We start from the raw sequence: 115,343 nt of genomic DNA on the forward strand, positions 1-115,343 counted from the left end.
CGCTGTAAAAGGGTCAGGTCATACAAACGATACGGATACTCCTTCGTCTGCTTTGCTTCGTATTTGGTAATCTGCCCTGTCTTGCCCTTCACACTGGCTGCAATGGCCTCTGCTGCCTCCGCATCGGTCAACTTATCTCCCTGACGCAGTCCCCGGTACTCAACACCTTCCTGCCGAAACCAGGCGGCTACTTCATAAAAGGTCTGTGACTGGAACGCTTCAATCTCGATTTCACGATCGTAGATTAGCGCGAGTACCGGCGTCTGCACACGGCCTACAGACAACAATGCATTATGGCGGGTTGTAAACGCCCGTGAGGCATTCATCCCGATCAGCCAATCGGCTTCACTTCTGGCGCGAGCAGCATGGGTCAGATTTTCAAATTCAGAGGCATCCTTCAGACCATCAAAACCACGTCTAATGCTCTCTGCCGTCAAATCCGATATCCATAAACGCTTTACAGGCTGACGCAGCTTCAATTGCTGTTGTATGAGGGCGAAAATGTACTGACCTTCTCTCCCTGCATCGCAAGCATTAACGATCGCTGAAGCCCGTTTTGCCAGTTCTCCAATCATTTTAAGCTGCTCTTTAGTCCTCGGATTGGGTACAATCTTGAACTGATCGGGTATGATCGGGAGGTCCGCTATATTCCAGCGTTTGTACTTTGTATCATAGGCATCCGGTTCAGCCAGTCCAAGCAAATGCCCTATCGCCCAAGTGATGATGTAATGTTCACCCTCCAGATACGTGCGATTGTTCTTGGCCTTTGGTTCTATGACGGCGGCAATGGTTCGACCCATGTCGGGTTTTTCCGCTATAACCAGTGTCTTCATCCGTCCATCTCTCCTCCTTCACCGTCCGCATGACGGCAAAAAGGGGCATTCCGCCGACGGAAGCCCCTTGCTTCTGAAACTCATTATATCAGATTTTGGATTCGGGAGCACCTTCCCGAAATGAATTATCCTGCTGCCTGTTCCTTTAATACATGCTTTTGTCTGCACTCTTTGCATACTCCTTGGAAATCCAGACGATGATCCGTAACAGCAAAGCCATACTGACGCTCGATTTGTTGTTCCAAACGAAGCAGACCATCTTCCATAATCTCTTCCACTTTACCACATTCTGTACAGATCAAATGATGGTGGTGATGGGAACCGTCTGTACTTCGCAGATCAAAGCGCGCAGCGCCGTCACCAAAGTTAATCTTTTCAACGACCTGAAGGTCACTCAGCAGTTCGAGAGTGCGGTATACGGTAGCCAATCCAATCTCAGGGAACTGCTCCTTAACCAGCAGAAATACTTCCTCTGCGCTAAAATGATCCTTTTCATGTTCAAGCAATACACGTACAGTAACTTCCCGTTGTTGTGTTAACTTATATCCTTTTTCAACCAATTGATTTTTAATGTGAAAGATCTGTTCTGAAATGGACTTGTCCCGGTTACTTGCCATAGCAGGTCGCACCTCCGATTTATATTCATTGAAATTTACTTTTATCGTACGGATTCATGGTTTCAGTTAATCCTTATTTATAATCATTATAATATAATAATAAATCTTTATCACTTAAAAAGCAATGATATTGCTCACACTTACATGAAATATGTAGTCAAATTGGTTAAAATAACAGCAAACAACCCTCGCTGATCGCGAAGGTTGTCATTGATATCTTGTTCTATACTTTACACCAGAACCGAAGCACCCATCAAGTATTTGTCCACTTCACGAGCAGCCTCCCGGCCTTCATTAATTGCCCATACAACCAAACTTTGACCACGACGCATGTCACCTGCTGCAAATACTTTATCCACATTGGTGTTGTATTTGCCGTAACGTGCCTTAACGTTTGTGCGACGATCTGTTGCAAGTCCCAGTTGCTCTACCAACGTTTGTTCCGGTCCATCAAAACCAATGGCAATCATGGCCATCTGAGCCGGGAATACACGCTCTGTACCGGGAATCGGCTGATAAATTTTGCGACCAGTCTCATCCACAATACGCTCGATCTGTACTGTATGCAATTCTTTGAGGTTCCCCTCATCGTCTCCGACAAATTTCGTTGTCATGATGGAGAACTCACGCGGATCTTGACCAAACAACGCTTTGGCTTCCTCTTGCGCATAATCAAGTGTGTATACGTTCGGGAATTGTGGCCAAGGATTATTAATGCGATCACGCTCCATAGGCGCTTGTGTATGCGTACCGAATTGAGTGATCGTACGACAACCATGGCGCAGCGATGTAGCCACACAGTCAGATCCTGTATCACCGCCACCAATGACGATAATATCTTTATCTTTAGCGGACAGATATTGACCATCTTCCAGATTGGAGTCCAGATAACTCTTAATACTGCCATTCAGGAAATCCATTGCGTAATGAACGCCTTTTAAGTCGCTGCCTTCAATATTGAATTCACGCGGCTTCGTTGCACCACCGCACAATACAACAGCGTCATACTCATCCACCAGCTGTTGTGCTGCAATATCTTTACCAATCTCGGTGTTCGTAATGAATTGAATGCCTTCTGCTTCGAGCAGATCAACACGACGTTGAACTACGTTTTTATCCAATTTCATCGTTGGGATACCGTACATCAGCAATCCGCCGACACGGTCCGAACGCTCATATACGGTTACCGAGTGTCCTGCTTTATTCAACTGAGCCGCAGTAGCCAATCCCGCTGGACCTGAGCCTACGACAGCTACACGTTTACCCGTACGTTTTTCAGGAGGTTGGGGAACCACCCATCCTTCTTCGAAACCTTTTTCAATAATAGCTTCTTCAATGGTTTTGATGGTTACAGGCTGACCAATTAAGCCAACTGTACATGATCCTTCGCAAGGAGCTGGACAGACGCGACCTGTAAACTCTGGGAAATTATTCGTTTTGTGAAGGCGCTCAAGTGCTTCTCTCCACAGTCCGCGATATACAAGATTATTCCATTCTGGAATCAGGTTATGCACGGGGCAACCTGACGTGCCACCAATCATATCTATACCTGTATGGCAATACGGGGTACCACAATCCATGCATCGTGCACCTTGTGTTCTGAGCTCTTCTTCAGCCATGTGTTTATGAAACTCTTCCCAATCCTTAATCCGCTCCGCTGGCTCACGATCTGTTGGCAGTTGACGTTTGTATTCCATAAATCCAGTAGGTGTAGACATCTTACGTTTTCCCCCATCCGTTCTTGTCTTAATCCCTTCATGTGCATGGTTCTATATGAAATGGATTACTCATTACTTGAGTTTTTGTCTATTGTATCACAAAATCTTCTCGAAGATATTTCAATTATAGTAGCATTTACTGTGCTGAATATTAAATGGATTATCCGCATAATTATTTGTATTTTATACATCATATCTTTCAAGTCTACCCATGGTCAATACCCTTATTTTGGTGTTAAATGTGATTTTGAACTGCGAAATCTGGTGTGTGTTAAAGAAATAAAAGGTCGAAACGTTAAGTAAATGTCAGATAATTTGTCATCAAATCCAACATATTTTGCTATAAATCGTTCTCAATTCCGAATATCAGACCTGTTTTAGGGCTTCACAACGTTAAAACCCCAAAACTTTTACACTTTTTTACTGTTTAATGCTTGGCCGTATGTATAATATACATAAATACCAATTACTCATGTGATATTAATGTTATATGTATTCGAGTTTAAACAAGTGACTCATTTTTTTATAAAGAAAAGACGCTGTTCACGAATATTTCGCAATCAGCGCCTCTCATCATACAAATACGACCGAAGTCAGGAATTTCTTATGTCATATTTACCGTTTACGTTCGTAAAATTCGAATGTATACGCATGAACATTTTTTTCATCCTGTTCGCCTTCAATCTGTTCAATCAGTTCCCATTCGGACCAATCCACTTCAGGGAAAAACGTATCTCCCTCAAAATTCTCATGAATTTTGGTCACCACAAGACGATCTGCAAGTGGCAGGAACTCACGATACACTTGGGAACCCCCAATTACGCACAGTTCCTCACCTTTGGTTACACTCAGACCCTCCTCAATCGTATGTACGACTTCAGCCTGTTCCACCTTGTAGTTCAGATCTCTTGTCACTACGATATTACGACGCTGAGGAAGCGGCTTACCGCCAAAAGATTCCCACGTATTACGTCCCATGATAATGGTTTTGTTCAGCGTACGTTGTTTGAAAAAGGCCATATCCTTGGGTAAACGCCATGGAATCGAATTATTTAATCCGATCACACCGTTCTCCCCCATTGCCCATACCAATTCAATACTCAAGGGTAATACACTCCTTCAATCCAAGTCTCTTGTCGAGATTGAACACATAATTAGACTGCAATTGGAGCTTTAATGCCCGGATGATGCTGATAGTTCTCAAACTCAAAATCTTCAAACTTATAATCAAAAATAGAATCCGGCTTACGCTTGATTACCAGCTTAGGTAAAGCATAAGGTTCACGCTCCAGCTGCGTTTTAACCTGATCAACATGGTTAGAGTAGATGTGAACATCCCCTCCAGACCAGATGAAATCACCCACCTCAAGATCACATTGCTGAGCGATCATATGAGTCAAGAGCGCATAACTCGCGATGTTAAACGGCAATCCGAGGAACGTATCCACGGAACGCATCGTAAGCATACATGATAATTTACCCTCTGCAACGTAAAACTGAAACGCAAAATGACAAGGTGGAAGCTTCATATTATTGATCTCAGCCACATTCCATGCGCTGACAAGGTGACGACGTGAATCCGGATTATTTTTGATCGAATCAATGACTGCGGCGATCTGATCAATTTTTTCTCCGTTTGGGGCTTCCCATGTACGCCACTGCGAGCCGTATACCGGACCGAGATCCCCATTTTCGTCCGCCCAGTCGTCCCAGATCTTCACACCGTTTTCTTTCAAATAAGATATATTGGTATCGCCACTCAAAAACCATAACAGTTCATGAATAACCGATTTGAGATGAATTCGTTTGGTTGTTACCAGCGGAAATCCTTCGGAGAGATCATAACGGAGTTGTCTGCCAAATACAGATTGTGTTCCTGTTCCTGTACGGTCTCCTTTATGCACGCCGTTGTTCAGAATATCCTGCAATAAATCGAGATAGTTTTTCATGTTGAAATCCCCTCACTAAAGAATATTTACACTTACCACTCCATGACAGAACAACCTTCCGATCGCTGTTATCCCCAGATTTTTTTAATCTCCTTTTCCAAAGGTAAAATCCGGGGATAAAGGCGAAGCGTATGCTTCCGATGTAGCTTTCCTTCAGAAAGCTTTTAGCTCCGCTTCTTCAGGTTTTTTCCGTCCTCTACGTTCTCGTGTAAAAGGTTAGTTTAACTAAATATATAGACCGCGATTGGCTTGGAGCCACATCATGACTGATCATTACTACAGTGTACCACAAATTGAGTTGTTGGATAAAATCAATTCACTGAAACTTATGAGCGTGTAAATTTTCATCATATCACATACACGAGTATTTTATATTTCTCGACTCTTGCTCAGAAAAAAGAGACGAATAACGCGTTAACGTCATTCGTCTCTTCTGATATACGTATAATGCCGGACGGATCCGAAGCTTAGTTGATCTTAACGGGAGATGATGTGGATCGGGTGACCCATAACCAATTCCGCAGCTTCCATCACGATTTCGCCCAAAGTTGGGTGAGCGTGAATTGTGAGAGCCAGATCTTCCAAAGTAGCGCCCATCTCAATTGCCAAACCAAGCTCAGCAATCAAGTTGGAAGCTTCCAGACCTACGATTTGGCAACCCAATACAAGGCCGCTTTCTTCGTCAGCTACGATTTTCACGAAACCTTCAGCGTGGTTCAAAGATACAGCACGGCCGTTACCCGCATAAGGGAACTTGCCTGCTTTTACTTTGTAACCTTTTTCTTTAGCTTCTTTTTCAGTGTAACCTACGCTGGAACATTCTGGATCTGTGAACACAACAGCTGGCATACATTTGTAGTCAACTACAGATGGTTGTCCTGCGATTGCTTCAGCAGCCACTTTACCTTCATAAGAAGCTTTGTGTGCCAGAGCCAGACCAGATACGATGTCACCGATAGCAAAGATGTGAGGAATGCTGGTACGACCTTGGTGGTCAACTTTGACAAATCCACGCTCGTCAACGTCAACACCAATCATGTCGAGACCCAGTTCTCCATCTGTGTTTGGACGACGTCCAACAGTTACCAGCAGGTAATCTGCAGTTACTTCTTTGGACTCACCATTTACAGAGTACTTAACAGTTACATCTTTATCCGTTTGCTCAGCACTTTCAGCTTTTGCACCCGTTACGATTTCGATGCCTGTTTTCTTCATGTTTTTAGCCACGAGGCTAGTCATGTCTTTATCGAAACCTGGCAGTACTGTATCCAAACCTTCGATGATTGTTACTTTTGCACCGAATTTGGAGTACATTTGACCAAGCTCAGCACCGATATATCCGCCACCGATAACGATCATGCTTTTTGGTACTTCAGGCAAGTTCAGAGCTTCTGTCGAAGACAGAATGCGTCCACCAAATGGGAAAGGTTTCAGTTCGATTGGACGGGAACCTGTTGCAATAATTGCATTTTTAAATTTGTAACGTGGAGACTCGTGGTCATTGAATACACGAGCTTCGTTTTCGTTGATGAACATGCACTCACCGTTGAAAACTTCAACTTTGTTGCCTTTGAGCAAACCAGCTACGCCGCCAGTCATTTTCTTAACAACGCCGTTTTTGAACTCTTGAGTTTTGCTGAAGTCCACTTTTACGTTCTCAGCAGAGATACCAAAAGCTTCACCGTGAAGTGCAGACTCATATTGGTGTGCAGCAGAGATCAGGGCTTTGGATGGAATACATCCACGGTTCAAACAAACACCGCCCAGTTCGGATTTGTCTACGATCAATACGCTTTGGCCCAGTTGAGCAGCGCGGATGGCAGCTACATAGCCGCCAGGACCCGCACCAATTACTAATGTGTCGATATTGAGAGAAGCGTCGCCTACTACCATATCTTACACCTCCATAACAAGCAGCTCAGGGTTAGCGAGCAGCTGTTTAATGTAATTCATAAAGTTTTGTGCTGTTGCGCCATCGATGATACGGTGGTCAAAGCTCAGGGAAAGAGCCATTACAGGTGCTGCAACTACTTCGCCGTTTTTGATCACTGCTTTTTCGCTGATGCGTCCTGTTCCGAGAATAGCAACTTCAGGGAAGTTGATGATTGGAGTGAAGAACATACCGCCAGCAGAACCGATGTTACTGATGGAGATTGTGCTTCCTCTCATTTCATTCGCGCTCAATTTGCCTTCACGACCACGAGCAGCCAGATCACGGATAGAATCAGCAATCATCCAGATGGATTTACGATCAGCATCTTTGATAACAGGAACGATCAAGCCGTTGTCTGTATCTGTAGCAATACCGATGTTGTAGTATTTTTTGTAAACAATTTCGTTAGCTTCTTCATCAATCATAGCGTTCAGAGCCGGGAATTGGCGGGAAGCCGCAACCAGTGCTTTAACGATGAATGGCAGATAAGTAACTTTTGTTCCTTTTTTCTCTGCAATTGGTTTCATGCGAGTACGGAAAGCAACCAATTCAGTTACGTCCACTTCGTCCATGATTGTAACGTGAGGTGCTGTGTAAGCCGATTTAACCATTGCATTAGAGATCGCTTTACGGATACCTTTAAATGGTACGCGCTCTTCTTCAACGTGTTGATCAGCTGCAGCTGCTGGTGCTGCGGATTTTTTCTCTTCTTGAGCCGGAGCTTCGGAAGATGCCGCTGCGGAAGAACCGCCACCGTTTTTGAAGGATTCAACATCTTCTTTGGTTACTTTACCGTTGTTGCCAGTGCCGTTAACCTGAGCGATGTCTACACCTTGTTCGCGAGCAAATTTACGCACGCTTGGTGTTGCCAGAACGTCTTTGGCAGGTACTGCCGGAACGCTGTTGTTGCCGCCTTCTTTAGCTGCATCCGAGCTGGAAGCTGCTGCAGAAGAACCGCTTGTGTCAGCTCCGCCTTGAGCTGCATCTTTCTCTTGCTCGCCTTGATCGCCAGCAGGAGCGTCGTCTTGCTCAGGAAGTTCGCCTTCTGCATCGATGATCGCTACAACTTCACCAACGTGGCAGACTTGACCGTCTTTAGCGAATACTTCTGTAACTGTTCCGTTAACCGGACAAGGTACTTCTACAACCGCTTTGTCGTTCTGTACTTCCATGATGATGTCGTCGTCAGTTACTTTGTCACCGACTTTGATGTGCATCTTGATGATTTCGCCTTCGTGCAGGCCTTCGCCCAATTCAGGGAATTTATATTCAAATTTAGCCAACTGAAAAACCTCCTTGATTATGTGCTCAATCCTGAAAACAACCCTTAACTCCAAGAAACAACTGTTACTGCTAATGCAAATAACTGTTACTCAAGGGGCTAATGGCTGTTTACAGTGCAGCTTGCGCTGCGGTGTGAATCACCATACTGCGCCTTGCGGCATGTCAGATGATTAAATTAGAAATTTACGACTTTGTTAACCGCAGCAATGATACGCGCCGGGTTAGGCAGCCATGTATCTTCGATTTGTGCAAATGGATATACAGTGTCCGGACCAGCTACACGCAGAACCGGAGCTTCCAAGTGCAGGATTGCTTTTTCATTGATTTGGGCAATGACTTCAGCTGCAACACCTGCGCTCTTTTGAGCTTCCTGTACAACAATTGCACGGTTTGTTTTCTTAACGGAAGCAACGATAGTATCGATGTCGATCGGGCTAACCGTACGAAGGTCGATAACTTCAACTTTGATTCCTTGTTTTTCGAGTTCATCTGCTGCTTTCACAGAAGTGTGAACCATCATACCGTAAGTAATGATCGTTACATCAGAACCTTCACGAACAACGTTCGCTTTGCCCAATTCAACAACGTAATCTTCTTCAGGCACTTCTGCACGGAAAGCATGGTACAAGTTCAAGTGCTCCATGAAGAATACAGGATCGTTATCGCGAATAGAAGCGATCATCAGACCTTTTGCATCGTAAGGGTTAGAAGGAATTACGACTTTGATACCTGGTGTTTGCGTGAGCAGACCTTCCAGGGAATCTGTATGCAATTCTGCCGCTTTTACGCCGCCACCGAATGGTGTACGGAATACGATTGGAGAATTGTATTTTCCACCGGAGCGGAAACGCATACGAGCAGCTTGCACTACCATTTGGTCAAGGGCTTCGAAGATAAAACCAACGAATTGGATCTCAGCAACCGGACGGAAGCCTTGTACACCCAGACCTACAGCCAGACCACCAATAGCGGACTCAGCCAATGGTGTATCAAATACACGCTCTTCGCCAAACTCTTTTTGCAGACCTTCCGTTACACGGAAAACACCGCCTACATTACCTACGTCTTCACCGAAAAGCAGAACGTTAGGATCACGTTTCAACTCCACGCGAAGCGCATCACGGATTGCTTCTTTCATGTTCATTTGTGCCATTTGCTTCATTTCCTCCTTAAACATTGACAGTTCACATTTGAATTCGTACATGTATACCGGGACATTAAAGTCGCGGATGTTTATGCTTTATCGGAAAAAACTTATTGGAAATCAGCTTTTTGCTCTTCCAAGTGCTTAGGCGTTTGTTCGAACATGCTGTCGATCAAGCCTGAAATCGTCATTTTCTCGGTTTTTTCCGCTTTTTTGATCTCTTCATTTACTTTAGCTTTTGCTTCTTCTTTCACACGTGCTGTATCTTCTTCAGTCCAAAGACCTTTTTTCTCCAGATATTTAGCGAAACGTGCGATAGGATCTTTAGCAGACCATTCTGCCTCTTCTTCTTTTGTACGATACTTGGAAGCATCATCCGAAAGGGAGTGAGGACGGAAACGGTAAGTTACTGCTTCGATCAATGTTGCGCCTTCTCCGTTACGTCCACGCTCAGCAGCTTCCTGAACAGCTTTGATAACAGCGAAGATGTCCATACCGTCAACTTTAACACCTTTGATACCTGCTGCTACCGCTTTGTGAGCGATGGAAAGAGCTGCAGTTTGTTTAGCAAAAGGAGTAGTGATGGCATAACCATTGTTTTGTACAAAGAAGATAACAGGCAGTTTGTATACACCAGCGTAGTTCAGACCTTCATAGAAGTCACCTTCAGAAGAACCGCCATCACCTGTGTACGTGATAACAACTTGTTTTTGTTTCTTCAATTTGTAACCCATAGCGATACCCATTGCATGCAGAATTTGTGCACCAATGATGATTTGTGGCATCAATACATTAACGCCATCTGGAATTTGTCCACCATGTTGGTGTCCACGGGAGTACAAGAATGCTTGATAAAGAGGAAGTCCGTGCCATACGAGTTGCGGAATGTCACGATAGCCAGGACATACAAAGTCTTCTTTTTCAATTGCAAATTCACTACCAACCATTGTCGCTTCTTGACCAGATACTGGAGCATAGAAACCAAGACGACCTTGACGGCCAAGGTTTACTGCACGGTCATCCCAAGTACGGGTAAATACCATGCGGTACATAATTTCTTTTAATTGATCATCGGAAAGTGTAGGCATCATGTCTTTGTTAACAATTTCGCCGTCAGGAGACAGCACGGACAGAGCTTCTACATCCTCTGTATACACTTCATAAGGAACCTTGCTCATTTTTTTCTTCACCTCAACAAAAAATTTGAATATCAAGTTCCGCTGTTATAATATTATTATACACCTGTTTCACTCCATACGTCAAAGAAATCCGTAATTTTTTTATGTTTCCTGCCGGATTGTATGTATAACAGGGGCTTAATATTGGTATAACAGCATAATACATGATTGCGTGTTTGACCTAACCCCGCACAAGGGTAATCTTACCGTATTGCGCGGTCGAATGCAAAAAATTAACCGAGAAAGGTGACGTTTTATGACGGATTCCCGCTATTTGAAACGCACGATTGTGAAGGAAGAGATTGAAAGTCGCTATCTCGGAGAGAAGCGAACGCTCCGTATTTACCTTCCTCCGGGCTATAACGAATTGCTTAGCTACCCTGTCGTTTATTGTCAGGATGGCGAAGAATTTTTTAATTTCGGACGAATTGCTACAACAGCTAACCAAATTATTCTGGACGAAGGAGCCGAACCTTTCATTATTGTAGGGGTTCAGGTCGATGTGTCTGTGAGAACGCAGGAATATGCTCCATTTGGAGATCGGTTCAAGGCATATACCACTTGCTTCGCTGAAGAGATTATTCCCTATATAGAAGAGAAATATCCTGTGCGCCGTTCTCCGCAGGAACGCATTCTTGCCGGAGACTCGCTCGGTGGCAGTGTTTCGCTTCATCTTGCTCTGTTATATCCGGATCTGTTTACACGTGTGATCAGCATGTCTGGTGCCTTCTACTCTGCTTCACAGGAGATCTATGCCGCAGCTGAAGATCTGTCTTGGCTCTCGATCTGGATGATTGTTGGCTTGCAAGAGACTGATTTCGAGGCAGACACGGGTACGTATGATTTTGTTCAATTAAACCGGGATACTCGAGAATTACTGGAAAAGCGTGGTGCCCTCGTCTCCTATCAGGAGAAAGACGGAAAACACCAATGGGGTTTTTGGCAGAAGGAATTGCCCGAAGCATTACTTTATTTTCTCCAGGAAAGATAAAAGGACCACTTTAACAAGCGGCTGAAATGCCGCTATTTTTTTTCATTTTAATGATACCGCTTACAATTGTAACCTGAAAAAGAAGCAGGATATCCTGCTTGCTTTAAGTGCTCTAATCCTGCTTCTTTGTCCAATTACAAATTAAGCATGAATTCCGTTTACTTTTTAGGCTAAGGAATGTTCCGCTTCAATCTTACTCAACAGAACATCGCAGCCTGCGTTAACCAGCTCGTACACCTCTTCAAAATTGCCTGTGTGATATGGGTCAGGTACTTCTCTGAGTTTTTCCTTAGGAAGCATGTCCATGAACTTGATGATGTCCGCCTCAGCTCCGCCTGGAACGTTGCGCACATTATCTGCATTGGAATTATCCATACACACAATGTAATCAAATTGAGTAAAGTCTTCGCTGGCGAACTGTCTTGCTGCCATGTTGGCATAAGAAATCTGGTACGAATCAAGCAATTTTCGCGTCCCTTCATGCGGAGGTTTACCAACATGCCAGTCCCCTGTACCCGCAGAGTCCACACGAATCTGGTGTTCAAGCCCCTTCTCCAGGACTTTGTGACGCAAAACGGCTTCAGCCATTGGTGATCTACATATATTGCCCAGACATACAAACAAAACATTAATCATATTAATCCCCCTTGCTTAACGTACCTTGAAGTACCGACGATGTTGGCTGTGTCACAATGTTCTCCGGCTGAGGACTGACGTTTCCGGTCTCAGATGGTACGAGCGAACGACGTGGCAGTTTCCATTTATAATGTACAGAACACATCCGGAAGAACACAACGGCCGCAAAACAAAATAATAATCCAGCATTCGTTGTTAACCAGCCCATACCTATAACAAAACCGGCTGTCATTGCCCATACAGCATAGATTTCGTCACGCAATACAAGCGGTTTACGTCCAGCAAGCACATCACGAATAACGCCTCCACCAATACCGGTCATTACTGCTGCAACGATAACTGCGCTAATAGGATGTCCCATGTTCGCCGCGTAGAGCGCCCCTTGAATTGCAAATGCTGCGAGTCCGATTGCATCAAACAGCGCCTCTGTTCGCTTCCAGTGACTAATCCACTTGAGAGGTAATATAAACGCAATCGCTACTGATACTAGGGCTAACATAATAAGTGATCCCTGACTCCACAGTGTCGTTACAGGTATACCTATAAGTACATTCCGGATAATCCCGCCTCCGAATGCCGTGACAAGTCCAAGCACTAGAACACCCAGAATGTCATACTCCTCTTCCATTGCCACGAAGGCACCGGACATTGCAAATGCGATAGTGCCTATAATGCTGAATACTTCAAAAATGTGTAAGTCCAACCTGTTCAAACCTCACTTTTCAAGTCATCTCCATGTCGCTCTACCCATTGTATCCGCGAGCACTGAAATTGTGCAACCACATTTTGTGGATTATACTGGTTTGGTGAATATATTTGTACAGGTTCCAACATTATATTTGAACAATGGACTATTTTTCTCTGAATTAGGAAGGATGAAATAAAATGACGGCGAAACGGATTATTATTTTTACAGGCGGAAACTTATCTGTAGAATTACTTCAGGAAATACGAGAAGATGATATGATCATCGCGGCCGATCGCGGTGCATTATTTTTAATTGAACACGGAATTCAGCCACACATTGCAGTAGGAGACTTCGACTCCATTAATGAAGAGGAACGTATCATTGTAAGTAACAATAGCATTCGGTTCATTACATGCGACCCTGTTCACAAAGATCTTACTGATACAGAAATGGCTTTTGAGACAGCGCTAGATTACGAACCTTCTCACATCTTAATGTTAGGTGCTACAGGTACACGTATGGATCACACACTCGCCAATGTACATATTATGGTTCGCGCGATGCAGCATCATATCTCCTGTGCCATTCAGGACAAGCACAATTACATGACACTGACCACATCCAAAGCTGTGGTTGAGGACCGTGACTATAAATATGTTTCTCTGCTCCCCTTGACTCATGAAGTTACTGGAATAACTCTAGATGGTTTTATGTATCCGCTAGATCAAGCCACCATTCGCATGGGACAATCCTTGGGTGTAAGCAACAAGCTCTTAGGCTCCTCCGGTACAGTCACTATTGATAGCGGCTTATTACTGATTATTCAGAGCAAAGATTGAATCTATTCGTATGCTTCATAGTTATTTATTACGTTTTTGTAACCAGTGATTCAATCAAGAAAATAGGTTCACACATAATAAAGACCCTTGATATTCAAGGGTCTTTGTTGTTTCATCATTATTCTTCATTCGTCAATGATTAATTTTTTGACATTTTTAATCATATTTTAATAAACATACCCAAACCATTGTGGTGCAAGGGATTACACTCCCCTATCCAATTTCTAGGCTGTTACAAAGCTGTTATACTCGCTCTAGCAACTTAACGAAAACGAATTTTGGAGGTACTAACTAACATGAAAACAAACATCTTTGTCCAAAAGGCCGTAACCGTCGGGTTGTGCGCTACACTAGGTTTTGGAGCTGTATTAATGACTAACGCACCTGTTGCACAGGCAGCAACTGCTTCTGTATCCACAGGTCAACAGATTGTTAACTATGGTAAACAATTTACTGGAACTCCATATAAATTTGGTGCTTCAACCTCAACAACCAAAGTTTTTGATTGCTCTTCTTTTATGAAATATATTTTCAAAAAGTATGGTGTAGATTTGCCGCGCACTTCCGTGAACCAATCCAAAGAAGGTAAAGCTGTGTCTAAAGCTAATCTCCGTGTCGGAGATCTGGTATTCTTCTCCAGCGGTAGCCGTTCTACCGGTTCCAATGTCACTCACGTAGGCGTTTATGCGGGAAATGGTAAGATTCTGCATACGTACGGATCTCCAGGCGTAACCCTCTCTGATCTGGACTCTGGTACTTGGAAGAGAACGTATGTTAAAGCTCGTCGTGTACTTTAGATTCACATCATAGCTAATGAGTAAGGACCGGGGGTATTATCCGGTCTTTTATTTTTACCCTCTTTTTGCCACACTTTAAACTGGTGATTCATGGAACTAACCTTCGTAATCTAATTTTTATCATGCAACATATAACCGATCCCACGCACAGTATGAATCAGTTTCACACTTCTTCCCTTATCCACCTTAACCCTCAGATGTTTGATATACACATCCACAACGTTGGTATCCATCGCATACTCATATCCCCATACTTCCCGCAAAATATCACTCCGGGTACATGCTTTATTCACATGCAGGGCCAGAAATTCCAGCAATTCGTACTCTTTTGGTGTTAATGTCAGGTATTCACCCGCACGATTTACCCGTCTTGAACGCAAATTCACTTTAAGATCATGTACTACAATTACTTCTTCGCCCTCTGGTGTTGCATTCGCAAAAACACGCAATAAGTTTCGTATTCTGGCAAGCATTACGGTCATGTGGATGGGTTCCTCCATCACGTCATTAGCTCCATAATCCAGCCATTCCACGATGAACTGAGGAGATGCATTTGAAGTAATAACCAGTAGAGGTATAACCTGACCTTTATCTAACCATCGTTTTAATTCTAATTTCTGATCCTTGCCACAATGTTTCGTCCCCTCTTCCCGGTCTACCAGGATGATCAGGTTAATATGCAACAACGAAGGCTCGACGGATTGGTTTAGTTCAGACCACTCCATTCGTTGCACTTCATACCCTTCGCTACATAAAACATCCTGAATAAGGCTGACCTGCTCTCCTGCTCCAATCAGCAAAATGGCTGTTTTCACTCTTTTTCACCCGGCCTGTCTCTATCCCCACCGCTCGCAGCAATGGTTGGTACAGATAGCATGCCGTAAAATGAAAAAGTCCATTCCCTCAAGGGAACAGACTTTGCTTCTTTCTTGCTTTAACCAAAGTAGCGATGGACAAGCGTACGTGCTTCAGCTGTGTCTTTTGTTCCGTGTACGAGGACACGTCCATCTTGGAAAATAACCATTCTATGGACTCCTGTTGTAAAAGAAACCAGAAACGGATTGGATTCCACTTTTCCTTCTTGAAGCCTGTTCAGGCGATCTGCTGTATGTTGAAGATCCAGATTCATGCGCCTTGCAGGTCGGATCTGAACGGTGTCCCTGCCACACAACACATCTGTTTTCTCCAGATTGGACGCAGAAAGATATGGATACGTTGCCGAAGTACCGCAGGAAGGACAGTCTTGCTTTTTCGCACCATCCACATTGATGGATATGTATTCGTTCCTCCACACGTCAAATGACAATAACTTACGTCTCAATGCATTTGCATTGCCACTAAGTAACTTCATCGCTTCTGCGGTCTGATTCGCCGTTACCATCTGTACGGCTTGAGGTATGATGCCAGACGTATCACAGGTATCTCCACCCAGAGGGACTTCACCCAGCAAACAATTTAAACATGGCGTATCTCCGGGCATAAACGTATAGGTAATACCATAACTACCTACGCATCCACCATAAATCCAGGGAATACCGTGCTTCTGTGCCATATCATTAATAAGTAGTCGGGTATCAAAGTTATCCGTTGCATCCATGATCAAGTCTGTATGCTGAACGAGTTCTTCCAACTCATCTACTCTGACGTCCAACACTTTCCCTTCCACATGAACCGTGGAATTAATGGCAGATAAACGTTTTTCCGCCGCCATTGCCTTCGGTATCCGCTCAAGCGCGTCCTGTTCTACATATAATTGCTGCCGCTGCAGGTTACTCCACTCCACATAATCACGATCCACAATCGTTAAGTGTCCGACTCCTGAACGAACTAACGTTTCTGCAATTCCTGTTCCGAGTGCGCCAGCGCCTACAATTAAAACTCTGCTGCCCTTTAATCTGGCCTGGCCTTCCTTGCCAAGTGGCGCGTACCGTTCCTGTCTGGAATAACGATCGGCCTGCTCGGAAGATGTTATTTGATCTGTCATGTATGAACCATTCCTTCCACCGGACTACTGGCTGCTGCATAACGCTTTACGGGAATCATGCCTGCCTCATATGCCAATCTACCCGCTTCTACCCCCAATCGCATCGCTTTAGCCATGCTCACTGGATCCCCTGATCCGGATACGGCTGTATTTAACAATACGCCATCGGCACCAAGTTCCATCGCATAAGCAGCATCTTTTGGGGAGCGTAATCCTGCATCTAAAATTACTGGAACAACGGCCTGCTCTATGATGATCTCAAGGTTATAGGGATTGATGATGCCTCTGCCCGCTCCGATGGGAGAAGCGCCAGGCATTACAGCATGTACACCAAGCAATTGTAGCCTTTTGGCCAGAATGACATCATCCGAAATATAAGGCAATACCGTGAAGCCCTTTTCAAGCAAAATTTCGCAAGCCTTGTACGTTTCAATCGGATCTGGGAGTAACGTAATTCCATCTCCGATGACTTCGACTTTTATCATATCACAAAGTCCTGAAGCCCGCGCAAGCTCGGCAATCCGCACCGCCTCTTCCGCAGTGGAAGCCCCCGCCGTATTCGGAAGAAGTGTGTATTTATCCAGATCCAACGTATCCAGGAAATGCTTCTGGTTACGTTCCTCCAGATTCAGACGACGAACAGCAAAGGTTAAAACTTCCGTTTCAGATGCTTCCACAGCCTGACTTTGCACTTCCAGATCCGAAAACTTGCCTGTTCCGAGCAACAATCTGGACTCAAACGTATATTTACCAATGTTCAACATCATCAACCGCCTCCTACAAAATGTACAATCTCGATTCGATCGCCTTCTCTTAATGCCGTCGTTTCATGATACTCGCGGGTTAAAATATGCTTATTCAGCTCTACAACTACAGTCTTGACTTGCAGATCAAAAGATTGAAGCAGTTTATCCACACGATTCAATCTGTCTTCAATTTCCATCCGTTGACCATTAACGATGATATTCACTGCACCACTCCCTTTCTGTTCAATCGCTCAGGGCTCATCGCCTCAATTCCGAGCTCTTCTGAGCTTTTGCCCGCGAGTAATTCAGCGATTAGTCTGCCTGTTATCGCACTGAGCAAAATACCGTTACGGTAATGTCCAAAGGCGGCAAACAGCCCGGGAACACTTTCGCAAGCACCTATATAAGGCAGACCATCCGGAGTTGCCGGCCTTACGCCTGCCCACGCTCGTATAAATTGTGCTTCCTTCATCCCAGGCACCCAGTGGGTAGCCGCTGTTAATAGCTTCTGAACACCCTGTACAGAAACGTTCAAATCCGTTCTGCCTGGCAGACTGGTTGCCCCGAGCCAAACCTCTCCATTGGCTTTGGGAACAATATAGATATCCTCTGCATACACCGTTCTGTCAGGTCTGTACCCTGCATGTTCATCTGAGAACTGAACGGCGGCTATTTCACCTTTTACCGACCACACAGGCAAGCTCAGATTCACATGTCTCATCAACTCTTCACTCTGTAATCCAGCCGCTATAATGACATGTTTGCATCTCATCTCACCGGTGGATGTGTTGATTCCCTGCACGCCGTGTTCGTTTGCTTGCACACGTATATCCTGTATGTCCTCCATAACCCGTGCTCCCAATGTTTGAGCCGATTCGGCGTATGCCTTCGTTAGATGGACTGGAAGAATCTCACTCTCGTAAGGTCTGTAGTAGGCTCCATACGTATCTCTGTTAAGCCATGATGCCTCCTGTTGCACAACGGAACGATCCCACCATACCTCATCAGCAGACAACGCAGACTTCCGATTGTCCTTATAACTACTTAATTCACTGTATGAACGAAAAGGAGTTAGGAATCCCTGGCGTTGCAGACCAACCTCTACCTTGCTGAGTGTAGCCATTAGCACCTGTTGCTCGATAAGTAACTGTTTACTCTGCCTGGCGAGCTTAGCCATCAAAGGATGAGCAAAATCCTCACTATCTGCCGCCAGCATTCCAGCCGCCGCACAAGAAGTGCCTCCCGCAATCGCCGAACGCTCCAGCAACAGCACATCCTGTCCACGGGAAGCAAGCTCATACGCAATGGCACAACCAACAACGCCTCCTCCTACAATAATCGTTTCTGCATGAATTTTATCCGGTCTATCAGTAACGATCTCTTTCATCCTCTCATCTCCTTGATTCAGCGCCTCAGACTTTCTGTAGCCACGATAGACTGCCTTAATAATGCAGCCGCCCGATCCGGGGAATCACTCGCCCATACATTCGAGATCACAGCGACTCCCTGTGCGCCTGCAGAGCGAATAGCGTGAATGTTCCCCGGTTCGATGCCCCCAATCGCCATGACAGGAATGGAGACAGCAGAGCACACTTCAGCCAGAGCATATAATCCTCTTGGTTCAAGATCAGGCTTACTGTTGGTTGAGTAGACATGCCCGAAGAAAAGGTAATCGGCTCCCCGTTCTTCAGCGATTTTTGCCTCATCGATTGAATGAACAGATACGCCCAAACGAAGTCGCTGCATATTGCTTATTACAGCAGGGTTATAGTTACGTATCGCATCTTGCCCCCAATGTACACCGCCATAGATGTCATTCTGTGGTGGCAGTTCTGAACCATTGATAACGATGCGACAAGATGGAACGCCAACGCTACGCAGACTTTCAGCCCAACCGATCTTGTCTTGCCACGAGAGTTGTTTCTCTCGTATATGGATGTAGTCCACCCATGGCCAAACGTCCTTTGCAGCTTTTACAAAAGATGCTTGATTCCCTACACCCGTAGATACAACATGCAATTCAAATGATTCGTGAACATGTTCATGAGAACTTACCGTACTGTTCATCCCCTTCCATGTGTGAATGCTATGAAAACACAAAAAAGCCACTCCCGTAGGGGAGTGGCTGCGTATTAATTATAGGACCAGATGACTGACTGATACATACAGTTCATTTCGTGCAATAAAGCTATAGACCTTATAGCCATAACGTTATACACGCAACTGCATGTTTCAATTCGTTAAGCAGACGGTTGAAATCCTTCCGAATTGCCGTTTGCTCACGTCATTCACTGAAACGCGCTCGCCACTTCCCTACGCTGGTATGATCCAGATCAGGTGCAAAGGGTCCGGAATCGCATTCTTCCATCTCAGCCACATCGTGCGGCCCCCCTAGTGTTCATATGAAGTTGTAGCCTATGTTACCATAGAAGGATTTTTTTGTCACCGTTCATTTCTATTAAGCGTTGCTTGAATTGTCTAGTTTTTCTCAGACCATTCTTCAACATTCCATGTTTTGGTAACCCAACCCTCGTAGAAATCAGGTTCATGAGATACCAGCAACACCGTTCCCTTGAATTCTTGCAAGGCACGCTGTAACTCAGCTTTAGCTGTGACATCCAAATGGTTCGTCGGCTCATCGAATAGAATCCAGTTGCTTTCACGCATCAAGAGTTTGCATAGACGAACCTTGGCTTGCTCTCCACCACTCAGCATGTTAAGCGGACGGGTAATGTGCTCATTTTTCAACCCGCAGCGAGCGAGATGACCCCGGACTTCATTTTGGGTCAAATGTGAAAACTCATTCCACACATCCTCAATCGGCGTGATATTCCCAGCACGAACTTCCTGCTCAAAATAGGCCGTTTCGAGATAATCTCCCAAGAAAGTCTTTCCACTGAGTGGAGATATTTTTCCCAGGATGGTTTTCAGCAGTGTTGATTTACCCACACCATTACAACCTACGATGGCAATCTTTTCACCACGTTCAATTGTCATTGTCATTTTAGGCAGCAAAGGATACGTATATCCAATTTCAAAATCAATGCCCTCAAAGACCGTTTTGCTGCTCGCGCGGGCATCCTTGAATTTGAACGTTGGTTTGGCCGCTTCATCTGGACGATCAATACGTTCAATTCTGTCCAGCTGTTTCTCCCGGCTCTTCGCTCGACCTGAAGTTGAAGCACGTGCCTTGTTACGCTGAATGAAATCTTCCTGCTTCTTGATGTACTCTTGCTGTTTCTCGTACGCATCAATATGCTGGGCTTTATTCATATCAGCCATCTCGAGGAACTTGTTATAGTTCGCTGCATATCTCGTTAATTTGGCAAATTCCAAATGATAAATGACATTTACGACTTCATTCATGAATTCCGTGTCATGGGAGATTAAAAGAAACGCATGAGGGTAGTCCTTCAGGTAACGTGACAACCATTCAATGTGTTCTACATCCAGATAGTTGGTCGGCTCATCCAGCAAAAGAGCTGTAGGTTTCTCAAGCAGAAGCTTGGCCAGAAGCACCTTGGTACGTTGTCCACCACTTAGAGCTGCGACATCCCGATCCAGACCAATTGCGGACAAACCAAGTCCATTGGCCATCTCTTCCACTTTTACGTCAATCAGATAAAAGTCGCCCTGTTCCAGTTGTTCCTGAATATCGCCCATCTCTTCCAGCAACTGCTCCAGCTTATCTGGATCTGCATCTGCCATCTGGTCCGTTATATTCATCATTTCTTTTTCTAATTCAAGCAACGGAAGGAATGCATCTTTAAGAACGTCACGAATGGTTTTGCCTGGGGTAAGCTTCGTGTGCTGATCCAGATATCCATAACGGACCTTAGGTGTCCATTCCACTTTTCCACTATCTTTAAGCAATTTACCGGTAAGGATGTTCATTAATGTGGATTTACCCACACCATTGGCACCAACAAGTCCTACACGCTCTCCGGCAAGTAAACGAAACGATACATTTTTAAATAACGTGCGATCTCCAAAATTGTGACTTACGTTCTCTACTGACAATAAACTCATAAGATGAGGTTGCTCCTATCTATTAGACATTACTTTTATTATTGTTCCGAAACCCTATTCTAGCACAGGTCCCGTCTTTTCTGAAAGTAATGTAAACAGTTCAGGAACCTCTTACATGATTTTGTCATACAGGCTACCCTAACGATTAGAGCATTTATATTCGAAATAGCCTTGTGCAGCTGCTTGTCTTGCGTCTGTAAACACCTCTTCAGCACGGTAACCATTACCACATGTGGAGGGATAGTAGTACTTGATACCCGTTAAAGGATCTACCCCACCTACGATGGCCGTTTTCTTCACAAGTCTGCCTCCACCGATCGCATAATTGTTGATCTTTTGGTCACCCACACCTATACCTTGGATAAAGGCCATAATCCCTGTATCATTAATGGAATTGTACCAATCTTCCTGCGCAATCAGGGGCATTGTAAATGTATAGGAAATACCGTTTTTTCTGGCAAACTCATTATGGCGGTTAATCACATCAGCCAGATCATCCTGCACCGTAGTCACAATCCGGCTTTGTCTAACTTGCTCAAATACGCTGGTATTCTGAAGTAAAGGAATCTGTGTGCTTGAAGCCAGTTCTTTTTGGAATCCCTCAATCCATCTCCCTGCGCTTGCGTCAAAAGCATATACGTAGTCATCCAGTGTAAAGTTGATACTGTTACCATTAGAATCTGAATATGTATAAGGTTTCTTGGGGCTCCACACTTGCCTGAAAGAATCTTCACGGCTACCCGTCATCTCTGTTTCTTTGGACAACATATAATAGCCATCATAATCCAGAATAACCACGGCAGGAATGTAATTAAACATGTTTCGAATAGCTGCGGGATCGTCTTGAATCCCTATATTCAAAGCCATCGTCTGCGTAAATGTTAACAAGGCAAGCTCTTTGTCCGCTTTAACAAACTTGGTTGAATCATAACCCGCTTCATCATTTTGTTTCTCATTCTGATGCATGACTGCACCTGCATCCATGACTGAGGTTTGAAGTGCAGATCTGTATCGTTGACCAAAATATTGAGCCTCTTCGGCATCTTGGGTATGGAGTGAGATGATCCAGAAGAGCGGGAAAAAGATCAGCACAAATACAATGGATAGCTCAGTAATCTTCATTGAGGACCATACCTCCGTATGTTACAAATACTGCTGAAGCCTGAGCCGTACCACTCAACCATTCACGAATGAGCATGGAAGGTGTACGATTTGTATTTTGGAGCGTCACGGTGAAAAAATCCCCTGTCGTCAACGTATATCTTCGGCCAGGATCATCAACCGGTATCACACCTGAGGATGGGAATAGTCTTTCTCGAATCTGAGCCGAATAATATCCATCCTGCACAACCTCATAGGTCCCGTTAAAACTGTTATTGTCCATTGGATCCATATAATGAGGTACATATTTCTTATGTAAATGTTCCATGGATACCTCATACACATTGCCTGTCTGAGCCAGTTGCTCCTCAAACTCAGCCAACATTCGAGGTGAAATATACCCTTTTGTTCGGACAGCATCAACAAAACGTGTTACATTCTGAACAGCCGTCATACGTGCTATATCATCCTGCCGATCGGCTGTTTCAGCAGCTGGGTACACATAGAGCAGAAGGACTGCGAGCAATACGGCAAGCAGCTTGGATGCGGCATTAATCAATTCACACTCGCCTCCTTCCAAAAAACAATCTTGAGCAGTTCTCCAGTTTCATTTCTTATAAACTCTGGTCTGTAGGTGGCATCGAGCTGGACAGGAATCGTCGCTGTTTTGCTGACAAGTGGATCGATCACATACGAAGTTCCATCTACCTCCACAGTAATGCCTGTGCCTGTCATCTGTCTAACGGTATGCAACACTTCCGCACCACTATACTGATACGGATTGGTGGTATGCAGTGTTGTTGTCAGCCGACCTTCCATGCCTGCTGTTGTCTGTACTCTGTCGTTCAAGGCCGCTGATAAAATCTTAACATTCTGTTGCCCGTACAGGCAGGCTGTCACAAACAGGACAACCGCCGTACAAAACAACATGAGATGCTGTGTATTCCGGGACATGTTAAACCAACTCCTGTCAGGATTGCTGGAAGATCAGCCCTCTTACCACGTTCGAACGGTCTTTTACGATAATGGCTTTGAATTTACCACTTGGATTGACATATTGATTTTCTTTTTCACTCATGGTCTGGTTAATAATCCCCACTTTATCGTCGGGTGCAATAACCGAGCCGTAGTCCGCATTATTGAGATCCTGTGAAATGTTTAATTGATTGCCGTACCATTGACCCGCTTTATTTTTACCTGTAATAACTTGAATACCGAACTGATCCTTGTCCGCATATTTACGCAGCGCATTCGTTACCTGTGATCCACTGATGGTTGTTCCGTCATATACCGTAAATGCAGCCTGGGACAACTCGGTTTGGATATCAGCAAAATTGTTCTGGGCCGTCTTGGTTGCCTCCTGAGCCGAAATAAACAACAGAACTACAATTGTGATCAAAGCGATTGTTAAGAATATCCCTGCTGCCACCTTTAAAGCGCTTGATGCATTGTTCATGATAAATCCTCCCAAGTTATAAGTTATTAAACTATTTCAGACTGTCACACAGATGAATTGTGCTACAGTTTCTGAATTTGCTCATAATAAATGCTCATCTGTAAGAAACTCATACCGACCAATGGAATAACCAGATACAAAAAGATAAGGGCATACATAGGTGTAAATCCAATAGTTCTCCCCCATGATGCTTTGACATCTATCATTTTGCTGTACTCCTGCTTGCGTTGTTCAAAATAAAATGCCATCATGCTCTCGAGATCATCGAAGGCTTCACGTATTGAAATTTTGCCAAGGGCAAGCTGCAATTTATCAACCAGTCTCTGGAACTCGGGCAAACCCGCCTCTTCCTTTAATTGTTCAAGTGCAAGCTCTGGTCCATGTTCAAAATGCAACAAACATTTTTGAAGCGGGCGCTTGAAAATGACGGAAAATCGATTAAGCCACTCCAATATCTCCTCGACTGACATCCGGTCCATCTCACGCAAAATGGAAATCACTGTCTGGAATTGATAGATTTCATGTCGCATATCCAACCTTCGCATTTTCCGCTGAAATAACATAAGCCATACGGGCATGTAGTACCCTGCTGCACCCATGAGAATGGCTATAATCATTTCCCACCAGCGTACATATTGCTTGTTATACACCTCAAGTTTCTGCATAATGCGCGTGATGGTCTCATTCTGGGTATCATGGTCTAACTGAACTGGAGATAACTGCTGTAACGCTTTGGAGACTTCTTCGTATGTAGCTCCTCGGTTCATTTCTACACTTTCCAACACGGATTGATCCAACGCTGTTTTTTCCTCAGCTTTCCTGAGATCCGCTTCAGCCATTGCACCAAACATTCGATCATCGCGGATTGGATCATACAAGATATGATTACGTTCAACCTGGTGCAACAGCAAGATGCACACCATTGTAAGAACCAAACAACCTGCGAATAACATCACTCGACGAATGGCAAGCCATTCGTATTTCAACTCTGAGCTGCTCTCCCTCATGAGCCGTATCGTTTGACTGTACTGTGCACTGCCAGGTTTCGCTGCAAACAACATCGCCAATTTCCGTATGAAGATTTGCTTGTACAGAAACTGATCCAACCATGAATGCTTATGCCCTGACCGGTAACGAGTTTCATCGTATTGCTGGAGCCTTTGCAGAAGCAAATAAGCAAGGATGATGATGACATAGATTGATATTTTGGTAACAAAACCGATTTTGCTGCGATAAAATTCATCCATCGTTGGAAAACTGACTCTGGCCCAGCGTTCGATTGGAGCAGTGAACAATACCGGAGCTAGCGCGATGATATTAAGTCCTTTGAGCAGGTAATCCAATTTATTACGCCGCAATATCTCCAGATGGATCTCCTGAGTCAGGTTACCAAGTCCGTTAAGATAAATAGAGCCTTGTGCTCTGTCCTTATCCCCAAACTCCATGACCATATAGGAAACGCCGGCAAATCCTTTGAGAAAACGGTTGGGAGCCACTTCATAATAACGCTCAAGTGCTTCATTCGGATCTGGAGAAGTTAGAGCTTCGTAGATCAGTCTTACCTGTTCTGCTGCTTCTCCTGTACCTGCTTCAGCGGCTTCATAGAGCGCTTCCTCAACCATGCCATGCTGATGATAACGATGCCTTACATCTGCAAAGAGATCTAACATCTGCACCAGCAACCTTTTTTCCATACGACTGAGGCACATATCCAATACCAAGCTATTTAGCACCACAGCACAGAGTACGGAAAGTATTACAAAAGCGATACCCGGCTGCAGAAGAAACAGAATGACACTTATGCCTCCATAACCTCCAAGAATAATCAGAACCACTGTCATAGTCAGCCTGCGAAGTGAAGGCTCATCCCCAACATGGCGGAATGAAATGCGTTTCTGCACCTGGAGAATATAAGCTGATAGCAGTGGCACTTTCATTCCAAGACGGTAGGACTGCAACAAGATTGATCCCAGTCCCTTGAATCCCTTCCCGCTAGGAGCAAAAATCACGCCGGATTGACTTGTTGAACCACCTCCTCTGTGACGTAACATACTTAAAACCAGAAGTGTGATCAGCAAACCTCCTGCACAAATACTTAATACGAGGAGCAAAATCCATTTAATTGTCATGCTGATCACCCCAGTGTTGCTTCATAAACTGTTCAAATCTCTCAGCATCCTGTAATGTCATCTGTTCTCGCATATCCATCATGCATCCAGAGGAGATTGGAGCTGTTGCAACATACGCTCCATCTCTGTACTCCACAACATTACGAAATGTAAAACCTGCCCTCTCTTCCACGCTATCACCTTGATTCGCACGAGGAAGACACTCCGTAATTCGTTCGATATATCTTCGTCCTTCAGCATCTTTCTTCATATGAACATCGAAGTTGATTACACTCACAACCTGCTCCTCAGCAATATGCTCATGCTGGAACATACCTGTCTTGAGCAAGGAATTACGGAGGGAGAAGACCAGATCACGAAACGTTTTGGCATGGTGGGTAAACAGGGTGAACAGACTGGCAACTTGAGACATTTGAATCATCCATGCGGCCACCTCATCACTCGCCACCTCACCGAGAATATTGACGGTACCATCCGTTTTTTTCTGCAAATCAAGCCCTTGTTGACCTGAAATGTGTTCAGTCTCTCGGAAACTCAAAATATTACGCCGACTATAGATCCGTCTTAATTGAAGTTCAAACGCCATCTCCTGCACCCGAAGGGTGTACGATGCATAGATGTGTTTGACCATAGCCATAAGCAACGTTGTTTTACCAGAACCCTGCGCCCCGGTTACAGCTGTGATCCGGCTTCCTTTCATCAGGTATTGAAGCAATGTAATTGGCAGATCTGCGTTGTTACCCGTAATCAATTGTTCAAGTGCAGCATTCGGAATATCGAACTTCCGCACGAAGAACGCCCATGATTCTGCAAAAGGAGGTCTAACAACAACGACACGGGAGCCGTCTTTCATCTCGTTCACCTTGTATCCACTTGCTTCCGACAACTGTCCGGGGTAATTGTATTTGTATATATTCTGGCATACCCTTTTCAGTTCACGAATACTGCCGAAGGACAGAAAGGATAGATGAATGGACTTACCTTTATAGAAAATCCAGACACTTTCCATGCCGCTAAGTGGTTCTTCATGTGCATTATCCTCCAGTCCTTGATCCAGCAAATCATTCCATGATGCCGGTTTTCGAAGTCCCATATTATGAACAGCATCAAGCATACCGCTGACACCACCACTAACACCGTCAATACGTTGGTCCCTTATCTCATCAACAACCGAGAATCCTTTATAATGTTGGTAGATACGTTGAACGATGATATCCGTCTTTTCTCTGAATCCAAGCTCTCGATATTCGCACTCGAACACATACTGAATATCCTCCTCAGAGATATAATAACTTCCTCCATCGTCCGTACCTTCCTCCATTCTCAGTCTGCCAAGATCGTAGGTATCAATCATTCGGGAGAGTGCATCCACACCGAATTGCTGTCGGTACAGATAAAATACAATTTCGAATCGGTCCTGGATCGTCAGCAAATCTGGTTCTGCAAACAAAATAACTTCATCCACATTTGATTTGTTCAGCCCTATGCTTCGGGTCAGGAGATCCCCTATCAGATTTTTGACATACGTTTTGTCGCTGATACTGCCTGAGACACAGCCCTTCAGTGCTTTTCTCATCTCGGCACGCTGATTAATTCTTCGACGATATTCTTCTTCATGGAGACCCGCATCCGCGAGCTGACTATGACTAAGCTCATGAAGTGAGTTCTTCACCTTCTCAATCAACATGTCAATCGTGAATGATTCCTGTTCAGGCACACGAGCATTCTTTTCACGAAGAAACGTTCTATACTTGAACCAGATATAAGTCAGGCACAGAATCAAAATCAAACTTATCCATATGGTATTCCAGAGCATCGGAGGTTCAGGCTCCCCTTTCCAGCCTCTTCAGAACTGTGCGCATACCTGCACCGTCCATAATCAGGCGAGCGAGTTCGCTCATGCTTGCAGCAAAACTCCCTTTACGAATATCCTTATCCTCAGTCAAACTTTCCAACTGCAAGTATCTAGCGACATCTCGCCGATTCATTGCATCCAGGTATCCGGTTGTGTACGGTATCGCAGATATCGTGCCTTTATATCTGAACTGTCGCTTAATATTGGAAAGCGTTGCACGGGAATGCAAATCGTATTTGTTAATGACGACATGTATATTCTTATTGTTCATTCGTTCTGGTAGGATCTCTTCAAAGAACAACTCCAGATTTCGCATATTTTGATCGAGATTAATTACAACATAGTCCGCCTGTTGCAGCTTGAGCTGTGAATCAACACCAGCATGATCTGCATCCAGAAGAACCAGATCATAATACTCGTTAGCTACATTTAGCAGCTTTTTCACTGTCTCACCATGTTCCTGCGGGGAACGTTCCATCTCATCAATTCTTCCGGTTAGGAAATCAAGTCTTTCCTTCAGAAGTGGCTTGGTATAATCCCTGAGATTGTGCTTATTCAGACTGCCGCTCGAATGCAGCCGTTCAATCGCATCCCAGCCACCCTCTTCGAAGGAGAACATAAAATCCGCTGGATCCGTATCTTTGGATGGTAGAGCAGCTTCTGTGCCAGTTCCGGCAAGGCCTGCATTAACAAGTAACACTCTTGTCCTGTAGTGAAGTGCCATCGCATAAGCACTAATTAATGTGCTTGAAGTGCAACCTGTTCCTGCAAAAGGGCTCCAAAAGGTAATTGTGCTCATGCTCTCATCCTCTCTGCTTCTTTCATCGCACGGCGACTGCGAACACTTTCCCAACCTGTTAACTGCTCGACCACGCGACACAACGATTTTTTGTAATTTCGTGACAGAGGTCCAAGATGAACTCGGCGATGATGCTCATTCTCAAGCTTAACCGCAGCTGTTAACTCATCCCACGGAAGCACTAAGGATTCTCCTGTCCACACAAATGGACTGCCTTCCAGATACGCCCATAGATAACGAGCTTCAAGCTTGCAGTCAACCCCGTTAATTAAGAGCCGCTGAAATGACAGCTCACCAGGTAATGACTGTTCTTCAAGCAACCGCTTCAACCAGCCCTTGCCACGTTCCAGATTGTAACGCTCATAATCACTCACCCAGACTCTTACATCAGCGGTTAGCCAGAGATTACGTGAAGCAAAATGTGAGGTCTCCATGTCATATAACACATAGTCATAACTATCCAATCGCTCGCCATTTACTTCAAGATGATTCTCTACTGCTGCTGAAGTAACAAAATGACAAGCGATATCAAATCCTTCAAATTCCGTAATTCGCAAAGACTGCTGACTGTCACCTACACCGTACCCATACTTCTGCTGTAAGGTTCCATCTACGAGCAAAACCTTGTTGCCTGTCGAAGCCAGTATCTTGCAAAGATATAACATCAGATCATTCTTCTCACATAAACCCGCAAAGATCCATGTATGCATAGATGTTACAACTCCTTTCTTTTTCTTAAACTCCCTGTTATATGAATTATTCTAAATTAAACCTCGGATTTCGCTCTATTCTCCACCCGTTAGCAAGCTCTGTTGTTCTGTTTGTGAAGCATCAGCAGGATCATTTACGCTTCCAGAATTAGCTCCTGCTCCGTTTCCTGAACCATCATTCCACATCACTCCATCCGACGTTGCCGGATTATTTGATGATGGACGACTGTTATATGTAACTGAGGATTGTGCCACATCCTGTTCAACCCCTTTTGACGGTGCTGTCATGGAGGCGGCCAGTGAACTTTCAAGCGAACTTCGCACCTGTCTGGATAACTCCTGCTCGGCTCGTCGAACAATATTCGGATCACTCTCCAGCAGTTTTAACACTTCTGAATTGGCAGGATACGTCGCGATTGCAGGTGTCTGAAACTGTGGTTCTACATAGGTTAAGGCATAGATTGAAGCTTTATGTAAATAGGCATCTACAATTGCACTTGAGAGTGACAGAATTTCTTCCTCCGTCATCGTAATCCATAAGGTAGCTGCATTGAGTCGTTCCACTTTTTTCTTCGATAAGAGAACATAGTCTTGTCCGGTAGGGAATTGAATACGAACATCAATAATATCTCCCTTAACAAGTGAGGACGGCAGTAATACAACTTGCAGCTCTCGATTTCTTAAATCGGGAGGAGCCGGTACATCCTCATACACCATCTCGGTGGTAATGGCTGTTCCTTTTTTCAACTCTATTTTGGCCACTTGGCCTTCCATCTGCTTAGTACTGGACCAGAGATTTCGCGGTGCTTGTGCATCCGGAACAGCAATGAGCTTCAGATCCTCCGGTAATATCGGTTCACCTGCTTCAATATCCCGAATCGTAACCCATCCTTGTGCTCCCGAATCCCATTGTTGCTTTAATTCAGCTTCCTTTTCCTCATATGCCGATAAATAACGGGCTTCTACAGCTGACCTGACATCCCCCATCGTTTTGACATTGTAAATAACATATCCTCCGAACACCAACCCTACAGCTCCTGCTCCGATAAGTCCGGCATAGATCAGTTGACGGCTTTGTTTTCTTAATTTAGACAAAAGAGGCTCTCCTTTCGTAATCTTCTAATCATGTACTTTCCTTCTTGAAAAGAATGAACGTTTCTTGGGCTGCTGTGCCATCATATGCATTAAAATATGTGAAAACACTTTATCCATCTGTGCGTCCTTGTCAAAAGGATCAATATGTAACGGCAGACCATATACACTCGATGTATCCAGAGCTTTACGAATGCGCTGAACTGCTTCACTTGCTGCCAGGGGCAGACAATAGATCCATTTCTCTCGTGGATACCGATGATGTGATCGAACAAAAGCACCAATCTCCGCCTGTCTCCATTCGGCACCTGAGCCTATAACAATTGGCAGATCTGCACGCAGGAATTCTTCCAGCCGGTTCTGGTCCTGACCACTACCGAGATCCATCACGATGAACTGATAACTCCCCCCAAGCAAAGACAAAATATCCGCTCGCCCGGATTGTTTCCAATAATGCACACCATCCACTGCAAACTGTCTGCCTGCTGGTACCGGTTTACCCGCTTGAGCGATTTGTTGAATCCTTGCAAAGGATTGAGAGCGAGGTGACATTTCAATCACAGCTACTTTGAAGTTTTGCCTTTCGAGATAATGACTGATAGCTATAGCCGTATGGGTAACCCCTACACCAGATGAAGCACCAGTCAGGGCAATAACTCTTGTTCCCCCATTCAAGGTCATCGTTGTATCTCCACCAGGCGTTGTTCCGCCGGGTATTCGGAGCAGTTCCTTCCGCACCTCATCGGCAGATTGGAATCGCTCTTCGGCATTATACCTTAACAGTCTTCTCGCCACAGGGATGTATGTCCGCGGAACATCACTCCGGATAGAGCTTTCCACACCCTGAATCCATTCCGTATACGCACCACTTGTCATAAGATACAGTAGCAATGCTCCGAGTCCATATAGATCTGAACGCGCATCGGTCTGACCCGCGCCATACTGTTCAGGTGCGGCAAAACCGGCGGTTCCCAACTTAACGGTATCTTCAGCACTTTGCGGTTTGTAACTTCTGGCGATGCCAAAATCAATTAATCTTACTTCATGTTCCGGCGTGATCATGATGTTTGATGGTTTCAGATCCCTATAGATCACAGGTGGATTCAGATTATGCAAATAACTCAACACATCGAGCAATTGAAGGACAAGCTCCGTCAACTGCTCCATTGGAATCTTCCCACGGCACTGCTTGAAATACTCACCGAGGGTTAACCCTTCGATGTATTCCATCACCAAGTACGTGTACCCATCTTCATCCGGGACAAAAAAATCAACAATTTGCGGCAATCTTGGATGACGAAGTGATGTCAGAAGAGCGGCCTCCGTCTCCATACTGCCTTCATATGGCATAATCGTTACGCTTTCTTTAATTGCCCATATCTTGCCCGGCAACTTCAGATCCTCCGCCTCGTATACATGGCTCATTCCGCCTGTTCCAAGAATGGATACGATACGATATCTACCTCCCAGCAGGCTTCCACGTTCCAGCCTGGCCGGATGTCTCATATCAATTCCTCCTTCAAAACACAACAAAAAAGGGAAAGCTTCACCGAAGAAGAACAGACCGGATATCCGGTTTTGTTCGCTTCGGGATGCTTTCCCTCAGGTTTGTTATGGTTAATATTGGTATCATTATAGTACAGTCAGGAATAGATTGTAAAGCACAAAATTTAATGAGCTTAATCGAATCAATTTCATAATACCTTTAACAGCTTTAATCAAGGCTAGATCTCTTAATATTTGACCATATAAAGTGTAATCTCTTCCCGGTTATGGAACAACTGCTTGGAACGTTGAATCTGCATCCGCGAACGCTCAAACGTATCAATCACATCTTTAATGAGCGCGAGCGGTTTTTTATGCAATAACTTCACGGTAACAATCGCTGTTCCCCCAGGCTGAAGGCTATATAGAAGATCCGATACAAGTCGGCTCATCAGCTTCGGACTCCAACTCATATCACATACGAGTAGATCGAACTCTCCTTCGCGGAAACGAACATCCCCTGCATTCTTTTTCAAGAAAGTCAGTTTGGGTGATGCCAGCAGCGTTGCATCCATCTTCGCAGGATCTACCGCCGTTACTTCAAGCCCACGTTCAAGCAGGAAAGAGGTCCATCCACCTGGTGCTGCACCGATATCAAGTGCTTTATGAAATGAAGTAAAGTCAATGCCAAACGTTAGCTCGGCCTCAAGCAATTTGAATTTGGCCCGCGAGATCTGCCCATCTTCTTTTTGAAAACGTACGGCTCCCCCGCTCCAGTCTGACAGGTTCTGTTCAGGTCTGGATATGCCAGCATACAACATATCATTCGTTGCAAATACAGAAATGACATATTCAGCATCACGTACAACCCATTCACAGTCTAGCTCATCCAGCTTTTCAGTTAGCAGTTGCTTCAATGCGGCTGCATTTTCTTGCCAAAAGGCCCCTTCTGTCTTCCGTACCTGTAGCACGACAGAGGCACCGTTCAATTCCTTATGATTCAACACAAATGCAACCAATTTCTCAATAGACTGCTCCGAATCTTCAGTATTCTCCTGAAACTGAACAGGTTGAATATGACGTAAAAACGTTGGATACTCTGCCCACAGCTTATCTGCAACTTCTTCCTCCGCTACAGGTAGACCCGCAAGCAATATTTCTCCTGGTACGAGTACCGTGCTCTTCACCGCACCAAACGTACGGCGCAACTCTTCCTGAGCATAAGGGGCAAAGCCATGATTGGCTGTGCAGATAAAACGGGAGAAGTTGCCTTCTTCCCAAGACGATTGTGTACTCAAATTGTGTTACCCTCCAGAACGTACGCGTATCCACGGACGACCATTATCCCACTGGATATCGACCGGAACATCGTACGTATGCTTAATTGTATCTTGTGTCAAAACTTCATGTTTGGGGCCGGCTGCCGCAATACGTCCATCGCGGATCAAGGCCACATGTGTAAATAAAGGTACGATCTCTTCAACATGATGTGTTACATACACAACTGTAATGTTACGCTGGCGCAGACGATCAATCTCAGCCAGCATTTTCTCACGTTCATATAAATCTAGTCCGGCACACGGCTCGTCCATAATCAGCAATTTTGGCTCGGCCATTAATGAACGAGCGAGCATGACTTTTTTGCGCTCCCCTTGGGATAACGTTCCAAGCGGGTTGTTAGCCAGGTTGGCAAAGCCCATGTCATCCAGCAAACTCATTGCCTTTGCTTTTACTTCATCCGGAATTGTCTGATAAAAACGCAAAAAAGCATAAGCTCCTGTAGCGACGACCTCCCATACCGGATCTCTGGGTGTGAGTTTCTCAATCAACGTTTGGCTGATATAACCGATTTCCTTACGTACTTCCCTGACGTCACATTGTCCATACAAATTACCGAGTACTTCAATACGTCCCTGGCTTGGAAACATATATCCGTTCATCATTTCCAATAACGTTGTTTTGCCAGAACCATTCCGACCCAGAATAACCCAATGTTCGCCTTGTTCAATGTGCAAATGTACATTATCCAAAATCTGATTATCTTCTCGTCTAAGTGAGACATGTTCCATCGAGATTATACTCATTTCAGCACCGCCTTCCGGATCTCCGAGAGCAAATGCTCCACAGAGCTCATCCGATAAACCATTTTTGGAACATCTTGCTGGCCGTCAAATAGCATCACTGCTGGAACGCTTGAAATTTTAAATTGTTGTACAAGTTCAGGAATGTCATGAATGTTCATTTCGAATAAAATACCTTCTGGCAGCATATGCTCTACTACCTCCAACATACGGCGGGCTGCCGCACATGTCCCACATAAAGGGGTATATATAAATACAGCCTGTGGCATGCCTTCCCATACACTGCGCATTAACATTTTGGATGTAATTGGCTTCATTAACTTTCTTCTCCCGCGGCAACACGCAGCATGACCTCACCCGTCATTGGCCCATTATGAATGGTTACCGAATCCGGTTTATTGCTATATAACATCTCGTACATCTGGCGTTTCCCAAACATACTGGACGTATGCAAATAGATCTCACGCGGAAATAAACCTTCTCGTACAATGGATGCCGCGACCTCACCGCCATTAGGCGAGTCCGGACCAAGCTCATAATCCAGAGACAAAATGTCCACGTCACCTTCTCTTAGCAGCATCAGGCACTCTTCTGCATTCGTTGCCAGAACAAATCCTTTCGGACATGCCCGATAGTCATCCAAAAAAACATGCATACAATCGCTCCTCTCCCCATTATAACCAGGAACGCATGAGCGCTATATCATCACGGTGCGTTCCATCTTCGCCCGTTTCTGTCTCGAGCACAACAACCGCATTTTGGAACTCAGGCGCCTTTAACAAGGTTTTCATTGATTCATTTCCGATATATCCCTGTCCGATCCTCGCATGTCTATCCTTACAGGAACCAGACGCATATTTGGAATCATTAAAATGTACAGCAGCAACATTATCCCAATATCCGAGCATCCTGCCCTTTTCGAGCATCGCCGCTTCGTTGCCTGACGACCACAAACCTGAAGCAAAAGCATGGCATGTGTCAAAACAAAAAGCAATATGCTCCGGATATCGGCTTAATTTGCGAATCTGTATCATTTCTTCCATTGTCGTGCCCATCGGGCCATGATCACCTGCCTGATTCTCAATCAGCACCTTTGAATGTCCATTCCAATTCTCCAAGGCGGTATCCAGACAATGAATGAGGTTCTGATAACCTTCCAGCGGATCGTTTGTTTTGATATGTCCAAAATGGACCACCGTCCCAACAGAACCGCAAGCATTCGAAATTTCAAGATCATTGCGAATAGAAGCTATTGTAGCATGAAACCCCGCCTCTCCACGGGTCATGCCCAACGCCGGATTCGTGGGATAGGGTGAATGTGCAATCGAAGCAAGTCCCTGCTGTTCACACCAATCCCTGCACTGCTCAGCATCCTTGAGATCCAGACTTTTCAGGCCAAGACTACGCGGGTTCTTCGGAAAATACTGAAACGCCGTTGCTCCCATCGCATGTGCTCTCTTGGCTGCCTGAAGAAATCCGCCTCTGGTGCTGACATGTGCCCCGATACCGGTTTTAGGCCTCATGCTGGCATTTCGGACAGAAGAACGCCTTCTTGCCCGTAATTTCCACTCGTTCAATCGTTCCCCCGCAGCGCGGACAAGTCTCGCCTTCCCGATCGTACACGCGACATTGCTCGTCAAAACTTCCTGTCTTCGTATCCCCTTGCATCAGCGGCATTTCCATATAACCGCCCTCAGAAGCTGCTTCACGCAACACGGACTGCATCGAATGGAACAAACGCTCCGTCAGCTCAGGTGAAGCCGCGATGTTCTGCGTTTTGGAGCTTGGTCTCAGACCGGCAGCAAAAGCAATCTCATCCGAATAACAATTGCCAATCCCCGCAATAATATGTTGGTTTACCAACGTTGTCTTGAGCGTACCCCGGCGACCTTTCAACAGAGAAGCAAAACGTTCCACATTCATCCGTCGATCTAAAGGTTCAGGTCCAAGATCAGACATCGCCTCTTCGGTTTCTTTCGAAGTAAGCAGATGTAAATAACCCAAGCGCAGTCCGATAAAGAATAAAATGTGATCGCCAAACTGAATTTCCACTTGTGTGGAACGATCAGGACGTTCTTCTTCCGTGCCCCAGAAAATCATACCGCCCAACATGAGGTGCAGCACCAGGCGTTTGCCATTAGCCAAGTGGAAAATCAGATGCTTCGCTCGGCGCTCAACAAATATGATGCGATTACCTGTAAGTTCATTAATAAACAGATCAGGCTCCGTATTTATCGTTTTATCGCGGTTAATTACAACACCTGTAATCAGTAGATCAAGTATTTCCTCGGACAGCAAGGTCCGGTAATTTTCCATTTCCGGCAGTTCCGGCATCGTACATTACCCCTTTTTGGAAGCTTGGTCTGCCTCTTGCGACAGCCACTCCATCAATTTATGCAAATCTTCAAACACATGATCAGGTCGAGCCTTCGCTGCTTGAATGTGTCCATCCATATTATCCCGTGTTGTCACACCGGTAAGTACCAACAGCGTCTCACACCCTGCTGCCACTCCAGCTGCAATATCGGTTCGCATATTATCTCCGATCACTGCCACTTCATGAGACGCCAGGTTTAGCCGGCTAATGGCCGACTTCATTATAACACTCGATGGCTTGCCTATGACTGTAGGATGAACTCCGGTTGCTGCTTCAATTGCTGCTCCAATAGTCCCCGCCCCAGGTGTCAGTCCATCATCGGAAGGAAGCTGCAGATCCGGGTTGGTCATGATGAATTTTGATCCCGCATTAATCCACCTTAGCGCCTTGGTCAGTTTATGATAGGAAAATTCACGATCAATCCCCTGTATCACGTAATCTGGTGCATCTTCCGTCAGCTGTAGTCCTGCTTTTTCTATGGCTTCCAGCAGTCCTGCTTCTCCAATACATGCCACTTTTGCACCCGGGGACTCTTCAGCAACATATTCAGCAGCTGCCACAGCAGAAGTACATACTTGAGACGCGTCGGCAGGTATGCCCATCCCGTTCAGATGATCTGCCACACCTTGTGGTGTACGGGAAGAATTATTTGTTACGAATAAATACGGCTTTCCTAGCTCTTGCAGTGTTCGAATAAGCTGATCGGCTCCTTCGATACGATGTCTGCCATGATAGAGCGTACCATCCAAGTCAATCAGATAGGCCTTAATCACACACAGCACTTCCTTTCTTTATTCCATTAACGTTTCATGTCCTTAATCATTTACCTCGAACTTGACCGCGAACCTATGTATTCAGGCAAAAAATAATGGCTTGCTGGCATATGCACGCAACAAGTCGAACCGGATCGAACACCGACGGTTTAACTCGCGCGTCTTCTGTACAAGCTTGTCATTTCCTGCGCTTTCCCGGAAAATAATTTGAATCATTTCCCTCTTCATATTGCCCATCCTACACGCTTTCTGACCAGATTGCAAAAGGGACCGCGGGAGTTCCTCTCCCTCAGTCCCGCGCAATTACCCGGATCTTTATATGACGTGTTTAGCCGTGCACTGGTTCGCAATCAGGGTTAAGATTCTTGCTTGCGATGCACGACAGGAATAAGCTGGTGTTCGTTTGCAAGTCTGGTGTTCGGGAATACGGACTGCGCCTCTTCCAAAAGTGGCTGAAGTTGATCCTCATCCTTATAGCGTGAACTGAAGTGAGTCATGATTAGTTGCCCTACATTGGCTGCTCTAGCTGCTTCTGCCGCTTGTTTAGAAGTACTATGATAGTACTCATGCGCTGTATCGGCCAGATCATGCATGAATGTAGCTTCATGTACAAGTACATCTGCATTGATGGAAAGTGGCTGTACGTTGTCACATGGACGTGTATCACCCAATATGGTGATCACCATACCACGTTTTGGCGCTCCCAATACATCTTCTGGACGAAGCGAATCACCGTTATCCAACGTAATGGTTTCTCCACGTTTCAGTCGGCCGAACAATGGGCCTGGTTTCAGACCATATTCCGCCAGTTTGGCTGGATCCAGGCTTCCTGGACGATCTTTTTCGGTGATCCGGTATCCATAACTGTCAATCCGATGTTCAAGCAAAGCAGCTTCCACGATAAAACTGTCATCCTCGAACAGGACGCCGCCCGTATGTTCCACGATATTCAGATCATAGTTAACCCGGGATTGGCTCAGCTCCATTGTTGTACTGATCATTCGTTCCGTACCTGGCGGACCATATACGGTTAATGGTGTGGTGCCACCTTGATAGGCTCTGCTCGAAAGCAGTCCTGGAAGTCCAAATACATGATCACCATGCAGGTGAGTAATGAATATTTTCTCCAATTTGCTTAGTTTAAGCGGAGAACTTAAAATCTGGTGCTGCGTTCCTTCCCCGCAGTCAAACAACCACAAAGCTCTGCGCTCATCCAACATGCGTAGCCCAATGGAAGTTACATTCCGTTGAAGCGTAGGTACACCAGCATTAGTTCCCAGGAAATATAGTTCCATTCTGGATCGCACCTCTTTCTGTTGCCAGCAAAAAACCTCCGACAATGCGGAGGGCTTTGCCTGACACTCTACTGAATTTATGCCTTCTCTACATTAAAATACTTAGCTTGCGGGTGGCTGAATACCATCGCTGATACGGAAGCTTCAGGTTCCATCATGAAACCTTCCGTCAATTCCACACCGATATCCTCAGGCTGTAGTAACTTGAACAGCGGCCCCTGGTCTTCCAGATCCGGACAAGCCGGATATCCAAAAGATACTCTGATCCCTTGATAACGTGCACCGTGACGTTGCTTCATGGTCATCTGGGCAGAATCCGGGAATCCCCATATATCTCTCATCATATGATGCACACGTTCAGCTAATCCCTCTGCTACTTCAAGCGCTACGGATTGCAGAGCATGTGAGCGAAGGTAATCCCCTTGATCTTTCCACGCCGTGGATAGTTCACGCACACCGTGTCCGGCCGTAACAACCATAAAACCAACGTAATCCATCTGACCGGATTCAACAGGTTTCAGGAAGTCGGACAAGCACAGAAACGGCTCGACTTTTTGACGTGGGAACGTAAATGTATGCAAAATATTACTGGTGTCCTTTGGATCATAGATGATGACGCTGTTACCGCTGGACTGAGCCGGGAAGAAACGATACATGGCATGCGCCTGAATAATCCCGTCACGAACAGCCTCTTGCATAATATCATCCACGACTGCTTTCAGGTCGGTAGCCTTCTTATCACCTGAAGCAAGCAGTTGTTCTACTGAACCGCGCAACCCCAGATGATGTCCAAGCAACATCTGCATGTTCACATATGGCAGGATATGTGATAATGGGTAGTTACGCATCGTATGCCGTTCCAGATCAGGCGGGACAAGAACCGGATGATCTACAGCAATATCCGAACGCTCCACTCGCGTAAGCTCTGGAAGAGCCTGAACAGCTACAGCACTTGAAGCATCAGCTTCTTTTTCTGCTTCCATCTCCAGTTGCATCACTTCACGTGAAACGGGATTCATCAATTTGTTCGCCAGATCCAGACCGTCCATCGCATCTTTCGCATATACAACCATTCCGTTATATTCAGGACGAATACGATTTTTGGTGAATTTACGTGTTAGCGCCGCTCCGCCAACCATAATAGGCACATCAATACCTGCTGTTCGCAAATCCTGAGCGGTAAGAATCATCTGTTGCGCTGATTTTACCAATAGACCCGAGAGGCCGATTGCATCGACTTTTTCTTCTCGGTATGCCTCAATGATACGTTCTGGTGGTACTTTTATACCCAAATTAATGATCCGGTAACCGTTATTGGACAGGATGATCTCAACCAGATTCTTCCCGATGTCATGCACATCGCCCTTGACCGTGGCGAGAATGATCTTGCCTTTAACCGAAGTCTCGTTCTTCTCCATGAATTGCTCCAGATATGCTACAGAAGCCTTCATAACCTCCGCACTCTGCAACACCTCAGCTACAATCAACTCATTGTTGTTAAAGAGACGACCTACTTCCTCCATCCCCCGCATCAGTGGACCGTTAATCACTTGAAGTGCTGTGTATTTGGCAAGTGCCTGCTCCAGATCCGGCAGCAATCCTTCTTTGCTTCCTTCCACAACATATGAAGCGAGACGCTCTTCTAATGAAAGGTTTGAGATTTTTTCCTTCTTCTCAACCTTCTTGTTACGGAACGCCGCTACGAACGCCGCCAGAGTTTCATCATTCGTGTTATATAAAAGCTCTTCGGAGAGTCTGCGTTCTTCTTCAGGAATGGAGGCATAACGCTCCAGTTTCTCTGTGTTCACGATCGCATAGTCAAGACCTGCTTTGGTACATTCATATAAGAATACTGAGTTCAGCACCTCACGGCCCGCTTCAGGCAGTCCGAATGAAATGTTACTGATCCCGAGGATCGTATGACATTCTGGCATCGCTTCCTTAATCACTCTTATACCTTCAATGGTTTCTTTGGCTGAACCGATGTACTGTTCATCTCCCGTACCTACCGGGAACACCAACGTATCGAAAATGAGGTCTTCTGGTTTGAGACCATATTTGTTCACCAGCAGATCGTAAGAGCGCTTGGCTACGTCAAGCTTGTCTTCCCGACTAATCGCCTGACCCCGTTCGTCAATCGTTCCGACAACTACTGCACCACCATATTTATGAAGCAACGGTGTAATCAGCTCAAATTTCTCTTCGCCATCCTCAAGGTTAATAGAGTTAATTATCGCTTTACCTTGTGAGTACTGGAGGGCCAGATCAATTACTGAAGCATCTGTCGTATCGATCATGAGAGGAACCTTCACTTTTTTTACAACCAATTCAAGGAACTTCACCATGTCTTCAGACTCTTCACGGTCTGGGTCTTGTACACACACATCGACAATGTGCGCTCCATTTTTCACTTGAGCACGTGCAATTTCCGAGGCTTCTTCATATTTTCCTTCTACAATGAGGCGTTTGAATTTCCGTGATCCCAGCACATTCGTACGCTCTCCGACCATATATGGGCGATTGTCCTGTTCGATGTAGATCGGTTCTATACCAGACAATGCCGGTGGATGTGTTCCGTTCATTTCTCTTGGGGGGTACTGGGCAAGTGTATCGCGCATCGCCCGAATATGTGCAGGGGTTGTCCCGCAACATCCACCAGCAATGTTTAACCAACCCTGTTCGGCAAAAGCACCAATCTTCTGAGCAAGCGAGTCAGGTGACTCATGGTAATTACCATTCTCATCCGGAAGACCCGCGTTCGGGTAACAACTAACGGCAACCGATGCCATAGCGGAAAGTGAGCGAATGTGATCACGCATGAACTCTGGACCCGTAGCACAGTTTAGTCCTACCGAAATTGGGTTAAGGTGTTCTAAGGATATATAAAAGGATTCGATGTTCTGACCTGCAAGGGTCGTTCCCATCGGTTCTATCGTTCCTGATATCATCAGGGGCAGTGTAACACCACTCTGTTCGAAGGCCTGCTGAATTCCAATGCTGCCTGCTTTTACATTGAGGGTATCCTGTGAGGTTTCGAGTAGTAGCGCATCAACGCCTCCCTCTATTAAAGCAAGCGCTTGCTCCAAATAACTGTCGATAAGTTCCTGGAACGTTACTCCCCCAGTTACAGACAGTGTTTTGGTAGTTGGTCCCATCGCACCTACCACATAACGTGGAGATTCCGGTGTAGAGAAACGATCAACCGCAGCTTTCGCAATTCTGGCTGCTTCCAGGTTGATCTCGCGTGCCCGATCCTGAATATCGTACTCAGCAAGCACAACGGATGTGGCACCAAATGTATTGGTTTCAATTAAATCAGCGCCCGCCTCCAGATATTCTTCATGAATGCGCTGGATCAGTTCTGGACGAGTAAGCACTAACATTTCATTACATCCATCCAGATCTTCGCCGCCAAAATCTTCGCCAGTCAGATCAACTTGTTGAATCATGGTCCCCATTGCACCGTCGAGGATTAATATTCGTTGTTTTAATGCATCGTGTAGACTAATCTTATCCAATATCTTCACCCCCGCAAAACGTTAGATCTTAGTTTAACAGAAACTAACTTAATGTGAAAGATCGGGTTTGGTCCCGAAAGATGGCGGGTTTGCACGAATATGAACGGAATTTCAGAATCGACAAAAACAAAGCAATCCGATATAATTCAATTAAACCAAGTGGAAAAGAGGGAAAGAACATGGCTGAAATTGTTATCCGAAATACGAACGAACGCATCACTGGTGACGAAAATGTTCGAAATTTCTTAAACAAATACGAAGTATTATATGAGAAGTGGGACGCTTCCAAACTGAACACTGATCTGCAAAATAACTTTGGATTAACTGATGAACAGAAAACCGAGGTTTTGGAAACTTACGATTATGAAATCAGAGATTTGGCTGCACGTCGCGGATACCAGATCTGGGATGTCATCACGCTGTCCGAACAAACACCAGATATCGAAGAAAAGCTCGCCAAGTTCGAAGAAATTCACACCCACGCTGAAGATGAGATTCGTGCAATTGTTGCTGGTAAAGGAATCTTTGTTATCAAAGCTACAGATGATGTGGGCTACTTTAATGTAGAACTGTCTCCAGGAGACGTTATCTCTGTACCTGAGAATACACCGCACTTCTTCACATTAATGGAGAACAAACAAATTATTGCTGTACGTCTGTTCATCGAAAAAGATGGCTGGATTGCAGATCCATACCCTGATCCTACATTTATCAAACAAGCCTAACACTCTCGTGTTACAACTTGCTTAACCAAAACCCCTGTTCAATTGAACAGGGGTTTTCGCATATGCATATGGAGAGTAGTATACAACATCGGTGCATTATACAAAATAATGCGGGTATTTCGCCCTTATCGATTCCTGTTCAATAACAACGAGTCTAAGATGAGCTTCCATCACCTGAACAGCTTGCTCGGTCTGACGCTCTGTGATAAGACGATAAATCTCTTTATGCTGGGAGATAATGACCTCCAGGTTGGAGTCCTCCGCTAGACGTAATAAACGCAACCGATTAAACGGAATATTCAGTTGTTGCAACATTTTCCATGTTCTTAGCTTACCCGTGCCCTGGAACAAAATCTGATGAAACTCTTCATCCAGTTCAAAAAGTCGATAGAAATTGTTTTTCCCTATACAGACTTCCTGCATTGCAATGTTGGTTTCAAGTCGAAATCTGAACTCTTCTGGAAAAGAAACACAAGCCAAAGTCACGATTTCCTTCTCCATCTTCTCCCGCATAAACCTGCCTTCTTCCACATGCTCCAGATTAATATGAGAGACGATCGTTCCACTCTGGGGAATAATGTCCAGCAGTTCTTCTTCAGCAAGCTTCATGAATGCTTCTCTCACGGGTGTTCTGCTCACCTGCAGTTCATCTGCAATCTCTTTCTCTGAAATCTTGGTACCCGGCTTAAGTTCCAGGTGAAGAATTCGTTCTTTTAACAGGTTATATGAATATGCCCGGGTCGAGCCTCTAATTTTTTGATTAAGTGACATGCCTAGACCTCTTTCTATCAGCCGTATTCATTCATCTTAGCACAAATTACCGTTCCACTTATATATCGGTGTGAAACGGTAATCTGGCCAACATCAACTATATTATTGCTTGTTTTCTTTGTAGGCTTTGTACGTGTCATTTGCCAGCTTCAGATAATTAGATAATCCTTGACTATCCAGCTCTTTGGCAAACGTATCGAATTCAGACAAGTCCCGTTCACCCAAGATAAATTTAAGTGTATTTTGATCCGAATAATCTTTCAGTGGTGTACTCAGAAGTGTCACCCGTTCACGGTCCTCTGAAGAGTAAGGAATTGGTGGTTCTGCCGGGATCACTTCCTTGGTATCCTTCATGTCTTGCTGGAATTTCAACTCTTCTTCACTAAACATCGATTGCAGCAGATCTGTCGTACCACCGTAGGCAAATACTCCACCAGAGAAACCAAAGTCAATACGCAGATCCTTCGTGCCTTTAGGATTCAAGCCATTGTAGTTCACATCTTCTACCAATTCACGTTTTCCGCCCTCTTTGGTAAATGTTTCGCCTTCAACGCCCCATTTGGCAAACTCTTGACCCTCATCACTGTAGTATAACCAATCCACAAATTGCATAATGGCTTTGAAGTTTTCGCTTTTTTGAATTTTCCCGGATATCATGACACCGTTTTCAAGTCTTGAGCCAGACATTAATTGCCCTTTTGGCCCACCAGGAACTGTAATCTTCGCAACAGAGTATTTACCTTCTCCTAGCGTTTTGTTCATATCATTTCGGTGCAGCACTACCGTTTGGGAATTACCATTAATCATGAATGATTTGCCGGATACAAATTTCTGTACAGCCTGATCATCATCCTGTGTGAAACTTTCTTTGTCCAGCAATCCTTCGGATACCAACTTGTTAAAGTACGTTAGCATTTCCTTATACTCCGGCGTAGTAGCCGTGTACACAAATTCATCCTGATCTTCCTTATACGTCAATCCGTTACCAAAACCCCATCCAGCCTTGGTACCAAAGCCGGTAGCCGCAATACCTAATGTGCTATTAAATTTGAAACGGTCCGAGAACGGAACGGAATCCGGGTACAGCTCTTTGAGTTTCTTTGCAGCGTCATACAGTTCATCCCATGTGGTTGGGATAGCAATGTTATTTTCTTCAAAAACATCTGTTCTTACGATTAATGTATAATCTGGCCATACTTCTTCATGCAGACCCGGGAGTACATAATACTTGCCATCTTCCTGTCGAAGTCCTTCGATTTCTTCTTCCAATCCCCATTTTTCCACTTTATCCTTGAAGTTGGGCATCAAATCAATATAATCACTAACGGGCAGAATCGCACCGGAAGATACAAATGCAGACTCTTCACCAGGGTACGTTTTAGGAATAACCAGTGGTGCATCACCAGAACTGATTAGAAGAGATCTCTTCTGAGAATAGTCACTCATAGGAACAATCGTTGGCTCAAGTGTAACACCAGTCATTTCAGTCATCTTTTTGAAAAGCAACCAGTCTTTTTTGTACGGATAGGTAGGTTGATCACTATACAGTATCGATAGATTAAACGGCTCAGTCGCCTTGAATGTATCCCCTACATTGTACGTCTCCATCGCTGCCTTGGTTTGAACTTCTGTGACGTCACCTCCTGCTCCATTACCGCTGCTACATGCTGCCAGAACAACGGTCATCATTGATGCCAACACCATTTTACCAACAAACTTACGTGGCTTTTGATTCATTTAGGTTATCCCCCTGAATTTGGTTTAGGTTGACCTTGACTTAAAACTTTTTAATCAATAAAAAGCGAAGCGCTCGCCTACAAGCTTTCTGAAAGAAAGCTGCATCGGAAGCATATGCTATCACCGGATTCTCCCTTTTAAAAGGGAATCGAAAAAATCTGGGGATAACAGCGATTGAAAGGTTATTCTGTCATCGGAGTGTTCCGTGTAAATCATCTTTAGTTCAATTTATATAGCTGCTGCGTATTACTGTTTAACAGACCCTAACATGATACCGGTTACAAAGTATCTTTGGACAAATGGATAGATGGTGAGTATCGGCAAGATGGTTAATACCATCGTTACTGACTTAATATTGGCAGCAATCTGTGTCAGGTTATCAGCTGAGGTTGCACCGGCAGATGCCCCGCTTGTCGCTCCTGCAATCATATTGCGCAAATAAATGGTGACCGGGAAAAGTTCTTTTTTGTCCAAATACAGAAAGGCTGGGAACCAGGAATTCCAATGACCTACTGCGTAGAAGAGCACCATGGTTGCCATAACTGCTTTACTAAGTGGCAATATAATGCGTAACAAGATCCCGTAGGTGTTCAAACCGTCAATGGAGGCAGCTTCCTCCAATTCTTCAGGCATATTTTCAAAAAATGACTTCATGATCAGCATGTTGTATATGCTAATTGCGCCAGGAACAACAAGTGCCCACATGGTGTTGTTGAACCCAAGGGAATTAATCAACACATAGTTTGGAATCAATCCACCACTGAAGAACATCGTGAATACGGCGAACATCGTCAGAAACTTGCGACCCATCAACCTCTTTTTGGACAGGGCATATGCGAAAATAGTCGTCATGAACATGGAGATTAACGTACCTACCACGGTGTAGATAATCGTATTTTTATAATTCGTCCAGAACATGCTGTCACGTGAGATGGTCTTGTATGTCTCCACATTGAATCCTCTTGGGAACAAACTAACCTTACCCGAATTAATATAGGACTCACTACTGAAGGATTGTGCCACGACATTTAAGAATGGATAGAGCGTAATAAATACCACGAACAGCAGAAAGATGACATTGAATACTTTAAATACCTTGTAAGATCTGGATTCCTGCATGGTGCTCCTCCTTTACCATAAACTTCTTTGTGTCAGTCTGCGTGAAATGGCATTTACGGAGAACACCAGAATCAGACCGATCAGCGATTCGAACAAGCCAATTGCAGTAGCATAACTGAAGTTACTGGATTCCAGTCCAACCCGATACAGGTAAGTGGAGATCACATCAGATGTCTCGTAGATAAGTGGATTGTACAAGAGTAAGATTTTTTCAAATCCAACTGCTAGGAAATTACCCATGTTCAAAATCAATAACGTCACAATCGTTGGCAAGATCCCTGGTAACGTTACATGAATCGTTTGCTTCCACCGATTGGCACCATCGATACGCGCAGCTTCATACAAAGAATCATCAATGGTTGTCAGTGCAGCCAGATACAGAATCGCTCCCCAACCCATCCCCTGCCATACCTCGGAAGTGATATAGATTGTTCTGAACCACTCAGCCCGCTGCATAAAAGGAATATTGTCTCCGGTGAAGAAAGCCACCAGTCCATTAATGGAACCATTCACTGCTGTCAGCTGCAGGATCATACCCGCAACGATAACGATAGACAGAAAATGAGGCAGATATGACGCGGTCTGTACAAACTTCTTGAATCGTTTACTTTTCACTTCGTTAAGCATCAAGGCAAAAATGATTGGAACCGGGAATGTAAAGAGTAATGCAAGTCCGCCTAACATCAGCGTATTACCGAATACTCTCCAGAAGGTAGGGTCCTCAATGAACATTTTGAAGTACCTTAATCCAACCCAAGTTTCTCCAAATATACTTCCCCCGGGAACAAAACGTCTGAACGCAATCACATTACCAATCATCGGTCCATATTTGAAAATAAGGAGATAAATGATGGGAAGGATTAATAGTGAATACAGCTGCCAGTCTTTGCGAAACAAGGTTGCTGCCGTTCGTAATCTGCTCTCTTTACGTAAAGATGTCATGGTTAACGTTGTTTTAGCGGTTTCCGACTCCATGTGTTTTCACTCCGATCCAGGACTTGATAAGTAAGAGTAATTCATGTACATTTCCCATGGTTTCTCCTCTTGTAGAAGACAACAACTCCTTTAACTTCACCCCCACTACCAAATAGATAATTGCTTAATGTAAGCGATATCAATTTGATGTATTATGTAGAATCACACAATCCAAGGTGCTTCACATCATTCATTAGCACTTACTAAGTGGTGTGATCTCCAAATCGGAAGAAGATACTCTAAAATATTAAGCGCTTACAATTAATCGAAAATAATAAGCAATAACTCCCTGCTTCCATTTAATGAAGTAAGTCAAAAAGTAATTGCTTTATGACAATCTAAATACTAGTCATACTAGTATGTTAGTTATATTCTAATTCAGCTTCCCCCTAATTTCAATAACTTTTAGCAAAAAAAATGAAGATCTCTTTTAACAAGGTAATTTAGTCAACAAACTCAAATAAAAAAACATTGGTAACTTCAAGAACGACATCATCGTTCATTGAAGCTTCCAATGTTTCAGGGTGCTGAGGAAAGATGTTATAGCTGATCTGCTTAGAAATTAGCAATAAGCTGATTTAATTCCGATAAATGTGTTATTTCATGGTCTGGCGCATACGTTTCGTTGTTGGTCTTATGCTCACGGTTAATCCATACGGATTGGATGCCAGATGATAAAGCACCACGAATATCAGTCGTTAACTTGTCTCCAACCATCATGCTCTCTTCGGGTTTAACACCCAGTTTACTCAAAGCATGTTCAAATATCGACGGATCTGGTTTTCCTTTTCCGAAGTTACCCGAGATAATAATCTCATCAAAGAACGGAGTCAATTCAGGTACACCATCCAACTTTTCTTGTTGCAAAGCAGGACAACCGTTTGTTAATAATAACAGTTTGTACTTTCCTTGTAACTGACGCAAGGTATCCATCGTTTCTTCGTACACATGAGGTCTGGATCTCCGTTCTACTCCAAACTGCGCAGCAAGTTGTTCAGCAAGATCTTCCCGATCTATACCCAACTTCAACAAGCCACGACGCCAGGATTCTTTACGGTAAACTGGAGCAAGCTGTTCCAACTGACGGAACTCAGGTTGATCCCCACCAGTAAAGTTTGCCCATAGGCCTTCAAACGGATTGATTCCAATCATTTTGGTAAAAGGAAAGGTTTCATATGATTCATACAGCCCACGTGCCTCATTACGAACAGCTTCTTCAAGTTCTTCTGGTTTTACCCCAGTCTCTTTCGCTGCGATTAGACAAGTCTCATGAAAAGCTTCTCGAACACTACGCTCATCCCATAATAAAGTATCATCCAGGTCGAACAAAATCGCTTTTAACGCCATTCCGATCATCTACCCCTTTATGCAATAATTACTTTTCGACGGTTTCCACGGTGATCTGGTGTGCTTTTGCAAACTTCAGCAAACGTTCTGCAATCGCATCTGTATCGTAACGGTTCAATAACTTGGTGAACACCCATCTTTTCCCGCGACTGTTATGTTCGATAACAACTGTACCTGGTTCAATTCTGAATTTGACGATATCGTCAACCCCAATTGAACGTTCACGATTACCCTTCGTCGTTATAATCCGATTACTGCTAATCTTGATGTATGGACGACGAAGCATGAAGATGACTGCCAAAAATACGTAAAGCAGCATGGTCACCCAGTCCCAAGTTGTCATTGGAGCTTGCACAAGGAATGTGCTCATGAACAGATACAAAAAGGCGAGACCAATCAAAAATATAGGGAACAAAAGACTGCGTCCCTTAAAGACTTCTTCACCTGGTGTACCTGTGATTGGTTGACCACTTTTTTTGCGTTGCTGATTTAACTGCTTGGAATTTTTCTTAACCGTTCTCTCGAACGAACGCGACATGAGAATCCCCCTTATGTGTCTTTGTATCGGCTTACATAATTGCAAACCAACATTTCCCCCTATAAATTGCACACTCAAAATAACAGGAAGAAACCTAAATATCATAATGATATCATTAGGTTTCGTTAGTGTTTGAGTTTGCCTTGGTGGCCTTTGTCATTCTCATCATCAACAATCTCAATGGTATCCAGTTGTTGTCTGAAATTGCTGCGAATATTACTCAAATAAATCTCTCTTAGCTCGGCACGTTCAGCAAGCTCTTCCTCCGACAATCCAGTGGACTTTTGCTTACGAGCCAATTCGTTAATGCGTGCTACCAGACTATCTATATCCAAGCTTGTCCCCTCCAAAAATACAAAGTCATATTAACTTTGCCATTATAAAGGCTGCTTGTCAAGCTGACACGCGCTAACACTCATTGATGTGCATTTTATTCTGCAAATTGCGGTAGAGCTAGTACTTGTCCCACTTGGATGGAAGTAGTATGAAGTTGATTCACTTTCTTAATTGCTTCTATATATATACGTGTATCCATATTCGTCGGCTTATGTTCCAAAGAAATACTCCATAATGTTTCCCCTTGTGAAACAGCTATCTTTCCTCCTGGCAGAACATCATTCTCATTGCCAGCAAAAACAGTTAAAACGGTGCTGCATCCAATAAATATAATCATAGAGGTAATGGCTACCTTTAACATCCATGAAGAAATCTTGAAACGCGCTAAAACCTTCTTGTAGTTCCCTATGTTAGACTTCACCAGTTCCGAATTGATTGGTTCATAAATGCTTTGATAAGTAGAATATCTCATTAAATACCCGCCTCCAAACGTTTGTTCCTATCTGTTGGAATCAATATAACACGAACACTTGTTTTGTTCAATAGATTTTTAGAACAATTGTTCGCTTCTTTTTTGAAGGAGAAATATCTTATTTCAAGTCCTTTTACAAAACATTTGCAGTATTATGCTCTGACTTTTGGACAATTTCTGTTCTATAAGTTAAAAAACACTGATTTAATGCTATTTTATTTAGAACTTATGTTTGTACGAACGGAGGTTCTATGTTATAATTTTCCCAAACGTTACTAAAATGGGGTTGATACGGTATGTCGAAGATATCCAGCAGGCAGCAGGCTATTCTGGAGTTTATACGAAATGAAGTCCGGTTGAAGGGGTATCCTCCTTCCGTACGGGAAATTGGTGAAGCGGTTGGACTGGCTTCCAGCTCAACAGTACATGGACATTTGGATCGTTTGGAGAAAAAAGGTTTGATCCGACGCGACCCTACCAAGCCAAGAGCCATTGAGCTTTTGAGCCAGGAAGAATCTGAGCATTCTCATCAATTTGCTCATAGCGTTGCACGTATTCCTGTCGTTGGTAAGGTTACAGCCGGGGTTCCAATCACTGCAACCGAGAACATTGAAGACTACTTCCCTCTTCCTACACATTATGTAGGCGAACAGAAAGTGTTTATGCTTTCAGTAGTCGGAGATAGTATGGTGGAAGCTGGAATCGTTAATGGAGATTATGTTATTGTTCGTCAACAGCAAACTGCTGATAACGGTGATATCGTCGTTGCAATGACTGAAGACGATGAAGCTACAGTGAAAACGTTCTATAAAGAGAAAGATCATATTCGCCTTCAACCGGAGAATGCGACCTTCGAACCTTTACGTTTGAAACATGTTAGTATTCTGGGTAAAGTCATTGGCCTTTTCCGAGATATTCATTAATATTTAACTTGAGTAACAAAACTAGATGTAATGAAATACGAAAGAGGTTATCCTGATCAACAGGACAACCTCTTTTTTTCATGTTTATGTTATTTTAGCGGCTAATTATTCACTGCGTTTCAGAACACTCTTGTGATGCGAGAACACATCAAAGCTCTGTTGTCCGTGATATGAGCCCATGCCGCTCTCTCCTACACCACCAAACGGAAGGTAGTGTGATGTCATATGAGAAAGTGTGTCATTAATACATCCCCCACCGAAGGATACTTGATTCAGAACCTGATTCTGCAGTTGCTCATCCTGTGTGAAGAGATATAGCGCCAATGGTTTTGGCCGGCGAACAATCTCATCCAGCATAGGATTCAGGTCACTGTACGTAAATACAGGAAGAATCGGACCGAAGATCTCTTCTTGCATGACAGCTGATTCCCAGTTCACGTCTCCAATTACCGTCGGCTCAATAAGCAACTGCTCACGTACAGAACGCCCACCAATCAGCGTTTTGCCATCTGTGAGGAATTTCGACAACCGATCAAAGTTACGCGAGTTAACAATATGCGGGAAATCAGCGTTCTGTAACACATCATCCCCAAATTTATCTTTGATCTCTGCGCCAATCAGATTGATCAATTCGTCATGAACTTGTTCATGTACAAGCAAATAATCCGGAGCAACGCAAGTTTGGCCTGCATTAAGGAACTTACCACGAACAATACGCTGTGCCACCAGCTTCAGATCTGCATCGTTATGGACAATAGCAGGACTCTTGCCCCCTAGCTCAAGGGTTACAGGAGTCAGATGCTCCGCAGCTGCCTTCATAACAATGCGACCAACACCCGTGCTTCCTGTGAAGAAAATATAATCAAACTTCTCTTTCAACAATGCTGTGCTAGCCTCGACTTCTCCTTCCATAACCGCAATATACTCCTGAGGGAAGATCTCTTGAATCAGATCATACGTCAGACGAGATACGGCTGGTGTTAATTCAGAAGGCTTGATAACTGCACAGTTACCGGCTGCGATTGCTCCAATCAGTGGACCAAAGGCCAGTTGGAAAGGATAGTTCCAAGGTGCAATAATAAGAGCCACTCCGTATGGTTCAGGGTAAATGGTGCTCACACCATCCGGCATAGCCGAATTGGTTGGGACTTGTTTTGGTGCAGCCCATTCCTGCAGGTGTTCTAATGCAAAATCCAGTTCACCCAAAACAATGCGAATCTCGGAACCGTAAGCTTCCGCCTCAGATTTGTTCAGATCTGCCCGAAGTGCATCTTGAATCCGTTGCTGATACTTTTCAATTCCCTTTCTAAGCTGTTGAAGTGCATTAATCCGATACTCGATATTTTTAGTTTGTCCTGTATAAAAAAATGTACGTTGTTCTGTCACAAGTTGTTTAGCCTGATTCATATTAACATCTCCAATTAATTATTTAAAATTAAATTGTTCAAAATTTAATTAAAGTATACCTCTTCTATATGAAACTTTCAACATACAAATGAAACATCCATTTGTATGTATTTGAACGATGGTTGGAATTTTTATAGAGTGAAAGCTAGTATTCCCTCCTATTCGTGGCTATCAGAATTTCTAAGGAAGTTTGATTAAAATCTTTTGATTCAGACAGTTTAATGCACTGTAGAAAGAATTCTAATCTCAGTTTCTCTTTAATAAGTTAGTAAATAAATGACAATCGTTTTGCGCTAAAACAAACATGAAGTGATTCAATTCATCAGATGGAGAGGTTTAGTTACCATATATAAAAAACTCCCCTTTCATTATGAAAAGTGAGTTTTGCGATTATCTAAATCGACGAACAAACGTGTTTTGTTATATAAATGTAAGCCTTGGTTACAAATAAACACAGAAATGTGGGCTGGTGAAGAAGAATTCAGGGGACATTTTTGGGCATTTTGTGGGCGCCTTTTTTTCTTATTATAATGAAGAAACTCATTTCAAATACTCATTTTGATTGCATTATTACTCTGACATTAAAAGCAATAAATTGTAGCGCTGGTTAAATTAAAAATCTCCTAAACAAAATATTAAACTTATACAAATATTGTAAATTATAAGCTCACAATTCATAAGCGATACAATCCCTTTAATTAACCGAGATAATTTCGGCTAAAGAAATCGAGCGGAACTCACCCTCTAACATCAACTTTATTTCACACCGTACAAAGTCTAATCCCACAACTACTCCTGAAATCGGCTCTTCAAAGAAAGAGTTAAATAATTTCAAATAAACCGTCTACTACTATTATAAGAGCCAACTAGTACCTAACTGGTCCGCTGTGTTTCCTGATCGTCCAAATCAGGGTTGCCGCGGCTCTCTGTGTTCAGCCATAATCAACCTGGATGTCTCACAATCCGTTATCTATCAGTCTGCTACGCATGAAAGCCCCATAATATTAGCCCAAAAATCGATGTTCCCAGAAGTTCGTGTGCGGCCTACCTTAGGACGTTCTCCCCACCCAGCCTTCTAAGATCACTTTGTAGGACATTTCAGACCATCCTCCAAATGTATAGTTTTCCGCTCCCACAAGAGCGTCAAGAGCAGCCATGACGTTCGTCTTATGTTTACCCGTTTCGGCTATAATCTCATGTATAGTAGGAAACCTACGCCGTCCACCTTTGTACTTATCTAAGATCCGGAGGACCTTTCTTTAACAATCCTTTAACATATCAATCACCTCACCAATACTATGTGAGAAAATAAGTTCGTTTTTAACATTAAATTCAGAGATATCTGCAATTATATATAGAAACATTTACCTAGGTCTGATAGACTATGTAATAAGAATATTAATAGGAGGATTATTAGTAATATGAAAATAGTACCAGGAATTTTGCTTATTTCCGCATTTTTAACACTTGCAGCTTGCTCACCTCAACCTAATGCCGATTTAAAAAGTGATGGGGTCGTCGCAAATGAAGTGGAGTCCACTGTGTCGCAAACAGAACCAACAGAAGAGTCAAAAGATGAAATAACAACAGATTCTGTCAATGAGGAACAAGAAATTACTGCAACTACAATTAAAAAAAATGATACAGTAACGATAGACGGGTATGCGGAGCTTTCAGTCTCTAAACAAAAGTTTTCTAAAAAGATTGAACCTTCAAAACCAGGTAATTTCTACACGTACTACGAATCAAAGGAAGAAGATTCTACATATTTTGCACTCACTGTAAAAGCTAAAAATTTATATTCTACTGGCATTGATGCAGATGAAATAGCAAATGTCACCTTGATATATGATAATCAGTATGACTACCCTACATTCAGCACTGTTGAGGAAAAAGGAGGAGAAGACTTTACTTATAGCAACATCACTAGTGTCAATCCTCTAAAAACTACAACGTTATATTATCTAGCCGAGATACCGAACGAAGTCGCTGATAGTGATAAACCGTTAAAAGCTCTGATTAAGGTAAAAGACAATACTTTTGAATATACCATTAGATAATTAAAGGCCCTCCCACATATTTGATGGCAGGGCCATTTTTTCGCATAAATTAGAACGTTCGTTCTTTAATATACAACAAAATTTCCTAGTCATTTGGACCAGGTACATTTATAGTAGCATTCATGGTAGAGAGTAGTAACATCATCCCCAGTTTACTATGAAAATATTCTTAATCAGTTGGAGGAATTTTTGGAAGTTACGTTAGTAGATCTGTAGGGTGTGAAATACAAATCACAACGTGATATATGTCATAATTTTACATTGAATTATATGGTATTTTTAGAAAGTAAAGTTTTATAATTCATTCACAAAAATTTAGGAGGTATTTACATGAAAAAGAAACTAGCCACAATTGGAGCGCTCACTGCTATTGTAGCAAGTATTGCTGTTCCAGCATCACTTGCTTCTGCCTCATCTTCTGTTCAAGGTTCTGTAACTGCACAAAGTGTTACGATTCAGGCGACGCAAAAATATGTGAGATATTCAGATGCTAACAATAAGTATGGAGATGCGAAGTATGTTCCAAAGACATATACTTATGCTGATGGAGTTTGGTATGGAGTACTCAATCTAGCATCTACTACCAACTCAAACGGATTATATTACGGAAACTATGAAGGTTACGTAACGAAAATGGAGTAATTTTGTCATCATAATAAAATTCACGTATATAAATATAACAATAATAAAAGAAGGCTTCTGAATTCAATCAGAAGCCTTCTTTTATTACAGGGACATCTAAATGACCCATCAGAATAACCGTTGGAGAATAACTACCTTTATTATTCACTTACCTCAAACGTCAGAACCCGATCATATAAGATCTGGTCCTTATTGCTCTTGAAAGGCCCTTTCTTATTTTCATGCTTGTCAATTGCATAAGATGTTTTTCCGCTTCCAGCTTGTTTTGCTTCGTACCAATCGATAAAGCTGTTAACTTCTTGCATAATCAGATCGAACTCTTTTTCTAAGCCGGTAGTCATGGTCCCACAAGGATAGCACGGTTCCCTGAAGGTTGTTCAGGTTCAACTGCAGGCCCTTGAGGAGTGGCAGATGCCTCATTGGAAATTCAGATTCAACACTATTAACAATAGCACTCACTCCAAAATAGTATGTAGTTCCATTAGTTAGTCCCGGAATAACGAAATTCCCAAATTGATCTTTTGTAGCTTTTACTTTTTCTGTAACTTGCCCGATTCGATTCAATAATAAATTATGTATTTTTCAACGTTCTGAGGAGCCATGTATGGCCTCCGTTTTTGTGTCCTGAATTCGTACTATTTCGGAAGTATCTACCGCCCATAATCTTAATGGATAACAGGTTATATCCTTTTAATGGAGCGCCATAATCAATGAGTTGCTCAGGATCCACTTGGATTCCTGCAGATGGATACGCGTACCTGAGTCAAGGCTGCTGTGAGGAAGTCTTGAAACTCGTTTCAAATACTCACTTTGATTATATTACTACTCTGACATTGACCGCAAGATATCTAGTCTATATGACGCTGGTTAACTCGAAAATCTCCTAATTAAAATAACATGCTTATACAGATATTATAAAGGTATAAGATCGTAATTCTAAAGCGATACAATCTCATTAATTAACAGAGACAATTTCGGCTAAAGAACCCAGCGGAACTCATCCTCTAACATCAGCTTTATTTCACACCGTGCAGAGTTTAATCCCACAACTATTCCTGAGATCGGCTCTTAGAAGAATGGGTTAAATAATATCAAATCAACCGTACTACTTCTATTATAAGAGTCAACAAGTACTTCACTGATCCGTTGCATTTCCCAATCGTCAAGTTCCGGCTTACCACATCTCTTCTGTTGCTCACACTGAGCCAACCATGCCTCTCTGTGTTCAGGCATAATCATTCTAGATGTCTCATACAATCCGTTATCCTTCCGCCTGCTACGCATGACAAGCCCCCTTAATATTGAGTCCAATAGTCAATGTTCCCAGAGGATGGTGTGTGGTCTACCTTAGGACGTTCACCCTCACGTTCCCAACCCTCAAGGATAACAATATTGGCCGTATCCGACCTGTTATCCCAGTGTATGTATCCCGCAACCACTAGAGCGTCCATAGCAACCATGACGTCTGGTTTATGCTTGCCCGTTTTGACTGTAAGTTCATGGATAGTAGGAAATCTACACCGTCCACCTTTGTAGTTATATAAGATCCTAAGGACCTTTCTTTGATAATCCGTTAACAAGTAAATCAACTCGTGAACACTATATGCGAAGATAAGTTCTTAACGAAACAAGAAAAAAGCCCCATCAGCATAAGTGGACGGAGCATTCCTCATTAGTATTCACTTACCTCACACGTAAGTACAAGATCGAATATGATGTTAGTCCTTGCCGCTCTTGAACGGGCCTTTGTTATTATCTTGCTTGTCAATCGCGTATGATGCATTTCTGCTTACTGCTTATTTTGTTTCATTCCAATCGATGAAACTATTTACTTCTTGCATGCTCAAGTCAAATTCTTTTTCCAGGCCGGTAGTCATAGTTACAACGAGGATCGCACGATTTCCTGTAGGTTGTCCAGGTTCTGGATCAGGAATCGTTGCTGGATTTGTGGGTTCATTTTTATAAATGTAAATTTTTAGGGCTGTCTTCAAAGTACTACTTCCATTAGTACCACCAATAATAAAATATCTCCATTGACAGTTACTGCTACGCTTTGATTTCTTGGGGTAGTTAAATCTTTGAATGATCTAACTTCGTTGGTTTCAGGATTATATACTTCTACTCTTGATTGTGAGTTAGTATTGTTAAGCCCACCTAATACATAAATTTCCCCATTATAAACAGTTGAAGGTGCAGAAGTAGTAGCTGTTTTAAAGCTAATTATTTTTGTCCATGTGTCATTAGCCACAATATACTCGTATATTGCCCTCGACATCCCACTAATGAAACTGGTTCCTTCGCCATAAGCATACATTTTTCAAGTGTATAGAAAAATTTTACATTTATAATGTAAATATATACTATTAAATAGAAACATATTCCAATTATAAGGGTGATACAAATGAAGAAAAAGCTTATGATTGGTCTTTTAACCGTCGTTACATGCTTAACTCTTGGCTCTACATCTTTTGCAGCTAGTGATATGACCAAAACTTCAAACAATACCACAACGGAAAATGTGAAAGTAGCCCCTTATGCTTCGATGGATATTTATAGAGGAATAATCTACAAAAAATCAGATTACCCTGATGGTAACGACATACCAAATAAAAATTATTATTCTGAAGGAGCCTTATCTGGTTGGATAACGCTAGTTGAGATCAAAAGCCTTACAGGTGTAACTTGGATTGCCTACTATCAAGGAACCATTAGCTAACCATAATAAATTTCAGAACTCCCTCCTATATTTGTGAAATTTAGGAGGGAGTTCTGATTCTAGTAATTGTGCTTTATCGACTAATGTACGTCGATTATATTATCAACTCTGCCAATGCATTTGAAGGAGAATACATATGAACGCCAATGGAACCTAATCCCGATCCATTACCGTCAGGTGACCGTGCTATACTTGTAATTACAATGACAACAGGCTTGGAGAAAGAATACGATCTTCCAATGATTGATGTAAATGCATTCCTCAATTGGTATGATGCTCATGATGTAGGAGTTGGTCCGGCCAAAGGATATGTCCATTTACAAATAAATGCGCCATAGGTTTAATATGAACAATCTGGTTTATCGCTTCAAGATTATCTGGATTTTTGGATCAACGATTATAAATAAGGAAGTGTTCGGAAGAATACATTGGGGAAAGATACCACCATGACCTTGATCTGGTTCTATGTAGGGAAGATGGAAACTTCATGCCTAAATCATCATTGTTCAATGCCTTCTCCCGCATCTTACAACGTTGTGATCTCCCATCCCTCCCCATTCACTCTCTCCGACATACCTGCGCTGTTCTTTTACTTGAGTCCGGGGCAGATATGAAATTCGTTCAAGAACAATTAGGTCACGGAAGTATTCAGATCACATCAGATGTATATGCCACATCTCAGGCAAGATCCAGAAAAGCAATATAGATAGATTTGAGAAATTCACTGAAGAAATTTTCGAATAGAAAAATATTTTGTGGGCACTTTGATTTTTCTTTAAATATATAGGTACTTGCCCACAAAAAGAAAAAAACCTCAGCGCTAGAGCGCCAAGGGATTGAGCTATTAGTATAAAGTAATATATTGATCGCGTTCCCATTGGTGGACTTGTGTGCGGTTTATGTACGTTAACTTCATATGATTGTATATCTCAATGAAAACGGGCTTTATAGGAATAAATACAGAAACACACGGTCAAAATTGATCATAAGTTTTCATAAGTTGGGGGACGTTTGGGGGATGAATTGGGGGACGTCCTCCTAATCCTATATGAATCAAGCATACGGCTTTATTCAAAATAGAAATTGCTTATTTGGAACATATATGTAGAAGAAAAAACTGAGTCCCTGGGATAATCGCTTGGGCTCGATCAATTATAAACTTGCCTAAGCGATCTCTTCAAGCTTGATCCAACTATAATCCTCTTCACCTCTGACAAGCTTAATCCTTCTATTTAGCCTATCAATAGGAACTATGCGAATAGGTACTCACATAGTCTAGGCTAGAATAAAAGGCTGGGCAAGATCCAGCTCCTACTCAACAAACCGTATGTTAGATTTTCCCTTTACGGGTTTCCGATGTTCGTCATTCATGCGCATGCAGATTACAGTAACGTTTTTAATCCATATTGCCTGGCAATATACTTCACCTCAATCGCATCCAGCTTCTGGGTTGTCTATTCTTTATATACAAATCGATTTAATCGTTGCAGAATTTACCAGTACAGTCTAGCTAACTTCTACTGACTGAAGTTTATATATTAATAGTTTCTCCTTCCCTGAATCTTTGGATCGAGCCACGCTACATGTTCCTAAAATGTTCTCACCCGCATATTCGCCGGTTTGGAAATAGTGCCATCGTACAGGCTGCGGATGGTGGTTACATTTCTTTCAACGCTCGCTCAAATTCCTTGAGGAAGTTCAGTTCTCCTTGTTCCCCAATCTCTGTCAGCGGTCACTGTATCCACGACTTCTGCCACCCTATACGCTTTCACTCGTTTACACGCCTCGTACAGCACACCCCCGCGGAAGAATTTTTCATACATGACATGCCATTTGTGCTTGTGGTTCTCCTTTGCCGCATGAACTAGCTTTTCAAGTTGTTTAATCATTTTCTTGGTTGTTATGAGCACCTCGGACTCCCTACCTCAGACGTTTCAATTCGTCTTTTTGGAATTATAGATTGTCTCTTTACGGATTCCTAAAAAAACTGTGTGAAGGAGGGTCTGCCATGATCACTGCAGGATTTTTCATTCCATTCTGTTCCCCATTACGCCGAATTGTTATCCACTGCTGCTCCAAGTTCTGCATAGCTTTCTTAGCCTTCGTCCAGTTTCACAATACTCGTCAGCCTCTTTCCTCCCTTGCGAGGCCTTTTGGATAACGTGGCAGGATTTCTTCATGTTGCGGCCTGAATTGTTGCTCGTCCTGTCTCTGACGGGTACTATTGTCGATGTGCTCTTACACACAGACTTCGCCATATGCAAGCATCCTGGCTACCATTGCTCCTTGGTCGGACTTTCACCAACAAGATCATACGTGTATCTGGGCACACTAAAACAAAAAAAGCCGCTATAATAGTAACTTTAATGGGATATTTTCTATCCGACATAAATAGATTTAATATTCGTTCACTGGACCACAACCAAAAGGTTGGCAAGTCTGGATTGTCGATGCTGTTTCAATGAAACCTGTATAATCATGATATTTATAATAGTGATGGTCCTTCCTGATGAATAATGTCGCACTAAAATCACTATGCCTAACATCTCTAGTGTATGTTTTTGTTACCCAGTAGGCTCTAGGAGCATCCTTAGAAAGATAATAACCACCGATACTTACCAGTATACCTGCTATTTTTCCACCTACAGGTCCTCCAATAAAGGAAGCGAGTATACCTGCTATTGCAGAAGCAGTGGCATATATTATCTCAGTGGAATTTTCCACTTTGCCTTTATATACATAACCGTCCGCTAATGCTTGTGGCGAGAAACTGAGATCTTCGTGAATAGGTTTTATTTCGTTTGTAGCATAATTCACTTCGCCAGTTTGGAGATTTTCATACTTTACTTTAGTCTCATCAACTTTTGTAATTTTTAACTCATCTTTACTATTTAAATCTGTTGCAATATAATAGCTGTCATATTGAATTAATGTAGAACCGTCTTTAAAAGTGATGGAATTATCGGTTGTACTTTCGACTAGTTCTAAAAGGCTATTTTCTACTTGAAGTGCTGGTAAAGAATTTGCCTGATCTTGAGCGAATGCTGGAATTGAGATAGATGTAGAAAGCATGACTCCGGCTAAAATGTTTTAGCAATTTTCATTGTTTGTATCATTTTAGTCCTCCATTCAATTCTAATCTTTCTTTTTTCTAAAAAAATCGAATTTGATTACGTAATCAAACAAAGATGTAATCACAATAGCCCCAATTGGAATAAACAAATAAACCCAGAACGGATTATTTGGAGCTTCACCAGGCGGAGAATCTGTTAAAATAAAGTAAAGAACAATGCAATAGATTATAGCCAATACAATACCTGTTATGTTTCTATTTTTCATAGTTGCTCTCACCTCTTGTTCACAGAATCAAGTATTGTATTTCCAACTCAAAAATATTATGACATAAATTTGGTATAATTTCTCTTATATACCTTAAAGTTTTTAAATAATATTTATGATGATAGCTTTAACCAGTATAATTCCCTTTGCTCAACAGCTATTTTCAGTACTATATTTCGTTTTTAATATCTGACTCCCTATCTCAGCGTTTCAGTTGCTATATAATAATATGTAACTTCTCATGCGCTAGGATACTAAATGATATTTTCAGTTAAACGCACAATGATTAGACACATCTCTATTCCGACACTTGGTACAAGGTACAAGTTCTGGTCTCGAACTAAGGACATGAACTATAAAGCTAAAGTATGGTCAAATTCTCTGAAATAGGGTAGAATTATTATAGTTACTTTCTCAGCGATAAAACAAATGTAGTAGACTAAACATAACTTTCGGAGCCAAATATGACTCCTGCACAAACGAGCCTTATATACAAAGGCTCGTTTTTTGATGTATCTTGTAAAATATCTTTTCTGTTACTAATTCGAAGATTTTCCTTTTTACATCTTTCAACAACAACATTTTACTGCTCTGTTCGATACTTTGATTAACTTGCGCTTACACTGCTGTAAGGCGGTTTTACATACACAAAAAAAGGAATAACGTTCTATACAGTACCCGTTCTCTCGAGATGTGCCATCATCTCTTATCAGAAGTTTTCCCATCATTCCTACAGCTACCGCATACGTACTCTCCGTATAGGACGAATGCTTTCCATATAAAAGCTCGATCTTCCATAATGCCTCAACCGTTTTTGGCATCTCGCTGAACTGAACATTCGGCGCAAACCATCAAGCCCCTAGAAAAGAAAAAAAGACGACCCACCAATTCGAGTCGCCTTCATTCCAACTCAATGCCAGTTTAAAAAATCACGAAACGACCCAAACAGCTCCGTCAAAATACACCCCGAAAATGAAGGGGAACTAGAGAAGCTGAAGAACAATTGGATCGGACAAACTTCATGAATAAGCATAAATCTTCATAATAAACAGAAAAGTTTCAGCGCTAAGTACACAAGTAGATCTTATAAAAACTCGAAGTCATAGCTCACGTTTTTAAAACTTGATGATACGAACAAACACTCTAAACAGCGACCTATTGTAAATCATCACCATAAGATATCATTATTTTAGCCCGGTATCGGTTAGTATTAATCCACATTTACAGGCTCGATCACTTCGAATAAAAATGGATTACCATTTAAATATTCTCTTATGTATGCTTGGGCATACTTTTGTTCATCGATTAAACTGGTTGTTTCTCTTGGATCAGAGGAGTGATGGCAGGTGTTCTCGATCATGAACATGACAAAAAAACATTCCAGATCCCGAATATAGTCCGTTTCCAACTTCCTAATACTCTCATAACCTTGGACAAGCATCCATCGATGTTTTGGCCAAAGCTCCAATATGGTACCTGCCATATCATAGAGATAATATCCGTACCCACATCTTCCAAAATCAATCGGATAGGGTTGATTATCTCTAAAAACCATATTACCGGTATGTAAATCAGCATGAATGAGCCCATAGTTATGTTCACTTGGATGCATCGTGGTAAGTTGGGATACAACCTTCTCAGCTGCATCTTGATACAGCTTCCACCCCTCTTCGGATAAAAAACGCTCATAATAACGTTCCAACTTAGCCATTTCACGTTTAAAACTTTCTACTCCCCAAGTAGGTCTTACAAAATCAGAAGGTGGATTGAAATCCTTTGCCGCTGCATGGAGCCTGCTCATCAATACACCCATATTATATGCTTGATTATCTGTAAATTCACCTACTGCTTTTTCACCTTCTATCCACCGCATCATCGTTACATAAGGGCGCCTATATCCTATCTCTGTTTCGATGTCCAATACATAAATACTATCACAATTTGCCATCCCTTCTGGTACAGTTAGATCTTTCGATTTGTTCAGGGCTTGTAACAGTAGGAGCTCCGAACGAATTTCCTCTCTGCTTAATCGGTCCGAATGAATGCGAAGTAAATAATTGTTATCTGTACTGGTTTCAATTTTATAGGTGATCGTATCGGATAGTTGAATAAACTGGATGTTATCCCATTCTAAGTCATACTTTCGAATTGCAGATAAAGCGACTTTCCTTGCTCTGATTAATAACGCCCGCCGTTCTTCATCAGTATCAAATCTAAAAAAATCATTCATTTGTTATCCCCCTACAGTTTTATGAAGTAAACCAACTACTTCTCTTATATGTTATTATAACGATAGTAAAAGCTTGAAAATATGTAGTAAACAATTTAAACCATAATATACACAAAAAAGTCACATTAGGATTTCTTCCAATGCGACTTTTGTTAAGCTATTATTTTGTATAAACGATCTTTTTAATAGTATCGCTTGAAAGGAAAAATCGATCTGAAAGTTTCTCGATAGTGTCACCATCGAGAAACTTTCGCCGGATTTCATCATTTCTAAGATTATAACTTTTCTGCTGCCTGAATTTTCACCCCGATTTTTAACGCAAACCTTTTGATTTTGGGGACGTAAACCAATCCACCGTTCATATACTTTTGTATTTCATTTAATAACTCTTCCAGAAAGATGATGTCGGCATTTACATATCTCATGATAGCCGCTCCTTAAAATAGTTGAATTTTAAGGTAGCAAAGTCTACACTATAACAATTATCACTATCCGGATTTAAGCTGTTACTTATATTATTAGCTCTATACAAACAACCGCCGTTGTTCATAAAATAAACTTTGCATAGAACATATCTCGAACATTGTCATAGTGTCTCTCCTTCCTAAATAACATTCAAACTAAAATATGTCTTCATCGGAAATAGAATGCTATCTCAATAGTAAGATATTACTCCAAGTGGGCGAAGTGTCAACACTATACAATTAAATCGTTTGAGCTAAACTGTCACATCTCATCTATTCCTTACGGACCATCAATATTAGACACTCCACATGTATCGAGTACGTGAATACTTTAAGCTCCTTCCTGCAAACTCAGCGTTGCCGATGCGATATCCAGTTCAATTCTCTGCTTTATCACTAGCGATGATATGGTTCACCTCAGTTAATCTTAAACTAAACTGCCCGCTAGCTTAATGAATTAGAGCAGTGACAAGTAGTTAAATACTTATCTAATCGGTAATCAGATCATTTCCTTGTCCTTTTCGGCAATCGGTACAAGTTCTGGTCTCGAACCAAGGACAAGAACTTTAAAGCTAAAGTATGGTCAAATCCTGTGAAATAGGGTAGAATTGTTTTAGTTACTTTTCCGCAAGAAACCTCTGCACTAATCCAAACATAGTTATTGGAGCCAAATATGACTCCTGCACAAACGAGCCTTAGTTACCGAAGGCTCGTTTTTTGATGATTTTTTTAAAATATCTTTTCCGACTTTAATTCGAAGCTCTTTCTCCAACCCAGAACATTTCACTACTCTGCTCAAAATTACGCTTACATCGCCGTGAGGCGGTTTTACATACACAAAAAAGGAACTAACGTTCTATTAGGAGGAATCAGAATGGCAAGTTTTAAGAAATTAAAAAGTGGCTGGAGGTATCGGTTAAAGTACACCGATCCGTTCACTCAACAACAAAAAGAGAAATCTGAGGCTGGTTTTGGAACTAAACCAGAGGCTGAACTAGCTGCTGCTGAATTTTTAAGGCAGCTAAAGCAAGGGTTTGAACAGACAGGCATTCCTTTGGTCGATTACATTCGAAATTGGATAGATAACTCTAAAAAAGGAGTTGTACGAAAGAATACGATCAAACAACATGAGAATAACTTAAACACCATATCCAACCTTATTTTAAGCGTCTGATGCTCAAAGATTTAAAACCAGATATGTATCAAGTCTTTTTGGACTCTCTATTTAAAAAGGGACTCAGTAAACGAACGGTCGAGATCATTAACTCAACAGTATACTCAGCCATAGAGCATGCATTGATTCAAGGGAAAATATTACGCAATCCATGTAAAGGTTCAATTATTAAAGGAGAGCACAAAAAGAAGACGATCCAATTCATTGATTCAGAGGACATTCCCATTTCTTCATACTGCTCGAGGAGATGGGTACATTTATTGGATTTTCTTTAAAGTGCTGATTGAAACGGGGTTACGAAAAGGGGAGGCTGCCGCTCTAAAGTGGTCGGATATCAATTTCAAAGAAAAGATGATCCGTGTTGATGTAACACTCGATTTTCAAGCTGAAGACGAGGACGAACTTTTCGGAGATACAAAAACCGGAATTCTACCCGCACCATTAGTGTAAGTAACGGAATCATAAATGATTTGAGGTATCATGCTTCATGGCAGAATCAAAATAAGATCAATTTAGGGGAGTCCATGTACAGACACGATTTAAATCTCGTCTTGTGCAGGAATGATGGTAGTCCGATGCCTAAATCTAGTCTTTTTAATGCTTCGAAGAGAATTTTGAGAAAAGCGGGTTTAAGTGAGGAATTAACGATCCATTCCTTGAGGCATACCTATGCCGTGATCATGCTTGAAGCTGGGGCTGACATAAAATTTGTACAAGAGCAACTCGAGCATGGCAGTGTGCAAATTACATCAGATGTGTATGCTCATATTTCCAAGAAGTTAGAAAAGCGTAACATTGATAAATATGAAGAGTACACTTCCCGTATTTTTGGATCAGAAAATCAAAAACCGGGGGACGTTTGGGGGGCGCAACCTCAATAGAAGTGCAATCTTCCCAAAACGTCCCCCGGTTCATTTCTTCAAAACCCCGTAGTTACAAGGTTTTTTCGATTAGTACAACGTAATATATTGATCGCGTTCCCATTGGTGGACTTGTGTGCGGTTTATGTTCCATGCTTTCAAAGTGGATCACCCACCATAATAAATCGGCTTAAAACAAGTATTATCAGTGATCAGCTTATCAGAACTAATCATAATTATTCAGACTTTTGTGGGCATTTTGTGGGCGCTTTTGTGGGCGCCCTTTTTTTCTTATTATAATGAAGAAACTCGTTTCAGATACTCACTTTGATTGCATTACTACTCTGACATTCAATGCAATAAATCTAGTCTATATAACGCTGGTTAAATCGAAAATCTCCTAATTAAATAATATGCTTATACAGATATTATAAAGTATAAGCTCTCAATTCCAAAGCGATACAATCTCATTAATTAATAGAGACAATTTCGGCTAAAGAAACCCAGCGGAACTCATCCTCTAACATCAACTTTATTTCACACCTTGCAGAGTTTAATCCCACAACTACTCTGATATCGGCTCCTCGAAGAAAGGGTTAAATAATATCAAATAAACCGTACTACTTCTATTATAAGAGTCAACAAGTACTTCACTGATTCGCTGCATTTCCTGATCGTCCAAATTTGGCTTGCCACGTCTCTTCTGTTGCTCACACTGAGCCAACCATGCCTCTCTGTGTTCAGGCATAATCATCCTGGATGTCTCATACAACCCGTCATCCTTTAGTCTGCTACGCATGACAAGCCCCCTTAATATTGAGTCTAATAGTCAATGTTCCCAGAGGGTGGTGTTTGGTCTACCTTAGGACGTTCTCCCTCACGTTCCCATCCTTCCAGTATCAATATGTTAGCCGTGTCAGACCAACCTTCCCAATGTATGTATTCCGCAGCAATGACATCTGGTTTATGCTTACCCGTTTTGACTGTAAGTTCGTGGATAGTAGGAAACCTACGCCGTCCACCTTTGTAGTTATATAAGATCCGAAGGACCTTCCTTTGATAATCCGTTAACATGTAAATCACCTCTCCATTATCATATAAGAACATACGTTCTTTTATCAATAAAAAGACATTGCCATTTATTTTTATAGTCTAGTCCAGAATTTTATAGTAAAATCGAACTGAAAAAGTAAAAATATGGAGGGGTATTATGGGAGCAAAGAACCAAGTTATTGCTGGTGATTACAAAGGAAAGTATTTAACACTGATGTTCGGATCAGTCAGCTTATCAACCGGATTCTTTTCTTCAATTAATCTAGATAAAACTACTGTTGAAGAATACGAAGTGATGGATGCAACACGAAGTAAAAGTGCTGTGAGTGCTGTTGGAAGAGGTTTTGTTGGAAGTTTAATTCTAGGACCTGTTGGTCTACTTGCTGGGCTTTCAGCAAAAGAAAAAAGCACTCACACAATTGCCTTACAATTTAATGACGGGAAGAAAAGTTTAATTGAAGTTGACGACAATATATATAAAGCCATCATGAAGAAGCTCTTCTAAAGATACAATAGATCTACATAAAATCGGAAACGAGGTGTTTATCCTAGTTAAGATTGAACACTCCAAAGAGATGGAAGATTATTAAATAACTTAGCTAGTGAAATTGAAATCCTTTATAACATACCAGACCTCAAGGGTTCTGTAGCTCAGATTAAATGGGCACGAGATATCAGGATCAAATTTTTAAATCAAGTCCACGACAAAGATGAAAACTTAGAGACTTTGTTGCCACTCCAAAAAAAGACTTCTGCATCGTGGTGGATTAATAACAAAGATTTAACTTTAGAACAGTTAATTAAAAAATCAGCATTACCTTAGGTCAACTACCCCAGCTGGCTAGACAGGCAACAGGACAAATACGCCTGTGTTTCACTATATATCATATGATAAGAAATAACGCAAAAAGGCTCCGCAATTCAACCGCGGTAGCCTTAGTTAACAACTTTTTTAGAATTCGCTTACTTCAAACGTCAAGACACGATCAAATAGGATGTAATCCTTGCGACTTTTGAATGGTCCCTTGTTATTATCGTGCTTGTTAATTGCATAAGATGCCTTTCCACTTCCCGATTGTTTTAATTCGTACCAGTCGATGAAGCCATTAACTTCTTTCATACTCAGATCGAACTCTTTTTCCAAGCCAGTTGTCATTGTTACAACTAAGATCGCGCGATTACCCGCTGGTTCTTGTGGTTCAACTACCTGCGCTTGAGGAGTTGCTGAAGCTTCATTGGAATATTCGGACTCAACTCCATTTACAATAGAATTCACTACAAAATAGTATTTCGTCCCATTAATGAGCCCTGGTACGATAAAATTCCCATATACATCTTTTGTAGCTGTAACAGTTTCAGTGTATTTACCTGGGTCAGTGCCATATCTAATAGTGTATTTATCTGCACCTTCAACTTGCTCCCATGATAGAGCAACCTGACTGTCACCTGGTACAGCTTTCAGGTACAAAGGTTCACTCTCTCCTACTAATCTTCCGTTATCATCAATATCAATGGCATCAAGCGAAAATGTATTACTTGTACTCGTCGTCGTTAACTTCACTTCATGAACACCAAGGGGTAAATTTAAAGATTCAAAAACCAGAGCTTGATATAAATTTACTGAATTATTTGGATTGTATGTAGAAATCTTCCCATCTATTTCAATAGTTACGTTGTTCACTCTGTTGTTCCAGTAGACATCAATAATTCGCAACTTAGTTCCATAAAATTTAAACTTAATTGCGTTTGATGTTGCGCCGGATAATTTATTGAAATGACCTGATCCCCCGTAAGTATTTACATCATCGGTCACATGACTCCATCCAACACCTTCATATTTAATGAACGGGTCCATATCATCATACCTTTTCCAGCCTTCGTCTGGAGATATTAAACTTTCACCAATTGATGCTGCATTCACATTATGGTTTAAAACTATACCAGTTATAAAAAATAAAACTGCAAACAAAAAACTTATCTTTTTCAAAAACGTTACCTTCATGAATATTCCCCCTGAAATAGTTATCTGAACAGATTAAAAGATACAATGCGCTTCTATATCATGTCTAAACATAAACTTGCTGATCTATAAAAATCATCTAATTTATTGCATTTTTATTTTATATTGGATGCGCATCTCCACAAATTACCCGTTTCTATCCTTAAAGATTTGAGTAAAATTACATAGTATAGAGTCTCAAATGAGGCATTATCCTGTGTGGTAGATTCACAATCTCAGATCCCATAGACGCGATAATGGACAGATAGTATGCATCTATAGCTGATGGCTTTGACTACAAGCCTAATTACAATGCAGCGCCTATGCAAGTACATTCCTACAATTATTGGCAGCATAGACGGTAATCGATTGGGTACTTTCCGATGGGGACTAGTTCCTTCATGGGCCAAAAACGACAAGTTCGGTAATAAGATGATTAATGCCCGGGCTGAGACATTGAATGAAAAGGCATCCTTTGAAAGGTTGATCAGTTCAAAGCGTTGTATCATTCCGACAAATGGATTTTACGAGTGGAAGAAAGAAGAATCGGCAAAGCGTCCAATGCGCATTTTGATGAAGGATGACCGCTTGTTCTCGCTTGCTGGCCTGTACGATACCTGGACAGATCCGGATGGAAACAAATTGAGTACGTACACCATTATTACAACGGAACCAAATAGTCTTATGGAGGATATCCATAATCGTATGCCGATCACCTTGCGATCTGAGGATGAGGCTGAGTGGCTCGGAAGAGATAATGATGATGTTCAGTCACTACTTGGTCTGCTTAAGCCATATCAAGCTTCAGAAATGCGAGCGTACGAGGTGCCGAAGGAAGTCGGCAATGTGCGGAATAACAGTGAAGGGCTGTTAAAAGAGATAGGATAGAAAGTTATCAGCTTTATCGACTTAGAGAGGTCGTTAAAGCTTTTTTTATTATATCTAACACTTACTTGAATATATAGACATAATTGTTTATACATGGTTCTCTCGAAAAAGTATTATCATTTATGCAAATACATTCTGAAGGAGAATAAACATGAAGAAAAAAATAGTTTTACCGATCTTATTATCATTCATTTTAGTTTTAAGTTTTGGGACAAGTGTTTTCGCTGCTAATCTTGGACAGTCTTTAAAGTCTCCAGAAGCTGGATGGAACAGATTCGACGATGACAACAGTAAGTTTATCTACACTGGTGAATGGGAAACTAGCAATAGCGGCAGTGTCGCATGGTATGGTGGCGGAGTAAAATATATTACAAAATCAAGCGACAACGATTCAGTTAGATTTAATTTTCAAGGCACAAAGTTAAGAGTCATTGCACAGACTCATATAAGCAGAACAGATAAGGTTCAAGTGAAAATTGATAATGAAATCATTGATACATATAGTATCAATAATTCAGCTTCTACAGACCAATCTTTAATTTTTGAAAAAGTGGGTCTAACAGACTCAGTGCATAATGTAGAATTAATAAACTTAAATCCACAAGCTGATTTCATTTTTGATGCCATCGACATTGATGGAGAACTTCTAGATCCCACCACATCTACTCCTAATCCAGAACCTCAACCAGCGGGAGACCGCGCTATATTAACAGTATCAATGATAGGTGGTTTAGAAAAAGAATACGACCTTCCAATGAGTGATGTAAATGCATTCCTCAACTGGTACGATGCTCGTGATGTAGGAACTGGCCTAGCTAAATTTGGTATCAACAAATACAGCAACAACAAAGGTCCATTCAGCAAGCGTACAGATTACGTGATATTTGATAAAATTTTGACGTTTGAAGTGAGTGAGTATACAAGCAACTAAAACGAAAGAGCAGTGAGGTTATCCCTCCTGCTCTATTGTTGTAGCCTAAGCCATATTCAATGATGTATCCTTGATCATCTAAATCATGCCAGACGAATACCCGGACCTTAATTAAGGCTGCCGTGAGGTAATCCATATCTGTTTGTAGTACCCGATATCTATTCATTCTTCCACATCCATACATTTTTATAGAAAAATATACCTAGGTCTGATAGACTGTTTTCTTTTGTTAATTATTACTAAATCAGGAGGAAGAAGATTGAAATTAAAGAAGGTCCAGCTCAAAATGTATTTCAGTATATGACTACAGATTACATACGCATCACTAGTTCAGTAAACAAAGTAGACGAATCGTTACGGGATGTAATGATGATTGGACAAGGAAATGGTACTCTGTCCTCTGGAGCAGATATTATTATAAGTATTGGATTGGTTATATTGGCAACCAACGCTGACATACCTACATCAGCCGTAGGCGATATTATGAAAAATTTAGGAGTCATCGATGAAGGTGTAGATTGGACAACAATTGATGAATCCACAGAGGTTAATGGCGTTCGTTATACTCTTACCGGTTCTGATGTTCTTGGAATCATGTTTAGCGCTAGTGACGCAAATGATAAGTAATCTATAAAGGAGACTATTATGAAAAGATTACTAGCTCTACTCCGTGCCATATCAATGTACTGAATATATTTGAATAAACAAAGGTGGCAGGTTATCCCTGTCGCCTTTTCTTTTGTTATTAATAGAGTTCTTAATTACTGAAAATTTCCAATATAGTATTCACAGAACTAATATTTTACATGTTAAGCATTTACAATATTAAATTATATATGGTATATTTAACCATGGTTGGCCAACCGTCATATGTGAGAGGCTATTCGACATCTAAGTTCAAATAATCACACAAACCAGAATCTCTATTTTATTGGTTCTAGTATATTTAGGAGGTTTGAATATGAAAAGATTAAGAAAATTCTCTATTTCTGTTATGGCAACTGCTTGTTTATTAGCATTCGGTTCCGGCTCTGCATTCGCTAAAACTGGTTGGGCTGATTCCTTTGAGACAGCAGAAGTGATGTACTCAAGTGTTAACCAGTCTTCCGGATTTAGCGCAACACAGTATTTAGATAGCATGAGTGATAACGATTATTATGTTGTAGACAACACAAATGGATCTTCTGTTGTCACATTTAGTGTTATTGCTACCCCACCACCTAATTTCGATATTATTATGGGTATTATTAAAAAGGATGCTAGCGGTGCGATACTGTCCATTCAAATGGATAACTGGAATGGACCAGGATACGCTGAGGCAGTTGGTATGAGCGCTAAACCTGGTGAGAAGGTTTACTTCAGAATTATGGATAATGGTATCAACAACTACAACCAACCTTATACAATTCAATTCACTAAAAACTGATAATTAGTTTTATCAAAAAGCTCCCCCGCTTAATCTGCAGGGGAGCCATTTTATTTATAGTACTTTGACGACAGGATGAGTACAATGGGAAGTTTAACCTACGCGTTCCAAAGAGTCTCCACGAATCTGGAGTTCTCTCATTAAGCGACGTACCTTTTTGTGATTCACCTCGAGGCCTTTCTTTTACTGACGCGGTTCGCATACGTTTGTAGCCGAAATAAGGACGAAGCCGATGAATGCCTAAAATATGTGCTTTTAGATCCGCATCCCGATCCGCTCGTTTCTCTCTGAGGATGATATTCTTCTTCCATTTGTAGTAACCCGTACGAGAAATTTCAGCAGTTTTACACAACCAAACCACAGATGCCCACTTACTTATTTCTCGAACGGACTGGCACAGGGCTTCGAAATCCAGCTTCCCTCTCCGTGCAAATTTGGATTGAGCTTTTTTAGATATTCTATCTGCGCTTTCAGATAAGCATTTTCTTCTTCTGCACTGCTAAAATGCTTCTTCGTCCAACGTCCTCGTTAATCCTCAAAACTCTCTCCATTTTGGCTTTTCCGTACCCAAGTAATAATCTGGCCATCACTCTAAATACCAAACTTCTCCATGATCCGACTGTATGTCTAACCCTCTTCCAATCGCAGACGAACAACTTCTTTCTTCGTTTCTTCACTATATTGATTAAAAGTTTGGCTTGCTGGCATAACAAAAATCCCCTCCTGTTTTCAGTGTTGAGTTCATTTTAACATGATCTCTTTTTTCACTGTCTACCTTGAGGGGATAATACCATTGATTCGGAGGACATTGCTATTTTTCTACATGCAGCTAGAGGATATGGATATATCTATTGAATTTTCTTTAAGCTTCTTCTTGAAACAGGTATGAGAAAAGGTGAAGCAGCAGCTTTAAAATGGTCTGATATTAACTTCAAAGAAAAAAAGATACACATTGATGAAACGCTTGATTTTCAGGCAGAAAATGATGATGAGCTATTTGGAGATACCAAACCTTCAGATCCACGCGCACAATTACTGTAAGCGCTAGCTTAATCAATGATTTGAGATATCACGCCACTTAGCAAAACCAAAAAATAAAATTAACCTAGGAGAATTCATGTAAAGGCATGATCAAAATTTAGTGTTGTGTCGAAACGACGGAAACCACATGCCAAAGTCTACCCTCTTCAATGCTTTCCAGAGGATTATAAAGCGTGCAGAGTTAAATGAAGATCTTGAAATCCATTCTCTTCCACACACCTATGCTGTACCCATGCTTGAAGCCGGTGAAGACATAAAATTTGTTCAAGAACAGCTTGGTCATGGAAAAGTGTGCAGATCACCTCTGATATATATGCTCACATCTCCAAAAAGTTAGAGCAACGCAATATTGATCAGTATACCGCCAACATTGTTGGTTCAAAAAAGTCAAAATGGGGGACGTTTGGGGGACGCAACCTCAATAGAAGTGCAATTCCCTCAAAACGTCCCCCGGTTCATTCCTTCAAAACCCCGTTGTTACAAGGTTTTTTCAATTAGTACAACGTAATATATTGATCGCGTTCCCATTGGTGGACTTGTGTTCTATACATATCCCACTCAATTTCTTTCAGCTCATAGAAGTGAGCCAAGGCGTGGTCGCCGAGAGCATCACAGATGACTTCGCTGCGGATCAATTCATTCAATGCTTCTTTCAGGTCAGCTGGCAAGCTTGGAATGCCTTCTTCCACACGCTCTTCTTCTGACATGATGTAGATGTTACGGTCAATTGGAGTTGGTAAGGAAAGCTCACGTTTGATTCCGTCCAGACCTGCTTTTAACAGAACAGACAAAGCCAGGTAAGGGTTAGCAGCCGGATCCGGGTTACGAACCTCAACACGTGTACTCAGACCACGGGAAGCTGGAATACGAATCATTGGGCTACGGTTACTAGCAGACCATGCTACATAACAAGGTGCTTCATAACCTGGTACAAGACGTTTGTATGAGTTCACAGTTGGGTTAGTAATTGCTGCAAACGCACGTGCGTGCTTCAGAGTTCCAGCCATGAAGTGACGAGCAGTTTTGCTCAGACCCAACTCGTCCGACTCATCAACAAATGCGTTCTCATTGCCTTTGAACAAGGATTGGTTACAGTGCATACCGGATCCGTTCATACCAAACAGTGGTTTCGGCATGAATGTAGCATGTAAACCATGCTGACGTGCAATCGTTTTAACAACGAGTTTGAACGTTTGGATCTGGTCAGCAGCTTTCAGAGCATCAGCATATTTGAAGTCGATCTCATGCTGACCTGGAGCTACCTCATGGTGGGAAGCTTCGATCTCAAAGCCCATTTCTTCAAGTGTGATAACGATGTCACGACGACAGTTTTCACCAAGATCCGTAGGCGCAAGGTCGAAATAACCACCTTGGTCATTCAGTTCGTTAGTCGGGTTTCCTTTTTCGTCTGTTTTGAACAAGAAGAACTCGGGTTCAGGACCAACGTTGAAGGAAGTGAATCCCATATCTTGGGCTTCCTTCAGGTTACGTTTCAAGATACCACGTGGATCTCCTGGGAACGGATTACCATCCGGAAGATATACGTCGCAAATCAGACGTGCAACACGGTTCTCTGCAACCCATGGGAAAATAAGCCAAGAATCTAGATCTGGATAGAGGTACATGTCGGACTCTTCAATACGTACATAACCTTCAATGGAAGATCCATCGAACATCATCTTGTTATCCAGAGCCTTAGTCAACTGACTCACAGGAATCTCAACGTTTTTGATAGCTCCAAGCAAATCAGTAAATTGCAATCGAATGAATCGTACGTTTTCTTCTTTCGAAATGCGGAGAATGTCTTCTTTTGTATAACTCACTATAACCTCTCCCTTTCTTATCTGCGTATTTGGCTTGCCTGTTATATTTGTACATTAGAAAGTTCCACGGGTCAAGGAGTCTCACACCAAAAGTGCATGTTTTCCCCTCACTCGCCAAGTTATGCGAATTTAGTTTTTATTAAAGAATCGGGAAAGCTCTCCCTGAATGAGAGATACTTGTCCTGGTCTCTTACCTGATACAAGCTGCTGCTTCAGCAAGCGGTGCAACTGCGTATCGGACAGCTCTCTGCGTTTAACTTCAGTATCTGGCGTGATAACTGTAGCTTCCTCGGATTCTTTTGAAACAGGATTCATCACTTGTTTGATGCCCGCGATGTTAACTCCTTTTTCAATCAAAGCCTTGATCTCTAGCAATCTCTCTACGTCATTAAAAGAGAATAACCGTTGATTACCTGACGTTCTCGCAGGAACGATCAAGCTGTGCTGCTCATAGTAACGAATCTGACGTGCAGACAGATCCGTAAGTTTCATTACAATACCAATTGGGAATAAGGCCATATTTCTGCGGATTTCATCACCCATGTTCATCAACCTTCCAGTCATCTATTCTTCACCCTATTGTACATTTAGTTATTACCAAGTGTCAATGACGTGTTAGATAAACTCACAATAATTTACGATCTTTCATAGTCTGTAACGCCATTAAAACGCCATATTTGACATGAGAGTACGTTAATCCGCCTTGCATATACCCGATATACGGCTCCCGAATAGGCGCGTCGGCTGATAATTCCAGACTTCCACCCTGAATGAACGTACCTGCCGCCATAATGACAGGGTGCTCATAACCAGGCATATCCCACGGTTCAGGAACCACATGGCTATCCACAGCTGCTGCACGCTGAATCCCCTGCACGAAGGCGATCAGATGCTCGGCAGAGCTAAACTTAACAGCTTGGATCAGATCTGTGCGAGCTTCATTCCAGGCGGGTTTGGTTACAAATCCTGATTCAGCAAACATTGCAGCAGCAAACGTACTTCCTTTGATAGCTTGTCCTACAATTGTCGGTGCCATGTAAAGTCCTTGGTAGATGCCACGTGTTGTCCCCAGCATTGCTCCAACCTCTCCCCCAATTCCAGGGGCTGTTAGACGATAAGCTGCCAGCTGTACGTATTGTTCCTTCCCACATATGTATCCACCGGTTTCCGCAATGCCTCCACCAGGATTCTTGATCAGTGATCCGGCCATCAGATCAACTCCGACTTCTGTCGGTTCACGTTCCTCCGTGAATTCACCGTAACAATTGTCTACGAATACGATGACATCTTCCTTAAGCTCTTTAACACGCGTAACCATGTCAGCAATCTCAGCAACACAGAAGGATGAGCGCCAGTCATAACCACGTGAACGTTGAATCCCAATGACTTTTGTAGCCGGTGTAATGCTTTTTTCAACTGCTGCCCAGTCCACTCCACCTTCATCAGTTAAGGCCGTCTCACGGTAACCGATGCCAAAATCGCGTAACGAACCTGTACCATCACCGGGTTTGCCAATAACTTTATGCAATGTGTCGTAAGGCTTACCCGTGATGTACAATAATTCGTCACCTGGACGCAAAACTCCAAAGAGAGCTGTACTAATCGTATGAGTACCTGAAGCAAAATGAGGACGCACCAACGCGGCTTCCGCGCCGAATACATCAGCATATACTTCATCAAGCACTTCACGCCCACGATCGTTATAGGCATAACCTGTTGAACCTGCAAAGTGAAAATCACTTACTTTTCGCTGTTGGAAAGCATTAATCACCTTCCATTGATTGTGATCTGTGATCCGATCAATCTGTTGCAGTTGTCCTTCAATCTGACGCTCCACTTGACGTTGAAGTTCAGATATTTCTGAATCAAAGCTTACCATCTTACTTCATTCCCCTTCATAGCACGAATCTGACGTCGAATATCCATTATCGTGTAACTTATCACATCAATATGTCATGAATATTACAATTCAATGAATTCTTCAAGCATATAACCAAATTTCTCATATTCACCTTTTTGCAATTCAACTTCATAAATCACATCACTCTCTTCAAAGCTGGTATCCACTACATCACCAATTTTATAGAGTACCGACGTAAGATCACCACGTTCTGCCGGAATACGGAAGCGCTTCGTATCACCTGTCAGCTCTGTCTGAATGAATTCACGGATTTTAAGCAGATCCTCCGAGTCTAATGCGCTTACTTTAATATGGTCTTTATCCAATGGAAGCATCTCAAGCTGCTCTGCTGTGCACGCATCTTTTTTGTTATACAGGACTAACTGCGGCTTGTCCCCTGAACCAAGTTCTTGCAGAATCGTATTAACCGTCCGCATCTGATCTTCACGCATAGCTGATGAGGCGTCCACAACATGCAGGATCAGGTCTGCTTCATTCACTTCCTCCAACGTTGCCCGGAATGCTGCAATCAGATCATGCGGTAGATTTTGAATAAATCCAACCGTGTCGGTAAGTACGATTTCTTTTCCACTTGGAAGTTCCATCGTACGTGATGTAGGATCCAATGTTGCGAATAGCTGATCTTGAATATACACATCTGCAGCCGTCAACTGCTTGAGCAAAGTTGATTTGCCAGCATTGGTATAACCAACAAGGGCCACCTGAACAATACCTGTCTTTTTACGGCGTTCACGATGCAACTTACGATGACGTGTCAATTCTTCCAGATGACGTTTCAGATCATCGATACGACCACGAATATGACGGCGGTCTGTCTCCAGTTTGCTTTCACCTGGACCTCTTGTTCCGATTCCGCCCCCGAGTCTGGACAGGTTCTTGCCATGACCCGACAACCGTGGCAGCAAATAGCTATGTTGAGCCAATTCCACTTGAATAATACCTTCTCTAGTGTTTGCCCGTTGTGCAAAGATGTCCAAAATCAATTGGGTACGGTCAATAATTTTGAGATCGAGGGTTTCTTCCAGATTACGAACCTGTGCACCTGACAATTCCTGATCAAATATAGCTGTAGTTGCTCCCAGTTCCTCTGCAATCGCACGGAGCTCTTCCACCTTACCTTTACCAATGAACCATTTGGTATCACGTTTTTCCCTGTTCTGAGAAAGTACACTTAGCACTTCCACTCCAGCTGTCTCGGCAAGTTTCACCAGTTCCTCTAAAGAGTACTCAGGGTTGATACCTGTGCGTTTTACATCATCCGTAACAAGACTCACCAAGACGGCGCGATCTTTTTTGACCATATCTGTATCATGCGTGCCATTTGTCATGTATATGTTCACTCCCTCTAATTACTAAATTAATCCGTTGATATACATTGCCACGAATATGCCATGGCATGCCTTAAGCCGAACCGGTTGGCCCGGCCGGCTGGTGTAAAAACTATATTATCGCTTACTTTCGCTCAAAGTTCAAATCCTCTGTACGGATTGTCATCAACTCCAGTTTTCCTGGACTGCCTTCCGAGTATTGTTCCAACAAACGAACCGCCTGATGCCTGATCGAACGCTCAATGGCATTACGAACGTATCTGGCGTTACTGAACGCATGCAGCGAATCATTTTTTTCCTGAAGCAAATGCTGCTTTAGCTTGAGTATGGTCTGTGGCATTAGAATATAATCGCGCTCTTTGGCCATAATCTCAGAGATTTGAATCAACTGATCAATGCTATAGTCTGGAAACTCCACTTGAATGGGGAAGCGAGAAGGTAATCCGGGATTGGTCTGAAGAAAAAAATCAATTTCATCTGAATAACCAGCCAATATGAGAATGAATTGGTTTTTATTGTCTTCCATTGATTTTACAAGTGTATCAATAGCTTCCTTGCCAAAATCCTTCTCTCCACCGCGGGCCAAACTGTAAGCTTCATCAATGAACAATATCCCACCGAGTGCCTTCTTAACCAGATCTCTTGTTTTCTGCGCCGTGTGACCGATATATTCTCCAACCAGATCCGCACGCTCTACTTCAATAAGATGACCTTTACTTAACACACCCATCTTCTGAAAGAGTTTGGCAACAATCCTCGCCACGGTGGTCTTACCGGTTCCCGGATTACCTTTGAAGATCATATGATACACGTGCGCACCACTAAGTAAGCCTGCTTCGGTACGCATCTGAGCAATCTGTAGAAAAGCATAGATCTCAAACACCAAGTCTTTGATATTTTCAAGTCCAACCAGTTGCTCCAATTCACCCTGTATCTCTTGGAAGTGCGCATGTTTGGTTATACTCTTGGCTGCCTGTACTGCCGCTGCTTCATCTTTGACCAACATCTGAGGTTCCTGGTTACGCAACACAATATTAATTTGTCTGGATGGTCTGCCTCCTGGTTGCTCTCCTGCAGCCATGACCCGTCCGTTCATTCGCCATCACCTCTATTTTATCGGGCTGAACTCTCCTGATTATTAATGTATTCTATCAGGTGCTCCAATATTAGAAGGATCATGAAGAATTCTACGGATAAGTAGATGACTCAAATCTGAATGTTTTTTCGAAACTCTCCGTTCTCAAACAAACTCGGCCTATGCTTCAGTGATAACTGAAAGTATGGGAATACATGTGCATCAATGGCATGCAGCAGTTCCTTTGCCGTCTTGTTAGCCAAGTCATAATCACCCGTTGTAATATGTTTTCGTGACAGTGCATCTTCAAGCTCATCTTCATCCAGCAAAAATACTTCCCCATCTTTCAATACAACGACATCCAGATACAGGTCATCAAACCAAGGAACACCCTGATCGGTTATCCCCTGACTACGACATGTATCAATGTACCACTCTACAATCCGTTCCTGATCGTCAAACATCGCCGTAACTACAAAGTGCTCTCCCTTCGGATAGTATTGCAGCCAGGAATAACCTTTATCTGCGATACAGAAGGTACTGCCTCCATAAGTTTTCCACAGAGGTTCTTTCAAATCCTGTATGGTGTACAACGTAATATAACCTGTGAAAATTTTGGATTGAACGAACCGGCATGTGAATTGTCGGTTCGTAATCCGGCGCCAGTTCGCGCGATCCCCGAATTTCCGTTTCATACGAACCCCTCTTTGCCGACTACAGGTCCGTGACCTGCTCTGATGTTATTGGTGAACAATGTAATAACGTCCGCCTGATGGATTCCAGCGCTCTGGGTCCGCCCTTGCACAACGTATTACGAATAGTTACAGCTTACCATATTTAAGGTTTACACTCAAAATCAAGCTTTGTCCCACCTATTCATCAAATCAGCTTCCATTACAGTTGGTTCTGTATAACACAAAAAACTGCTTCACCGGTTTCCCGGGAAGCAGTTTTTCAATGTAGCTATTTAGTGATTCATTGGCTTAGCCGCCGGTGCCAGCTTGGGAATCTGCAGGTGCATCTGTCCCTCCAGTATCCCCACTTGTTCCGCTGTCCGGAGTTACAACTTCACCCGGCGTTGTTACGCCCCCATCATCGGGACCTTCACCATTTCCGCCAGGATCTGTTGTGCCCTGACCAGGTGGGGTCGTATTGCCTTCCCCAGGTTGACCGTTTCCGCCGTTATTACCACCGTTGCCATTGTTTCCGTTATTACCATTACCATTACCGTTATTGCCATTTTCATTTCCATTTCCATTTCCATTACCGTTATTACCGTTCGAGTTGCCATTATCCGGTGTACCATTGTCCGGATTCTCCGTACCTGGTTGCTCAGGATCTATCTCTGTTCCAGGGTCTATACCAGGATCAGGTTCCTCCGGCGGCACTTCCTGCGCTTCAATCATCAAGGAGATGGTGTTGGAAGGATCCGTCTCAAGTCCTGATGCCAAGTCGTAAGCTGTCACATAGTACTCATAGGTTAGACCAGGCAACGCACTTAAATCTTGTGCATTGGTCGCTCCTATTGAATCAATGAGATGAGTGAACTGGGCTTCAGATGTTTCTTTCCGATAAATTCGATATTGCGTACTCGCGTCACCCGTTCCAGTCCAACTCAGGGAGACGGTTTGTGCATTTGGATCGTATGATCCACTCAGCCCACTAACGGACAGAGCCGGCTTTTCTGGTTCTTCTACTGGCGGAGGTGCCTGCCCTCCAGCTGGTGCTTTGAATTGCTTCACTGGAACGCCTTTTAAAGCATCTCCCATGACTTTGGCAAAGAAAGCTGCCGACAGCTTGCTGCTGTTCTTAAGCATATGATTGGCATCCGGATTGTCATAGCCCATCCAGACTGCGGCAGTCCATTCCGGGGTGTATCCAACAAACCACACATCACGGTTGGCACTGTTGCCAGAGATACCACTTTGAACTGTTCCTGTTTTACCCGCTACCGGACGATCCAGACGTGCTGAACGTCCCGTACCGTCATTAACGACGTTCTGCAGCATCTGTGTGAGCTGATACGCATTTTGCTCACTCATGACACGCGTTGTGTCCGAGTTATCATGTTTATAAGTGGTTTTGCCTGCGCTATCCTTGATTTCTTTAATCGCATAGGCTTGTCGGTATTCTCCGAGGTTGGCAAATGCACTATAGGCCTGCGCCATTTCCAGTGTATTTGTACCTTTACTTAGACCACCGAGGGCAATCGCCAAGTTTTTGTCTTCATCTGTCAGCTGTATGCCTACACTCTTGGCAAAATTAATGCCTGTGTTAACACCTATTTTATCAAGCAGCCAAACCGCAGGGATATTTTCCGACTTCGTAATGGCATCCGTCATACTGATCGTTGAAGAATATCCATGCAAGTTACCAGGACAGTAGTTACCAAAACATTGCTTCGCATTACTCAGCGACGAGTTGGCACTGTAATTTCCTGATTCAAGCGCAGGTGCATAAGACACAATCGGTTTAAAAGCTGAACCTGGTTGTCTTCGACTCTGCGTTACACGGCTATAACCTTTAGTCTGATAATCCCGTCCTCCCAGGAGGGCAACGAGGCTACCATTCTCATGGTTCATGATAACCATGGAGCCTTGAACCTGTTGATCGTCTTTACTTGCCTCGAACAGACTATCATCTGTGAAGGCCGTTTCCATGGCTGTTTGAGCCTGAGCATCCATAGTTGTATAGATTTTGTATCCGCCGATATTCAGATCATCTTCCGTTTTGCCTGTTACACGTTCAGCTTCACGGAGCACATAATCTATAAAACCTTGATACTTCCTGTCTTTCTCTGGTCGCTTGTAATTATAGTTAATCTCTTTTGCTTCGTCCATCTCCGCCTTGGTAATGTAGCCTTGTTCATACATCAGCTGCAATACCACACCTCGACGTGCTTTTGAATCGTTTGGATTGCTCACCGGATTATAGGCAGAAGGCCCTTTCGGCATAGCTGCTAAGGTCGCGATTTGCCACAACTTCAACCTCTTGAGATCAGTAACTCCAAAATAAAATTCAGATGCTGCTTTAATCCCGTAACGCTGATGACCGAAGAAAATACGGTTTAGGTACATCGTCAGGATTTCGTCTTTTGTGTACTTGCGCTCTAATGCCATGGCAATCGATACTTCCGTTGCTTTACGGAAGAACGTCTTGTCACGGGACAAGAACATGTTCTTGGCAAGCTGTTGGGTTAGTGTACTACCACCTTCCACCATGGAACGAGCCATGACGTCCTTAACCGCCGCACGCCCAATGGACCAGATATCCACGCCCTGATGATCGTAGAATCGCTTATCCTCCGTTGCAACAAAGGCTTGCTTCACAAGCTCAGGAATATCATCTTCTTTGACAGGTTCCAGCTTCTGAATGGATAGTTCCCCCATTAATTGGCCATTGCGATCATATACTTTTGAAGTTTCATTAATTGTGGTTTTGTCCTTATTGGCTTTGAGCAGATTTTCACCACTCACCATAATAAATAAATATCCGCCAAGTGCACAGAATATGGCGATTGCCATTGTGAAAAACATTGTCCATCCAACGCGTTTACCCGTAATTTTTTTCTTTTTAGAGGTCTTTGGCTTCGCTTTTTTGGGTGACTTGTTATTGTTGTTGCGATTGTTAGACCTCGACAACGGATCGTTTGGCATGTTACCTCCTGACTCCCTTTCGGTTGCATAATTTCTAATCGTCTGTAGGCTCAGGCATATATTAAACATTTTTTGCCCGGAATGAAAAGAACAACCCTTTATTCAGGTTGCTCTGTTTCAATACCTATACTTGTAGACGAAATGGTTGGTGAAAAGGTTTCGTAATTTTTTTAAGCTTCGCCGCTGTTATCTTGCTGCATCAGCGATACGCTGCGTTGCGGCGTGAACGTGGAGATGGCATGCTTGTAGACCATTTGCTGGCGTCCGTCGCTGTCAATGACGATCGTAAAATTGTCAAATGCCTTGATCGTCCCGCGGATTTGGAAGCCGTTGGTCAGATAGACCGTAGCAGGAATATTTTCTTTCCGCAGTTGGTTCAAGAACGTATCTTGGATGTTGATGGACTTGTTCATTAGCCGTACCCCCATTGGTTCATTTGAATTTCGTGTTCAAGTAATATTCAATATCGCTGAGTAGCTTTCGTGCTATTATATCATGAACAGTTTCATATAATCCACAAAAACCCCTTGTCTGCTATTTTACCCCCGTTCTTAGCGAGGTGAACAAATAGAAGACTTATCCATTATACACCGCTTGTCTGTTTTGCAAAAGAGGGACAAATTCTTCAATTCAAAGCACATTTATTCATTGTTTGCCGAATACTTAATCTCTACCATCTGTTCTAGTGATAAATAAAAACCTCTATCCTTTTGATGACCAGAAGGTAGAGGTTTACATATCTTGATCTAATCGATGCCTGTCAGAGAATACTAATAATCGCTCAAATCAATCAAATTTCCGTGTAATCAATTCACTTATCTGCTTGTATTTCCCTTCAAAATTCTGGGTATCCGTCATGTCCACCCATTCTATATCCTTCATATGACGGAACCAGGAAAGCTGCCGTTTGGCAAACCGACGCGTATCCCTCTTCAACCACTCAACCGCTGCTTCCCAACTCACTTCCCCTTGCAGGAACGCTGCAATCTCCTTATACCCCAGCCCTTGCATGGAAATATGACCTCTGGCCACTCCACGTTCCAACAGGGACTTCACTTCATCCACCAGACCTTGTTCGATCATCAGATCAATCCGTTCTTCTACCCGGGCGTACAACTTCTGTCGATCCATTGTCAAACCAACAATAAGAAGGTCATAAGGCGACTCTTTCTTCTGTACTGCCAGCTGATCAGACCACTTCTCTCCAGTGAGATGATGGATCTCAAGCGCACGTACAATTCGCCGCTGGTCATTCGGATGCAAACGGTCCGCACTAACTGGATCAACTTCCCTCAGTCGATCATGAAGGGCCTGAGCTCCATTTAGCTCAGCATAGCTGAATTGTTCCTCTCTGAACGCTTCATCTGAACCGCTATCCGAAAATTGGAAGCCGTAACATACCGATTCCACATACAGACCGGTGCCACCTACAATAAAAGGCATTTTACCGCGTTCGTGAATTTCACTAATCAATCTTGTACAACTCTCCTGAAACTCGGCCACAGAATACGGATACTCCGGTTCATGGATATCAATGAGATGATGGGGTACACCCTTCATTTCTTCAGAGGTAATCTTGGCAGTTCCGATATCCATTTCACGATATACCTGCATCGAATCGCCTGATATAATCTCACAATTGAAAGCTTGGGCAAGCTCGATGCTCATTCTTGTTTTGCCTACTGCTGTTGGTCCAACCAACACAAGCAGTTTAGGTTTTGGTTTAACTTCCACTTTCAACATTAATCACTCCGTACAGGGTTTTTGCATTCGCCCGATCAAGTATTTCAAATCCGAGCCTGTCAAACTCCGCGCTGCCGCGCTTTTCTTTCATAACGACACGTTTACGGGCAACCCGTCTTGCTTCCGTAATGCTCTGTTCGTCCAACGCGTGAGCATTCGCATAATCTCGCAAGGGCTGAATAGCACTTGAATCCATCATCGGTTCACGGAACATGGGGTCAAAATATACGGTATCACAGCTTCGATCCGGCATGGAACGCAGCAACTCAAGATGATTCGCATGATGCAGCTCAATACGCCGGAAAGCTTCATTTACCGCTGGCTTGATCGTCTCATATTGAGACATCCCCTCCACTAATAGTGTATATAGCGGAAGAGAGCTCTCACATGCAATCACCCGTCCACTTTTGCCCACTGCAACCGAGAACACCAGTGCATCCGTGCCCAGTCCGGCTGTACAATCGATGATCGTATCCCCTTCATTCACCGCCCCCGCCTCCAGCAGTGGATCAGGTTCTCCTCGCAATATACGTTTGGCACGAACAAATCCCATGCTGGGGTGGAACTCCAGCAACGGTGAATCCTTCCGAAATAGACGCACTTTACCCTGGAGTACAACCAGAACCTCCTCCGCCTCATAGTGTTCAATCATCATGGGCAGAGACATTTTATTACGGCGCACGTAAGTACCCCCTGTTGTTTCAGCAAGGTTTCGGGCCCGCTCCACAAGTAAAGCCGCTTCCTTTTCACCGGTTGTAATATACATAGATTCCTCCTAAATAGCTACATAACACGTTTGAACAATTTTTCCAGATCATATGTTGAAAATGAAACCACAATCGGCCGCCCATGTGGACAAGTGTAGGGCTGACGACATGAACCCAGACGCTGAATTAGCACTTCTGCTTCCTGATCCGTCAGCTTTTGGTTCGCTTTGATGGACGCCTTGCAGGAGCACATGATCGATGCAGCTTCTCGCATCTTGGCGACATCTATGCTGCGTTCACTCAACACCCACTCGGACATTTCTTCGATAATGTCTTTCTCGTCCCCTTTGGGGAACCAGAACGGATGGGAACGCACGCGGAACGTCTGTCCACCGAAATGTTCCAAATATACACCCGCCTGTTCGAACCAGGCCAGTCTTGTTTTCAGCTTTTCCGTCTCCGAAGGTGTAAATTCCAGCGTAATCGGCAGCAGTAACTCTTGTGAGGCCTGGGCTGGGTTACCAAATTTCTCGTAATAGTACTCATAATTCACGCGTTCATGAGCGGCATGCTGATCAATCAAATATAAACCTTGGTCATTTTGGGCAATCAAATACGTACCATGATGCTGTCCGATCAGACTCAGCTCCGGAAATTCAGGCATGGAGGCATCTGATTTAATGGCAGCAGCAAGTTTAGTGGCATCAGGAGGACCTGAAGTTTTCCACGTCCGTTCACTTCGCGTAACTGAAGACGGATTATACGATGAACGTGCTTCCCTAACCGGTGAATTTACGGATTCGGAGCGATACGTAGCTGGTTTGCCTTCAGCCAACGGTTTTTCTGTTGCTCCACGATCCCCACCATCTTGAGAAGAGAGGTCAGATTTGGGAACAGTTTCGGTAGAACTTGTATTTGAACTTGTACTTACATCCTTAGTGCCTTCTTGCACGTTAGCGGATGTCTGCCCCTCGCCATGACTAGCAATCTTCTGCAAAATATCCCCGTTCCAACTTTCTAACTGCTCCGGGGGCTGTGTAACCTCAGGTGGAGCTTCGGGCAACGGCACTGAGGGAACCTGTTCAGATACCAACCGTGCTGTAGACACATCCGCCGGAGCATCCAAATCCAGATCATCATCTTCTGCAGTTAACTTCAGAGGTGCAGCAGTAGGTTTCCCAAGTGGCCCTTGTTGCCCATATCCTTCTGCATCAGATGCATCTTTCAGCGGACCACGTGGAAAGAGGAATTGTTCCTGGATAAAGGAACTATCGTCCCCACGTCGAATCTGCTGTTTTTTGACCTGTGGAATCAGTACCTCCTGCCGGAGTATACCCCGCAACGTCGTCTCTATGAATTCATACAGTTCTGGTTCCTTGCTGAAGCGAACCTCCAACTTGGCCGGATGCACATTCACATCCACAAGAGAGGGGTGCATCTCCAACTGCACCACGACAAGTGGGAAGCGATTGATGGGCAGCAAGGTATGGTAGGCTTTGAGAATCGCCTGATTGAGACCGTAATTGCGAACAAATCTCCCATTAACAATCGTTGACATACCATTACGATTCGCTCGTGTCCATTCTGGCAGGCTGATCAGCCCGCTCACCCGGTAATCCAGACTTTCTCCCTGGATGGGAAGCATCGCTTTGGCAGCACTTGTCCCATAGATCGCTGCAATCACTTGCAGCAGATCGCCGTTGCCCAACGTCTGAAGCAGCACATTCTCATTATGGCGCAGTCGGAACGAAATGTTTGGATGAGACATCGCCATCCGGTAAAGGACATCTGATATATGTCCCAGTTCCGTCTGGATCGTTTTCATATATTTGAGTCTGGCAGGTGTATTGTAAAATAGTTCTCTCACTGCAAAATCTGTACCTTGGGGTGAGGTTGCGTCTTCATGAGTGCGAAGGTTCCCGCCTTCAATTACGATGCGGCGCCCCCGCCCATCATTGTCACTTGCCGACAATACCTCTACTTTGGACACGGCGGCAATACTCGCCAAGGCTTCGCCACGGAATCCAAGACTTGTGATCTGAAACAGATCTCGGCCATGGGCTATTTTGCTGGTCGCATGACGATAAAAGGCGGTTTCCATGTCCTCTGGCTCAATACCTGTACCATTGTCTTTGACACGAATACTGAGGAGTCCGCCCTCTTCCACCGTCACTTCAATTTTGGTGGCGCCTGCATCCACCGAGTTTTCGAGCAACTCTTTGACAACTGAAGCAGGCCGTTCGACCACTTCACCCGCCGCGATCTGGTTGGCAATATGTTCATCAAGCACATGTATCTTCGCCACAGGTTTTCCCCTCCCTTATACTCAGGATAATTGCTGTGCCTTCAATTTGAGATCATTCAATATCTGCATCGCCTGAAGAGGCGTCATATTCATGACATCGATATCTTTCATCGTACGGATGAATTCTCGCGCTGGTTTATCCACCGCAACTACATCCGGTTTCGTTGCCACATTCGGCTCATCATCTCCAAAGATGGACAGTTGAACCACATCCGAATGGTTTGCGCTGGACTGTCCTTTGCTGTTTGATTTCTTGGCATGTTGCTTCCCAACCGAATCTTCAATAGAAGGTGTGTACTCTGCACTCTCCACAATCTCGTGTTCCCGGATCAATAGTGCTGAATCCGTGTGCTGGAATTCTCCACCTTTTAATTTCAAGCCTTCTTCCTGCTTCTCGTTTCCGATATATTCACTGCCCACAGCTACTTGCGCGGCCGCATGTTCGAACCCATGCAATAGTCCATTCGCCCGCTCAATAATGCTATCAGGCAGACCTGCAAGGCGTGCACAATAGATACCATAACTGCTGCTGGCTGCCCCGGCAATCAATTTGCGCAGGAAATTAACTTTGTCACCACTCTCCTGTACCGCCATCGAGTAGTTGGCCAGCTTATCCAGACTCTCCTCCAGATGAGCAAGCTCATGGAAATGAGTTGATACAAGGGCTTTACAGCCGATAATATCATGAACATATTCAATAACAGACTGAGCAATCGCCATACCTTCGCTGGTCGATGTCCCACGTCCCAATTCATCGATAATAATCAGACTGCGTGGTGTGGCTTTGTCCGTCATGACCTGAATGTCGGCCATCTCCACCATGAATGTGCTTTGTCCACCAATGAGATCATCCGCGGCACCGATCCGTGTGAAAATGCGATCCATGATCGGCACTTCGGCCTGACCCGCAGGTACAAAACAACCCACTTGCGCCAAAATGGAGATTAAAGCGACCTGTCGCATATACGTACTCTTACCAGCCATATTTGGACCGGTAATCAGCAGAATACGTGCCTCTTCCTTGGTCATTGCCGTGTGATTGGCAATAAATGCGCCGTCTCGCATGACCGCCTCGACGACCGGATGGCGTCCTTCTTCCACAACCAGGTCATAACCGTCGGTCAGCGTAGGCCGTACAAAGTTACGCTCAGCGCTAATCACCGCAAAAGATTGATATACATCAATCTCTGCAACCTGTTCTGCCAGCTTCTGCAATCTTGCAATCTCTTTGTTCAGCCGCTCGCGCAGCTCTGCGAACAGCCCATACTCAATATCAACCATTTTGTCCTGAGCTTCGAGAATCAGCGTCTCTTTTTCCTTCAACTCCGGCGTAATGTAACGTTCTGCATTGGCAAGTGTCTGTTTACGTTCATAACGTCCCTCTGGCAACGCGGACAGATTGGACTTGGTGATCTCGATATAATAACCAAACACTTTGTTATATCCAATTTTAAGCGATCGAATGCCTGTCGCCTCACGCTCTCGCGCTTCCAGCTCCGCAATCCACTGCTTCCCGTTAACCGAAGCCTCACGCAATTCATCCAGACGTTCATGATACCCTTCACGAATCAGACCTCCGTCCCTTACCGATACCGGCGGCTCGTCCACAATGGCTTGCCCGATAGCTTCACGCAGATCATTGCAATCATCCATCGTTTCGGAAATATGCTGCAATGTTGCGGAAGAAGATCCTGCGCAATGCTGACGAAGTCCTGGAATTTTCTCCAGCGATGACTTAAGTGCATTCAGGTCACGACCATTGGCATTACCAAACGCAATTCTGCCTACCAAACGCTCCAGATCATAGATGTCTTTGAGTTCTGCCCGCAGGTCTTCACGCAATATAAACTGGTTGTACAGCGTATCCACCGCTTCAAGACGCTCATTAATCTTCCCTTTTTGCAACAATGGCTTATCGACCCAGCGACGCAGCATTCTTGCACCCATGGACGTCTCGGTCCGATCAAGCAACCAGAGTAATGAACCTTTTTTGGAGCGTTCACGCACAGTTTCCACCAATTCCAGGTTTCGGCGGGTAAACGGGTCCAAGATCATGTAATGATCGGGCTCATACGTTGAGATTTGAGTTAACTGCCCCAGAGAACGTTTCTGTGTCTCACTCAGATAGGAGAAAAGACGTGCAATGCACGCTTGACGTTCAGGCTCTAATCTCGCCCATACAGCCTCGCCAAACTGCTGACGGACCAAATCCTCCTTATTTTTTGTCCACGACGTGTAGACCACAGGGCGACCGATTGGAGATGCCTCGGCTTCTACCGTTTCAAGCAGCGCTACATCCCCCACCAGCTCCGATGGTTCGTAGATGCCGATTTCATCCTTGAGCCATTCCTTGGAATAGGGTACGGATGTCACATACAACTCACCCGTTGACAGATCACAGGCCGCGAGCGCCAGCGTATTTTGATTACCTGTAAGGCACACCATGTAGTTGTTCGATTTGTCCCCCAACGTTTTGCCTTCCATCACCGTTCCGGGTGTAACCACACGTACAATTTCGCGTCGTACCATGCCTTTGGTTACACTCGCATCTTCCATCTGTTCACATATTGCAACTTTATATCCTTTTTCAATCAGACGCTGTATGTAATTGTCAGCCGAATGATAAGGTACACCACACATCGGAATTTTATCATCCGTGCCTCCGTTGCGTGCGGTCAGCGTGATCTCAAGTTCACGGGAAGCATTAATCGCATCCTCGAAGAACAGTTCATAGAAGTCACCCAGTCTAAAAAATAGAAAAGCATCTTGTGCTTCGGCCTTCACTTGCAAATATTGTTGAATCATTGGCGTATACTGAGCCATGATGAATATCCTCCATCCCGTTCCTATAATGTCAGGAAGAAACGCATCCTGGAAGGACAATAAGACGGTCAGGCACTGTGTTTGCGCCTCCGCCTTATGTGTTGGCTAATCGCCACTTCCTTCAAGGGTTGCTGCTCCATATCTTCCGTAGTAGCTTATTACTCATAAAAGACTTGTTTCTTATTATATCAAAAAAACGTCCGTACTTCATGAACCTGCCCGAATATTCCAGAGTTTGCGAATATCGCGGCTCTCATCCCAAGTTCTTCCCAGTTTTAATTGAAGGATTAACGGAGATGCATACCGTTCATAACGTGCATATCCATCCAACCTCTTCAGATCATCTACCAGAGTTGGAATGTGTTCCTTAATCACTTCGCGCTTTCCTTCATAAAAAGCGGCATGGACCTCAGCTTTCGCTAACGGACGCTGCCGTAATTGAGTATACCCGCTCGCGATCAGACCTGCCAAGGCCACAACACCTTTCGCAACAAGGGGCGATACAAGAAAGCTGGGTAACGTACGATACTCAAACCCACCATAGGATTTCAGGCGAAAATCACCAAGTGCTCCATAACGGGGTCGTCTTCCCGATCCTCGTGGGTCTTGCAGAAATGCCAGTGGCAATGCCAGATAATTGTCCAGTGCACGAAGCAGTTCCCCGGTAAGATTCATCCCGCTAAAATGAATATGACCGCCTAGAGGTAACCCACGCTGTGGCATCCCGCCTGCCTGCCAGATGAGTGAGTGATCACTAATGCTGCGGGAAGCGGCTGCGAATGCCCTCATCAGATGAGCCAGCAGTTCTCGTGGTTCGGAGCTGGGAGCCGGTCGCAGTTCGGCAACCGGATATATGCGCCGTCCACCAATCGTGACGGAATCACAGCCTGCCATTCCTGTACGTTCAAGAAATCTGGAGGCGGGTACGATTTTGGATTCCGGCATCTGCACCAGAAGAAACTCCGGGTCCATGCCGAGTATTGGAATAGGTCTGTGACTTACTTCCTCATCCAGCAGTTCCTGATGCTGCTTCCAGCTTTCCCTATAGGTAGTAGCAAGGTTGGTCACCCCTTTCCAGGGACATGGATCAATCGAAATCACTGCACAACCGCCGTTCCCTGAGGATTCCATTCGAACAGCTCCATGATCCAGTCCTAGCGTATACAGCGTTTTGATCGCAAGTCGTTCTATGCGCTTGAATAAGGTTGAACTCGCTTCACGCTCCAACAGAGTTTCCTGTGCCCTTCCCATGCCACTAGTATCCTTACGTTTGATCCGAATCGCCTGCAGACAGCTTATCTCTACGTCATAGCGTACACGCAAGCCTGGTTCACGTTTGCGCCGATCGTGCATTGACAATACTTCAATGCCTGCCTGTTTCAACCGTTCTGCACGTTCTCCAGAAGTCATCCTTTCATATCGGCGCAGCGCTTCCTCCGCTTGTTCCATCACATTCATTACGTGCCCCCTCCCGGATCATGCAACTAAAATAAAAATAACCCCGCAATGCGGAGCCTTCCCGTGAAAGGTATTCCAGGCACATTGCGAGGCTCGTTACCACCCATTTTTTAATATTTAAGAAGAAAGAGGGCTTACGCCCTCTTCACCGCGCCTTATGGCGCATATGATACCTTAGGTTATCAAATACAGGCGTCAAACTCACAGCTCATCGTCGAGCAGATCGGGATCGAGATCGTCATAATCTCCATCGGCACTGCCAAAGTCATAGTCCTTGTCTTCGTAGTCACCGCAACCATCTGTGCAGACCTTCACACAAACTTTGGTTTCGGCAACAAGTTCCACAGCGAATTCCCGTTCTACCCGGATAATTACACTGCTTCCACCTGCTGATACTGTGGCTTCCACACAGCTAGGTTCCTGCGTTGCATCCGCAGATACCTCCACTGTGGAAGTCCGGTGTTTCGGGTCCAGATAGGACAAAGGCACATGTTCTACATACGAGACCGTTTCTTTGGCTACATCCGTCTGAGAATTCTTGTCGTAGGAATACCAAATGTTGATATCGTAAGTACCAATAACTTCAATTCCGTCACCCGCTGATACGGCTTCATATTGGTGGTTGATAATCCAAGCCCCCAAAATACTTGTCGGACCATTTGGTGGAGTCACGGTATGTGTTACGGTAGAGAACTTACGACCTTTGCCGCAGATCGCCTTCGTGATAATCTCTCTACATTGATGTTTATGACTCAATGACATCTTTAAACCTCCTCCATACAATCATTCACTACAAGTGTATGCAGGGCATTCGTCTAGGGTGACAACTATTTTCTATTATTCGTTTGTAGATTGGGACCGGTCCGAGATTGGGGACGGCGCTTTGTCCTTCTTCGCGACTTTCAGATACAGCGCGAGTTCACGGCACAGCTGGAGAATTGCAGAACGAATCTCGAATTCTTCCCTTGTATCCGGCAGCTCCATACGTTTGAATTCTTCTTGCACATCCGCAAGAAGTTTTTCAGTTCGTCCGGTGTAGGATTCAGTAAGTACATCCTGACTAAGCTGATCGAACAGTTCCGATACCATTTCCGCATGTGGCATCTTCTGATAGATCTGGGACACCAGATGCATCATGTGCTGGATGGAGTCCAGCTGCGTTTTGCGCATATAGAAGTAGACACTCCATTCCTCATTCGGATGAATCACCTGATTCTCCAGAGACCGCTTGGCAGCATCAATACCGCCAAGGATCGCTTTATCTGCTTCAATCAGCTCTCTCCCTGCCCATGCTTCATTGGGATTACGCAACGTGGCCGCAAATTCCTTGAAAATCTTCGAGAAGAGTTCATCGATTCGTTTGCGAATGCGTAGCATCTGTGGATCTGCTGCCGGCATATAGGCCAGGTTAACCGCCATTGCGGAACCAAGACCAATTAACAACAAAGCAATCTGTACGAGGACGACATGCACGTCCATCTCCCCGCCGCCGAACACCCGAAACACCACAACAGAACCTGTAACAATACCTTCTTTGAAGCCTACCCGGACAATAGCCGGGAATGCGATCAATATGTATACCGCCAGCACCCAATAATGGAAGCCTAGAAAGTGAAAAAGTACACTTGCAAATAAAAGTCCAACTACGGAAGCAAAGAACCGCGCCGATATGGTGCGAATACTTCGTTTTCTCGTTACATCCACGCCAAGAATGGCAAGCAATCCCGCTGATGTTGGTCCCGGCAAGCGACACCAGTCTGCAATCAATACAGCCATTAATGCGGCGATTGCAGTTTTAATTACCCTAAAACCCATTTAACATTCCATCTCCTCTAAGCTGCAAAAAAATTCTTAGCCAGCTCGTCGCCTCATTCATTTATCATGACTAGTATGTCTCATCCAAAAGTAAACTAGACGACATCAACCGACATGCGCATGCATGCCGGTCACAGCAACACGCCCCGAATGAGGGACGCTGGCAAGTTAGATCGTTGCGACAGAACCTCAAGGCCCTCTTCTCCAATCATCGCATTCATTCCGGATCTGCGCGGAATAATCATACTAAATATGGTACTTGATTTTACGGTATCGGGCAACGTGACACCCCTTGTGAAATTGTATACATATCATACCCGGTCACATTACGAGTAAAACACTTCCGAATCACCTGCGGCCAGCCAGCATTTTGCGTTCTGCATAGACAACAAGTTGGTACATGGCTGTTGCAACTGCAGCAATAATTAACAGACTTGATAATACAAGTGTGAAGTTGAATACCTGGAATCCGTAGATAATGAGATAACCGAGCCCTTGTTTGGCGACAAGAAACTCACCCACAATTACACCCACCCAAGCCATGCCAACGTTCACTTTCAAAGTGGATACAATCGCCGGAAAAGAAGCAGGTAATACAACTTTTGTAAAAATCTCGGAACGGTCTCCACCAAACGTACGAATGACTTTAATATAATTGGGATCGACTTCATTGAAGCTGTTATACACGACCAGTGTAGTGATAATGACCGTGATGGACAATGTGGTCATAACAATCGCTGTAAAACCCGCGCCGAACATCACAATAAAGATCGGGCCAAGTGCTACCTTTGGCATACTGTTGAATACAACCATATAGGGGTCCAGCACTTTGGACAAAAAAGGAGACCACCAAATTAAAACCGCAAGTAAGGTTCCCACCAGTGTTCCCAGTAAAAAACCAACTGCCGTTTCCCCTACGGTTACCCCAACATGTGCCCACAACTCGCCACTAGCGATGTCCTTGCCAATCTGGGCAAAAACCTTACTCGGATAACTGAATAACAGTACATCAATCCAACGGAGTCTGCCTGCCACTTCCCATAGCAAAAACATACATACTAACATAGATAACTGTACGGCAAGCACTTGATGTCGCCATCTGGCCACCTGCTGAATATGATTCCGATGCAGCTGCCCCATCCATTCGTCACGCTTTTCCTGCTTCGGATTCATTGGATTCACGCGTCTTCCTCACCTCCCCCGGACTGATCCAGTTCACTCCACAATGCCTGAAACAACGCATTAAATCCTTCTTGCTCCCTGGCATGAAACGGCTGAGATTTACGAATTCCATCGGGAATGATAAATTCACGACGGATGCGGCCCGGATTGCGATCCAGTACAATGACGCGGTCACTGACCGCAATGGCTTCAGACAAATCATGGGTGACGAGAACAGATGTTTTGCCAAACTGTTTTAACGTGTCCGAGACCAGATCCTCCAATTGCAGCTTGGTTTGATAATCAAGTGCTGAGAATGGTTCATCCAACAATAAAATCCCCGGATCGGTTGCCAGCGTGCGCACCAGGGCTACTCGCTGTCTCATGCCTCCTGAAAGCTCTGAAGGGTACTGATTCTCCGTTCCGGCCAATCCCATACTTACCAGCAGTTCCCGTACACGCTCTCGGCTCCGTTCATCCAGTCTGCCTGTCAGTTCAAGACCGATTAATGCATTATCCAGAATGGTCCGCCACGGAAACAGATAGTCCTGTTGAAGCATATAACCAATCTGTGCTGAGGGGCCGCCAACGAGTTTACCTTTAACCTTAACCTCTCCTCGGGTGGGTGTGAGCAGCCCGGCGATGATCGACAACAATGTCGTTTTACCGCATCCACTCGGTCCAACCAGACTGACGAACTCTCCTTTTTGGATCTCCAGACTCAAGTCCTCAATCACCAAGGAAGCTTCCCGCTCGCTGACGTATACTTGAGAGATCCCCTCCAGTCGGATCACACTTTCGGATTCAGGCATTCTGCTCACTTCCTTTCCTGAATACCCCATTACTTTGATTTCGTAGCTTCTTCCGCATGGGCATTATCCACAATGGCATTCAAATCCACACGTTCTTTCAACTCTCCGGCGGCACTCATGACATCAAGCAGATTGTTCCACTCTTCCTCATCAATGATTGGATCCGTTGCATAGCTGCCCTGTTCCTTATAACGGTTCACACTGCTTACCAAGATGGCTGGATCGATGTCTTTGAAAAAAGGAGAAATAACTTCGGCAATCTCTTCAGCCGTATGGGAATCCACCCATGCCTGCGCTTTGTGTAGACCATTCGTAAACTTCTGTACGATATCCTTATTGTCGTTAAGATAACTCTGTTTCGTCATGAAGACGGTGTAAGGCAGAAGACCACCTTCTGTGCCAAACGATGCAACAACCTTACCCCGACCTTCTTGTTCAAAGATGGATGCCTGGGGTTCAAACAGTTGAACATAATCTCCCGTGCCTGAGGCGAAAGCAGACGCAATGTTGGCAAAGTCCACATTTTGAATCAGCTCCAGATCACTTTGAGGATCAATGCCATGTTTGTTCAGTGCGAACTCCCCTGCCATTTGCGGCATGCCGCCTTTGCGTTGACCGAGAAATGTGGAATCCCTCAGTTGCTCCCAATCGAAGCTACCTTCTGTGTTACGAGCGAACAGAAATGTACCATCCGTCTGGGTGAGCTGGGCAAAGTTAATGACCGGATCTTCCGCTCCCTGCTGATAGACATATATGGACGTCTCCGCTCCTACCAGTGCGATATCCACCGAACCTGCGAGTAATGCCGCCATCGTTTTGTCACCACCAGCAGTCGTTTGAATGTCCACCTCAAGTCCCTGCTCTTCAAAAAAACCTTGAGCCACAGCCACATACTCCGGTGCGTAAAATACCGAACGAGTCACTTCGCCAATCGTAATCTTGGCTTCATTCTCTTCCTTATTACAGCTGGTGAGCGCCACAATGATAATCAGCAGAATAACGATGCCCCGGACGAACCATGGCGTGTATTTCATGTTGTTTCCCTCCTTCACTGGTTTCAGCAGTTTCTCTCTATTATGGATATGCCGATGCCCAACAAAAGGTTAAGAACTTAAATGCAAAAAAGAGCCGGGCAATGATGCCCGACTCTTCAGCTCTTCGAAATGTTATTTAATATCTTATATATGGGATATCTACAGCTTGTAAATCTCGGCATATTTGGCTTCCAGATAATCAGCCAGATAATCCGGGTTCAATTCTTCACCCGTTATGGCAACAATTAATTCGGAAGGTGTGCGACTTCTACCATACTGGTAGATCTTGTCTGTAAGCCATTCCTTAATTGGAATCAGATTACCTTCGGCAATGAGGGTATCAAATTCCGGCATTTCCTTGCGCAATGTATGTAGAATTTGAGCTGCATACATATTACCCAGAGAATACGAAGCAAAGTAACCAAAGTCACCACCGGACCAGTGAACATCCTGAAGAACGCCGTCTCCATCATTCGTTGGCATGATACCGAGATATTCCTTGTATTTTGCATTCCAGGTCTCCGGCAGATCTTTCACTTCCAGACCATCATTGAATAACATTTTCTCAATCTCATACCGGATAATAATGTGCAGGTTATAGGTCAGTTCATCCGCTTCAATCCGAATGAGTGAACTCTCCACCCGGTTGATTGCACGATAGAAATCTTCCAGTTCAACCTCGCTCAGTTGCGGGAAATGCTGCTGCAAATCTTTGTAATAACGTGTCCAGAATGGCAGACTGCGCCCAATCATGTTTTCCCAAAGACGGGACTGGGACTCATGAATCCCCATGGACGTTCCTTCGGCAAGAAGGGTACCCGCCAGACTGTCATCAATATTTTGCTCGTACAGGGCATGTCCGCCCTCATGCAGTGAACTGAAGACCGCGCTTGCTACATCATCTTGCAGATAATGTGTTGTGATCCGCACATCACCCGGGTTAAGACCCGTTGCAAAAGGATGAACACTCTCGTCCAATCGTCCAGCTTCAAAGTCATAGCCCATTTGTTCCAGGATGAACAGACTGAATTTTTCCTGCTGTTTGGTGTCAAACAACTGATTCAGGAACTCTGTATTTGGCTTGTTTTCTGAAGCATTAATCTTCTCTTGCAAAGGCACCAAACGTGCTTTGAGGCGGGCGAACACAGCGTCCACTTTCTCAACCGTCAGATCCGGTTCATACATATCAAGCAGCGTATCATAACGTGTATCCTTCACACCCCAATAATCAATAAACTCCTGTTTGAGCTTAACGATATCTGTGAGAAAAGGTGAGAATCCTGCAAAATCACTATTATGCTTGGCATCTTCCCATGCCGTTTCCGACTTGGCTGTTAGCACGGTATAAGCTTGTACTTTCTCAGGTGGTACGGATTGACTGCGATCATATTCTTTCTTGCAATCTTCAACCAGACGACGATCTATATCTTCGAGCTGTTCCAATACTACTGGAGTCGTTAATGCATCCAGGTAAGTCTTCATGTCAGCCGAGGTTTGCAGCTTGAATGCTTCGGTGGACAACATACCCAGCGTCTCCGAACGAGTCGGAACGCCTTTTTTCGGCGCACCTGTGCGCAGATCCCAGTGAAGCAAACCAATGGCTTCATGATAGCTCTTAATTTTACGAGCCAGATTACGGAAGGATTCCAAATGTTCCTGTGTTTGTTTATCCATTGTTATCGTTCACCTCTTCAAAAAAAATGTTATACCCTATTGATGATACTTTTTGCATTGCGTATAATCAACTTTTAACAGATGAAAATTGCATTGTTCTCCTAAAGATACGTGTTCAAAAAGTCTGGTTTTCATTACCGCGAAGATAGAAATGGCGTTCAACTTCGATGCTGATGATGCCCTCAGGCATGATTTGTAATCAAAAGTGGACTTTTTGAACAACCTCTAAAGGGTTGGAGTAATTCCATCTGCTGACCGTGAAATACTATTAAAGCAAAGGCGTGTAGGACAAGCTGCATCATATGCAAGTGGCCGTGCTCGTCGTATTGGATAACAGGAGGCAATGGACATGAACAACATTCAAGAGATTTTGACTTACAACAAATCATTTGTCGAGACCAAAGAATACGAAAAGTATACGGCTGGCAAGTTTCCAACCAAAAAGATGGTTATCATCACTTGTATGGATACACGTCTGGTGGAATTGCTGCCCAAGGCTATGAACTTGAAAAACGGCGATGTGAAAATCATTAAAAACGCAGGTGCAATTATCTCTCAGCCTTTCGGGAGTGTAATGCGTAGTGTACTTGTCGCCATCTATGAACTGGGTGCAGATGAAGTCCTGGTAGTGGGGCATACGGAATGTGGTATGGCTTCCCTTCACGCTGAGACCATGATTGGACATATGGTTGAGCGTGGCGTATCGGAAGAAGTCATGACTACTCTGGAGAACTCTGGCATCCGTTTGCAAAAATGGTTGCGCGGGTTTGACAGCGTCGAAGAAGGGGTAAAACATACTGTGGAAGTGATCAAGAAACATCCTTTACTTCCTCCCAATGTACCCGTCCACGGCATGGTTATCGATTCTGCTACAGGTGAACTTGATCTTGTCGCTGAGGGGTATGGACAACAGGCATCTCTCTAAATGGTTTGGAGTGCGGACCTTATGGTTCGCACTTTTTTTGTCTAAATTAAGGCAGTTGTTCTGTCAGGTTGTCAAACCATACAGTTTCAGTGTACACTTTTTATGAAAGCGGTCAAAGAAAGTAAAAACGATTGTTCTCTCTGACCTAGCCCTAATATTAAGGAGACATGTGCATGAACATACTTTCCTACGGATTACTCGGGCTGCTTACCCGCGAGGAGTCATCGGGCTATGATCTGATGCTGAAAATCCAGCCACATTGGCAGGCGAAACACAGCCAGATCTATCCACTCCTGTCCAAGATGGAAAACGATGAGTTATTGGCCTCCCGCTGGGTACAACAGTCTGACAAACCGGACAAGAAAATGTACGCAGTTACGGAAAAAGGCATTGAAAAGCTCTTGGAATGGATGATTACTCCTGTTACCGCACCGGTTACACGCGATGAATTTAATTTGCGTATTTTGTGTGTTGGCATAGCGGAAGACGGAAGCATGAGACGCATTCTTAACGAGCGTAAAAGCTGGTTTATGGAACGCATACGTTATTTCGAGGATCTGAAGTCACGTATACCTCAGGATAATCTTCGTGTAGGCAACCGAGATTTTGGAAGCTACATCCTGGTACAAAAAGGGTTAATGCACGCACAAACAGGCCTGGAATGGTGTCATTGGGTTACCCAATTGCTTGATGGCCAAGCTGCAATTCAAGACCCAAGTCCAAGCGTTTCAGAAATTTAATAAAATTTGAAACGTTCCTGCAAGTTGACCGTATTACATGAGTAAGGCCCATTTTTGGGCGATTCAAACAAATTAATCGGGGGGTTACGATCTTTACAATGAAGAAAAAATTCGGAGTTAAACATCTAATGATGGTATTTATGGCCTTTACATTATTGTTCGCAACAGTGGGAGTAACGAATCCGGATTCTGCAGATGCAAGACGTGGTGGCGGATTCAAGTCCGGTACAAAAAGTTATAGCAATACACCTAAGAAATCCGACAGCAATGTAAGCAAATCGAATACGAATAACAATTCCAGCAATGGAGCAGCTACAACGAACCGTGGCGGATTCTTCGGCGGTGGCGGCGGATTCATGAAAGGCATGATGCTTGGTGGTCTTGCTGGTATGATGTTTGGCGGATTGTTCGGTGGCATGGGCGCTCTGGGTAACATCCTTGGATTGCTCGTGAACGTTGCAGCAATTATGTTGATTGTTATGCTGGCTATGGCACTCTTCAGAGCCATCTCCAATCGTCGCAAACCTGCAGCGGATGGTCGTTATGACCGTCGCAATGATCGTGATGATGACCGTAACAGAAACGGACGGTACTAATCTCTATGGTTCTGAGCATGGATGAAATTGTGAATGCAATCTGTATTCATATGGCAGAACGTAAGGGTGTACGTCCAACCGATGTGAATGTAGAACTGAGCTGGGAAGAAGATACAGGTTATTCCGCTGAAGTTTGGATCCAAGGACGCAGTCAATATCTGGTCGAGTCCAATATGATTGAAGCGATTCTTCGTTACCTGCACAGTGAATACAACATCCGGGCGTACCGTGAAAATGTGCGACTTGATCTGGATGAAGAAATCACAGCGATCGTTAATCAATAAGATAGGTCAATCACTGGCCTGATATACGAAAGACCGCCTCCCCTCTGTCGCCTGACAGAGATGGAAGGCGGTCTTTTTGTTTCTGTATTTGTAGCTCTATTTGTGCGTCTATTGTAGTCTCTATACGTCTCTGTGTTACGTTCTAATTCTTGGAAACTACGATTGAAGTTTAACCAGGCTGTAGTTCTTCTTACCTTTACGGATAATAATGAATTTACCGCCAATGCCATGCTCTGCCGACACTGTGAATTCAAGCTCCGTGATTTTCTCACCGTTCATGGAGATAGCGCCTTTAGTGACATCCTCACGCGCCTGGCGTTTGGATGGCTCCAACCCCAGATCTACGAGCCAGTCGACGATATTTTTCGCTTCCCCGTCCGTTTCGAATGTTGGCATTTCCTTGAAACCCTGCTCGATTTCATCTGCTGTCAGGGAACGGATATCACCACTGAACAGCGCCGCTGTAATACGTTTAGCCTGTTCGAGCATTTCTTCGCCGTGAACGAATTTTGTCATTTCTTCCGCGAGTGCTTTCTGTGCTTCACGTCTGTGCGGCTCTGTCTCTACCTTTTCAGCCAAAGCTTCGATTTGTTCTTTGCTGAGGAAAGTAAAGTATTTCAAGTATTTAATGACATCACGGTCATCTGTATTCGCCCAGAACTGGTAGAATTCAAATGGTGTCGTTTTGTTCGGATCAAGCCAGATTGCGCCGCCAGCTGTTTTACCGAATTTGGTTCCGTCCGATTTGAGCATGAGCGGAATGGTCAGACCATACGCCTTCGCTTCAGATCCTTCTTTTTTACGAATCAGATCAAGACCACTCGTGATATTCCCCCATTGATCCGAACCGCCAATTTGAAGCTGTACATCTTCGTTTTGGAACAGGTGCAGGTAGTCGAGTGATTGAAGGATCTGGTATGAAAACTCGGTGAACGAGATTCCGCCTTCCAGTCTGCTCGCAACTACATCCTTAGCTAACATTGTGTTAAGGTTAAAGTTTTTGCCGTAGTCACGCAAGAATTCAATCACATTGATTTTGTGTGTCCAATCGTAGTTGTTCACCATGCGAACCTGATTATCACCGTCTGTTACGAACAGCTTCTTCATCTGCGCTGTCAGTGCATCCACATTCTCCTGCACTTGCTCCATCGTTTGCAAAGAACGTTCTGCCTGTCGACCACTTGGATCACCAATCGTTCCTGTAGCTCCACCAATCAAAATAACCGGACGGTGTCCTGCCAGTTGAAAACGTTTCAGCATCATGAATGGAATGAGATGTCCGATATGCATGCTATCCCCCGTAGGGTCAACGCCGCAGTACAGTGAGATTGATTTGGTTTCAGTCAACTCACGCAGTCCCTCTGCATCTGTCTGCTGGTTAATGGCGTCACGCCACTGTAGTTCATCAATAATATTCATGTGTATAACCCCTTTTCTATCCTCAAGATTCAGTCATGATCTACGTTAAATTACGAAATTACACGCTGGAACGGCTTTTTTGGACACAAAAAAATCGCCTCCTTGTCTTCATTAGACACAGGGACGATTATCATAACCGTGGTACCACCCAAATTGCATGGACAACACGTGACCTTAACACGTTATCCATACCACTTTTGGCAATATATCGTTTGCCCATCCGCTTGGCATTACCCAAGTACTCCAGAGTGTAATTCGCAGCCCTTGTATGTATCAGGTTCCATCAACCCCTGACTTTCTGTAACAGGGACAAAGCCGCTACTGCGCTCTATCAACGTGATTCATGTATTCAATTTATAGCAAGTATAGCCGAACGTTTCAGTCATTGCAAGACCAAGTATTAATCTTCGAACAGAACAACGGATGCATAGTTGAAACCAGATTATATAATCATCATGTTCAATTTTCCGTGATAATAACCATAAGCTTTCTCCGCGATCTGATCCTCATTGTTCCAAAACTGCTGATCCAGCGCATCTAACTGCTGCTCTTGTTCCTTTGTCAGGAATTTAGGAATATCCCACAGTTCGGTAAGCCTTTCATCCTCTTTCAAGTGCTCAATGTAGCCGTATGCTGACGTTATAATCTCCACGACTTGAGTCGCACCAATGATATGTAATGCCCGCAACGCGTAACGGTATACCTCTTCCCCCCAGTTGCAGAAAAACTGTATAAAACCGCCATTAAAGACATCCGCCTCTAACAGCCATAAAGCAGCAATGTCCTGCTCATTCGAAGTCAACGATGCCCAGCCCTGTTCAGATTCATTCTTTTTTTCGACAAATAACACAGCATAGTCATACCATACGTCATTAATATCTTGCTCGCTCATGTAACACACCTCACTTTTCTTTATGCCATGCCCTCTAAGTCCTGACGTTTGCCCGTCTGATGCCAATGTAAATAAGGATTACCGATCTGCTGGAAGGCTTCCAGGACACCCCTGTTCAGGTCCTTCATCACTTCATTTGTATAGTTCAAATGCGTCTCTTTATTATCCACGCCATGTCTTTCCAACAACCCTACATGCGTCGCGGTGAAAATAATATCTTCCAGCAACCAATAGATGACTTCATCCGGCTGTTTCACCTGTTTCTCCAATGAGACGTGACCACGTTCGTATATTCGTACGATATACGTATCTTCTCCAGTCTCTACATAAGGCACCCCATCCCATTTAAAGGTCTCAAACAAGCGGTTAACATAGTTCTGCATCTGTTCCCTGGGAAAAGATGTACGCTCTAAAAGCTGTAAAAGGATGTCTGCCAATTGTTGTTTGCTTAACATGTTGGACATGAATGCACCTGCCTCTATAAAGTAACGTCGATGACAGAATAAAAAAATGAAAAAGCTGCCCAAGGCAGCCTCTTCATATTTATTCCTACTGTTCAATCAGGTCCCACAAAAAGTCTGATACGAAGTATTACATTGTGCAGGTAGTTCGGCATATTCAGCCTGTTCAGGTGAGTGTGCAAACGGATCTGAAAGAACTGCCAAAAGCTTCTCCATCACGCTAAGGTCTCCGTGATTCTCCGCTTGCTCAAGGGCTTCCTCGACCCGATGATTTCGGGGAATGACGGCTGGATTGCTTGTTCTCATCAACTGTCGAGAGACTTCCTTCTCCTCTTGCTGTCTGTCCAATCTTGCTTGCCACCGCTCATGCCATTCAGCAAATTCTGTCGTGCCAAACAAAGCTGTCCCTTCCAATGTATCAAAGGTCAATGCCAGAAACGTATTGGTGTAATCTGCACTATGCTTCTCCATAAGTTCAAGAAGCTCCTTGATCAGCGCTTCATCTTCGGCCTCTTCATCCAACAAGCCCAGTTTGGCACGCATTCCCTTGAGCCAATGATGATGGTACAATTCAGAAAATTGTGCGATAGCATCCTGAGCAAGTTGCACGGCCTGTTCTTCATCTTCATGCAACAACGGCAGAAGCGTCTCGGCAAAACGAGCCAAATTCCACCCGGCAATATACGGTTGATTACCATAAGCATAGCGACCTTGCCTGTCAATGGAGCTGAATACGGTCGAAGGATTGTAAGCATCCATAAAGGCACACGGACCATAATCGATGGTCTCACCACTGATCGCCATGTTATCCGTGTTCATCACGCCATGAATGAAACCAACACGCTGCCACTGGGCAACGAGTGCCGCCTGCCGCTTAATCACTTCTTGAAGGAACAAAAGATAGCGATTTTCGGCTTGGGCAACCTTAGGGAAATGTCGATTCAACGTGTAATCAGCCAACGCCCGAAGATCGTCGATAGACCCCCATCTGGCTGCATACTGGAAGGTTGCTACCCGGATATGACTGGAAGCCACACGCGTTAAAATGGCACCTGGCCGCTCTGTTTCGCGGATAATGTTTTCTCCTGTTGATACCACAGCCAGACTGCGTGTCGTTGGGATCCCCAGTGCATACATCGCTTCACTAATAATATACTCTCGCAACATGGGCCCTACAGCAGCACGTCCATCTCCTCCACGAGAGTACGGTGTTCTCCCTGAACCTTTCAGCTGGATATCCACTCGCTCGCCCTGTGGCGTAATCTGTTCACCCAACAGCAAAGCTCGTCCATCTCCAAGCATGTTAAAATTGCCGAATTGATGCCCTGCGTAGGCTTGAGCTAAAGGCTCGGCCCCTTCCGGAATCAGGTTACCTGCAAAAATTTCCGCTCCTTCCTCACTGTCAAGAGACTCCACATCCAGACCCAAGCTGGATGCAAGCAGTCTATTGAAAATAATCAGCTTTGGTGATTCAACAGGCACTGCGCCCTGACTTGTAAAAAAGGGTTGCGGCAACTGCGCATAACTATTCTCCAAGTTCCACCCTTTGTTCAACGTTTCTTGTTGCATGGTGATCACAACTCCTTTTCTGCACCAGGGATATCCCTTGGTTATATTGTAGCCTTGTGAACCAATGCTCATTTATGTAGTCGCATGGAAATTCAATTCAAGAGGTTGTTGACTTAAACGAACATCTAAAATGTTCTTGATGAAACTTTAGCATATTTGCATGTCTTTTGCATTCCTCATGAATCGTAAGCACCAAAAAATCCAAGAGGTTTCTTTGCCAAGTGGAATCATTGTCTTACATTCCACTTCCCAGAAAACCATCTTGGATCTATTCCACTTACTACCAGATGACACGTCTGTTATTACAAGGATTACGTATGTGCTTCTTGAGCCTGTACAGGCTGTATTGGCAATTTCTCTTTTTTCAAAGCAAGGTTAAAGAAGACATTAAGCAGGATGGCTGACAGGCTTCCCGTAATAATACCATCGCTAACAATAATCCGAATACTTTGAGGAAGCTGGGCAAACAGATCGGGTACAGCAGTAACACCGAGCCCAAGTGAAACGGAGCAAGCCACGATCAATAGATTCGATTGTTTGCCAAAGTCGACGTTTTGCAGCATTTTGATCCCGGATGAGACGACCATTCCAAACAGGACAACAGTCGCTCCTCCGAGGACAGCACTTGGAATAATGGTTGCAAAAGCAGCTACTTTGGGAATAAGTCCGAGAAAGACCAGTATACCTCCGGCTGCAACAACAACATTGGTCGTTTTCACTTTGGAGAGCTGAACCAAACCAACATTCTGAGCAAATGTATTATATGGAAAAGCATTAAAGATGCCGCCAAGGACAAACGCAAGACCTTCTGCGCGATATCCCCGTGCCAGATCGTTTTCGTTGATCGGTTGATCACAGATTTTGCTCAAAGCCATAAATACACCTGTTGATTCGATGATAACCACCGTACCTACAATAATCATTGTAATAATGGGGCCGATTTCGAAGGTAGGCCATCCAAAGTAAAAGGGTTGAGGTAAATGGAACCAGGAGGCTTCCTGTACAGAGGCAAAATTCACTTTTCCCATGATGGCTGCGATGAGGGTTCCCACAATAATACCAAGGAGAACAGCCAGGGATTTTACAAAACCGCGAGCATATCGATTCAGGATTAGAATGAACAGTAATACACCAAATGAAAGCGCCAAATTGTCCAAACTTCCGAAATTCTCGCTGTTTGCTCCACCCGCCATGTTTTTAATGCCGGTTGGGATTAGCGCAAGACCGATAATGGTTACCACTGTACCGATCACAACTGGCGGAAACAATTTGACGATTTTGCTAAAAAATACGGCAAAGATGACGATAAATAACCCGGCTGCGATGATCGACCCATATATGGCAGGAATTCCGTATTGCGATCCAATCGCAATCATGGGTGTCACCGCTACAAAAGAACTTCCGAGCACCGCTGGCAAACCTATACCCAGATACTTCCCTTTCCGAGCCTGAAGCCATGTTGCAATCCCACACGTTAACAGGTCAATGGATACCAGATACGCCAACTGCTCTGCAGTCAGATTTAGTGCTCTGCCCACAAGCAAAGGCACCAGAATTGCTCCCGCATACATCGCGAGTACGTGCTGAATTCCCAGTGAAAAAACTCTCATCTTTTTGGTTTCTTTCATCCCACGTTGCCCCCCTGAAATTAGAATCAACCAAACCGCTGCAAAATCATGTTATGTTGATTCACATTATATAAACTATTCAGGGAAGTTCCATGATTCATAACATAGAATTGTGATAAGAGATAAAGAGCCCAACTAAAATTGGGCGTGTTATACAAAAGGTACTCTCAAACCGTTTGTATCGTGTTATATTAGTTGACGCAGAAAAACGAAAGTACTCTTTACACTCAGAAGCAATGAAACATGAACGTGAGAGGTAACTTCAGTGATTCATGTAAATTCATGTTAATGCATAATGTCAGAACATCATTTCTTTCATATTCTCAGCTTGTCGTGTTAAGAGGTTTGATGTTAAAACGTTGCTCCATTACCTCTCCGTTCTGGTGAACCCTCTCCGTAAAAAACACTTCTTCTCTGTTCATCAGAACAACGGATGAAGCTCTGGTCCCATAGTCGAATTTCTCACTTCTAACAAAGATGGGAGAAAGCAAACGTTCCCACTCCAATGGAACACCTGTATGGGGCAAAAGCTCATCCACTGAAGGGTCTGCCATTTGCAGCAAACCTAATATTTCTTCTGTCAGGGTAGCTTCGTCCTCCCCTTGGATGATTTTCTCCAGCCCTTCTTTTCCACGCTTCACCTTGGGCCAATCCGTATTAATCAAGTGATTACTAATCCCGTATATTCCCGGTTTCAACTTCATCACAACATTACCTACATTAGAATAATAATAGAGGTCGTCAAGATCACCCACTAACAAATTGTAGCCAGGATAATCATTTCGGCTTTGCTCCGCATGTTGCATATACTGCTCAGGTGTGGACGTTCCCTTTAAAAAATCAGCAACCAGATCTCCTCTTGAGCCCTTGGCATGTACATCTTCATTCGGATCACGATAATTCGTGGTAGCAGCCAGACGCCCCTCTGTGGTTACGCCCATCCAGGTTCCCATTTTCGACAAATCCCGGCCAGCCAATATATGAGGATGATCTTCCCAATAGTGTGCTTGAGCCGTAGGTCTGTGATAGAATTCATCCCTATTTGATCCCAATATAAGCGGATACTTTGGATCCATGTTGTAAGCAAATAAAATTAAACACATGGGAATCTTCAACTCCTATATTCGTTAAACCTCTGATTTCGCGCCTTTATATAGCATAATCAACTACAATTACATCTTCCACCCAACCATCGAGGGAAGCTACAAATGCCTGATGAGCAGGATGTGGACCATAGGCGCGCAATGCCTCCTGATCTTCAAACGTCACTCTCAATCCAATCGTGTAACCTTGGATACGATCCGTTTCTTCCGTTGCATTGATCCCTGCGGTCAGCCCGACAATCCCCGGGATTTGTTCCTGTAACGTGAGCAATTGATCCACCCATTCCTGCTGTTTAGCTAGTGTGGTTTTATCGTTAAATTTAAAAACAACCAAATGTTCAAACATCTTGTTATTCCTCCCATATCCATCCGAATATTAATGCAATTTCGTTAAATGAAGTCAATTCAACAATTCCAATCCACCCATCATATAAGGGACCACTCTGTTGGCTAATTCAGCCGGAGATTCCTGCCCGCCTTCAATATTCCATCGATACGTCATTCCATAGATCGACCAACTTAGTGTGGTTGCCGTAATTTTCAGCGTTTTGGGATCTACATCACCCGCTACTTTGCTCAATAATTCAAGAAGGAATTGCTCCAGTTGAGTCTTGATGTTCTCTTCAATAATTGGTGCAACTGTCTCATATTTTTTGATGCAACCATTACTTGAGACGTGATAATCACATAATGAAAATATAAGCTGCTGTATGGTTTCGGCTGATAACCGGGCATCCGGGTCCACTCTTTTCGTCACGTATTCCATAAAAGCATCCGCTAAAAAGGCTTCAAGCAGTGCATATTTATCCTGAAAATGGGCGTAGAATGTAGCCCTGTTAATTGTGGCTTGTTCCGTAATGTTTTGAATCGTAATGCTGTTGAAATTTTTAATATTCAATTGGTTTAAAAACGCATCAAGAATTAATTGACGCGTGCGGATTACACGCGAATCATTCGAGTTTGGAGACAATACACCAGACATGTCCCAATCCTCCTTTGTACACAAAATATTTGGTTAGACTCCTTCATTATAGATAAGTGTTAATTGTTCAACAAGTGAAAGTAAGTGCAAAGACACCATACAATAATCCGTGTCTTTCGCTTAAGCAACAAAATGCTTCGATTGTTGGTTGAGCATGCCTATACACCTTGTTAAGATTGCACTTGTACCCGCTTGAAGGTGCATAATAATGGAGGTGCTTAGTTTGAGTAATCAACAACATAACGTTATTTCTACGGAGCTTCTGTTCCAACCATACACTGTTCAAAAGTTAACCCTATCCTCGCGCATCGTCATGTCCCCCATGGCTCGTGCCTTCTCCCCGGATGGTGTGCCAGGTCCCGATGTAGCTGCATATTATCGCCGACGTGCCGAGCATGGTGTTGGACTCATTATTACAGAGGGTGCAACTATTGAGCATCCGTCTGCATCAAGTGAGCCTAGGCTCCCTCATATGTATGGAGAAGCAGCTCTTCACGGCTGGGCTGAAGTAGTCAAACAAGTCCATGAAGCTGGCGGCAAGATTTTCCCGCAAATTCTGCACTTGGGTATTACCCGCCCTTCTGGATCTCAACCTCACCCAGAAGCTGAATCTCTTAGTCCATCGGGAGTTGATATGGAAGGTACTCAAGTAGGTGCGCCCATGACGGAGGCAGAGATCGCAACTGTGATTCAAGCTTATGCAGATGCAGCAGCCAATGCACAAAGAATTGGTTTTGACGGAATTGAGCTTCACGGTGCACACGGTTTTCTGATCGATCAATTTTTCTGGAAAACAACGAATAGGAGAACAGACCGCTATGGCGGTGACCTACAGAAACGAACTCAATTCGCGGTTGAAGTTGTAATGGCAGTTCGTGCTGCGGTAGGTCCTGATTTCCCTATCGCGATGCGGATTTCCCAATGGAAGATGAATGATTATCAAGCCAGACTGTTCGACACCCCCGAACAACTGGAACAATTCCTTCATTTGCTGGTTGACGCAGGTGTAGATATCTTCCACTGCTCGACACGACGCTTCTGGGAGCCCGAGTTTGAAGGATCTGAGCTTGGATTTGCAGGTTGGGTGCGAAAGCTAAGTGGTCAAACCACCATTACCGTCGGTTCTGTGGGTATGCCAGATGAGCCTGAAGCAGGAGCAGATAAAGCAACACATCCAGGTATGAGCGAGCTTATGAAGCGTTTCGATCAACAGGAATTTGATCTGGTAGCTGTGGGACGTGCACTCCTTGGTGATCCAGCATGGGCTGCCAAAGTACGCGAAGGACGCCTATCCGAGATACAGGCTTTTACACCTGAAGCACTGGCTACGTTACACTAAGAACAATACCTTATTGTTCCAGAGATTTTTTCTCCACTATATATAGGTTTGAACTCATGAATCAACTATACTTAGCAAAGGGCTCGCTTTCCCTCCGGGATTGCGGGTATTTTGTTTTTAGAGATATCTGTCCGACCAAACACTTCGAGCAATAGCAATATCGTTCAAGAAAATTCCTTCTTTGCAACCTATAATGACGTTAACATACCAGAAAGAAGGTGCATCATGACTCGGGAAGTCCGGACTGTCGTATTTGATACCGATCTGCAGCTAGAAGCTTATCAATTTGAAGGCATTATGCAGAAGTTTCCCAATCATTTTCATGACTATTACGTCATAGGATTCATTGAGCAAGGCAAGCGACACCTCGTCTGCAACAACGAAGAATACATGCTGAATAGCGGAGATATGATTGTCTTTAATCCACATGATCCTCATGCCTGCGAACAGGTCGATGGCAGAACCCTCGATTATCGCTGTATCAATGTCCAGCCTGAGGTTATGCGAGAGTATGCGAGAGAGATTACTGGACAAGCTTACTTGCCACGGTTTACATCCCCCGTTCTCTACCAAAGTGAACTTGTGGGTTCCCTGCACGAGCTGCATCAGATGATTCTGGAAGAGCAATCCGATTTTTGCAAAGAAGAATTGTTACTCTTACTACTGGATCAATTGCTGCGAGATTATTCGGATGCTGAACCACCTGTTTCCACACAGGATGTTACCTTGGAGATCAGATGCATATGTGATTACATAGAAGCTCATTACATGGAGAGCATCTCGCTGAACGAGTTAGCCGACTTGACGGAGATGAGTAAATACCACCTGCTGCGTTTATTCACGCGCCAGAAAGGGATATCACCTTACCGTTATCTGGAGACGATTCGCATTAATCAAGCCAGGCGTCTGCTGGAACAAGGTCTGCTGCCGATTGAAGTAGCTGCACAGACAGGATTCAGTGACCAGAGCCATTTCACGAATTTTTTCAAAAAACTGATTGGCCTGACACCCAAGCAATATAGACGTATCTTCAATCATGATTCGGAGTTGAAACGAACCACCACTAACATCGTATGACAAGTCATCTTGGTCATCAAAACACTAAAGCCTCTACCGGACATTTACTCGCTTTGTTTACTATACTAATCTGGGGCACTACGTTTGTCTCGACGAAGGTTCTGTTGATTGACTTTACTCCAGTGGAAATTTTATTTTTCCGTTTCCTGATCGGTTATTTGATACTGTTATTGATCTATCCACGTTCACTGCGGATCGCCTCATTCAGAGAAGAATGGTTATTTATTGGAGCAGGACTATGTGGGGTGACGTTATATTTTCTTATTGAAAATATTGCTCTGGTGTACACAACAGCTTCCAACGTGGGTGTTATTGTCTCCATTGCCCCGTTCTTCACTGCCGTGCTCGCACACTTCTTCTTAGATGGCGAGAAGTTAACTCGCCGCTTCATTATTGGATTCGGGATTGCCTTGAGCGGCATAATACTCATCGCACTGAACGGCAGCTTCATTCTGCAACTGAATCCGATAGGTGATCTGCTTGCTTTCATAGCACCTGCAGTATGGGCGATCTACTCTGTGTTAATGCGGAAAATTGGCGAGCTTCGTTATCACACCATTGGCGCGACTCGCAAAGTATTCTTCTATGGCCTGATTTTCATGCTACCAGCTCTATTCCTGTTTGAATTCCATTGGGAACTCGGACGCTTCACGAACATGACCAATCTCTCCAATATTCTCTACCTCGGTCTGGGTGCCTCCGCGTTGTGTTTCGTGACCTGGAACCGGGCCGTGAATCTTCTCGGAGCTATCCAAACGAGCGTATATATCTATCTGGTGCCCGTCATTACTGTTGTGTCATCTGCACTGATTCTTCAAGAGCAGATAACCTGGGTAATTGTACTCGGTGCGTTCTTAACCCTATTTGGCTCTTACATTTCAGAACGAACAGGACACAAGCTTAACAACAAAAACACTAATCCGCATAGGGGTTAGTGTTTGCTTCATTTTTCACTGATATAACTGGACATCATGTGTGATTACCGTTGACATGCAGCAGAAGTCATTCATTTTATCTCATTCAATTGAGACATCAGAATCTCCAGTTCCTCTTGCTGCAGATGACGCCATTGCCCCCGCTCCAGTTGATCCAGCGTAATATTCATAATTCGCACGCGCTCCAGCTTCAGGACCCGATACCCCAAGGCTTTGCACATTCTGCGGATCTGCAGGTTGAGACCCTGTGTCAGAATAATACGAAATACATTGTCACTTTTCCTATACACTTCGCAGGGCTTGGTCACCACGTCCAGAATTTCAACGCCATCCGACATGGACTTTACGAATTCGTCAATTATGGGTTTGTCTACAGTCACTACATATTCTTTATCATGATTATGCTCCGAACGCATCATCTTGTTCACAATGCCTCCGTCATTCGTAAGCAAAATCAACCCCTCAGATGCCTTATCCAGCCTGCCTATCGCAAATATGCGAGAAGGATAATTCATATATTGAATGATGTTCCCCTTTACATGTTCTGCTGCTGTGCAGACAATACCCATGGGTTTGTTCAAAGCAATGTAGACAGGTTCGCTGTCATTACGAGGAATCTGATTTCCATCAATGAGTACCACATCGTGAGGTTCAACATCCGTCCCTTTTTCACATACCTTGCCATTAATCGTTATGCGTCCGGCCGCAATTAAACGGTTCGTTTCCCTGCGGGAGCAGAATCCCGTTTCACTTATGTATTTGTTAATTAACATGTGTCACCGCTTCTCATCTATAGTATTGCCACTGGTGCTTAGAGTGCTGGTACGTTCATTCGCTTCTTGCAATGAGTTAGTACCTTGTACTGATTTTCATTCCACATCATCTCATTTATACTGAAACGAAGCAATGATTGGTTATATAAAAACACATACAACGTTACATAGGAAAGCCAAATTACACTCTGGAAGGAGTTTCTCATGTACAAAGTTACTCGATTTACAGTTGACCCCGATGATCCAAACCAAGACTCTGGCATGTGGATTGGTGGAAAAACTGCATACGTTTCCGACTGGCCACTCAACCCTGAGGGGCAGCCTTTATTACATCTGTTCTCCATCAATTGCAATACACTTTCACAGCAGGTCCATATCCCTTCTTTACCACAAGATAAATATATCTCGGTCTTCTCGACCTACTCCGCTTCCGAATACTTTCTGGATCAGGTAACCTATACGGGAGATGAGCTGGAATGGAACGAGAATATTGTTGCCGGATGCACTTATGTCTCGGTATCTTCGCATCCACTCACTTCCGTATGTCCCGTTCCACCCATTCCGTTAAGCGGCGTACATTTGATTGAAATGGAGTTAGACGATCATGAGTTCCCTGCATTTTCATTTTTCTCTCCCACTGTACCAAACGGTGTGAAAGGAATTGACCATTTGCTAGAAGAACATCAACTGGTTTGTCAAATATATTCCGGAGATTTTCCTGAGCCTTATCGGGATATATTGGGTCTTCCCGATGCAAACGGTTATTTATTTTTGCGAAGTGGTCCCGCGTCTGCGCACGCACCATTCGATGGAATTTTCTTTGTGCAAACTGCTTAATGGCGATACGTTGAGGTCAGGTATCATCATATAAAACGGCTAATCAGAACGTTTCCCGTCTACTCAGACAGGGAACGTTTTTTATATATGCACGTTTTACTATCCTCGATCAATACAGATGGAAAACCCTGTTAAAAGGTCATATGAATTAAATCATATCTACCCTTTCGACACGAAATCGTTTTAGAAAAAATTTAGTACAAGAAATATTTCTCTTCATCAAAATTTAACATTATTTTACAACAAAAAGCATGTACATTTGGACAATTATGGTATAAGTTATATATGAAATAAACATAAATTACATAATATAAAATTTATATCCAACTAGGAGGCGGGCTTTTGAAAAGAATATTCGCTCTAAGCTGCGGTTTTTATCTGTTAATCGGCATAACCAGCGTTGTGCTCGGTGCACTTCTTCCTGTTTTATTGTCACATTATGAGCGCGGTTACAGTGATGGCGGATTTTTGTTATTTCTGCAGTTTCTTGGATTTCTTGTCGGTGTCATCGCAGCTCCTGCCCTGACAGCCCGTATCGGAAGAAAAGCGATGCTGACCCTAGCTCTGATCTGTATTGTAGCCGCCTATATAGTACTCGGTTTTCTGCCATCCTGGTCTGTAGTTCTTCTTCTCACAATTATCGTAGGTTTCGGTTCAGGTATCATCGAACCCTCTGTAGGTGCATTCACGATCGAATTCACTGAGAATCAAAAGGCGGTCGCCATGTCCAAGCTGGATGTCTTCTTTGCTCTTGGAGCACTTCTCATCCCGGCTGTCGCTGCTTTATTCATCTGGATGGATCTGTGGCATCTTACTTTTTATACGGTGGCCGTGTTGTCACTGGTTCTTATGCTGCTGTGGATCACTATGCCCCGGCCAGCCGCACTGTATCTGGAACAGGCGGGCGAAAATACAGTGGCACATGCAGCAGGTAAAGTCCAATATTCGAGAAAACATCTGGGTCTGCTGACAATCTTCGTTATCTTCTTTTTCATCTACATGGGATTGGAATTGGGATTGATGAACTTCCTGCCCTCCATTCTCGTAGAACGATTGCACCTTCAGGAATCTGTCGCATCGTTGAGTGTCTCCATCCTATGGATTGCGATGATCATCGGTCGTCTTTTCTCCGGGAAAATAGCGGAAGCCGTCAACTATATGCCTTTCCTGATCTGGAGTACGGTTGGCACGCTTTTGTTTACGGTCGCCATGGTATTTGTAACTGGACAGTGGACAAC

At 43.7% G+C, this 115,343-nt stretch carries 110 protein-coding genes, 3 pseudogenes, 1 riboswitch and 1 other annotated feature (2 of these 115 running past the window's edge); of the genes and pseudogenes, 27 read left to right on the plus strand and 86 right to left on the minus strand.

Features of this window, described 5'->3' with window-relative positions; genetic code table 11:
• The 9 genes from MHI55_RS18190 to pdhA form a co-directional block, all read right to left on the minus strand.
• Positions 1–833: the start of a DNA topoisomerase 3 gene (locus tag MHI55_RS18190; RefSeq protein WP_340386557.1), read on the minus strand. It extends 1,507 nt beyond the left edge of the window; the window shows 833 of its 2,340 coding nt (coding positions 1–833); it begins with the start codon at positions 831–833; its stop codon lies off the left edge, out of view.
• 125 nt (positions 834–958) lie between these two features.
• The gene (locus tag MHI55_RS18195) at positions 959–1,450 is read right to left on the minus strand and encodes a Fur family transcriptional regulator (protein ID WP_036613667.1); all 492 of its coding nucleotides are present in this window, start codon (positions 1,448–1,450) and stop codon (positions 959–961) included.
• A 230-nt stretch (positions 1,451–1,680) separates the two neighbouring features.
• Positions 1,681–3,168 carry a glutamate synthase subunit beta gene (locus MHI55_RS18200; RefSeq protein ID WP_036673826.1) on the minus strand — a complete coding sequence of 496 codons (1,488 nt, stop codon included), beginning with the start codon at positions 3,166–3,168 and terminating at the stop codon, positions 1,681–1,683.
• A gap of 615 nt (positions 3,169–3,783) precedes the next feature.
• Positions 3,784–4,272: a dihydrofolate reductase gene (locus tag MHI55_RS18205; RefSeq protein WP_076250241.1), complete on the minus strand. Its 489-nt coding sequence runs from the start codon at positions 4,270–4,272 to the stop codon at positions 3,784–3,786.
• A gap of 50 nt (positions 4,273–4,322) precedes the next feature.
• On the minus strand, positions 4,323–5,117 hold the full coding sequence (gene thyA / locus MHI55_RS18210) for a thymidylate synthase (protein ID WP_036613661.1): 795 nt from the start codon (positions 5,115–5,117) through the stop codon (positions 4,323–4,325).
• A gap of 477 nt (positions 5,118–5,594) precedes the next feature.
• On the minus strand, positions 5,595–7,010 hold the full coding sequence (gene lpdA, locus MHI55_RS18215; RefSeq protein ID WP_036613658.1) for a dihydrolipoyl dehydrogenase: 1,416 nt from the start codon (positions 7,008–7,010) through the stop codon (positions 5,595–5,597).
• Between the two features lie 3 nt (positions 7,011–7,013).
• Entirely contained in the window at positions 7,014–8,333 is a 1,320-nt protein-coding gene (locus tag MHI55_RS18220) for a dihydrolipoamide acetyltransferase family protein (RefSeq protein ID WP_047843378.1), read from the minus strand.
• A 176-nt stretch (positions 8,334–8,509) separates the two neighbouring features.
• Positions 8,510–9,487 (minus strand): alpha-ketoacid dehydrogenase subunit beta, encoded by a 978-nt coding sequence (locus tag MHI55_RS18225; protein WP_036613653.1) that lies wholly within the window; start codon positions 9,485–9,487, stop codon positions 8,510–8,512.
• A 101-nt stretch (positions 9,488–9,588) separates the two neighbouring features.
• Positions 9,589–10,656 (minus strand): pyruvate dehydrogenase (acetyl-transferring) E1 component subunit alpha, encoded by a 1,068-nt coding sequence (gene pdhA, locus MHI55_RS18230; protein ID WP_017688072.1) that lies wholly within the window; start codon positions 10,654–10,656, stop codon positions 9,589–9,591.
• Between the two features lie 256 nt (positions 10,657–10,912).
• Here pdhA and MHI55_RS18235 point away from each other — a divergent pair, with 256 nt between their 5' ends.
• Positions 10,913–11,647, plus strand: coding sequence for an alpha/beta hydrolase-fold protein (locus MHI55_RS18235; protein ID WP_036613651.1), 735 nt, complete (start codon positions 10,913–10,915; stop codon positions 11,645–11,647).
• Positions 11,648–11,812: 165 nt separating this feature from the next.
• Here the strand turns inward: MHI55_RS18235 and MHI55_RS18240 are convergent, their stop codons facing one another.
• Both MHI55_RS18240 and MHI55_RS18245 read right to left on the minus strand, forming a co-directional pair.
• Positions 11,813–12,283: a low molecular weight protein-tyrosine-phosphatase gene (locus MHI55_RS18240; protein WP_036613648.1), complete on the minus strand. Its 471-nt coding sequence runs from the start codon at positions 12,281–12,283 to the stop codon at positions 11,813–11,815.
• Between the two features lies 1 nt (position 12,284).
• Positions 12,285–12,986, minus strand: coding sequence for a trimeric intracellular cation channel family protein (locus MHI55_RS18245; RefSeq protein ID WP_036613646.1), 702 nt, complete (start codon positions 12,984–12,986; stop codon positions 12,285–12,287).
• Positions 12,987–13,168: 182 nt separating this feature from the next.
• Between MHI55_RS18245 and MHI55_RS18250 the strand changes: the two genes are divergently transcribed.
• Positions 13,169–13,810: a thiamine diphosphokinase gene (locus tag MHI55_RS18250; RefSeq protein ID WP_076250239.1), complete on the plus strand. Its 642-nt coding sequence runs from the start codon at positions 13,169–13,171 to the stop codon at positions 13,808–13,810.
• Positions 13,811–14,106: 296 nt separating this feature from the next.
• Entirely contained in the window at positions 14,107–14,607 is a 501-nt protein-coding gene (locus tag MHI55_RS18255; protein WP_076250238.1) for a C40 family peptidase, read from the plus strand.
• Positions 14,608–14,717: 110 nt separating this feature from the next.
• Here MHI55_RS18255 and MHI55_RS18260 read toward each other — a convergent pair whose 3' ends face one another.
• The 27 genes from MHI55_RS18260 to metH form a co-directional block, all read right to left on the minus strand.
• Positions 14,718–15,422 carry a response regulator transcription factor gene (locus MHI55_RS18260; RefSeq protein WP_076250236.1) on the minus strand — a complete coding sequence of 235 codons (705 nt, stop codon included), beginning with the start codon at positions 15,420–15,422 and terminating at the stop codon, positions 14,718–14,720.
• Positions 15,423–15,541: 119 nt separating this feature from the next.
• Positions 15,542–16,591: a ThiF family adenylyltransferase gene (locus MHI55_RS18265; protein ID WP_076250234.1), complete on the minus strand. Its 1,050-nt coding sequence runs from the start codon at positions 16,589–16,591 to the stop codon at positions 15,542–15,544.
• The gene (locus tag MHI55_RS18270; RefSeq protein WP_340390617.1) at positions 16,588–17,355 is read right to left on the minus strand and encodes a thiazole synthase; all 768 of its coding nucleotides are present in this window, start codon (positions 17,353–17,355) and stop codon (positions 16,588–16,590) included. Before MHI55_RS18270 ends, MHI55_RS18265 begins: the two co-directional genes overlap by 4 nt.
• 2 nt (positions 17,356–17,357) lie before the next feature.
• Positions 17,358–17,561, minus strand: coding sequence for a sulfur carrier protein ThiS (gene thiS, locus MHI55_RS18275; protein WP_036613636.1), 204 nt, complete (start codon positions 17,559–17,561; stop codon positions 17,358–17,360).
• Positions 17,558–18,724 (minus strand): glycine oxidase ThiO, encoded by a 1,167-nt coding sequence (gene thiO / locus MHI55_RS18280; RefSeq protein ID WP_340386559.1) that lies wholly within the window; start codon positions 18,722–18,724, stop codon positions 17,558–17,560. The genes thiS and thiO overlap by 4 nt, the downstream gene beginning before the upstream one ends.
• Before the next feature lie 17 nt (positions 18,725–18,741).
• Positions 18,742–19,404: a thiamine phosphate synthase gene (locus MHI55_RS18285; RefSeq protein WP_340386560.1), complete on the minus strand. Its 663-nt coding sequence runs from the start codon at positions 19,402–19,404 to the stop codon at positions 18,742–18,744.
• Between the two features lie 226 nt (positions 19,405–19,630).
• A riboswitch (TPP riboswitch) is annotated at positions 19,631–19,740 on the minus strand.
• A gap of 75 nt (positions 19,741–19,815) precedes the next feature.
• Positions 19,816–21,366 carry an ABC-F family ATP-binding cassette domain-containing protein gene (locus MHI55_RS18290; protein ID WP_036613631.1) on the minus strand — a complete coding sequence of 517 codons (1,551 nt, stop codon included), beginning with the start codon at positions 21,364–21,366 and terminating at the stop codon, positions 19,816–19,818.
• A 138-nt stretch (positions 21,367–21,504) separates the two neighbouring features.
• Entirely contained in the window at positions 21,505–22,488 is a 984-nt protein-coding gene (locus tag MHI55_RS18295; RefSeq protein WP_340386561.1) for a hypothetical protein, read from the minus strand.
• A complete protein-coding gene (locus MHI55_RS18300) occupies positions 22,475–23,026 on the minus strand; it encodes a hypothetical protein (RefSeq protein WP_340386562.1) in 552 nt (183 codons plus the stop codon). The genes MHI55_RS18295 and MHI55_RS18300 overlap by 14 nt, the downstream gene beginning before the upstream one ends.
• Positions 23,023–23,421, minus strand: a complete 399-nt coding sequence (locus tag MHI55_RS18305) for a hypothetical protein (RefSeq protein ID WP_047843388.1) — start codon at positions 23,419–23,421, stop codon at positions 23,023–23,025. The genes MHI55_RS18300 and MHI55_RS18305 overlap by 4 nt, the downstream gene beginning before the upstream one ends.
• A gap of 16 nt (positions 23,422–23,437) precedes the next feature.
• The gene (locus tag MHI55_RS18310; protein ID WP_036673846.1) at positions 23,438–23,923 is read right to left on the minus strand and encodes a hypothetical protein; all 486 of its coding nucleotides are present in this window, start codon (positions 23,921–23,923) and stop codon (positions 23,438–23,440) included.
• A gap of 62 nt (positions 23,924–23,985) precedes the next feature.
• A complete protein-coding gene (locus MHI55_RS18315; RefSeq protein WP_340386563.1) occupies positions 23,986–26,052 on the minus strand; it encodes a hypothetical protein in 2,067 nt (688 codons plus the stop codon).
• Positions 26,042–27,868: an ATPase, T2SS/T4P/T4SS family gene (locus tag MHI55_RS18320; protein ID WP_340386564.1), complete on the minus strand. Its 1,827-nt coding sequence runs from the start codon at positions 27,866–27,868 to the stop codon at positions 26,042–26,044. The genes MHI55_RS18315 and MHI55_RS18320 overlap by 11 nt, the downstream gene beginning before the upstream one ends.
• A 7-nt stretch (positions 27,869–27,875) precedes the next feature.
• Positions 27,876–28,706: a hypothetical protein gene (locus MHI55_RS18325; protein ID WP_076317614.1), complete on the minus strand. Its 831-nt coding sequence runs from the start codon at positions 28,704–28,706 to the stop codon at positions 27,876–27,878.
• Positions 28,703–29,416 carry a hypothetical protein gene (locus MHI55_RS18330; RefSeq protein ID WP_017688052.1) on the minus strand — a complete coding sequence of 238 codons (714 nt, stop codon included), beginning with the start codon at positions 29,414–29,416 and terminating at the stop codon, positions 28,703–28,705. The genes MHI55_RS18325 and MHI55_RS18330 overlap by 4 nt, the downstream gene beginning before the upstream one ends.
• Before the next feature lie 75 nt (positions 29,417–29,491).
• The gene (locus tag MHI55_RS18335) at positions 29,492–30,511 is read right to left on the minus strand and encodes an SAF domain-containing protein (RefSeq protein WP_076250215.1); all 1,020 of its coding nucleotides are present in this window, start codon (positions 30,509–30,511) and stop codon (positions 29,492–29,494) included.
• 24 nt (positions 30,512–30,535) lie between these two features.
• Positions 30,536–32,014 (minus strand): serine/threonine protein kinase, encoded by a 1,479-nt coding sequence (locus MHI55_RS18340; RefSeq protein ID WP_340386565.1) that lies wholly within the window; start codon positions 32,012–32,014, stop codon positions 30,536–30,538.
• 227 nt (positions 32,015–32,241) lie between these two features.
• A complete protein-coding gene (locus MHI55_RS18345; protein ID WP_340386566.1) occupies positions 32,242–33,291 on the minus strand; it encodes an SAM-dependent methyltransferase in 1,050 nt (349 codons plus the stop codon).
• 6 nt (positions 33,292–33,297) lie between these two features.
• Complete coding sequence (locus MHI55_RS18350; RefSeq protein ID WP_340390618.1) at positions 33,298–34,071, minus strand: ATP-binding cassette domain-containing protein; 774 nt, start codon at positions 34,069–34,071, stop codon at positions 33,298–33,300.
• Between the two features lie 2 nt (positions 34,072–34,073).
• Positions 34,074–34,391, minus strand: coding sequence for a thioredoxin family protein (locus MHI55_RS18355; protein WP_017688047.1), 318 nt, complete (start codon positions 34,389–34,391; stop codon positions 34,074–34,076).
• Positions 34,391–34,729 (minus strand): cyclic-phosphate processing receiver domain-containing protein, encoded by a 339-nt coding sequence (locus tag MHI55_RS18360; RefSeq protein ID WP_017688046.1) that lies wholly within the window; start codon positions 34,727–34,729, stop codon positions 34,391–34,393. The genes MHI55_RS18355 and MHI55_RS18360 overlap by 1 nt, the downstream gene beginning before the upstream one ends.
• 19 nt (positions 34,730–34,748) lie before the next feature.
• Positions 34,749–35,597, minus strand: coding sequence for a deoxyribonuclease IV (locus MHI55_RS18365; RefSeq protein WP_340386567.1), 849 nt, complete (start codon positions 35,595–35,597; stop codon positions 34,749–34,751).
• Complete coding sequence (locus tag MHI55_RS18370) at positions 35,587–36,408, minus strand: DNA-formamidopyrimidine glycosylase family protein (RefSeq protein ID WP_036613605.1); 822 nt, start codon at positions 36,406–36,408, stop codon at positions 35,587–35,589. Before MHI55_RS18370 ends, MHI55_RS18365 begins: the two co-directional genes overlap by 11 nt.
• Positions 36,409–36,414: 6 nt before the next feature.
• Entirely contained in the window at positions 36,415–37,224 is an 810-nt protein-coding gene (locus tag MHI55_RS18375) for a TIGR01457 family HAD-type hydrolase (protein ID WP_047843396.1), read from the minus strand.
• Between the two features lie 81 nt (positions 37,225–37,305).
• Entirely contained in the window at positions 37,306–37,452 is a 147-nt protein-coding gene (locus MHI55_RS18380; RefSeq protein WP_157116158.1) for a hypothetical protein, read from the minus strand.
• 128 nt (positions 37,453–37,580) lie between these two features.
• A complete protein-coding gene (gene rnz, locus MHI55_RS18385) occupies positions 37,581–38,519 on the minus strand; it encodes a ribonuclease Z (RefSeq protein WP_017688042.1) in 939 nt (312 codons plus the stop codon).
• Positions 38,520–38,596: 77 nt separating this feature from the next.
• On the minus strand, positions 38,597–42,037 hold the full coding sequence (gene metH / locus MHI55_RS18390) for a methionine synthase (protein ID WP_340386568.1): 3,441 nt from the start codon (positions 42,035–42,037) through the stop codon (positions 38,597–38,599).
• 179 nt (positions 42,038–42,216) lie between these two features.
• On the opposite strand from metH, the gene MHI55_RS18395 reads away from it, so the two are divergent.
• Positions 42,217–42,762, plus strand: a complete 546-nt coding sequence (locus MHI55_RS18395; RefSeq protein ID WP_047843398.1) for a cupin domain-containing protein — start codon at positions 42,217–42,219, stop codon at positions 42,760–42,762.
• A gap of 96 nt (positions 42,763–42,858) precedes the next feature.
• On the opposite strand, the gene MHI55_RS18400 is transcribed toward MHI55_RS18395, so the two are convergent.
• From MHI55_RS18400 to MHI55_RS18435, 8 genes are all read right to left on the minus strand, one after another.
• Complete coding sequence (locus MHI55_RS18400) at positions 42,859–43,533, minus strand: GntR family transcriptional regulator (RefSeq protein ID WP_076317606.1); 675 nt, start codon at positions 43,531–43,533, stop codon at positions 42,859–42,861.
• Positions 43,534–43,635: 102 nt separating this feature from the next.
• Positions 43,636–45,270 (minus strand): extracellular solute-binding protein, encoded by a 1,635-nt coding sequence (locus tag MHI55_RS18405; RefSeq protein ID WP_340386569.1) that lies wholly within the window; start codon positions 45,268–45,270, stop codon positions 43,636–43,638.
• 246 nt (positions 45,271–45,516) lie between these two features.
• Positions 45,517–46,389: a carbohydrate ABC transporter permease gene (locus tag MHI55_RS18410; RefSeq protein WP_036613592.1), complete on the minus strand. Its 873-nt coding sequence runs from the start codon at positions 46,387–46,389 to the stop codon at positions 45,517–45,519.
• 12 nt (positions 46,390–46,401) lie between these two features.
• Positions 46,402–47,364 carry an ABC transporter permease subunit gene (locus MHI55_RS18415; protein WP_036613590.1) on the minus strand — a complete coding sequence of 321 codons (963 nt, stop codon included), beginning with the start codon at positions 47,362–47,364 and terminating at the stop codon, positions 46,402–46,404.
• Positions 47,365–47,919: 555 nt separating this feature from the next.
• Positions 47,920–48,711: an HAD family hydrolase gene (locus MHI55_RS18420; RefSeq protein ID WP_101313670.1), complete on the minus strand. Its 792-nt coding sequence runs from the start codon at positions 48,709–48,711 to the stop codon at positions 47,920–47,922.
• Positions 48,712–48,739: 28 nt separating this feature from the next.
• Positions 48,740–49,249 carry a hypothetical protein gene (locus MHI55_RS18425; RefSeq protein ID WP_017688037.1) on the minus strand — a complete coding sequence of 170 codons (510 nt, stop codon included), beginning with the start codon at positions 49,247–49,249 and terminating at the stop codon, positions 48,740–48,742.
• 125 nt (positions 49,250–49,374) lie between these two features.
• Entirely contained in the window at positions 49,375–49,584 is a 210-nt protein-coding gene (locus tag MHI55_RS18430; protein WP_017688036.1) for a DUF896 domain-containing protein, read from the minus strand.
• 95 nt (positions 49,585–49,679) lie between these two features.
• Positions 49,680–50,057 carry a LysM peptidoglycan-binding domain-containing protein gene (locus MHI55_RS18435; protein ID WP_036673870.1) on the minus strand — a complete coding sequence of 126 codons (378 nt, stop codon included), beginning with the start codon at positions 50,055–50,057 and terminating at the stop codon, positions 49,680–49,682.
• A gap of 296 nt (positions 50,058–50,353) precedes the next feature.
• Between MHI55_RS18435 and lexA the strand changes: the two genes are divergently transcribed.
• The gene (gene lexA / locus MHI55_RS18440; RefSeq protein WP_017688034.1) at positions 50,354–50,980 is read left to right on the plus strand and encodes a transcriptional repressor LexA; all 627 of its coding nucleotides are present in this window, start codon (positions 50,354–50,356) and stop codon (positions 50,978–50,980) included.
• Between the two features lie 105 nt (positions 50,981–51,085).
• Here the strand turns inward: lexA and MHI55_RS18445 are convergent, their stop codons facing one another.
• Positions 51,086–52,387, minus strand: a complete 1,302-nt coding sequence (locus MHI55_RS18445) for an aldehyde dehydrogenase (protein ID WP_101313669.1) — start codon at positions 52,385–52,387, stop codon at positions 51,086–51,088.
• A 1,421-nt stretch (positions 52,388–53,808) separates the two neighbouring features.
• On the opposite strand from MHI55_RS18445, the gene MHI55_RS18450 reads away from it, so the two are divergent.
• Both MHI55_RS18450 and MHI55_RS18455 read left to right on the plus strand, forming a co-directional pair.
• The gene (locus MHI55_RS18450) at positions 53,809–54,447 is read left to right on the plus strand and encodes a hypothetical protein (protein ID WP_076250195.1); all 639 of its coding nucleotides are present in this window, start codon (positions 53,809–53,811) and stop codon (positions 54,445–54,447) included.
• A gap of 330 nt (positions 54,448–54,777) precedes the next feature.
• Positions 54,778–55,089: a hypothetical protein gene (locus MHI55_RS18455; RefSeq protein WP_076250193.1), complete on the plus strand. Its 312-nt coding sequence runs from the start codon at positions 54,778–54,780 to the stop codon at positions 55,087–55,089.
• A 140-nt stretch (positions 55,090–55,229) separates the two neighbouring features.
• Here MHI55_RS18455 and MHI55_RS18460 read toward each other — a convergent pair whose 3' ends face one another.
• From MHI55_RS18460 to MHI55_RS18475, 4 genes and pseudogenes are all read right to left on the minus strand, one after another.
• Positions 55,230–55,430: a hypothetical protein gene (locus MHI55_RS18460; RefSeq protein ID WP_306068489.1), complete on the minus strand. Its 201-nt coding sequence runs from the start codon at positions 55,428–55,430 to the stop codon at positions 55,230–55,232.
• A 727-nt stretch (positions 55,431–56,157) separates the two neighbouring features.
• Entirely contained in the window at positions 56,158–56,373 is a 216-nt protein-coding gene (locus tag MHI55_RS18465) for a YolD-like family protein (RefSeq protein ID WP_083684330.1), read from the minus strand.
• 388 nt (positions 56,374–56,761) lie between these two features.
• A pseudogene (locus MHI55_RS18470) lies at positions 56,762–57,011 on the minus strand (fibronectin type III domain-containing protein); the annotation flags it as partial.
• Positions 57,012–57,076: 65 nt separating this feature from the next.
• Positions 57,077–57,337, minus strand: a complete 261-nt coding sequence (locus MHI55_RS18475; protein ID WP_179087841.1) for a kelch repeat-containing protein — start codon at positions 57,335–57,337, stop codon at positions 57,077–57,079.
• A 153-nt stretch (positions 57,338–57,490) separates the two neighbouring features.
• Between MHI55_RS18475 and MHI55_RS18480 the strand changes: the two genes are divergently transcribed.
• From MHI55_RS18480 to MHI55_RS18490, 3 genes and pseudogenes are all read left to right on the plus strand, one after another.
• Positions 57,491–57,805 carry a hypothetical protein gene (locus tag MHI55_RS18480; RefSeq protein ID WP_076250185.1) on the plus strand — a complete coding sequence of 105 codons (315 nt, stop codon included), beginning with the start codon at positions 57,491–57,493 and terminating at the stop codon, positions 57,803–57,805.
• Positions 57,806–57,963: 158 nt separating this feature from the next.
• Positions 57,964–58,083: pseudogene (locus MHI55_RS18485) on the plus strand (fibronectin type III domain-containing protein); the annotation flags it as partial.
• A gap of 179 nt (positions 58,084–58,262) precedes the next feature.
• Complete coding sequence (locus MHI55_RS18490) at positions 58,263–58,511, plus strand: tyrosine-type recombinase/integrase (protein WP_256720001.1); 249 nt, start codon at positions 58,263–58,265, stop codon at positions 58,509–58,511.
• Positions 58,512–59,484: 973 nt separating this feature from the next.
• On the opposite strand, the gene MHI55_RS18495 is transcribed toward MHI55_RS18490, so the two are convergent.
• The 4 genes from MHI55_RS18495 to MHI55_RS18510 all read right to left on the minus strand — a co-directional run bounded on the left by MHI55_RS18495 (position 59,485) and on the right by MHI55_RS18510 (position 63,799).
• A complete protein-coding gene (locus tag MHI55_RS18495; RefSeq protein WP_339186884.1) occupies positions 59,485–59,694 on the minus strand; it encodes a hypothetical protein in 210 nt (69 codons plus the stop codon).
• 508 nt (positions 59,695–60,202) lie between these two features.
• Positions 60,203–60,877 carry an adenosine deaminase gene (locus tag MHI55_RS18500; protein ID WP_340386570.1) on the minus strand — a complete coding sequence of 225 codons (675 nt, stop codon included), beginning with the start codon at positions 60,875–60,877 and terminating at the stop codon, positions 60,203–60,205.
• Positions 60,878–62,354: 1,477 nt separating this feature from the next.
• Positions 62,355–63,374, minus strand: coding sequence for a phosphotransferase (locus MHI55_RS18505; RefSeq protein ID WP_036613574.1), 1,020 nt, complete (start codon positions 63,372–63,374; stop codon positions 62,355–62,357).
• A 275-nt stretch (positions 63,375–63,649) separates the two neighbouring features.
• A complete protein-coding gene (locus MHI55_RS18510) occupies positions 63,650–63,799 on the minus strand; it encodes a hypothetical protein (RefSeq protein ID WP_256719987.1) in 150 nt (49 codons plus the stop codon).
• 913 nt (positions 63,800–64,712) lie between these two features.
• On the opposite strand from MHI55_RS18510, the pseudogene MHI55_RS18515 reads away from it, so the two are divergent.
• Positions 64,713–65,893, plus strand: a pseudogene (locus MHI55_RS18515) (tyrosine-type recombinase/integrase).
• 544 nt (positions 65,894–66,437) lie between these two features.
• On the opposite strand, the gene MHI55_RS18520 reads toward MHI55_RS18515, so the two are convergent.
• Positions 66,438–66,671: a YolD-like family protein gene (locus tag MHI55_RS18520; protein ID WP_083684324.1), complete on the minus strand. Its 234-nt coding sequence runs from the start codon at positions 66,669–66,671 to the stop codon at positions 66,438–66,440.
• Positions 66,672–67,082: 411 nt separating this feature from the next.
• Here MHI55_RS18520 and MHI55_RS18525 point away from each other — a divergent pair, with 411 nt between their 5' ends.
• Positions 67,083–67,430: a hypothetical protein gene (locus MHI55_RS18525; RefSeq protein ID WP_076250176.1), complete on the plus strand. Its 348-nt coding sequence runs from the start codon at positions 67,083–67,085 to the stop codon at positions 67,428–67,430.
• Positions 67,431–67,877: 447 nt separating this feature from the next.
• Here the strand turns inward: MHI55_RS18525 and MHI55_RS18530 are convergent, their stop codons facing one another.
• Positions 67,878–68,927: a fibronectin type III domain-containing protein gene (locus MHI55_RS18530; RefSeq protein WP_340386571.1), complete on the minus strand. Its 1,050-nt coding sequence runs from the start codon at positions 68,925–68,927 to the stop codon at positions 67,878–67,880.
• Between the two features lie 282 nt (positions 68,928–69,209).
• On the opposite strand from MHI55_RS18530, the gene MHI55_RS18535 reads away from it, so the two are divergent.
• The 6 genes from MHI55_RS18535 (at position 69,210) to MHI55_RS18560 (ending at position 73,547) form a co-directional block, all read left to right on the plus strand.
• Positions 69,210–69,812, plus strand: coding sequence for an SOS response-associated peptidase (locus MHI55_RS18535; protein ID WP_256719986.1), 603 nt, complete (start codon positions 69,210–69,212; stop codon positions 69,810–69,812).
• A gap of 151 nt (positions 69,813–69,963) precedes the next feature.
• Positions 69,964–70,743, plus strand: coding sequence for a hypothetical protein (locus tag MHI55_RS18540; protein WP_076250172.1), 780 nt, complete (start codon positions 69,964–69,966; stop codon positions 70,741–70,743).
• A 300-nt stretch (positions 70,744–71,043) separates the two neighbouring features.
• Entirely contained in the window at positions 71,044–71,370 is a 327-nt protein-coding gene (locus MHI55_RS18545; protein ID WP_179087839.1) for a hypothetical protein, read from the plus strand.
• A gap of 334 nt (positions 71,371–71,704) precedes the next feature.
• Positions 71,705–72,169, plus strand: a complete 465-nt coding sequence (locus tag MHI55_RS18550; protein ID WP_047843417.1) for a hypothetical protein — start codon at positions 71,705–71,707, stop codon at positions 72,167–72,169.
• 885 nt (positions 72,170–73,054) lie between these two features.
• Complete coding sequence (locus tag MHI55_RS18555; protein WP_256719985.1) at positions 73,055–73,210, plus strand: hypothetical protein; 156 nt, start codon at positions 73,055–73,057, stop codon at positions 73,208–73,210.
• A gap of 127 nt (positions 73,211–73,337) precedes the next feature.
• Positions 73,338–73,547, plus strand: a complete 210-nt coding sequence (locus MHI55_RS18560; RefSeq protein WP_256719984.1) for a tyrosine-type recombinase/integrase — start codon at positions 73,338–73,340, stop codon at positions 73,545–73,547.
• Between the two features lie 157 nt (positions 73,548–73,704).
• Here MHI55_RS18560 and glnA read toward each other — a convergent pair whose 3' ends face one another.
• From glnA to MHI55_RS18660, 20 genes are all read right to left on the minus strand, one after another.
• On the minus strand, positions 73,705–75,033 hold the full coding sequence (gene glnA, locus MHI55_RS18565; RefSeq protein ID WP_036613569.1) for a type I glutamate--ammonia ligase: 1,329 nt from the start codon (positions 75,031–75,033) through the stop codon (positions 73,705–73,707).
• Between the two features lie 129 nt (positions 75,034–75,162).
• Positions 75,163–75,576 (minus strand): MerR family transcriptional regulator, encoded by a 414-nt coding sequence (locus MHI55_RS18570; RefSeq protein WP_017687924.1) that lies wholly within the window; start codon positions 75,574–75,576, stop codon positions 75,163–75,165.
• An 82-nt stretch (positions 75,577–75,658) separates the two neighbouring features.
• A complete protein-coding gene (locus tag MHI55_RS18575; RefSeq protein ID WP_076250168.1) occupies positions 75,659–76,912 on the minus strand; it encodes a methionine gamma-lyase family protein in 1,254 nt (417 codons plus the stop codon).
• A gap of 83 nt (positions 76,913–76,995) precedes the next feature.
• Positions 76,996–78,282, minus strand: a complete 1,287-nt coding sequence (gene hflX / locus MHI55_RS18580) for a GTPase HflX (RefSeq protein ID WP_076250166.1) — start codon at positions 78,280–78,282, stop codon at positions 76,996–76,998.
• Positions 78,283–78,406: 124 nt separating this feature from the next.
• Entirely contained in the window at positions 78,407–79,378 is a 972-nt protein-coding gene (locus tag MHI55_RS18585) for an AAA family ATPase (protein WP_036613563.1), read from the minus strand.
• Between the two features lie 110 nt (positions 79,379–79,488).
• A complete protein-coding gene (locus MHI55_RS18590; protein ID WP_036672757.1) occupies positions 79,489–80,052 on the minus strand; it encodes a DUF402 domain-containing protein in 564 nt (187 codons plus the stop codon).
• 288 nt (positions 80,053–80,340) lie between these two features.
• Positions 80,341–83,013: a PBP1A family penicillin-binding protein gene (locus MHI55_RS18595; RefSeq protein ID WP_340386572.1), complete on the minus strand. Its 2,673-nt coding sequence runs from the start codon at positions 83,011–83,013 to the stop codon at positions 80,341–80,343.
• Positions 83,014–83,183: 170 nt separating this feature from the next.
• Positions 83,184–83,426 carry an RNA chaperone Hfq gene (gene hfq / locus MHI55_RS18600; RefSeq protein ID WP_017687918.1) on the minus strand — a complete coding sequence of 81 codons (243 nt, stop codon included), beginning with the start codon at positions 83,424–83,426 and terminating at the stop codon, positions 83,184–83,186.
• Positions 83,427–83,799: 373 nt separating this feature from the next.
• Positions 83,800–84,756 (minus strand): tRNA (adenosine(37)-N6)-dimethylallyltransferase MiaA, encoded by a 957-nt coding sequence (miaA, locus tag MHI55_RS18605; protein ID WP_340386573.1) that lies wholly within the window; start codon positions 84,754–84,756, stop codon positions 83,800–83,802.
• The gene (locus MHI55_RS18610; protein ID WP_340386574.1) at positions 84,737–85,522 is read right to left on the minus strand and encodes a class I SAM-dependent methyltransferase; all 786 of its coding nucleotides are present in this window, start codon (positions 85,520–85,522) and stop codon (positions 84,737–84,739) included. Before MHI55_RS18610 ends, miaA begins: the two co-directional genes overlap by 20 nt.
• A gap of 17 nt (positions 85,523–85,539) precedes the next feature.
• The gene (gene mutL, locus MHI55_RS18615; protein ID WP_340386575.1) at positions 85,540–87,768 is read right to left on the minus strand and encodes a DNA mismatch repair endonuclease MutL; all 2,229 of its coding nucleotides are present in this window, start codon (positions 87,766–87,768) and stop codon (positions 85,540–85,542) included.
• A 21-nt stretch (positions 87,769–87,789) separates the two neighbouring features.
• On the minus strand, positions 87,790–90,591 hold the full coding sequence (gene mutS, locus MHI55_RS18620; RefSeq protein WP_340386576.1) for a DNA mismatch repair protein MutS: 2,802 nt from the start codon (positions 90,589–90,591) through the stop codon (positions 87,790–87,792).
• 207 nt (positions 90,592–90,798) lie between these two features.
• Positions 90,799–92,049: a hypothetical protein gene (locus MHI55_RS18625; protein WP_340386577.1), complete on the minus strand. Its 1,251-nt coding sequence runs from the start codon at positions 92,047–92,049 to the stop codon at positions 90,799–90,801.
• Between the two features lie 201 nt (positions 92,050–92,250).
• Positions 92,251–92,811: an outer spore coat protein CotE gene (locus MHI55_RS18630; RefSeq protein ID WP_017687912.1), complete on the minus strand. Its 561-nt coding sequence runs from the start codon at positions 92,809–92,811 to the stop codon at positions 92,251–92,253.
• 75 nt (positions 92,812–92,886) lie between these two features.
• Complete coding sequence (locus tag MHI55_RS18635; protein ID WP_036613548.1) at positions 92,887–93,864, minus strand: aromatic acid exporter family protein; 978 nt, start codon at positions 93,862–93,864, stop codon at positions 92,887–92,889.
• Between the two features lie 131 nt (positions 93,865–93,995).
• The gene (locus MHI55_RS18640) at positions 93,996–94,145 is read right to left on the minus strand and encodes a hypothetical protein (RefSeq protein WP_167544411.1); all 150 of its coding nucleotides are present in this window, start codon (positions 94,143–94,145) and stop codon (positions 93,996–93,998) included.
• A gap of 67 nt (positions 94,146–94,212) precedes the next feature.
• Positions 94,213–95,037 carry an ABC transporter permease gene (locus tag MHI55_RS18645; protein ID WP_074096946.1) on the minus strand — a complete coding sequence of 275 codons (825 nt, stop codon included), beginning with the start codon at positions 95,035–95,037 and terminating at the stop codon, positions 94,213–94,215.
• A gap of 5 nt (positions 95,038–95,042) precedes the next feature.
• Entirely contained in the window at positions 95,043–95,837 is a 795-nt protein-coding gene (locus MHI55_RS18650; protein WP_076317596.1) for an ABC transporter ATP-binding protein, read from the minus strand.
• Positions 95,838–95,866: 29 nt separating this feature from the next.
• Positions 95,867–96,871 (minus strand): ABC transporter substrate-binding protein, encoded by a 1,005-nt coding sequence (locus MHI55_RS18655; protein WP_127547621.1) that lies wholly within the window; start codon positions 96,869–96,871, stop codon positions 95,867–95,869.
• Positions 96,872–97,030: 159 nt separating this feature from the next.
• Positions 97,031–98,545 carry a carboxypeptidase M32 gene (locus MHI55_RS18660; protein WP_340386578.1) on the minus strand — a complete coding sequence of 505 codons (1,515 nt, stop codon included), beginning with the start codon at positions 98,543–98,545 and terminating at the stop codon, positions 97,031–97,033.
• Between the two features lie 349 nt (positions 98,546–98,894).
• Here MHI55_RS18660 and MHI55_RS18665 point away from each other — a divergent pair, with 349 nt between their 5' ends.
• From MHI55_RS18665 to MHI55_RS18680, 4 genes are all read left to right on the plus strand, one after another.
• Positions 98,895–99,470 carry a carbonic anhydrase gene (locus MHI55_RS18665; RefSeq protein WP_036613541.1) on the plus strand — a complete coding sequence of 192 codons (576 nt, stop codon included), beginning with the start codon at positions 98,895–98,897 and terminating at the stop codon, positions 99,468–99,470.
• Between the two features lie 173 nt (positions 99,471–99,643).
• The gene (locus MHI55_RS18670) at positions 99,644–100,210 is read left to right on the plus strand and encodes a PadR family transcriptional regulator (protein ID WP_036613540.1); all 567 of its coding nucleotides are present in this window, start codon (positions 99,644–99,646) and stop codon (positions 100,208–100,210) included.
• 98 nt (positions 100,211–100,308) lie between these two features.
• Positions 100,309–100,806, plus strand: a complete 498-nt coding sequence (locus MHI55_RS18675; protein ID WP_036613538.1) for a hypothetical protein — start codon at positions 100,309–100,311, stop codon at positions 100,804–100,806.
• Between the two features lie 5 nt (positions 100,807–100,811).
• Positions 100,812–101,090: a YxcD family protein gene (locus tag MHI55_RS18680; RefSeq protein ID WP_017687903.1), complete on the plus strand. Its 279-nt coding sequence runs from the start codon at positions 100,812–100,814 to the stop codon at positions 101,088–101,090.
• A 156-nt stretch (positions 101,091–101,246) separates the two neighbouring features.
• Here MHI55_RS18680 and tyrS read toward each other — a convergent pair whose 3' ends face one another.
• From tyrS to MHI55_RS18720, 8 genes are all read right to left on the minus strand, one after another.
• Entirely contained in the window at positions 101,247–102,509 is a 1,263-nt protein-coding gene (gene tyrS / locus MHI55_RS18685) for a tyrosine--tRNA ligase (RefSeq protein ID WP_076250151.1), read from the minus strand.
• 116 nt (positions 102,510–102,625) lie between these two features.
• Positions 102,626–102,853: a binding site (T-box leader), on the minus strand.
• A gap of 98 nt (positions 102,854–102,951) precedes the next feature.
• Positions 102,952–103,401: a DUF4375 domain-containing protein gene (locus tag MHI55_RS18690; RefSeq protein ID WP_076250149.1), complete on the minus strand. Its 450-nt coding sequence runs from the start codon at positions 103,399–103,401 to the stop codon at positions 102,952–102,954.
• Between the two features lie 20 nt (positions 103,402–103,421).
• Entirely contained in the window at positions 103,422–103,865 is a 444-nt protein-coding gene (locus tag MHI55_RS18695) for an Imm63 family immunity protein (protein ID WP_076250147.1), read from the minus strand.
• A 96-nt stretch (positions 103,866–103,961) separates the two neighbouring features.
• Positions 103,962–105,431 carry a YdiU family protein gene (locus MHI55_RS18700; RefSeq protein WP_076250145.1) on the minus strand — a complete coding sequence of 490 codons (1,470 nt, stop codon included), beginning with the start codon at positions 105,429–105,431 and terminating at the stop codon, positions 103,962–103,964.
• 311 nt (positions 105,432–105,742) lie between these two features.
• On the minus strand, positions 105,743–107,059 hold the full coding sequence (locus MHI55_RS18705) for a nucleobase:cation symporter-2 family protein (protein ID WP_076250143.1): 1,317 nt from the start codon (positions 107,057–107,059) through the stop codon (positions 105,743–105,745).
• Positions 107,060–107,382: 323 nt separating this feature from the next.
• Complete coding sequence (locus tag MHI55_RS18710) at positions 107,383–108,162, minus strand: NRDE family protein (protein WP_076250141.1); 780 nt, start codon at positions 108,160–108,162, stop codon at positions 107,383–107,385.
• Positions 108,163–108,208: 46 nt separating this feature from the next.
• Positions 108,209–108,508: a Dabb family protein gene (locus tag MHI55_RS18715; RefSeq protein ID WP_076250139.1), complete on the minus strand. Its 300-nt coding sequence runs from the start codon at positions 108,506–108,508 to the stop codon at positions 108,209–108,211.
• A gap of 54 nt (positions 108,509–108,562) precedes the next feature.
• Entirely contained in the window at positions 108,563–109,144 is a 582-nt protein-coding gene (locus tag MHI55_RS18720; RefSeq protein WP_076250137.1) for a TetR/AcrR family transcriptional regulator, read from the minus strand.
• 223 nt (positions 109,145–109,367) lie between these two features.
• Here MHI55_RS18720 and MHI55_RS18725 point away from each other — a divergent pair, with 223 nt between their 5' ends.
• The 3 genes from MHI55_RS18725 to MHI55_RS18735 all read left to right on the plus strand — a co-directional run bounded on the left by MHI55_RS18725 (position 109,368) and on the right by MHI55_RS18735 (position 112,495).
• Positions 109,368–110,483: an NADH:flavin oxidoreductase gene (locus tag MHI55_RS18725; RefSeq protein WP_339186869.1), complete on the plus strand. Its 1,116-nt coding sequence runs from the start codon at positions 109,368–109,370 to the stop codon at positions 110,481–110,483.
• A gap of 225 nt (positions 110,484–110,708) precedes the next feature.
• Positions 110,709–111,560: an AraC family transcriptional regulator gene (locus MHI55_RS18730; RefSeq protein WP_339186868.1), complete on the plus strand. Its 852-nt coding sequence runs from the start codon at positions 110,709–110,711 to the stop codon at positions 111,558–111,560.
• Positions 111,557–112,495 carry a DMT family transporter gene (locus MHI55_RS18735; RefSeq protein ID WP_339186867.1) on the plus strand — a complete coding sequence of 313 codons (939 nt, stop codon included), beginning with the start codon at positions 111,557–111,559 and terminating at the stop codon, positions 112,493–112,495. The genes MHI55_RS18730 and MHI55_RS18735 overlap by 4 nt, the downstream gene beginning before the upstream one ends.
• A 71-nt stretch (positions 112,496–112,566) precedes the next feature.
• On the opposite strand, the gene MHI55_RS18740 is transcribed toward MHI55_RS18735, so the two are convergent.
• Positions 112,567–113,268, minus strand: a complete 702-nt coding sequence (locus tag MHI55_RS18740) for a pseudouridine synthase (RefSeq protein WP_339194118.1) — start codon at positions 113,266–113,268, stop codon at positions 112,567–112,569.
• A gap of 204 nt (positions 113,269–113,472) precedes the next feature.
• Between MHI55_RS18740 and MHI55_RS18745 the strand changes: the two genes are divergently transcribed.
• Both MHI55_RS18745 and MHI55_RS18750 read left to right on the plus strand, forming a co-directional pair.
• Positions 113,473–114,105, plus strand: coding sequence for a DUF1963 domain-containing protein (locus MHI55_RS18745; RefSeq protein WP_339194120.1), 633 nt, complete (start codon positions 113,473–113,475; stop codon positions 114,103–114,105).
• A 342-nt stretch (positions 114,106–114,447) separates the two neighbouring features.
• A protein-coding gene (locus MHI55_RS18750) for an MFS transporter (RefSeq protein WP_340386579.1) crosses the window boundary here: on the plus strand, positions 114,448–115,343 show its 5' portion. It continues 313 nt past the right edge of the window; the window shows 896 of its 1,209 coding nt (coding positions 1–896); its start codon is at positions 114,448–114,450; its stop codon lies beyond the right edge, outside the window.

This window comes from Paenibacillus sp. FSL E2-0151 (assembly GCF_037993015.1).
Classification (GTDB): domain Bacteria; phylum Bacillota; class Bacilli; order Paenibacillales; family Paenibacillaceae; genus Paenibacillus; species Paenibacillus amylolyticus.

What these genes read in the sequence shown, in the direction of transcription:
- MHI55_RS18500 (WP_340386570.1), bottom strand. Translation starts at nt 60,877, where the DNA reads ATGCTTTCTACATCTATCTCAATTCCAGCATTCGCTCAAGATCAGGCA.
- MHI55_RS18680 (WP_017687903.1), top strand. Translation starts at nt 100,812, where the DNA reads ATGGTTCTGAGCATGGATGAAATTGTGAATGCAATCTGTATTCATATG.
- MHI55_RS18270 (WP_340390617.1), bottom strand. Translation starts at nt 17,355, where the DNA reads ATGTTGAACATTGGTAAATATACGTTTGAGTCCAGATTGTTGCTCGGA.
- MHI55_RS18425 (WP_017688037.1), bottom strand. Translation starts at nt 49,249, where the DNA reads ATGTCGCGTTCGTTCGAGAGAACGGTTAAGAAAAATTCCAAGCAGTTA.
- MHI55_RS18695 (WP_076250147.1), bottom strand. Translation starts at nt 103,865, where the DNA reads ATGTCCAACATGTTAAGCAAACAACAATTGGCAGACATCCTTTTACAG.
- MHI55_RS18730 (WP_339186868.1), top strand. Translation starts at nt 110,709, where the DNA reads ATGACTCGGGAAGTCCGGACTGTCGTATTTGATACCGATCTGCAGCTA.
- MHI55_RS18700 (WP_076250145.1), bottom strand. Translation starts at nt 105,431, where the DNA reads ATGCAACAAGAAACGTTGAACAAAGGGTGGAACTTGGAGAATAGTTAT.
- MHI55_RS18645 (WP_074096946.1), bottom strand. Translation starts at nt 95,037, where the DNA reads ATGAATCCGAAGCAGGAAAAGCGTGACGAATGGATGGGGCAGCTGCAT.
- MHI55_RS18510 (WP_256719987.1), bottom strand. Translation starts at nt 63,799, where the DNA reads ATGAGATATGTAAATGCCGACATCATCTTTCTGGAAGAGTTATTAAAT.
- MHI55_RS18735 (WP_339186867.1), top strand. Translation starts at nt 111,557, where the DNA reads ATGACAAGTCATCTTGGTCATCAAAACACTAAAGCCTCTACCGGACAT.
- MHI55_RS18650 (WP_076317596.1), bottom strand. Translation starts at nt 95,837, where the DNA reads ATGCCTGAATCCGAAAGTGTGATCCGACTGGAGGGGATCTCTCAAGTA.
- MHI55_RS18455 (WP_076250193.1), top strand. Translation starts at nt 54,778, where the DNA reads ATGAAAAAGAAACTAGCCACAATTGGAGCGCTCACTGCTATTGTAGCA.
- MHI55_RS18330 (WP_017688052.1), bottom strand. Translation starts at nt 29,416, where the DNA reads ATGCATACATGGATCTTTGCGGGTTTATGTGAGAAGAATGATCTGATG.
- MHI55_RS18690 (WP_076250149.1), bottom strand. Translation starts at nt 103,401, where the DNA reads ATGAGCGAGCAAGATATTAATGACGTATGGTATGACTATGCTGTGTTA.
- MHI55_RS18585 (WP_036613563.1), bottom strand. Translation starts at nt 79,378, where the DNA reads ATGAACGGACGGGTCATGGCTGCAGGAGAGCAACCAGGAGGCAGACCA.
- MHI55_RS18400 (WP_076317606.1), bottom strand. Translation starts at nt 43,533, where the DNA reads ATGTCACTTAATCAAAAAATTAGAGGCTCGACCCGGGCATATTCATAT.
- MHI55_RS18305 (WP_047843388.1), bottom strand. Translation starts at nt 23,421, where the DNA reads ATGTCCCGGAATACACAGCATCTCATGTTGTTTTGTACGGCGGTTGTC.
- MHI55_RS18380 (WP_157116158.1), bottom strand. Translation starts at nt 37,452, where the DNA reads ATGAAGAGGGAAATGATTCAAATTATTTTCCGGGAAAGCGCAGGAAAT.
- MHI55_RS18745 (WP_339194120.1), top strand. Translation starts at nt 113,473, where the DNA reads ATGTACAAAGTTACTCGATTTACAGTTGACCCCGATGATCCAAACCAA.
- MHI55_RS18225 (WP_036613653.1), bottom strand. Translation starts at nt 9,487, where the DNA reads ATGGCACAAATGAACATGAAAGAAGCAATCCGTGATGCGCTTCGCGTG.
- tyrS (WP_076250151.1), bottom strand. Translation starts at nt 102,509, where the DNA reads ATGAATATTATTGATGAACTACAGTGGCGTGACGCCATTAACCAGCAG.
- miaA (WP_340386573.1), bottom strand. Translation starts at nt 84,756, where the DNA reads ATGTTGAAAGTGGAAGTTAAACCAAAACCTAAACTGCTTGTGTTGGTT.
- MHI55_RS18435 (WP_036673870.1), bottom strand. Translation starts at nt 50,057, where the DNA reads ATGAGATATTCTACTTATCAAAGCATTTATGAACCAATCAATTCGGAA.
- MHI55_RS18675 (WP_036613538.1), top strand. Translation starts at nt 100,309, where the DNA reads ATGAAGAAAAAATTCGGAGTTAAACATCTAATGATGGTATTTATGGCC.
- MHI55_RS18195 (WP_036613667.1), bottom strand. Translation starts at nt 1,450, where the DNA reads ATGGCAAGTAACCGGGACAAGTCCATTTCAGAACAGATCTTTCACATT.
- MHI55_RS18370 (WP_036613605.1), bottom strand. Translation starts at nt 36,408, where the DNA reads ATGCCGGAACTGCCGGAAATGGAAAATTACCGGACCTTGCTGTCCGAG.
- MHI55_RS18285 (WP_340386560.1), bottom strand. Translation starts at nt 19,404, where the DNA reads ATGAACAGTACGGTAAGTTCTCATGAACATGTTCACGAATCATTTGAA.
- MHI55_RS18240 (WP_036613648.1), bottom strand. Translation starts at nt 12,283, where the DNA reads ATGATTAATGTTTTGTTTGTATGTCTGGGCAATATATGTAGATCACCA.
- MHI55_RS18320 (WP_340386564.1), bottom strand. Translation starts at nt 27,868, where the DNA reads ATGCTCTGGAATACCATATGGATAAGTTTGATTTTGATTCTGTGCCTG.
- MHI55_RS18550 (WP_047843417.1), top strand. Translation starts at nt 71,705, where the DNA reads ATGAAAAGATTAAGAAAATTCTCTATTTCTGTTATGGCAACTGCTTGT.
- MHI55_RS18655 (WP_127547621.1), bottom strand. Translation starts at nt 96,871, where the DNA reads ATGAAATACACGCCATGGTTCGTCCGGGGCATCGTTATTCTGCTGATT.
- MHI55_RS18460 (WP_306068489.1), bottom strand. Translation starts at nt 55,430, where the DNA reads ATGACTACCGGCTTAGAAAAAGAGTTCGATCTGATTATGCAAGAAGTT.
- MHI55_RS18395 (WP_047843398.1), top strand. Translation starts at nt 42,217, where the DNA reads ATGGCTGAAATTGTTATCCGAAATACGAACGAACGCATCACTGGTGAC.
- MHI55_RS18705 (WP_076250143.1), bottom strand. Translation starts at nt 107,059, where the DNA reads ATGAAAGAAACCAAAAAGATGAGAGTTTTTTCACTGGGAATTCAGCAC.
- lexA (WP_017688034.1), top strand. Translation starts at nt 50,354, where the DNA reads ATGTCGAAGATATCCAGCAGGCAGCAGGCTATTCTGGAGTTTATACGA.
- MHI55_RS18480 (WP_076250185.1), top strand. Translation starts at nt 57,491, where the DNA reads ATGAAGAAAAAGCTTATGATTGGTCTTTTAACCGTCGTTACATGCTTA.
- mutS (WP_340386576.1), bottom strand. Translation starts at nt 90,591, where the DNA reads ATGGCTCAGTATACGCCAATGATTCAACAATATTTGCAAGTGAAGGCC.
- pdhA (WP_017688072.1), bottom strand. Translation starts at nt 10,656, where the DNA reads ATGAGCAAGGTTCCTTATGAAGTGTATACAGAGGATGTAGAAGCTCTG.
- MHI55_RS18530 (WP_340386571.1), bottom strand. Translation starts at nt 68,927, where the DNA reads ATGAAGGTAACGTTTTTGAAAAAGATAAGTTTTTTGTTTGCAGTTTTA.
- MHI55_RS18665 (WP_036613541.1), top strand. Translation starts at nt 98,895, where the DNA reads ATGAACAACATTCAAGAGATTTTGACTTACAACAAATCATTTGTCGAG.
- MHI55_RS18710 (WP_076250141.1), bottom strand. Translation starts at nt 108,162, where the DNA reads ATGTGTTTAATTTTATTTGCTTACAACATGGATCCAAAGTATCCGCTT.
- MHI55_RS18365 (WP_340386567.1), bottom strand. Translation starts at nt 35,597, where the DNA reads ATGAGGCCTAAAACCGGTATCGGGGCACATGTCAGCACCAGAGGCGGA.
- MHI55_RS18265 (WP_076250234.1), bottom strand. Translation starts at nt 16,591, where the DNA reads ATGACAGATCAAATAACATCTTCCGAGCAGGCCGATCGTTATTCCAGA.
- MHI55_RS18560 (WP_256719984.1), top strand. Translation starts at nt 73,338, where the DNA reads ATGCCAAAGTCTACCCTCTTCAATGCTTTCCAGAGGATTATAAAGCGT.
- MHI55_RS18340 (WP_340386565.1), bottom strand. Translation starts at nt 32,014, where the DNA reads ATGAGACATCCGGCCAGGCTGGAACGTGGAAGCCTGCTGGGAGGTAGA.
- MHI55_RS18635 (WP_036613548.1), bottom strand. Translation starts at nt 93,864, where the DNA reads ATGGGTTTTAGGGTAATTAAAACTGCAATCGCCGCATTAATGGCTGTA.
- MHI55_RS18715 (WP_076250139.1), bottom strand. Translation starts at nt 108,508, where the DNA reads ATGTTTGAACATTTGGTTGTTTTTAAATTTAACGATAAAACCACACTA.
- MHI55_RS18445 (WP_101313669.1), bottom strand. Translation starts at nt 52,387, where the DNA reads ATGAATCAGGCTAAACAACTTGTGACAGAACAACGTACATTTTTTTAT.
- MHI55_RS18495 (WP_339186884.1), bottom strand. Translation starts at nt 59,694, where the DNA reads ATGATTAAACAACTTGAAAAGCTAGTTCATGCGGCAAAGGAGAACCAC.
- rnz (WP_017688042.1), bottom strand. Translation starts at nt 38,519, where the DNA reads ATGGAACTATATTTCCTGGGAACTAATGCTGGTGTACCTACGCTTCAA.
- MHI55_RS18295 (WP_340386561.1), bottom strand. Translation starts at nt 22,488, where the DNA reads ATGAAGATTACTGAGCTATCCATTGTATTTGTGCTGATCTTTTTCCCG.
- MHI55_RS18355 (WP_017688047.1), bottom strand. Translation starts at nt 34,391, where the DNA reads ATGAAGCCAATTACATCCAAAATGTTAATGCGCAGTGTATGGGAAGGC.
- MHI55_RS18290 (WP_036613631.1), bottom strand. Translation starts at nt 21,366, where the DNA reads ATGAGTTTATTGTCAGTAGAGAACGTAAGTCACAATTTTGGAGATCGC.
- MHI55_RS18540 (WP_076250172.1), top strand. Translation starts at nt 69,964, where the DNA reads ATGAAGAAAAAAATAGTTTTACCGATCTTATTATCATTCATTTTAGTT.
- MHI55_RS18610 (WP_340386574.1), bottom strand. Translation starts at nt 85,522, where the DNA reads ATGTATATTACAACCGGTGAAAAGGAAGCGGCTTTACTTGTGGAGCGG.
- MHI55_RS18740 (WP_339194118.1), bottom strand. Translation starts at nt 113,268, where the DNA reads ATGTTAATTAACAAATACATAAGTGAAACGGGATTCTGCTCCCGCAGG.
- MHI55_RS18670 (WP_036613540.1), top strand. Translation starts at nt 99,644, where the DNA reads ATGAACATACTTTCCTACGGATTACTCGGGCTGCTTACCCGCGAGGAG.
- MHI55_RS18200 (WP_036673826.1), bottom strand. Translation starts at nt 3,168, where the DNA reads ATGTCTACACCTACTGGATTTATGGAATACAAACGTCAACTGCCAACA.
- MHI55_RS18235 (WP_036613651.1), top strand. Translation starts at nt 10,913, where the DNA reads ATGACGGATTCCCGCTATTTGAAACGCACGATTGTGAAGGAAGAGATT.
- lpdA (WP_036613658.1), bottom strand. Translation starts at nt 7,010, where the DNA reads ATGGTAGTAGGCGACGCTTCTCTCAATATCGACACATTAGTAATTGGT.
- MHI55_RS18310 (WP_036673846.1), bottom strand. Translation starts at nt 23,923, where the DNA reads ATGAACAATGCATCAAGCGCTTTAAAGGTGGCAGCAGGGATATTCTTA.
- MHI55_RS18595 (WP_340386572.1), bottom strand. Translation starts at nt 83,013, where the DNA reads ATGCCAAACGATCCGTTGTCGAGGTCTAACAATCGCAACAACAATAAC.
- MHI55_RS18520 (WP_083684324.1), bottom strand. Translation starts at nt 66,671, where the DNA reads ATGCGTAGCAGACTAAAGGATGACGGGTTGTATGAGACATCCAGGATG.
- hfq (WP_017687918.1), bottom strand. Translation starts at nt 83,426, where the DNA reads ATGAACAAGTCCATCAACATCCAAGATACGTTCTTGAACCAACTGCGG.
- MHI55_RS18465 (WP_083684330.1), bottom strand. Translation starts at nt 56,373, where the DNA reads ATGCGTAGCAGGCGGAAGGATAACGGATTGTATGAGACATCTAGAATG.
- MHI55_RS18590 (WP_036672757.1), bottom strand. Translation starts at nt 80,052, where the DNA reads ATGAAACGGAAATTCGGGGATCGCGCGAACTGGCGCCGGATTACGAAC.
- MHI55_RS18360 (WP_017688046.1), bottom strand. Translation starts at nt 34,729, where the DNA reads ATGCATGTTTTTTTGGATGACTATCGGGCATGTCCGAAAGGATTTGTT.
- MHI55_RS18325 (WP_076317614.1), bottom strand. Translation starts at nt 28,706, where the DNA reads ATGAGCACAATTACCTTTTGGAGCCCTTTTGCAGGAACAGGTTGCACT.
- MHI55_RS18555 (WP_256719985.1), top strand. Translation starts at nt 73,055, where the DNA reads ATGAGAAAAGGTGAAGCAGCAGCTTTAAAATGGTCTGATATTAACTTC.
- MHI55_RS18545 (WP_179087839.1), top strand. Translation starts at nt 71,044, where the DNA reads ATGACTACAGATTACATACGCATCACTAGTTCAGTAAACAAAGTAGAC.
- MHI55_RS18525 (WP_076250176.1), top strand. Translation starts at nt 67,083, where the DNA reads ATGGGAGCAAAGAACCAAGTTATTGCTGGTGATTACAAAGGAAAGTAT.
- thyA (WP_036613661.1), bottom strand. Translation starts at nt 5,117, where the DNA reads ATGAAAAACTATCTCGATTTATTGCAGGATATTCTGAACAACGGCGTG.
- MHI55_RS18570 (WP_017687924.1), bottom strand. Translation starts at nt 75,576, where the DNA reads ATGGGTGATGAAATCCGCAGAAATATGGCCTTATTCCCAATTGGTATT.
- MHI55_RS18660 (WP_340386578.1), bottom strand. Translation starts at nt 98,545, where the DNA reads ATGGATAAACAAACACAGGAACATTTGGAATCCTTCCGTAATCTGGCT.
- MHI55_RS18505 (WP_036613574.1), bottom strand. Translation starts at nt 63,374, where the DNA reads ATGAATGATTTTTTTAGATTTGATACTGATGAAGAACGGCGGGCGTTA.
- MHI55_RS18535 (WP_256719986.1), top strand. Translation starts at nt 69,210, where the DNA reads ATGGCTTTGACTACAAGCCTAATTACAATGCAGCGCCTATGCAAGTAC.
- MHI55_RS18575 (WP_076250168.1), bottom strand. Translation starts at nt 76,912, where the DNA reads ATGGTAAGCTTTGATTCAGAAATATCTGAACTTCAACGTCAAGTGGAG.
- MHI55_RS18450 (WP_076250195.1), top strand. Translation starts at nt 53,809, where the DNA reads ATGAAAATAGTACCAGGAATTTTGCTTATTTCCGCATTTTTAACACTT.
- MHI55_RS18315 (WP_340386563.1), bottom strand. Translation starts at nt 26,052, where the DNA reads ATGACAATTAAATGGATTTTGCTCCTCGTATTAAGTATTTGTGCAGGA.
- thiO (WP_340386559.1), bottom strand. Translation starts at nt 18,724, where the DNA reads ATGAAAGAGATCGTTACTGATAGACCGGATAAAATTCATGCAGAAACG.
- MHI55_RS18415 (WP_036613590.1), bottom strand. Translation starts at nt 47,364, where the DNA reads ATGGAGTCGGAAACCGCTAAAACAACGTTAACCATGACATCTTTACGT.
- MHI55_RS18410 (WP_036613592.1), bottom strand. Translation starts at nt 46,389, where the DNA reads ATGCAGGAATCCAGATCTTACAAGGTATTTAAAGTATTCAATGTCATC.
- MHI55_RS18720 (WP_076250137.1), bottom strand. Translation starts at nt 109,144, where the DNA reads ATGTCTGGTGTATTGTCTCCAAACTCGAATGATTCGCGTGTAATCCGC.
- MHI55_RS18405 (WP_340386569.1), bottom strand. Translation starts at nt 45,270, where the DNA reads ATGAATCAAAAGCCACGTAAGTTTGTTGGTAAAATGGTGTTGGCATCA.
- MHI55_RS18630 (WP_017687912.1), bottom strand. Translation starts at nt 92,811, where the DNA reads ATGTCATTGAGTCATAAACATCAATGTAGAGAGATTATCACGAAGGCG.
- MHI55_RS18625 (WP_340386577.1), bottom strand. Translation starts at nt 92,049, where the DNA reads ATGAATGTGATGGAACAAGCGGAGGAAGCGCTGCGCCGATATGAAAGG.
- hflX (WP_076250166.1), bottom strand. Translation starts at nt 78,282, where the DNA reads ATGACAAATGGCACGCATGATACAGATATGGTCAAAAAAGATCGCGCC.
- MHI55_RS18250 (WP_076250239.1), top strand. Translation starts at nt 13,169, where the DNA reads ATGACGGCGAAACGGATTATTATTTTTACAGGCGGAAACTTATCTGTA.
- MHI55_RS18255 (WP_076250238.1), top strand. Translation starts at nt 14,107, where the DNA reads ATGAAAACAAACATCTTTGTCCAAAAGGCCGTAACCGTCGGGTTGTGC.
- MHI55_RS18420 (WP_101313670.1), bottom strand. Translation starts at nt 48,711, where the DNA reads ATGGCGTTAAAAGCGATTTTGTTCGACCTGGATGATACTTTATTATGG.